Genomic DNA, 113,826 nt, shown 5'->3' with positions numbered 1-113,826 from the left:
CAGCGGATAGTCACCCGACGCGGTTTCCGCCGACAGCATGACCGCATCGGCCCCTTCGGCCACGGCGTTGGCGACGTCGGTGACCTCGGCGCGTGTTGGGGCAGGGGAGAAGCGCATCGATTCAAGCATCTGCGTCGCCACGACCACAGGACGCCCGAGCTGGCGGCAGGTGCGGACGATATTCTTCTGGATGCGCGGCACGTTTTCGGCCGGCACTTCGACGCCCAGGTCACCGCGCGCCACCATGATGGCGTCGCTCAGCCGGGCGATTTCCCGCAAATGCTGCACGGCCGAGGGCTTTTCGATCTTGGCCATCAAAAAGGCGCGGTTGCCGATCAGCTCGCGTGCTTCATGAATGTCTTCCGGTCGCTGAACGAACGACAGCGCTACCCAGTCGACGCCCAGTTCGAGCCCAAACGCCAGGTCACGGCGATCCTTGTCGGTCAGCGGACTGAGCTCCAGCACCGCTTCGGGCACGTTGACACCTTTACGGTCGGACAGCTCGCCGCCGGCTACCACGCGCGTGTCGATGGCATCGGCATGCTTGGCGATGACGGTCAGGCGTAGCCGCCCGTCATCCACCAGCAGGCTCATGCCCGGCTGCAGCGCATCGATGATCTCAGGATGCGGCAGGTTGACCCGCGTGCTGTCGCCCGGCGTCGGGTCGAGGTCGAGCCGCAGGGTTTGGCCGCGGGCCAGATTCACCTTGCCTTCGGCAAAACGACCTACGCGCAACTTAGGACCCTGCAAGTCCATGAGAATACCGATCGGTTGATTGAGCTGGCGCTCGACCTCACGGATCCAGGTGAAGCGTTCGGCGTGGTCGGCGTGCTCGCCGTGGCTGAAGTTGAGGCGGAACAGGTTGACGCCATTCTCTACCAGCTCGCGAACATCATCGATGCTGCGAGTAGCCGGTCCGAGGGTGGCGAGGATCTTGACCTTCTTGTCGGGTGTCATGGCAGGCTCTATCGGCAGTTGTTGTTAGGAAACGCGCCTAGCAGCGCTGGAGGCAGGCTCGTGTAGCAGTTCGCGCGTGCCGTCCCTTAGCGGGGCGACGGCAGGATCAGGATGGCGCGGAAGTCGTTGACGTTGGTGCGTGTCGGGCCGGTCATCAGCAGGGCTTCGAGCGCTTCGAAATAACCGTAGCCATTGTTGTTGGCTAACTCGTCGGCGGCTTTCAGGCCGACGGCTTCGGCGCGGGCCAGGCTATCCGGTGTCATCAGCGCGCCGGCGTTGTCTTCCGAGCCGTCGATGCCATCGGTGTCGCCCGCCAGCGCATAGACGTTGGGCAAACCTTGCAAGTTTTCCGTGAGGCTCAGTAGAAACTCGGCATTGCGACCACCACGGCCATTTCCGCGCACCGTCACCGTGGTCTCGCCGCCGGAAAGAATCACGCAAGGCGGAGTGAGCGGCTGGCCATGCAGCACCACCTGGCGCGCGATGCCACCGTGGACTTTGGCCACCTCACGTGCTTCACCTTCCAGATCGCCGAGGATCAACGGCGTAATGCCGGCAGCACGGGCCTTTTCCGCCGCCGCATCGAGGGACTGCTGCGGCTTGGCGATCAGCTGGAAATGGCTGCGTGACAGGCAGGGATCGTCCGCCTTTACCGTCTCCGAGCGGGGATCTTCCAGCCAGGCGCGGACGTTCTGCGGAATCTCGATGTTGTAGCGTGCAAGGATCGCCAGCGCTTCGGCTGAAGTCGTTGGGTCCGCCACGGTCGGGCCGGAGGCGATCACCGTCGCTTCGTCGCCGGGCACGTCAGAAATCGCGTAGGTGTACACGCTCGCCGGCCAGCAGGCCTTGGCCAGACGACCGCCTTTGATCGCCGAGAGGTGCTTGCGTACGCAGTTCATTTCGCCGATATGCGCGCCGGAGCGCAGCAGCGCCTTGTTGATCGCCTGCTTGTCGGCAAGGCTGATGCCTTCGGCCGGCAGCGCCAGCAGCGAGGAGCCGCCGCCGGAGAGCAGGAAGATCACCCGGTCGCTTTCTTCGAGGTTACTGACCATCTCCAGGACCCGGCGGGCGACGCGTTCGCCGGCGTCGTCCGGCACTGGATGCGCGGCTTCCACCACCTCGATCTTGCGGCAGTCGGCGCCGTGACCGTAACGCGTGACCACCAGGCCGGAAATCTCGCCTTCCCAGGCGGCTTCGATGGCCTCGGCCATGGCCGCTGCAGCTTTGCCAGCGCCGATGACGATGGCGCGGCCGCTGCGGTCGGCGGGCAGATGGTCTGCCAGCACCTGGCGCGGATGGGCGGCATCGATAGCGGCGGAGAACAGCTCGCGCAGAAAGGCTTGCGGGTCGAGGCTCATGTACTGCTCCTTCTAGTAGGTCTGGAGCCGATTCCAGACCTTAAGGCTCGGCAATGCAAGCGCTAAGGTCTGGAATCGACCGCCCGGCAGTCGGGCCGTGACTCCTTCTGCCGAGCGGATCGAAAGGGTGCCACCCGAGGGCGGCGGTTGAGCTGCGCTGTTCGCAGGGCCAAGGCTGCGGAAATGCCGCAAGCCCTGGCTGTCGCGCACATGCGGTCCAACCCTCTGAGCGTTGTTGGCGCCAAGCGTTGCGGTGTGCCACCACCCGATTCTGTCTGGTCCCGTGAAGGTGGCTACCGCAGGCTCGGCTCAACTGGCTCGAAGCTTTTTACTTTTTGCGGATCGAGAAATTGGACATGTGCTCCAGGCCCTTGATCAGCGCAGAGTGGTCCCAGCCGCTGCCGCCGATGGATGCGCAAGTGCTGAACACCTGTTGCGCGTTGGCGGTGTTGGGCAGGTTCAGGCCCAGTTCACGCGCACCGGCCAGAGCCAGGTTGAGGTCCTTCTGGTGCAGATTGATGCGGAAGCCCGGATCGAAGGTGCCCTTGATCATGCGCTCGCCGTGTACTTCGAGGATCTTCGAGCCGGCGAAGCCGCCCATCAGCGCCTCACGCACCTTGGCCGGGTCGGCGCCGTTCTTGGCGGCGAACAGCAGGGCTTCGGCAACCGCCTGGATGTTCAGCGCGACGATGATCTGGTTGGCCACCTTGGCGGTCTGGCCGTCACCGTTGCCGCCGACACGGGTGATGTTCTTACCCATGGCTTCGAACAGCGGCAGGGCGCGGGCGAAGCTTTCTTCGCTGCCGCCGACCATGATCGACAGGCTGCCGGCCTTGGCGCCGACTTCACCACCGGACACCGGGGCGTCGAGGTACTGCGCGCCGGTGGCGTTGATCTTCTCGGCGAACTGCTTGGTGGCGGTGGGGGAGATCGAGCTCATGTCGATCACCACCTTGTTCGGGCCAGCGCCTTCGGCGACTCCGTTCTCGCGGAACAGCACATCTTCGACCTGAGGGGTGTCCGGCACCATGACGATGATGAACTCAGCCTCTTGCGCGACTTCCTTAGGGTTGGACAGGGCGACGGCGCCAGCCTCGACCAGCACCGCAGGTGCCTTGTCGTGATGCTCGGAGAGGAAAAGTTCGTGACCGGCTTTCTGCAGGTTCTGAGCCATGGGCAGGCCCATGATGCCGGTACCGATAAATCCGATTTTAGCCATGAGAATTCTCCTTCTATCTATTCAGTCGTTCGCTTAGATCGCGTTGTGCGTCTTCAGCCAGCCCAGGCCGGCTTCGGTGGTAGTGGCCGGCTTGTATTCGCAGCCAACCCAGCCCTGATAGCCAATGCGGTCCAGGTGCGCGAACAGGAAGCGGTAGTTGATTTCGCCGGTGCCCGGTTCGTTACGACCAGGATTGTCAGCCAGCTGCACATGGTTGATCGCGGCCAGGTTGGTTTCGATGGTCCGCGCGAGGTCTCCTTCCATGATCTGCATGTGGTAGACGTCGTACTGCAGGAACAGGTTGGCGCTGCCGACCTTGGCGCGGATTTCCAACGCCTGCGAGGTGTTGTTGAGGAAGAAGCGGGGGATGTCGCGAGTGTTGATCATCTCCATCACCAGGCGGATGCCCTCGGCTTCGAGTTTCTGTGCCGCATAGCGCAGGTTCTCGATGAAGGTCATCTCCAGCTTGCCGAGGTCTGCGCCTTTGGGGGCGATACCGGCAAGGCAGTTCACCTGCGTGTTGCCCAGCACCTTGGCGTAGGCGATAGCCTGGTCGACACCGGTGCGGAATTCCTCTACCCGCTCCGGATCGCAGGCGATGCCGCGGTCGCCGTTGGCCCAGTCACCGGCCGGCAGGTTGAACAGCACCTGGGTCAGGCCGTTGGCGTCCAGCCGTGCCTTGATCTCCTCGGCTGGATAGTCGTAAGGGAACAGGTACTCGACACCGCTGAAGCCGGCTTCGGCAGCAGCGGCGAAGCGGTCGAGGAAGTCCATCTCGGTGAACAGCATGGACAGGTTGGCGGCAAAACGGGGCATAAGAACTCCTTGCGATCTGTACGGATCATTCCGGTGTTGCGTTGCGGTGGTGCGATGACCACCCTCGGTGCTGCATGCGGTGGATGTGCTTCGCGATATCCTCCCTACGGGTCGGGGTGTTCCTGCCCGTAGGGTGAAAGACCGCGAAGCGTCTTCCACGCGTTTGGTTACGGTTGAATCAATCCAACAACGCGATTGCAGTCGGTGCGTCTTCGCGGCCTTCGGCCAGCGCCTCGAACTCGTTGATGGCGTCGATCTCGGTGCCCATGGCGATGTTGGTCACACGCTCGAGGATCACTTCAATCACGACCGGTACCTGGAACTCAGCCATCCAGGCCTGGGCCTGTTCGATGGCCGGGCGCAGGTCTTCCTGCTTGAACACGCGGATCGCCTTGCAGCCCAGACCTTCGACCACGGCGACGTGGTCGACGCCGTAACCTTCCATGCCTTGCTGCTCGGCATTGATGTTTTCGAAGCCCAGCTGTACGCAGTAATCCATCTCGAAGCCGCGCTGCGCCTGGCGAATCAGGCCCAGGTAGGCGTTGTTCACCAGCACGTGGATGTAGGGCAGCTTGAACTGCGCACCCACCGCCAGTTCCTCGATCATGAACTGGAAGTCGTAGTCACCCGAGAGTGCCACCACCTTGCGCGACGGGTCTGCCGCGACTACACCCAGCGCTGCCGGAATGGTCCAGCCGAGCGGGCCGGCCTGGCCACAGTTGATCCAGTGGCGCGGCTTGTAGACGTGCAGGAACTGCGCGGCGGCGATCTGCGACAGGCCGATGGTGCTGACGTAGCAGGCGTCCTTGCCGAACGCATTGTTCATGCACTGGTACACGCGCTGCGGCTTCATCGGCACGCTGTCGAAGTGAGTCTTGCGCAGCATGGTGCGCTTGCGCTCCTGGCAGTCGGCAGCCCAGGCGTTGCGATCCGGCAGCTTGCCCGCGGCCTTGCGTTCCTTGGCGACTTCGACGAACAGCTTCAGCGCGGCGCCCGCATCGGAAGTGATGCCGAAGTCCGGCGAGAACACCCGGCCAATCTGAGTCGGTTCGATGTCGACGTGTACGAATTTGCGGTCCTTGGTGTAGACGTCGACCGAGCCGGTATGACGGTTAGCCCAACGGTTGCCGATGCCGAGCACGAAGTCCGAGGCCAGCATGTTGGCGTTGCCGTAGCGATGGCTGGTCTGCAAGCCGCACATGCCGGCCATCAACGGGTGATCATCCGGGATCGAGCCCCAGCCCATCAGGGTCGGGATCACCGGCACGCCGACGGTCTCGGCGAACTCCACCAGCAACTCTTCTGCACCGGCGTTGTAGATACCGCCACCGGCGACGATCAGCGGGCGCTCGGCAGCGCAAAGCATGTCGATGGCTTTCTCGACCTGCTTACGAGTGGCTGCCGGCTTGTAGACCGAAAGTGGCTCATAGGTCTCGATATCGAATTCGATCTCGGCCATCTGTACGTCGAACGGCAGGTCGATCAGCACCGGGCCGGGGCGACCCGAGCGCATCACGTGGAAAGCCTGCTGGAACACGCGCGGCACCAGCGCCGGCTCGCGTACGGTCACGGCCCACTTGGTGACCGGCTTGGCGATGGACTCGATGTCCACGGCCTGGAAGTCTTCTTTGTACAACCGTGCGCGCGGCGCCTGGCCGGTAATGCAGAGGATTGGAATCGAATCGGCCCAGGCGGAGTAGAGCCCGGTGATCATGTCCGTGCCGGCGGGGCCGGAAGTGCCGATGCAGACGCCGATGTTGCCGGCCTTGGTGCGGGTATAGCCCTCGGCCATGTGCGAGGCGCCCTCGACGTGGCGGGCGAGGATATGGCGGATACCGCCATCTGCGCGCAGGGCGGAATACAGCGGGTTGATCGCGGCACCGGGGATGCCGAAGGCTGTGTCGATGCCTTCTTTGCGCAACACCGCTACCGCGGCATCGATTGCTCTCATTCGGGCCATGGATCGTTCCTCCTGGGTAACTCGATAGTTTTTATACGTGGCCCAAGCATGAAGCCCTGGAAGAAATGGGGGAATTGGCCGAAACTTCAGTTCTGTCGATATCAGGAGTATCGAATGGATCGCTACACCACACTGCACAGCTTTGTTTTGGTAGCCGAGAGCGGCAGCTTTGCCGCCGCTGCGCTGAAGGAGGGCGTGACGCCCGTTGTCATGGGACGCCGACTCGATGCGCTGGAGCGGCACCTGGGCGTCAAGCTGATGCATCGCTCCACGCGGGGGCTGGCATTGACCGATCTGGGCGAGCAATACCTGGAACGCGCGCGCGGCCTGCTCAAGGACTTCGATGAGGTGGACGCCAGCATCAGCCACGACCGCACTTCGGTGCGCGGGCACCTAGTGGTTTCGGCCCCGGCTGCGTTCGGGCGGCGGCATATCGGGCCGCATGCGCCGACGTTTCAAGCACGCTATCCGGACCTACAGCTGTCGTTCAATTTCACTGACAGCGTGGTCGATCTGGTGCGTCACGGTTACGACATGGGCATTCGCATCGGCGAGGTGACCGACCCCAACTATGTCGCGATCAAGCTGTTTCCCAACCGTCGTGTGGTGTGCGGCGCGCCGGATTATTTCGAGCGCCAGGGCGTGCCGCGCATTCTTGAAGACCTGACACGCCACAACTGTCTGGCATTCAACCTTCAGGGTGGACAGCAGCGCGGTTGGACCTTTCTGCGCGACGGTCGGCAGGTGGCAATCCGCGTGAATGGCAACCTGGACTGCAATGACGGTGAATTGCTGTTCGACTGGGTCAAGCAGGGGCTCGGCATTGGCTGGCGTTCGACCTGGGAAATCCAGGCCGAACTCAAGCGCGGCGAGCTGGTGACCGTGTTGGACGAGTATGCGCTGCCGGCCTATGACATCCAGGCGGTCTATCCGCAGCAGCGCTATCTACCGGCCAAGGTGCGTTTCTTCATTGATTATCTGAAGAGCATCTACAACGCACCGGGCTATTGGGAAGCGCGCTGAGCCGAGCTTCGCCGAGGGTCAGGACAGGTGGCGCCCGGTTCGAGTACATCGCCTGAGTCGCCACCTGGCTATCTATTTAGCCTGCTGGGTGGGAGCGTCCCCACAGGTGGTGCAGGACGCCTGTGGGAGCGGTCTTGACCGCGAATGCCTCCGAGCACGTCGAACCACGCCGGTCGCGGGTGAGTCACAACTAGGGATATCTATCGGAGCGAGGCTACCTGTGGACGCCCTGAAAATCGCCACCTTCAACATCAACGGTATCCGCGCACGCCTGCCCAACCTGCTCGAATGGCTGGCGCGAGAGCAGCCTGACGTGGTCTGCCTGCAGGAACTCAAGGCGCAGGATTCAGACTTCCCCATCGACGACATTCGCGCTGCCGGTTACGGAGCGATCTGGCACGGGCAGAAGTCCTGGAATGGTGTGGCGATTCTGTCGCGCGGTGACGATCCGCTGGAGATCCGCCGAGGCTTGCCTGGCGATCCGGACGACAGCCACAGCCGTTACCTGGAAGCCGCGGCGCATGGCATCATCGTTGCGTGTCTCTACCTGCCCAATGGCAATCCGCAGCCGGGGCCGAAATTCGAATACAAGCTGGCCTGGTTCGAGCGCTTGATCGAGCATGCGGCGGGGCTGTTCAATAATGGTCACCCGGTGGTGCTGGCAGGCGATTACAACGTGGTCCCCACCGACGAAGATATTTACAACCCGCGCTCCTGGACGAAAGACGCGCTGCTCCAACCGGAGAGCCGTGAATGCTATCAACGCCTTCTGAACCAGGGCTGGACCGATGCGCTACGTGCCAGATACCCGGACGAGCGCATCTACACCTTCTGGGATTACTTCCGTCAGCACTGGCAGAAGAATTCCGGCCTGCGTATCGATCATTTGCTGCTCAGTGCCGATCTCGCGCCACGTTTGCTTGATGCCGGGGTGGATCGCTGGGTAAGGGATCAGGACCGCGCCAGCGACCATGCGCCAACCTGGATCATCTTGAAAACAGGCGGGGCCGAACCGCAGAAGGCGCCACAAAAGCGCCGATCGTCGTCCGCATCGGATTAGCCTCTGGAATGAGCGCTAGGCTCAAGGCTTGGCCATGCAAAGAGCGCGTGAGGCGATCACAGCCCACGTCCTTCCGCTGAAAAAGCGAACGGGGTACTCCATGACGAATCGGGATGCTGATCGGGTTGGCGGGAGTGAATCCTTCCTGGCAGTAGCGACATGCATGCCGGCCGATATCCCCCTCTGCGAGATGCTGACCGAGGCCTTGCACGCGGTTCGCCGCCACCTGCGGATGGACGTCGCCTTCATTGGCGAGTTTCGGGAAGGGCGACGGGTGTTTCGCCAGATCGAAGGGCAGCATCCATCGATATCGCTCGTGGTTGGCGAGGGTGATCCGCTGGATGACAGCTATTGCCAGCGAATCGTTGACGGCCGTCTGCCGGAACTCATTCGTGATGCCCGCGAGTTCGAGGACGCGCTGGCGTTGCCGGTCACCTCGGCGATCCCGGTAGGCGCGCACATGAGCGTGCCAATTCGCTTCAGCGACGGCTCCCTCTACGGAACCTTCTGTTGCTTCAGTACGCAGCCGGATCACAGCTTGGGCGATGGCGACCTGAGCACCTTGCGCCTGTTTGCCCGCTTTGTCGGCAGGTTGCTCGAACGACAGGCGCTCAGTGAGCAACAGCGCCGTGAAAAGATCGAGCGTATCCGGACGGTCATGGAGCAGCGTAATTTCTGGATGGTCTACCAGCCGATATTCCACCTAGCCAACGACCGGGTTGTCGGCTACGAAGCACTCGCACGGTTTCGTCCCGAGCCCTATCGTTCACCGGACCGCTGGGTCGACGAGGCGGGTGAAGTCGGACTGCGGACGAAGCTGGAACTCTTGCTGCTGGAAGCTGCACTCGAAAGCCTCTCGCAGATACCCAGCGACGCCTACCTGTCGCTGAATGTCTGTCCGGATGCGCTGCTGACGGTTCGGTGGTAGAGCTACTCGCCATGCAACCGCTGCATCGTCTGATGCTGGAGGTGACCGAGCACACTTCCATCGTCGACTATATGCAGGTTGCCGCGATTCTTGATCCGCTACGCCAACGCGGGCTGCGCCTGGCCGTTGACGATGCGGGGGCCGGCTATGCCAGTTTCCGCCACATCCTCAAGCTCAAACCTGACGTCATCAAGCTCGACCGGAGCCTGATCAGTAATCTCGACAGTGATAGCGATTGCTGTGCAATGGCTGCGGCGCTGATCCGCTTCGCCGAGGAAACCGGCAGCAAGATCATCGCCGAAGGCGTCGAGACGGATGCGGAACTGGCGGTTCTGCGCGAATTACGGGTAACCAAGGCCCAGGGTTTCCTGCTGGGGAAACCGCAGCCGATGGGCGAGTCGGTGGGTTGAGGGTTGCGCCAGCAAGCCTGTCGCACCAGTACGTTAAGTTTCCAGGCAGGGTAGGCTGCAATCGGGTTCTTCGAAAAATGCGGTGATTGCCGCGTGGTGCTCATCGACACGGGAATCTACACTCCAATCCGCCGCAGACTTGCTGAGCGGTTATTCGCTGTTCCTTCCAATCTGCCGTGTCTAGTCCCGCTGGAGTTATCAGCTTCCCCATGCACCGTCCCCGCCGCGCATTTATCTGGATAACCGCTCTGGCTGTGCTGTTGCATCTGTTTGCAATGCCGCTGATGAGTGCCGGTGCGCAGATGCCGGACACGGCTGGGCATTGTCCAAAGGCTCAGGCCAGCCAGCACGGTATCGCGGCGCATGACGGTCATGCGGGGCATGGGGGCGAGTCGGCGCCGCAGCCGGCGCATCACCTTGGCATGCCTTGCTGCTGTGCGGCGGGTTCCGCGGGCCTGGCTGCGATACCCATCAGTGCGTCGGAGCTGCAGGCACCGCGTCGGGTCCAGCTGAGCGTCCTGCAGCTCAGCACGGCGCCACCGTTATCACCACGCTACCGTTGGCCAAGCCTTAATCCCCGCGCATCTCCGCTCGTTTGATCGATCACACCCTACCTGCCTGATAGCCGCCGGTCCTAGTGCTGCGCGCGGCTGCCGGGCGCACCCTGCCGTTGGCCTGTGAATCGGCCAGCCGCCGTTTGATTGAGTGAGCGAGCATGTCTTCACGTACTGCAGGCGCCTGTTCCGAGGCGCCATCTCGGGTATCCCAAACGCGGCAACCGCTGCTGGTGCTGCTGATCCGTTTGCATCTTTATGTCGGGCTACTGGTCGGCCCTTTCATCTTCATCGCCGCGTTGAGCGGTCTGATCTATGCGCTGACGCCCCAGCTGGAGGATCGCCTCTACGCCGAACAGCTTTACACCGACAGCACGGGAGCATCCCTGCCACTGGCCCGGCAGATCGAAATCGCTCAGGGCTATGTCGGCGAGGCGGCGATGCTCTCGGCGGTGCGTCCGGCCCCTCAGCCAGGCACCACCACTCGGGTAATGTTCAAAGCGCCGACTCCCGGCGCATCGGAAAGCCGTGCCGTGTTCATCGATCCGGTAACCGCCGAAGTCCGTGGCGATCTGTTGGTTTATGGCACCAGCGGCGTTCTGCCGCTGCGCACCTGGCTCGACCAGTTCCACCGCAGCCTGCTGCTCGGTGAGCCGGGGCGGCTGTACAGCGAGCTGGCCGCTTCCTGGTTGTGGGTCGCTGCGCTCGGTGGCTTGGCGTTATGGCTCGTTCGTCGTCGGCGGCAAGGGACGGCTGTGCCGGTCCGCTCATCTCGATTACGCCGCTGGCATGCCACGCTGGGGCTATGGTTGCTGGTTGGGCTGCTGTTCTTCTCTGCCACCGGCCTGACCTGGTCGCGTTGGGCGGGAGACAACATTGGTGCCGCGCGGGCGGCGTTGGGCATGTCGACGCCGAGCGTATCCACCGCACTTGATGGCGCAGCGGTCATGCATGCCGGCGAGCACGCGCACCACGCTGGCATGGCGGTGGCCACGGGTCAGTCCGGCAATCCGGTACTCTCCAATCGGGAGCTGTTCGATGCGGTACTGGTTGCGGCACGTAACGCCGGAATCGACGCAGGCAAGATCGAGATTGTCCCAGCAGCGCGGCAGGATCGCGCCTGGACGGTGACCGAAATCGACCGCAGCTGGCCGACGCAGGTCGATGCCGTCGCCGTAGATCCACGCACCATGAGCATTACCGATCGCACCGATTTCGCGACCTTCCCGATAGCCGCCAAGCTGACGCGCTGGGGTATCGATGCGCACATGGGCTCGCTGTTCGGCCTGGCCAATCAACTGCTGCTCGCCGTCACGGCGCTTGGGCTGGCGACGTTGGTGGCTTTCGGTTACGTGATGGGGTTGCGGCGCACGACGGCGCGCCGCGTTGGTCTGGTGCAGGCGCTGGCGGCGCTGTCTCCGTCGGCGCGGCTGGTGACGCTGGCCCTTGCCGTGTTGTTCGGCGTCTGCCTGCCGGTGCTGGGCGTCAGTTTGCTGCTGTTTCTGATCGGCGAGGCGGTGTTCGACGGCCTGGCGCGATCGCGCCGGCTGCGAGTCGGTCAGTCGGGCTGAGGCGGTGCGCGACGGGCTTGCCAGCCGCCCCCCAGCACCTGGTACAGGCGGATCAGCGCATTGAGCTGGCTCTCGCGCAGTTGCACGGCCGCCAGCTCGGTGTTGAAAAGGTTGCGCTGGGCATCGAGGGTTTCCAGGTAGGATGAATAGCCCGCGCGGTAGCGGTCTTCGGCGTAGGTCAGCGAGCGCGCTAGCACGGCGCGCCGAGCGGCAACGCGTGCGAGCTGCTGGCGCAAGTTGCCGACCGCGGCAAGGCTGTTCTCCACTTCGTTGAAGGCTTGCAGGGCCGTGGCGCGGTAGGCGAATGCCGCCTGGTCGCGTTGGGCGGTGGCGATGTTCACACCGGCTTCCAGCCTCCCCGCATTGAAGATCGGCGCGAGCACGCTGGCGCCCAGATCCCAGACCCGCACGGGGTCGTAATCCAGTGAATTGACAAACAGCTGGCCGAGGCTGGCCGACAGCTGAACCTGGGGCAGAAAGCGATCACGTTGGGCCTGCAGGTTCAGGTTGCTGGCGGCCAGCAGCAGCTCGGCCTGCTGGATATCCGGGCGGCGGCGCAGCAGAGTGGAAGGCAGCACGCCGGGCACCGCCGGCGGCTCGATGGTCAAGAGCCCGGCGCCGCGTTCGATCTGGCCGGGCAGGCGCCCGGTGAGCAGGCGCAGGGCGTTTTCCTGCTCGCGGATCGCCTGTTGCAGCTGCGGCAGCAGTTCGGCCGCGGCTTCGTACTCCGACTGCGCCTGGGTCAGCTCCAGTTGCGAGGTGTAGCCGAGGCCGGCGCGGTCTTCAGCGACGCGCAACGCCTCCTGCCGGGACTTGACCGTCTCTCGGGTAACGTACAGCTGCTGGTCCAGCGATAGCAGCGAGACGTAGGCCCGAGCGGTGGTACTGGCCACCGCCAGTCGCACCGCGTCGCGTTCGGCTTCGGTCGCTTGAAACTGCAGCTCGGCCGCGTCGCGCAGGCGCCGCAGCCGGCCCCACAGATCGACTTCGTACGACACCAGCAGCGAAGGCTGCACCGCGGTGGTGTGAGTGATCCCCAGCACGCTCAGCTCGCGCGTCCGTTGCGCGCCCAGCACGGCGTCCAGCGAAGGCAGCAGGGCGGCATGTGACAGCTGGATCTGCTCGCGCGCCTGCTCGACTCGCGAGGCGGCACTCAGCACATCGGTGTCGTTCGTCAGGGCGGCCTCGACCAGCGCCGTCAGTTGCGGGTCGGCGAAGGCTTCCCACCAGGTCGCGGAGATTTCGACCGGCTTTGCCTCCGGCTCGCGCCAGTCGGTCGGTGGGGCGAATGCGGCCTGCGGCGGCAGCGGCTTTCGTGGCGGCATGCAGCCGGCCAGTGGCAGCAGCAGCAACAACGCCGTCAGCAGGCAAGGCAGGGCGCAGGGGCGTCGGCTCATTGCGTGCTTTCCGCGACTGGCTGATCGGCGTGCTCGGCGGCGCCGGTGTCGACGTGGGTCACCACCGAGAGCCCCGGGCGCAGGCGCTGCGCCAAGGGCTGGTCCGGATCGATGGAGATGCGCACCGGCAAGCGCTGGACCACCTTGGTGAAATTACCGGTGGCGTTGTCCGGTCGCAGAATGCTGAATTCCGAACCGGTGGCCGGCGCCAGACGCTGCACGTGACCGTTCAGGTGCGCGCCGTCCAGCGCGTCACCTCGATTTTCACGGGTTGGCCGGGGCGCATGGCGAAGGTCTGGGTTTCCTTGTAGTTGGCGATCACCCAGAGCTGCTCCGGCACCAGGTAGAGCAGCTGCGAGCCAGCCGTCACGTATTGGCCCTGGCGTACCGTGACCTCGCTAACCTGGCCGCCGCGCGGCGCCTGGATCTCCGTATTGTCGAGGTCGATTTGTGCCCGCTTCAATGTGGCCTCGGCGATCTCCACCTGCGCCTGCAAACCACCACGGGACACTTCGCTGGCTTTCAAGGTCTGCTCGGCAATGGCGATAGCCGCCTGCGCCTGCTGCACCTTGGCCGCGGCGGCACGGGCGCCGGCGCGGATCTGGTCGCGTTCGCGGATGGAGACCGAGCCACGCTTGGCCAGCTCGTTGACGCGCTTTTCATCCGCTAGGGCGCGTAGCCGTTCGGCTTCGGCCGCAGAAAGTTCGGCGCGACGTGAGGCCAGTGTCGCTTGATTCGAGGCCAGGGTCTGTTCCAGGTTTTCCAGATCGAAGCGCCGTGCGGCCAGCTCAGCGCGGCGCTGCTCGACGGTCTGGCTGTACTGGCGATTGTCGATGCGCACCAGCGTCTGGCCCTTCGCGACCTGTTCGAAATCTTGCACCAGCACCTCGGTCACATAGCCGTTGACCTGCGGCGCTAGCACCGTGATCTGCCCACGCACGTAGGCGTTCTCGGTGACCACCACGCCGCCGCTGAACGGCCAGAGCTGCCAAGCATAGAGGATCGCCAGCACACCGATAAGCGCCACCAGCACCATCAGGATGACCGAGCGGCGGCTCGGCTTGATGGTCTTCGGCGGGTCGTCAGGTGCCGGGCCGGCATCGGTCGCGGCTGCCGAAGGCTGCGGCGGCTGGGCGGTCTGTAGGTTTGGGGCCTCGGATTGGGGGCGTTCACTCATGGAGAGGCAGCGTTCCTGTTCTGCTGCGCGATGCGCAGGGTGCGATAGAGCGTCCAGCCGAACACGCCGATGGCGAGCATGCCGATCAGCCGGAATACATCATTGAAGGCCAGCACATTGGCTTTCCGCGTGGCCGCCTGACTCAGCTGCGCGGCGCTTTGCGCCTGGCGTAGTCGAGGGTCGGTCTGGCGTGGTGTCAGCGCCTGGCTCTGGTCCTGCAATCGGCCCGCGACCCGAGGGTCGCCGGGCACCACCTGCTCGGTCAGATGGCTGGAATGGTATTTCTCGCGCATCACCTGGTAGGTGCCGAACAGCGCTGGGGCTGCCAGGCCGCCCAAGCTCTGGGTCATGGTGAACAAGACGATGAAAGTCACCAGATAGTTCGGCCCGTTGCGCAGCGCCCGACCGATACCGGTGATCAGCAGCGGCCCGAGAAACATGCCGCTGGCGAATGCCAGCAGGCCCTGGCTGAGAAACATGTCGTGCGGGCGGGTCAGGTTGGTGGCGTCGATGTCGAGAAAGCTGGCGATGGCGATCAGCACGATCGACAGCAGGATCTGCGGAAAGGCCATGGCCGGGCTGAAGGTCATCGCACTGCCGGCAATGCCCATGGTCAGCCCCAGCAGGATCACCGCATACAACGGCTGCAGTTGCTCGGTGCCCATGCCGAGGGTCTGCAGCAGGCCAACCGCGCCATAGGTCTGTTCGGACAGCAGCAGTCGCAGCATCAGCGCACCGAAGGCGAAACGCAGCATTTCGGCGGTACCCAGCCAGCGGGTGTGCAGCAGCGGATTACACCGGTGATGTTCGATCATGAAGGCCGCGCACATCAGCAGCAGCGCAGCGATCAGGGCGTAGCCCAGCCACGGCTGCTCGGTCCACCAGAGGATCCGGCCCTGCGCCAGCACCGCCGCGATCAACGCCAGGGCGGGGGCGAGCAAGGCGAAGGTCAGGAAGTCCAGCGGTTCGAAGACCTTGATGCGCTCGCCCAGCGGCAGCTTGAGCACGACCACCGCCGCCAGCGAGCACAGCGCCAGACCGCTTTCGAACACGTAGAGGCGATGCCATTCGCCCATGTCCAGCAGCGCCGGTGACAGCAGCCAGGCCAGCGGCGTTCCCAGCTGGGATATCCCGAAGCCGAGAATCACCGCCTTCGGCAGGTCGGCCTTGCGAAAGGCCTGGAGCATGTAGAACAGCCCCAGCGACGAGGTGGTGGCCGCCGCCAAGCCGCTGGCCGCACGCACGAAGATGGCCATCTCCAACCCTTCGACGAACACATGGGCGATGCTCAGCAGGGCATAGACAGTCAGGCCAATCTCGGCGAAGCGGCGCAGGCCGTACTGCTGACGGAATTTGATCATCAGCAGGTTGGCCGAGACATTGACCATGAAATAGGACGCCGGCAGCCAGGCCGCCTGCGATGGCGTCAGGCCGAGGTCGCCCTGGATGCTCGGCAGGTTGGCGATGAACAAGGCATTGCCCAGCCCGCCCGTGATGCCCACCAGCACCGCGACGCAGGCATAGGCGATGCGCACCGGCATGGGGTGCAGCAGGATCGCCGGGGATCCGGGCATCGAGGGGCGTTCGTGCGGTTCCCAGCGGGGAACGGGAGCGAGGTATTGCGCCATCTTTCGCAGGGCTCGATAGATAGGGTCACGGGTCGACAGGTGCGGCCGGTGGTGGATTTCGTTTAGGACAGCACGAGCGCGAAATGATTGATTCTACCCGTGCCGCTCCGTTGGTCGCGATGAAAAATCGCCCTGTGCGGCGGGTCGGTCACTGGGCGGGGCGGCTGAACCTTTGCCGAAACGCGGCAGTCGACTCAACAGGTTGGCCGTGTTGTTACCGGCCTTTAACTGAGCCTCAGGAGGGACCTTCAAATGGACACCAACGACACCATTTCCGTGCTTAACGATCTCATCGAAACCAGCAAGGACGGTGAGAAAGGCTTCCGCGAATGCGCCGATGACCTGAAGAATCCGCAGCTGAAATCCACCATGACCCAACGTGCGCAGGACTGCGCGACAGCTGCCGCCGAACTGCAGCAACTGGTCCGGTCCCTGGGCGGCGATCCGGAGACCTCCAGCAGCACGGCGGGCGATATGCACCGGCGCTGGGTCGATCTGAAGTCCGCGATTACCGGTCACAGCGACGAGGCGATTCTAAACGAGTGCGAACGAGGTGAAGACGTAGCACTCAAGAGCTATCGTAAAGCGCTGGACAAAGACCTGCCGGTCGATATCCGTGCGGTTGTGGAGCGCCAGTTCCAGGGCGTGCAGCGCAATCATGACCAGGTCAAGGCGCTGCGTGACGCAGAACGCGCGCGCAGCTGATCCGGTGCGCCGATCAGCCTGATCGACACGGCGCCCGAGTCCGATAACGCCCCGACCATTCGGGGCGTTTGCTTATCTGCCCGGTGCCTGGGGGCGACTACGCCTTGTTTCGACCCGCTGGCGCCGTCGCCACGCCTCACGTTCGTTAGACATCGGCATGACTGTCCAGCCCGCCCGGGCTACGCGGCAATTTGGTTCGGCTTGCTATCCTCTCGGCTCGTCTGCTGCCCACCGGCAGCAATTTCGTTGCGAGCTGCTAAGCTAAACCCCTTCGTTTTCCTGAGAGCCGGCTGCCATGAATTCATTCATCACTCCTCCGGCCGATGACACCGGTGCCCAGCGTGCCGAACTGGCGCGGTTGGTCGATGGCTTCGTCAGCGGTGACGGCATGCATCCGACCATCATCGAACCGCTGCACCTGATCCGTTGCGAGACGCCCGGCGAGATGACCTATGGCGTACACAAGCCGGCGTTGTGCATCATCGTTCAGGGCGGCAAAGAAGTGCGTCTGGCCGATGAACTGTATTGCTATGACCCACTGCATTACCTGGTGGTGTCGGTGACGTTGCCGGTGGCCGGTTGTGTGGTACGGGCCTCGAGCGCGGAGCCCTATATTTGCATCCGGCTGGATATCGATCCCCCGTTGATCGCCGGGCTGATCAGCGAGGCCGAGCCGCTCATGCCTAGCAGCGAGCCGGACGGGCGCGGCCTGTATCTGGACCGCATCGATGCGCCGCTGCTCGATGCCACCCTGCGGTTGGTCCGCCTGCTTGGCAACCCGAAGGACATTCCGGTGCTGGCACCGTTGGCCTTGCGCGAAATCTTCTATCGGTTGCTCTGCGGGCCGCAAGGTCGGCACCTGCGGGACATAGCGCTGCAGGGCAGCCAGTCGCACCGGGTCAACCGCGCCATCGAATGGCTCAACCACAACTACGTTGAGCCGCTGCGCATCGATGAGCTGGCGAGCCGGGTCAACCTCAGCAGTTCCAGCTGCATCATCGCTTCAAGGCGCTGACCGCCATGAGCCCGCTGCAGTATCAAAAACAGCTTCGCTTGCAGGAGGCCCGGCGCTTGCTGATGACCGAAGGCCTGGAAGTCTCGGCAGCCGGCTATCGGGTCGGCTACGAAAGCCCTTCGCAGTTCAGCCGCGAATACAGCCGGCTGTTCGGCGCCTCTCCGGTCAAGGACATGGCGCGTTTGCGCAGCATCGCCTGATCAGCGCGAGGCGTTCGCCAGCCCCAGCATTCATCGCAGCGCCGCCACCCTGGCGCGTGCCGCGTGCAGCTTCTTGTAGCTGTCGATCAGGCGCAGGTGGCGATCGAGTCCTTCCAGCTTGGTGTTGGTGGGCGTCAGGCCGAAGAAGCGCACGCTGCCGTCGACCGAGCCCATCGCGGCGTCCATCCGCTCGTGGCCGAACAGGCGACGGAAGTTGGTTTCGTAGTCGTCCAGCTGCATCTCGTCATCCAGGGCCACTTCGAGCACCACGTTCACGGCCTGATAGAACAGCCCACGTTCGACCGTGTTGTCATTGAATTGCAGGAAGGCTTCGACCAGCTCCTTTGCCTCCTCGAGCTGGTTCAGGGCGAGATGGATCAAAAGCTTCAGTTCGAGAATCGTCAGCTTGCCCCACGCTGTGTTCTCGTCAAATTCGATCCCGATCAGTGTGGTGATGTCGGTGTAATCATCCAGTTCGCTGTCTTCGAGACGCTCGACCAGTGCTTTCAGGCTGCCATCGTCCAGCCGGTGCAGGTTAAGGATGTCTTCACGGAAGAACAGCGCCTTGTTGGTGTTGTCCCAGACCAGATCTTCTACCGGGTAGATTTCCGAATAGCCGGGCACAAGAATCCGGCAGGCCGTTGCGCCTAGCTGGTCATACACGGCCATGTACGCTTCCTTGCCCATGCCTTCGAGTATCCCGAACAGCGTGGCGGCCTCCTCGGCGTTGGAATCTTCGCCATGTCCGGAGAAGTCCCACTCGACGAACTCGAAGTCAGCCTTGGCGCTGAAGAAGCGCCACGACACCACACCGCTGGAATCGATGAAGTGTTCGACAAAGTTGTTCGGCTCCATCACGCCTGGCTTTCAAAGGTCGGCTGGGGCAGGTCGTTCAAACCTTCGAAGCTGCGGCCCTGCAACAGTTCGGTGAGGCTACGCTCCAGCGCCACCTCGAAACTCGGGTGTGCCCCGAACGAGGCGAAGACACCGCCGGTGCGCGGGTTCATCAGGGTGACGCACATCACTGGATATTCCCCGCCCAGCGACGCGTCCTTGACCAGCACCGGAAAACCCTGTTCCTCCAGTCCCTGGATGCCTGCCAGGATTGCGGGGTACTTCGCCAGTACTTCCTGGGGGACGTCAGGCAGGGCGATTTCGCCTTCGAGGATCTCGCGTTTGACCGCGCGCTCGAAGATTTCCGACAGGCACTGCACCTGCGCTTCGGCCAAGGTATTGCCGGCGCTCATGCCGTTGCTGAGAAACAGGTTTTCGATCAGGTTGGAGGGGAAGTACACCACTTCGCCGTCCGACTGGCGAACAAAGGGCAACGAGCAGATGCCGCGCTCGACGTTGCCCGAATTGGTGTCGTACAGATGTGAGCCGCGCAGCTCGCCATCGGGGTTGTAGATCTCCCGGCAGTACGTATCGAGTATTTCTGCCGGCAACGCATCTTTGCGGCCCGGCTTGAACCAGCGCTCGTCGGGGTAGTGCACGAAATCGGCATGGGCGATGTCATCGCCCCAGAACTGGTCGTTGTAGAAGAAGTTGCAGTTGAGCCGCTCGATGAACTCGCCCAACGCCGACGCCAACGCGCTTTCCTTGGTCGCGCCTTTACCGTTGGTGAAACACATCGGCGAATGCGCATCGCGAATATGCAGCGACCACACGTTGGGTACGATATTGCGCCACGACGCGATTTCGATCTTCATCCCGAGGTCGGCCAGAATCTCTGACATGTTGGCGATGGTCTGCTCGAGTGGCAGATCCTTACCGGCGATGTAGGTGCTCGCGTCGGCCGCGGTGTCGGGTAGCAGCAGCGCCTGGGCGTCTGCATCGAGATTGTCCACTTGCTCGATGACGAACTCCGGCCCAGTCTGCACCACCTTTTTGACCGTGCACCGCTCGATGGAACGCAGGATGCCCTGACGGTCCTTGTCGGAGATGTCCGCCGGAAGCTCGACCTGAATCTTGAAGATCTGCTTATAGCGGTTTTCCGGATCGACGATGTTGTTCTGCGAAAGCCGGATGTTTTCGGTCGGGATGCCGCGGGTCTGGCAGTACAACTTGACGAAGTAAGCCGCACACAGCGCGGACGAAGCCAGGAAATAATCGAACGGGCCTGGCGCTGAGCCGTCGCCCTTGTAGCGGATCGGTTGATCGGCTATCACCGAGAAATCATCGAACTTGGCTTCAAGCCTGAGATTGTCGAGAAAGTTAACTTTGATTTCCATGCGGGATACCAGAACAACACGATTTGGCCGCCCATTATCCGGTTTATCCGCCTTGCGTGCGTGATTTTCCAGCCTGGCGGTCTGTGCAGCACCTCGCTCCCCGAATGTCAGCGCTAACACGAATGCACGGCAGTGACCCACCACGACCTCGTCGTCCCAAATGGCTACGAGGATCAGAACTCGTTCTTTCGTGCCTTCGGTCAGTGGGAAAGCCGTACGCCTGCTACCTGGCGAAAGCAGCAAGAGGCTCAAAGAAAGGCCTGAGCGCGCCCATTTTCGCCGCGACGGACGTGACGGGGGCACCGCTGCTGCCCGTCTGTCGCGGCCATTTCCAGCACTTGCGCTCAGCGTGGCGAGGCGTGCCCTTTGCCCGCCTGCAACTCGAACGCGATACTCCAGTTGTGCAGCGGATACGGTTTGTCCACCAGCGCGGCGATGTTGGCTTCGCGCGGCATGCCTTCGTCCGGCAAGTATTCGTAGCGGGCGTCGGCCTGGGTCGGGTCGCTGTCGCGTAATTCACCGGCGCCTCCAACCGCATGGCTGGCATAGCGGATGCGCGGCGTGCCGACCAGATCGCGGCCGGCATTCAGACGCACAACCGTGTCGGCGACGATCTCCACGGCTTCGATCGGCACCTCGCCCTGCTCGTCGATCAGGATGAAGCCGCGGTTCTCTATCGGCCATGCCTGATGGCCGAGATAGGGTTGGTCGAATACCAGCGGCGGGGAGGGCACATGGAAGTCGATGAGTACTTCGCGATCTTCAAAGGTGGCGCCGCGCGGCGACAGCGGTTGCCAGTTGCGGCCCTCTATCACCACCTGGTGATAGACCTTGCCGAGCATCTGGCCGAACCAGCGATAACCATTGGCCGACAGGTGAGTGCCCTTGTCCACGTAGGGGTAAACCGGCCCGGCGAGGTACCAGTTCGGCTCCTCCTGCGCCAGTTCCCATTGCGCCATGCCAATGTCGAGACCGCCATCTACCACTGAAGACTTGGCATCGGTCTGGTAGCTGATGAACGAGGGCATCTGCGTTTGTCCGATGGCCTTTGCGGTGTCCGTGTTCAGGTCTTCGCGTAGCTGGCGCAACATTTTCTTGTAGGTGGCTTTGTCGTTGATGCCGCCTTGCACTTCGGCGTAATCGTATTCCCCCTGGAGCCAGAAAAAAGCGCTGATGCTGTAGCTGGCGCCTTGCGCGTCGGCGATCCGCTTGGCCTGGTCCACTGCCTGCAGCACCCGCCGGTACTCATGGGTGCCGCCGACCTTGGACAGCTGCACGATGGAGCGTCCAGAGGTAGATGCGTTGCTGGCGACGAACAGATGCTCGGGATCGGACTCGACGCCATGCTTTTCCAGATACAGACGGCGCGCCATGTTCAGTGCGCCAACTTCCACTGATTCGCCTTCTTCCTGGGCGTGCTGCTCCAGTTCCGCGATCGCTGCGCTGTCGAGAATTGTCTTCGGATCTCGCTTGAGCTGGACCACCGCTCTGAGCGGCTTGAACGACGCCTCACCCACCGGTACGAAGCGAGCTCCGCTGAAGGTCGCCGAGCGTGGCGAGTCGCCTAACATCAGGTTGTCGTAACCGGGTTGCTTCGAGAGCGCAGGCCAACCTTCGGCAGCTGATGCGAGCGACTGACCGTAGGTGATGATGTGGTTGTACTTAGCCGTCGGTGCCGGTGAATGGTGGTTGGTTTCCGCCATGATCTGCTCGCTGAAGCGTTTGTTTTGCGCGTCGCGGGCCGAAAGCGACGGGTCACTCGCTGCTGATACGAGTGGCGTAGTCACCAGCACGGCACCCAGCAGCAGCGCCGTCCAGCGTGACGTGGACAGGGTGTCGAGGGCGGAGTCGCTGGCGATGTGGGGCAGCTCGGGCATGGCCAATTCCTTTGTCGGGCTGCGGCGAGGCGCTGCAGGGCGCAGTGTGGCCGGCCGCTCGGAGTTGGCGTTTCGATGGTGCTGGGCGCGCTTAGTTCGGTCTCAGGCCCGAGAGTGGATACTCGTCGGGATCACTGGAACGATGCGAGCGGCTCTGCGTGCTCGCTCGGTGCTGCGGCGTTTGCCAAGGCTTCCTTGATGGCAAGCGCGAGCTCTTCCAGTCGATAGGGCTTGGCCAGTACGTAGACGCCTTGATCGGCGGCGGCTTTCTTCGCCGCTTCGGCGTAGCCGCTGGTGAGCAGAACCGGTGTGCGGAAGTGTCTTGTACGGATCTCGCGCGCCAGTTCCACGCCGTTCATGCCTCCGGGCATCATTACATCGGAAAAGACCAGGTCCACATTGCGTTCGTTGGCCAGCATATCCAAGGCCGCTGCGGCGCTGGCGGCATGGGTTACGCTGTAGCCCAGGTGTTGAAGCATTTCAGCCACAAGTGCAGCGACTTCTTCATCATCGTCGACCAGCAGAACATGGCCGGCTGAGGTGTCCGCCGGAATTTCGATCTGCAGATTGCCGGGCTGGCCCTGTTCAGGTGTCGCCGCCGAGCGGGGCAGCAGGAGCACCACGCTGGTTCCTCGCTCACATTCAGTATCGATCCACACCGTACCGCCTGACTGACGAGCAAACCCGTAGACCTGCGCCAGCCCCAGGCCAGAACCCTTGCCGATCTCCTTGGTGGTAAAGAACGGGTCGAATACCCGCCCGCGTACATCGACCGGGATACCGGTTCCTGAGTCGATCACCGCCAGGCGAACGAAATCTCTACGTTGTCCCAGCACCTGCTCGTCAGGTGCATTCGAGGCCTGCAGGAGGATCGTGCCGCCTTCGGGCATCGCATCGCGGGCGTTGACCGCCAGGTTGAGTATCACCAGCTCCAGCTCGCCCGGGTCGACTTCCACCGGCCACAGGTCTTGCGCGAACTGCACCTCGACATGCACGTCACCGCGCAGGCTACGGTCAAGCAATTCACGCATCCGGCTGATGTGATGAGCAAGGTCGACCGGCTCGGGTGCCAGAGACTGACGCCGAGAGAAGGCCAGCAACTGGCGGGTGAGTGCCGCACCTCGCTGTGCGGCCTGGCGCATGCCATCCATCAGGCGCTGGCGGCGTTCCGGGTCGGATCGGCGATCGAGCATGTCGAGGCCGCCGGCGATGACCATCAACAGATTGTTGAAATCATGGGCGATGCCCCCAGTGAGCTGCCCGATGGCCTCGATCTTCTGGGTTTGACGCAGGGTTTCTTCGATATGGGCGCGCTCCGCCATCTGCGTACGCAGCTCGATGTTGGCTTGCTCCAATGCCCGGGTGCGTTCGACCACCAGTGCCTCAAGCTCGTGCGAGGCCTGCTCGCGAGCCTCGATCAATGCGCGAACTTCGTACTGGCGAAGACGGCCGCGCACAGCTGCCTGGACGGCGCTGGTCAGGGTAATGCTCTGCACCGGACGTTCGAGCAGAGAAACGTTGCACAGGGCCGCGACCATGCGCTGGCGCCAGGCACTGACGGCCGGCTGCTGATGCTTGCTGGTCAGCACCACGAATGGAAAATCGGACCAGGCCGGCTGCCGGGCGGCCCAGGTTGCCAGCGTTTGAAGGTCCTGACCGAACAATGCCTCTTCAGCAATGAACACCGCATCGGCATCGTTTTCGGCGCGTGCCAGCACCTCGGCGACGCTATGGCAGACATCCGCAGCCATGCCGCTGCGCCGCAGCAGATCGGCCGTTGCCGGTCCGTCCCTGCCAATGGGGGCGAAGACGACTACTAGTGGGCTATCTCGCTTAGGCGTCGTCATGCTCGTCTTTCATGAGGGGAGTGGCGTCGCCGGTGTATATCGGCGTGCCCGAGAATATGCCGCTGAAATCCACCAATGGTGGCCCGACCTTGACGCCGTACGCACCAAGGCGAAACTCCCTAATGGAATTTTCATGGGATCCACTGCGCTTTTTCACCACCGACAATGCACGCCGGACCACGCCAGCATGCTCGAAATAGCGCAGCATGATAACCGCATCACTGAGGTAGCTGATATCGATGGGCGTATCCATCGGGCCGACCAAGCCATGCTGAGCCAGCACCATCACGCTGATGACCCCTTTCTGACCCAGATAACTCAGCAACTCATGCATCTGCAAAATCAAGAAGCGACCGTCGGGCATGGCGTTCAGGTAGCCGTTGAGGCTGTCCATCACCACCAGCTGCGCGCCCCGCTCTTCGACGCTCTGACGTACCGCCGCGGTGAATTCGCCGGGTGACAGTTCGGCAGGGTCGATCTGCTGCAGAAGCAGCTGGTCCTTTTCGATCCACGGCTGCAAATCCAGGCCGAGCGCCCGGCCGCGCGCCAGTAGCGTGCCAATGCCTTCGTCGAATATGAAAAACGCCACCTGTTCGCCACGTTTGCAGGCGGCCGCGGCGTAGGCCAGTGCGAGCGATGACTTGCCGACGCCGGCAGAACCTATCAGCAGCGCGTTGGTGCCGCGCTCCAGCCCGCCACCGAGCATCCGATCCAGTTCCGGGTTGCCACTTGAAATCGTCTCGCCCACGAATGATGAATGATGTTCGGCCGCGATCAGCCGTGGATAGATCGCCAGGCCACCTTTCTTGATGGTGAAGTCGTGATAGCCGCCTCGGAACTTGATGCCACGCATCTTGATTACGCGCAGGCGTCTGCGCTCGGCGCCGTAATCGATGGCCAGCTGCTCGAGCAACACCACGCCGTGAGAAATCGAATGCAGCTGCAGATCGCCACTCTCGGAGGTCTGGTCATCGAGCAGGATCACCGTGCAGCGGCGAGTAGTGAAAAAGTGCTTGAGCGCGAGCACCTGGCGGCGATAACGCAGCGGGCTCTGCGCCAGCAGGCGCATCTCGGACAAGCTGTCGAAAACGACCCGGGTTGGGTTGGTTTGGCTGACTCGCTCGAAAACCTGCTTGGTGGTCTCGTTCAGCTCCATCTCGGCCGGGTGCAACACGGTCAGCTCAAGTTCGGGATCGAGGCTGTCTTCGGGCGTCACCAGCTCGAACACGTCGATGCCATCGAGCGTCCAGCCGTGGCGTTTGGCGACCAGTTCCAGCTCGCGCTTGGTTTCCGAGAGCGTTATATAGAGCACGGTTTCGCCGTGGCGCACGCCTTCGAGGAGGAACTGCAGGGCGATGGTGGTTTTGCCGGAGCCTGGGCTGCCCTCGTAGAGGTACATGCGATTGGGGTCCAGGCCGCCGCCGAGAATATCGTCCAGGCCTTCGCTGCCGGTCGAAATGCGAGGGCATTCATCGTCTGCGGTGAGTGAATGATCAGAGGGGTAAGTCAATTCCGTACTCCTTAACGCGCTACGCAGAGCGTCGCTGCGTTCCTTGCTCCGGCTGCCCAGCCAAGACGGCGGGATTGGCAGGAAGAACACGCCCGGCAATGTCGCGCTGGCCGGGCTGAAAACCCCTCGGAATTACGCTGCTGTGCTTCACAGAGCCGAGGGGCGCGGTCATCTTATCCGACTCGGCTTTCCATCGGCCGTTCGCATGCATGTTTCGCCTGGCGGGTTCGCAGGACAACCGAGCACGAAGGCGTTGGGCGGTTCAAGCTGAGCACAAAGCGCAGCTTGAACCCGCGCATCAGAGCTTGAAGCGGCTCACCATCGCGATCAGCCGTTCGTTGGATGCGGAGAGCCCGTCGGTGCTTCTGCTGACTGTCACGCCGGACTCGACCAGCTCTTCGACCATATCTCGAACCGCCACCATGTTCCGGTTGATCTCACCGCTGACCGCGCTTTGCTCCTCAGCCGCGGCGGCGATCTGTGCGCTGAGATCATGGATGCGGTTGACCGAATCGGCCATCTCGTCGAGGCCGCTATTGACGCGTGTGGTGCGGTCGGCGGTCGCCTGACAGCTGCCTTTGGTCTTTTCCATTGCCCCTACCGCGGCGTCGACGGCGCTCTGCAGCGTCGCCAGCATCTCGTTGATTTCGGAGGTGCTCTGCTGGGTCCGTGCGGCCAGTGCGCGGACCTCGTCCGCAACCACGGCGAAACCGCGACCTTGTTCGCCCGCTCGTGCGGCTTCGATCGCTGCATTCAGTGCCAGCAGGTTGGTTTGGCCAGCGATCTCACCGATCACGCCGAGTACATCGTTGATCTTGCGCGCGTCCTGTTGCATGGCTTGTACCCGCGCGGTGGCCGATTCGACTTCATTGACCAGCGCCAGAACGCTTTGAGCTGCCTCGTCCACGGTCTGCCGTGAGCGTGCGGCGTGGTCGTTGGCAGCCTGGGTGAAACTGGCGGTTTCGTTGGCGCTATGGGCGACGGAGTCGGCCGTGGAGTTCATTTCGGTGATTGCGGTCACCGCTTGGTCAGTTTCGCTGGCGTGACGTGCCAGGATGCCATTGCTGTGATCCGACTGTCGCTTGAGCTGCTCCAGTTCAACCGAGATCTGACGGGACGAGGCAGCCAGATCAGCGACCATCTCTTGCAGATACGCGATGAAGCGGTTGACGGCCACGCCGATACGGTCAACCTCATCGTCGCCCTTGATATCGATCCTGCGCGTCAGATCGGCATCGCCAGAGGACAACGATTGGATGTTTGCGGTGAGCAGTTGCAGCCTGCCCATCAACTTGCGCAGGGCTACCACCATCAGTATCAGCAGCAGTGCAACCATCGGCAGCTGCAGCCAGCCCAGCGTGCCAAGCACTGACCGGGTTTTCTCCGTCAGCAGTCGGCTGGGCAGCGCTGTTGCGAGCAGCCACGGCGTCCCTTCGATGGGCTTGAGGAAGAATGACGTCCGTTCGCCGTCTTGCGCGTCGAACTCGGCGAAGCTGCGTTGCTCGCCACGGTCCAGCGCCAATTTGATCTGAGCGATGAACGGCGTACGGGATGCAAGCTCGGCGACGTTCTTCAGGACGATCTGCTCGTTGAGCGCGGGCAGGTTGCTGAGAATCTTGCCATCCGCTTCGACGATCATGATCTGGCCCTGGATCTCCTTCTCCTTGTTGGCGACCAGCTCGTTGAAGAAGCCCAGGGTGAGGTCGATGGTAGACACACCGTAGGCGCTGCCGTCCTTGCGAATCGCCATGGCGCAGTTGGTGCGAGGCTCGGCACTGGCGTCATCCTTGTAGGCGGCCGCCCAGGCGCATTGTCCGCTGGATGTCTGCACGCCGGCCTTGTGCCAGGGTTGATCGAAGTAGTTCAACGACTCGGCACTGTTCCAGTGGGTGTTGACCTTCAGCTTTCCGCTCGCGTCGCGATGATAAAAGGTGCTGTGCTTCGATACGCCGGTTGTTCGCACCCCGGGAAGCGGCCACACGCCACCACCGAACACCTTCTGGTCACCGTATTGATCGATCAAGCCTGGCAGTACGGCATCGATTTGCTCGCTGTCGAGCAGCGTGACGGTCTGGGTAATGGCGCGTGACTGGCTTTCGATCCGGGCCAGGTTGAGCTGGATCGCCTGGGCAATCTCATCGACCTTTTCCTCTACCAGGCTGACTTCGGTTTCCCTCAGCTGTGGAGCAACGAACCGGTCGATGCCCAGGAGCGTCAGAGCGCTGGCGAGGATGATGAAGGTTGCGAAAGTCGTGATGTAACGTGCCTGGATTGTTTTCAAAAAAGCCATGGTTGGACTCGACGCGAGGAACAAACGGAGGGTATTGCGGCGGTTATCGACAGCCGACCCCGCGTCTTGATGGCCGCTGGTCCGGCTCGCCCTGTTCAGGGCCTGCCGGTTTCGCTCGAGCCGGAACCTGCAGGCGCCCGAGATCGCGTTTAGAATGCGCCGGTCATTTTCGAGACGATGAATTCATGCACCCGGATGCCCTCGCGACGCTGCAGCAACACCTGATAACCGCCCTGGCCGATGTACCTGCTGAAACCCGTCGGTTGTTTCACGGGCGTGGTCGGTGCTGGGTGGGGCTCGAGCACCTAACGGTGGATTGGCTGCAGGGGGTGATGCTGGTGTCGCTGTTTCGCGCGCCCACTGAGCCCGAGCTAGGGGCGTTGAAGTCGATGCTGGCAACGCTGGCTCAGCAGCCGGCCTGGCAAGTGAGCGGAGCGCATAGCTTGTTGCTGCATCATCGCTATCTGCCGGACAGCCGAATGGAGCAGATGCAAGGCGAGCCGATCGAGGAGTGGCTGATCACCGAAAACGGTCTGCGTTACAAGCTCGACCTCGGCATCAAGCAGAACAACGGCTTGTTTCTTGATATGCGCTACGGACGCCGCTGGGTGCAGGAGCAGGCACAGGGCAAGCGAGTGCTCAATCTATTCGCCTACACCTGCGGATTCTCCGTGGCTGCCATCGCGGGCGGCGCCGAGCATGTGGTCAACCTGGACATGGCCAGGGCCGCTCTGAGCCGGGGGCGTGAAAACCATCGACTCAACGGCCACGATCTGGGCAACGTGAGTTTTCTCGGTCATGAGCTGTTCAAGTCCTGGGGCAAGGTGAAGAAGAGCGGGCCCTATGATCTGGTAATCATTGACCCGCCTTCCTTTCAGAAAGGCAGCTTCGCGCTGAGCCGGGATTATCAAAAGATCCTGCGAAGGTTGCCGGAGCTGCTGACGCCAACCGGCACGGTGCTGGCGTGCATCAATGACCCTGATACCGGGCCGGATTTTCTTATCGAGGGGGTGGCCGCCGAGGCGCCGGATTTGATATTTCAGGAGCGTCTGGAGAATCCGCCCGAGTTCCCGGATATCAGCCCGGACAGCGGCTTGAAAGCGCTGGTCTTCAGCCGCTCTGGATCGTCGGCCGGGCAGGATTAGCTTGCAGACCCGGCGCAAAACGCGGGTCTCCGCTACGGTGAAGGACAGTCGTCGCAACCAATTGAGGCTGTCGACCAACGGGCCGACAGCCTGGCGGAGGGCTTGGTGATCTAGCGGCGTTCGCCGTCGATCAGAAATGCGCCTTGACGATGAAGTTGGTCACATTGTTGTCGGTGTTGAAGTTAGTGCTGTCTTCGATGCCGTATTTATCTGACCAGTAGTCGTACTCGATGCCGACGTAGAGAGCGCCCGGCGTGTATTCCAGTGCCTTGCCCAGGTCATATTTGATCTGCGGGTTGATGTGCAGATTCTTGGCGACGAAGTCGCCGCTGGACTTGGAGCCAGCGTCATTGACCACCCAGTCGATGAAGCCATCGAAAAGAATGTCGGACTTGCCCACCGGGAAGGTCATGGCCCAGGTTGGAGTGATCTGCCATTGGCCACTGGCCTGGCCGGTGATGCCATCGGGTTTGCGGTAGTAGGTGTTGATCGAAAAGCGATCGAAGCCCGGCACCGATAGGTCTACGGCTGGGCCGAGCAGGTAGTTACGGTTGCGGCCCTCGCCACGCTCGTAGGTGGCTGATAGCAGTACGTCGGTGATCGGCCCAAAGGAAAAATCCTGGCCGGTAAGCTTGCCCAGCGACAGGCGCGGGCTGAATTCGCCGTAGTAGGTGCGCCCATCATTACCCGAGTGGCCGTTGAACCATTTGTGGTCGACAAACAGGAACATATCGCCCCAGGTCCAGCCGCTGGCGTGTTCGAAAGTGATGGTCTGCTGGATATCGGCCTCGCGCCCGTCCTCGCCTGAATCAACGGCGAAATTCTTCCCGTAGAGATAGGTCAGGCTGTTGTCCTGCCAAAGCATGGGAGAGGCCGCGGCTTGGCCAGCGAGGGCCATTCCCGCGACGACAACGGCGGTGCTGAGGCTGTGTTTCATCGGTGTGCTCCTTGGTGCAGTTACGACTGCTTGTACGAATAGTTGGGCAGGCGTCGCGCTCGAAGCTGCGCCGCTGCCTTTGATAAAGCGCAGCGGAAATACCATAAAAATCCTTGGATTTCATTGTTTTGTGATAAGAACCGCCGTCTGGTGCGGGAGATATCCGAGCCGACAGGGTGCGAGTGGGAAGGTAGCTGGCCGGCTTCGATAGGCATGCATCGTCTCAGTGGCCAGCCCAACGAGTCTTCAACAGAGCGCCCTGGGCGTCAGCAGCCTGCCGAGATACCGCGCAATGGCATAGGACAGGGCTGTTTGCCGCAGCAGGAAACGAAACTGCCGGCACAGGGCCGGCAGTTTCAGTGTTGCATACCCGTTAATGCTGACTAACGACGGCCATGTTGTTCAGACCGGCCTGGCTGATCAGGGCGCTATTGCCTATGCCGCTCTGGACGACCAATGCGTCGTGCCCGGCACCGCCCTGATTGACGGTAGCCAGATGGCTTTCACCGTACTGGGACAGGGTTGCGGCGTTGCCGGAACCGAGCTGGTTAACGTTGGCCAGGTTGAAATCGCCATCCTGAACGATATCGACGTCGTTGCCGGCAATGCTGCTGGAGCCGGTGATACGGTTGCCTTCGCCTTCCTGCACCGCAGTAAGGGTGTTGAAGATGCCCGACTGGGTGAAGTTCAGCTCGTTGTTCTTACCCTGCTGGTCGACGGTTGCATCGTTGTAGCTGCCGAACTGATTAACCGTGGCGATGTGGTCGCGGCCGCCCTGGTCAATCGCTGTGACGTTGCCGAAACCATGCTGATTGGCGGTGCCGGTGTTGCCATTGCCGCGTTGGGCAATGTCGGCATTGTTCTCGTTGCCCTGCTGGTAGACGAACGCATTCTGGTTGGCGCCGCGCTGGCCGACGTTCAGGTTGTTGCTGTCGCCGCCTGAATAGGTGTACGCCTCGTGTCGGGCACCGGTCTGGCTTACGTACGCCTCGTTGAGGTTGCCGATCTGCTCGACCTCGACGATCGAGCCGGCGCTCCAGGTCTGGGTGATGCCGGCGGCGTTCTCGTTGCCTTGCTGGTCGATCATGGCGCGGTCATTGGCGCTGAACGACTGAGTGGTGCTTGCATCGTTGCGGTTACCGTTCTGATACAACGCCGACTCGCTGCCATGGGCCACGGCCTGGTAGCTGGCGGCGACGTTGTGAGCCCCTTGTTGCTTGGTAACGGCGTCACTGTCGTGAGTGCCGGTCTGATCGGTTTCGGCGCTGTTGGCGTAACCATGTTGCCGCTGTTCGATACTGCTGCCCCAGGTGCCGGTCTGGTTGGCGCGGGCAATGTTGGCCTTGCCGTTCTGCCACTGCACCGAGCTGCTGCGCACGGCGAGCGTCTGGGTGACGTCAGCCTGATGGAAGTTTGCGATCTGGGTTTGCAGGGCTGACGAGGAATGTGAGCCGTTCTGCTCGATCATCGCGTCATTGCCCCAGCCGCTTTGCAGCTGCTTGGCCATGTTCGATGCGCCGGCGTTTTGCTCTACCTGGGCGAGGTTGTCGATGCCGTTCTGGCGCTGTTCGGATGTGTTGCCGGCGGCGAAAGCCTGTGTGGCGGCGACAGTCAGAAGGGCAGCTACAAGGGGTTTGATCTTGAACATTATGTCTCTCCATGGAATGTTTTCAGCGGTACTTCCTGGTGGTGCTTTGCTTCAAGACGTACTGGCGAACCAGTACGTTCAGACCCTGGCCATTCTGCGTAACGCAACTGCGATGCCCTGTGCCGGTCTGTTCGATCGGCGCGTTGTTTTGCGCGCCGTACTGTTCAAAGCGGGCCTGGTTGCAGGTGCCGACTTGAAAAATCAGTTTTTGGTTATGCTGCCGTGCTGCGCGATCGTCGCTTCGTGTGCGTAGCCGCGATCCAGCAAGAATGCTCCAAGCGCGTTGCCGCTTTAATTGATCTCACGATCAGGCGGCCATCGGCCTGCTGGATGATGAGCAGCGGCGCCGGTAGCTGGCCGGTCCGGGTCGCGTACGAAGAGCGTTGAGCGAAGTCGCTGCCGATTAGGTCGAGCGCCATCGAAAGGCTGGTGCCTTGGAGAACAGGACTGGCTAGCGCTGCGAAGAGCAGTGGCGGCAGTGCGTTACGGGCAATCCATTGCACCTGGTTCATCAGTCATCCCTGATTGCATCGCGGTCAGTCATCCTGACCTAAACCGCGATTCGTCAAATCCATCGAACGAGCGAAACCGTTGCGTTTGTTTCAGATCTTGGCGGGCGTCGCGAGGTATTTCGCCAGTTCCGCCTTGATCGCAGGGGTGTTCTCCGCGGTTTGCCAGAGTCGACGATCAACGCCTTGGGCGATCAGGTGAGCGACGGCCGCTTCGATCGCTGAGAGTACGCAAAGCTGCGCTGGTTCGTTGGTGGTGTAGCCAGCCTCGGCTTCGAGCAGCTCCTTGAACTCGATGAACTTATAAACGTTGGCGCTGCGCCCGATGGAGTAGATGGTCTTGGTGGTCATCACGTTGGACAACACCTGACCGCTACGTACATCGATTGCACGCAGATTGACCGTGACCTGATCGACCCGATATTCCTGCGAGACGCCAATGCCGAGGTAGCGTGCACCCTGTCCGCCGCTGCGCACGTTGGTTTCGTAGGCGACGATGGCGCCTTCCATGATGATGTTGGCGGCCAGTAGCGATGGCAGCTCCGACTGGATATTCGGTGCGACATCCGGCTTGGCCTGCGAAGCGCGAATGATCTTGCGCTCGGTCAGCACGTTCTGCAGGCCTTCGCGCTCCAGCACGATGAACCAGCCGCTGGCCTGCATCGCATCGACCAGCATGCTGGCCGCGCCTTGGGTGACTGCGGTGGAAAATGAGCTGGCCGGGCTCGGTTTGTATTGCCCTGTCTGGTCGCGAAAGCCGTATACCGCTGCCACCAGCGGTCCCCTGGGGCGGGGTAGTTCAAGCAGGTCCTGATAGGTCGAGGTACGGGGTGTAAGGGTTGGGGTTTCCTGGTCCGCCGACATGGGCTCGCGCACGGCGCAGCCCTGTAGAACGGCCATCATCCCGATGGCTACGAATAGGCTTCTCATGGCCTTTGCTCTCCTTGCGATTAATTGATGGCGCCGTAGCCGTTAACAATGATTTCCGATACTTCTCCCGTCAGCCGATCAGTGATCTCCACTGTCAGGTTACCGTCGAGGTTCACGATGTTGACGATGAAGTCATCTGTGATTAATGAACCACCGTTGGGGTCTTCCATCTTATTCAGCAGATTAGAGAGCAAGCGTGACTCGAGCTGGCTGGTGAAACGGTCGAGCGCCGAGGTGCCGGTCAGCGATGAGCGATCGATCGCGTCCGGGTCTTTGGTGTCGTTCTGTGCCTGGGCATTGCCCAGTAGCCAGGCGCCGTTCAGTGGGCTGCCACCAAACGAAGGGTTGACCGGGGTGTAGACCAGTTCGGTCGCGGTGACGCAGGTGCTGAGCAGCATTCCGGCCAGGAGCATACCGGTAGCTTTTTGTTGTAGCCGGTTCATAACTCATCCTTTGCAAGGTCAATGGTGTCTTCGAACAATGCTTCGACTTTCTTACGGTTTATCTCTTGCAGTACGAAATCCGCCGCCTCATAGGCGGTTTGCTCCATGTCGTTGACGTTCGGTTGCAGGAAGCGGCGGTAGAGCGGATGGTTGTCCTGTTCGACCCAGACCAGGATGCCCCAGCGTGCCGAGGGTCGCTCTTTGACAGCCAGGTTGAAGTCCAGCGTACTGGTGTTGTTCAACCGCTCACAGAACTTGCGGTAGAACTCCTGGCCGGACCGGGACACCGTGTTGTTCGTGATAAAGCCTTTGAGTTCGGCCTCGTCGGCGTGGACCTGAACGCTGGCGAGCAACGCCACGCACAGGCATACCGCCTTCATATACCGGCCTCGTTGACATGCCCCATCACCAACGATGCGCCTTGGGCGCGGTTGGATGCGCCCAGCTTGCCCAGTGCGTTATGAATATGGCTCTTGATGGTATGGGTGCTCAGGTGCAGGTGCTCGGCGATTTCCGAATTCGAAAGTCCTTTGCCGGCAAGTGCCAGGATCTGCTTCTCGCGTACCGACAGCTCATCGATGGCCCGCGAGGCGTGAGTCAGTTGGCGATAGCGGCCGAGCAGCTTTTCCATCAGCGCACGGGGTAGCCAGTCACCGCCGTCGAGAATGATGCTGATGCCGCGGCTGAAATTGTTGCGGCTGGTATTCGGATAGAACACACCCTTGACCCAGGGGTGCAGTTCCAGCAGCCGTCGCGCCTGCTCGGCTTGGACATTCACCAGTGCGGTAGGGGTGTCGCGCAACTGCCGAAGCAGTCGCAGGCAATCAGCGTCCGCGAAGCTGCCGACATCGACCAGCGTCAGGTCCGCGTCGTTCAGTCCGGCGCGAAGCGTATTGCTGCGGGTCAGGCGCAACTGAGGGCAACCGAGAAGATATTGATGAAGCGAGTTGTCCAACAATTCACTGTTGGAAAGCAGAACGAGACGAGCTGACGAGGCGACGAGCGCCAGACGGGCTTCATCGGTCATTTGCATATCCTTTGCTAAGTGGCTAAACGAGTAGCGCCCGGAATCCTCGCCGGGCCTGGCGCTTTGACTTGCCGCTAGAAAGGTAGTTCAGAGGAGTGACAATAAAAAGTCGATAGTGTGCTCTGGTGCCGGTTTTCCGACGAAGTGCTTGTTGGTTGGCGCGGACTGGAGCTGGAAGCCATTCGGTCGCTGGACTACATTCAATACCTTTTCACGGCGGCGAGGTAAGAGGCAGTGATGTCGGATCCAGCGTTCTGGTTGGTTTTCTTCTCGGCTGCCCTGGCGCTGAACGTATCGCCGGGACCCGATTTGCTGTTCGTGCTTTCGCGTACGTTATCCGGCGGCCGCCGTGTCGGTGTGGCCTCGGCGTGCGGCGTATGCAGCGGTGCGCTGGTTCATGTGGCGGCAGCGGCGCTGGGGATATCGGCGATCCTGGCCACGTCGGCGTTAGCCTTTGCCGTGGTCAAGTATGTCGGTGCCGCTTATCTGCTGTATCTCGGCATTCAGGCATTGCGCTCAGCGGGCGCCGGCACCCAGCTAAACCTCAACACCGGGCCGCGCACCACTGCCTGGCAGGCATATCGCCAAGGCATTCTGGTTGATATTCTCAATCCCAAAGCGGCGATTTTCTTCATGGCGTTCCTGCCGCAATTCGTTCGCCCGGATAAAGGGGCGGTGGCGCTGCAACTGCTGGTGCTGGGTGTGCTGGTGGTTCTGGTGGCGATCATCGTCGAGTGTGCGCTGGTGTTGCTCGCGGCTCGGGCGAGCTCGGCATTCCGCAGCAATCGCCGCTTGAGTCAATGGCTCGATCGTGTGCTTGGCTCGGTGCTGATCGGCCTGGGGATTCGTCTCGGCTTGGCGGAACGCGCATAGGGCATGTTGCCGTTTCGTCTCGGCTGCGACGAAACGGGCAGGCCCAATGGTGGGAACGTCGGGCCTGGTATCGGTCTGAATGCTATGCAGTGCGTTTTTTACGGCGTTTCGGCGGCAATCGAAAGGAGATTCCATGTCCCTGTACAGCAAGAACACAACTTCCAATCTGATTCCCTGCCTGCGTTACCGCGATGTGCCTGCGGCATTGGAATGGCTGTGTCGAGTATTCGATTTCGAGCAGCAGCGTGTGGTTGAAGATCCTCAGGTCGGTGTCATTCACGCCCAACTCAGCTTCGGCAGTGGCATGCTGATGCTGGGGCCGGTAGTCGATTCGGAATATGGCCGCCAGGTCCGGCAGCCGGATGAGGTGGGTGGGATTTCCACGCAAAGCACCTATGTCATCGTCAACAGTGCCGACGCTCTTTACACCAAGGCCAAGGCCGCCGGTGCCGAGATCGTCATCGAGTTGAAAGACGAGGACTACGGCGGTCGAGGCTTCAGCTGTCGCGACCTCGAGGGGCATCTGTGGAATTTCGGCACCTACGATCCTTGGGCCGAACCGGTTGCCGAGCAAAATGCACCGCGAGGGAACGACTGATGCGGACCTTGAAGCTGAACGACGGCCAGGTGGTACCGGTAATCGGCCAGGGAACCTGGCACATGGGCGAAAACCCGGCCGAACGCCACAACGAAGTGGCCGCACTACGGCTCGGTATCGAGTTGGGCATGACGCTCATCGATACCGCTGAGATGTACGGCGAGGGCGGTGCCGAAGAGGTGGTCGGCGAAGCGATCCATAACCGCCGCGATCGGGTCTTCCTCGTCAGCAAGGTCTATCCGCACAATGCCAGCCGCAAAGGCGTGCCGGAGGCCTGCGAGCGCACCCTGCGTCGCCTGGACACTGACTGTATCGATCTGTATTTGCTGCATTGGCGCGGCCAGTATCCACTGGCGGAAACCGTCGACGCCTTCGAGCGCCTCAAGGACCAGGGCAAGATTCGCCGCTGGGGCGTGTCGAACTTCGATCTGGACGACATGCGCAAGCTGGATGCGCCCGCATGCGCGACCAACCAGGTCCTCTATAACCCCGGCGAGCGGGGCATCGAATACGATCTGCTGCCGTGGTGCCAGACCCAGAGCATGCCGATCATGGCCTATTGCCCGTTGGGGCAGGGCGGCGAGCTATTGCGTCATCCCGCCGTCATCGATGTCGCCCGCCGACACGGTGCGCAGCCCGCTCAGGTTGCCCTGGCCTGGGCCTTGCGCCAACCCGGCGTGCTGGTCATACCCAAATCTTCCAATCCGATCCATCTGCGTTCCAATGCATCCGCAGCAGAGCTGAACCTCACCAGTGAAGACCTGCGGATTCTTGACGTGGCGTTTCCACCTCCGACGCGTCGGCAGGCACTGCAGATGGTCTGATTGCGGTCGTCCTTCGGGACGGCAGGGAATGTTTGCCTCGCCGCGGCTGTCAGCTATGAACGACAGCAAACCGGAGAAGCGAGCATGAGTGGAACCAAACTCGAAGGCGCGGTGGTGGTGATCACCGGTGCGTCCAGTGGCATCGGTCGCGCCGCCGCGCAGGCTTTCGCCCGCCAGGGAGCCCGTGTCGTGCTGGCCGCGCGTGACGACGAAGCACTGCAGGAGGCGGCGCAAGAGTGCCGAGCGCTCGGCGCTGAAGCGCTTGTAGTGCCGACGATACGACCCTCAGCGACTCCGTCGAACAGCTGGCCACTGCTGCCGCAGAGTTTGGTCAGGGCCGCATCGATGTATGGATCAACAATGCTGGCGTCGGCGCGGTGGGCGCTTTTGACGAGACGCCACTGGATGCACATGAACAAGTGGTGCAGACCGATCTGATCGGCTATCTGCGCGGTGCGCATGTGGTGTTGCCTTATTTCAAGCAGCAGAACGGCGGCATTCTGATCAATACCCTATCGGTCGGCAGTTGGGTGCCGCAGCCGTTCGCGGTGGCCTATTCGGCCAGCAAGTTCGGCCTGCGCGGGTTCTCCCATGCGTTGCGCGGCGAACTTGTCCAGTGGCCTGGCATCCATGTGTGCGATGTGTATCCCTCGGTCGTCGATACGCCCGGTTTTCGCGACGGCGGGAACTATGCGGGACGTTCGCTGCAGCCGCCGCCACCGCTCAGCGATCCGCGCCAGGTGGCAGAGGCGATGGTCAGTCTGGCGCTGCACCCGCGCCATACCACTTCGGTTGGTCTGACGGCGACCTTGTTGCGCTTTGCACATTTCGTCACGCCAGGCTTCGATCGCTTGTCAGGGCTACTCACCGGCACCGCGTTGCGTCGTGCTGAACGGGTGGCACCTTCTTCGGGCAATCTGTTCCATCCAGCGCTGGGCCAACGGCGAATCGATGGCGGCTGGCGCAACGGTGATTCACAGCAGCGGGCTTTGCTGGTGGCGGGTGGGATTGCAGTCGGCATAGTAGGATTGCTGTTGTGCTGTCGTCGACGCTAGCGGATCGTAGAAAGACTAACTGCGCAGATGTCGGCTATCAGATCGTTGTCCGGCGCGCCGTGTGACGGCTCAGCGCGCCGCTGACAAGCAGTCCAGCGAACTCAGATCCTTGCGTAGATCTTCCAGCTGCTCATCCAAATGGCGACGCTGGCCGGTATCGGACATGGCGTAGAGATCGCCGACCAGATCGATGGCCGCCTGCTCGGTACGAGCAAAGGCGGCCCTGTAATCGGCCGTCCAGAAGGACTCGCGGTCCTGCAGCAGCTTCTCGACGCGTTGCGCGAAATCCGCTTCGTGGCGCTCGTTGACCGCTTCACTCAGCGCTCGCTGCCATTGCACCCGATTGTCCAACCAGAGCTGGTTCTGCGCGCCGAGTGCGTGGGCCCATTGGAGGATGCGTTGCCGTTGCGCCGCGCTGGTGCTGCCAAGCCATTGCTCGGCCCGCTCACGCATGCGCTCGGAACGGTCGCGAATCTGCTCTGCCAGTGGTGGCTTCAGGTATTTCTCTTCACGCTCGCGACGGTCATCCTCGAGCGCCGCGTCGAGCTCGCGGACCTGCTCGTCATCGAGGTCGCGCAGTAGCTGCGTTGTGGTTGGGGTGATTTCCACAGCGACGGTATGGATCGCCTGCTTCACGTCGCGATAGTGACCGCGGAGCGCGGCTTCATCGACGTTCCCCTCCCGAACCTGGCGCTGCAGTCGTTCGATGTTGGCGAGGTACTCAGGCAGCTGTGTACGACAATGCCAGCTCAGGTGCTCACGCAGCTGCGCTCGGAAGCGCTGCTCCTGTTCGCGATTCATATCCAGGTAATCGTTGAGTGACCAGGGAATCAACAGGTCAAGGTTACGGTAGGCGAGATTCATGCGGCTGCAGCCGGCCATCAGCACGGCGAGTGCCACCAGCAATAACAAAATCTTGCAGCCAAGCACCTGACGGATCTGCATCGGAGTCCTCGTCTTTTCGTCATCACATCAAACGACATTTCGCTGTTCAGTAGAGCAACGGGACGCTGCGGCAGTTCGGGCCGAAACAGCAACGGCTTGTTTCTGCGAGAAAACCACGGGAGTTGTGGTCCCTATTAGGGTAGGGACGCCGATGGTGCGCCCGACCCGTACGGCAATTGACGAGGAGGTAGTCATGCAGAAGACGATCAGGCATCTGACCGGAGACGAAGTACCGCAGGGCTGGCGTCCGACCTGGGTGACCTGCTGGGTGGTGGAAATGGATGGCAAGACCATCGCCGGTCCGTACGCCACGCGTGAGGAAGCGCAGGCCGTGATGGATGGGGAGCAGGAGCCCAAGATATCGCAGACGCCTACGCCTCGCTGAAAAGCGTCAGAGACACTGACTGACGCAGCGGTCGATTCGCTCGGGTAATGGCGGTGGCGGCTCGACGAGCTGGGAAACCAGCTCCAGCGCCTTGTCGAATGAGGGGTAGCCGCTCTGCGCGACATCCAGCTCGGCATAGGCCTGGCGGTATTGTTCGGCCTTGGCGGCGTCGCGCTCGTTCAACAGATAGGGTTCCTGGTGGATCTTATAGAGCAGCGCCACGGCGTGCGGATGCCCCTTGGCTCGCGCCTGTTCAAGCAGGCGCAGCACTGGCGCTTGTTGCGGGCCCTGACGGATCAGCAGCAGCGCCTGATAGAACTCAATCTCGCCACGCTCGTCGAGAGGTGCACTGCGCTCGAGCAAGGCATCGGCGAGCTCGTAACCGTCTTCGTCGCCGATGGAAATGAGAATCTTCGCCTGCATCAGGTCGTTCTGATAGAGCAGCCGCTCGGCGCGGCAGGCATTGTCGCTGCCAGGGTGGTCACAGGGTTGAGAAGCGCAGCCGCTCAGGACGGCGAGGAGTCCAATCACCAGTGCGTTCTTCATTGCTGCCTTGTTCTCTCTGGTTGTTTTAGGTGTGTCGGCGGTGTTCTGACAGGTGTGCTTCGTTTCTGTTCAGCCTGTTTCATTGCTCGGTGGCGATGGGCAGGAGTCCATACTTGAATAGAAGGATCTGCCATTCGGGATTGTCCGGCAGGGCATCGAGGAATTCATCGAGATAGGCGGTGACGCCCTCGCCAAGCGTGTCGGTGATTAACAAGTGCCGGGCGAACTGGTACAGCGGGGTGTTCGAAACATACAGATCCCTGAGGTCCTGCTCTTTGCGGTAGTAAAGCAGGGTAGAGCGTGGGATCAGCAAGGTGTTGATGCGGCCCGAGAGCAGTTTCTGGAGGTTCTGCAGGTCGGTCTGAACATCCTGACGCTTGATTGCGCCGCTGGTGATCTCCGCTTCGAGCCCTGCATAGCGATGCCCCAGCACGCCACCCAGGATAAGGCCGTGCAGCGATTCGGGGCCTTCGTATTCAAAAGGTACATCGGGTAATGAAACGAAATCCTGCCGATCGATCAGTAACGGTTCCGACCATTTGCTATCGGCTACCTGCGCGGCGGTGAAGAAGCTTGGCGTGGCCCAAAGCAGGATGCCGGGCCGCTTTCGGGCGAGGCGCACGTCCACCCGCTTGCGCGGCAGCTCCACCAGGTCGAAGCGAAAGCGACCCTGATTGGCTGGGTCGTTGTTGAGCAGCTCGACGAACCCATGCGAAAGCCCTTGGTCGTTGTCGAGAATGAAAGGCGGCGAAAAATGATAGGTCCATACCTCGACTCGCTGCTGCGCCCCACAGACCAAGGGCAACAGAACGAGCATTAGCATCAGCACGAGTCTCTGCATGGCTAACCTTTGCGGCGGGATGGCGAAGCGGTCGGATCACAGTACAGATGATGCGGCCACAGATGGCGTGTCCGTTGTCACTGACATCAGCATAGCCGAGCGGCCACAAGGCGCGAGCAGTCGGGTTATTCCCGAAGCGATGCTGCTAGAAGCGCTCGTGCTCACCGAGAAAGCGCCACTCACCCACCGGCAGCTTGGCCATCGACAGGCGCCCGATACGGATGCGCCGGCAGTTGAGCATTTGCAGGCCGATGGCCTCGCAGAGCTGACGCAGATCGCCCGCCTGTGGCGCCTTGAGCACGATGCGCAGGCGTGTCTCGTTCTGCCAGCTCGCCTTGGCCTTGGGCAGGATTCTGCCGCGATGCCCGATGCCTTTGGCCAGTAGGGCAAGCCCGCCTTCCTCGGGCTCGCCAGCGACTTCGACGATGTATTCCTGCTCCAGCTTGTCCCTCGGATCGGCTAGCTTGCGGATCACTTCGCGTTGCTGGCTGAACACGACCAGCCCGCAGACGTCCGGCTCCAGCGGCAGCAAGGCCGTCTGGCGTGCGAAATGGCGCTCGCGGGGCGTCAAGCGCGTATCGTCACCGCTCCAATGGCTCGCCTGGGCGAGCTGCAGCTGAGCACTGGCGGGGTCCGCTGCGGTGGGTTGGCCGGAGGGCTTGTGGAATAACAGCGTGACGGGCGGCACTTCAGTGGCAGTGGCGCCGGGCAGCAGTTCGACGCGCTGGTCGATGACTTTGAAAAAGGGCTCTTCGACGATTTGACCGTCGACGCTGACCCAGCCGCCTTCGATATACAGCTCGGCCTCGCGCCGGGAACAGCCGAGTTGCTCGGCAAGGCGTTTGGACAAGCGTATCGGGTCGGTCATTGGGGGCTCGGATGCTTCGGAGGGGAACCTGGCGAGCCACTGCAGTATCGCAACGGCAGCAAAAGCTCGCTTATCGGTTGGGTATTGCGCAGCTTATTTCTTGCTGATGGTGATCTGGCGCGATGGGCCCTGGGTCTGGCCGCTGACCCCGTTGGGGATCTTCTGGACTTCGCCACCGGCCTTTAGGAAGGCTGCCATCTGAGCGGCCAGAGACTGGCTGGTTTCGCTGGCGGGTTCGGGCTTGCGTTTGGCGGATGTGGTTTTGGAGGCCATCGTCATCTGGTTCCTTTGGTCAGTCGAACCGGACATTATACAGATATGGCTAATTTTTGTTCGATTTTCCGTCGGCGCCGATTTGCTGAAGCGTTTTTCTTCATCCATGGTCTTCTTTGGATGATTCCAGTCACGTTCCGGAGGACTACCGATGCTACGTCATGCCCGCAGCGCTTTCGCCTGCTGTTTCGTTCTGGCCTGTTCCGCCCCGTCGCTCGCGAACGTCGAATATCTCAACAGCGAACAAGGTCGCGTCACGGTAGAGGCTATAGCCGAAGGGCTGGAGCACCCCTGGGCGGTGGCATTTCTGCCTGACGGGGCCGGCATGCTGGTCACCGAACGGCCTGGCAGGCTGCGCATCGTGGGCGGTGATGGGCAACTGTCCGAACCGCTTACCGGTGTGCCTGAGGTCTATGCGCGGGGTCAGGGCGGTTTACTGGACGTGCGCCTGTCGCCGGATTTTCAGCAGGATCGGCTGGTTTATCTCAGTTATGCGGAGGCGGGGGAGAGCGGTAAAGCCGGCACCGCGGTGGGCCGCGGCCGGCTGGCTGATGACCGGAGCGGGCTGGAAGATTTCACGGTTATCTTTCGGCAGCAACCGAAGCTATCCACCGGGATTCACTTCGGCTCACGGCTGGTCTTCCATGGCGACGGCCATCTGTTTATCGCGCTGGGTGAGAATAACCAGCGGCCCACCGCGCAGGATATGGACAAGCTTCAAGGCAAGCTGGTGCGGATATACCCCGACGGCGACGTGCCGGACGACAATCCCTTCGTGACGGCCGAGGGCGCTCGACCGGAAATCTGGTCCTACGGCCACCGTAATCAGCAGGGCGCCGCCATCAACCCCTGGAGCGGCAGGCTCTGGACGCATGAACACGGCCCGCAAGGTGGCGACGAGATCAACATTCCCCGGCCGGGGCGCAACTACGGTTGGCCGTTGGCGACCCATGGCATCAACTACGGAGGCCAGCCGATACCTGAAGCCAAGGGCGACGTGGTGGAAGGTACCGAGCCACCTCATTACGTCTGGGAGAGATCCCCTGGCATCAGCGGCATGGCTTTCTATGACTCGCAAGCCTTCCCTCAATGGCAGCACAACCTGTTCATTGGCGCGCTGGTGGATCAGTCACTGATCCGCCTGCAACTCGACGGGGACAAGATCACCCACGAGGAGCGTTTGCTGAAGCAAATTGGCGCGAGGATTCGCGATGTCCGCCTGGGGCCGGACGGCTATCTCTACCTGCTGACCGACTCGCCGAGCGGCCAGTTGTTGCGGGTCGGGCTGGATGCAAAATGAAATGCGCGTGCTGACTGGGTTCAGCAGGGAGCGTTCTGGCCGACCACCGGTCAACTGAAGTGCCGGGCGACTCCCTGAATCACCGGCCCCAGTGGAAAACCATCCGGAGATGCCCGCTGCGCGATCGTTTTGTCATCTCCGAAGCCTGACAACTTGAAAGGAGGAGAGAGTGGCGGTCGTCATCAGTGCAATCCTGTGCATCATCCTGGGGCTGGCGCTCGCCGTTGGCGGGTGGAAAATCATCTCCCTCGGCGGTACTTGGTACTTCGCGGCCCTGGCGGTGGGCTTTCTCCTGACGGGAGCGCTGTTGCTGGCGCGACGCCGCGCTACGCTTTGGGTTTACGCCCTGGTGATGCTGGGTGCCTTGGGTTGGGCGATCTATGAGGTGGGTTTCGATTGGTGGCAGCTGGCGCCACGCGGCAGCATCATCGGTCCGCTGGGGCTGTGGCTCCTGACGCCGTGGATCGCGCAGCGTTTGGGCTGGCAACATTTCGGCGCTCGAGCCTGGGGCGGCAGCGCAATCCCTTTGATGATCGCCGTGGCGCTCTGGGGCGCGACCGCTTTGCATGCGCTTAGCACCGACAGCAACGACATCAAAGGGATGCTGCCGCAACCCCTGGCGACCGCGCCGGCCACCGAAACGAACACCGCCGATAACGTGCCGGCCAGCGACTGGCACGCCTATGGCCGCACCCAGCATGGCACTCGCTATTCGCCGCTGGCACAGATCAAGCCGAGTAACGTCGATCGGCTGGAGGAGGTCTGGCACTACCATACGGGTGATCTGCGCCGCCCGAGCGATCCTAACGAGACCACCTACGAGGTCACGCCGCTCAAGATCGACGACAGTCTGTATATCTGCACGCCACACAACTTCGTCATCGCGCTGGACGCCGAAACCGGAGAGGAACGTTGGCGTTTCGATCCGCAAGTGCCGGACTCGACCAATCGGCAGCACCTGACCTGCCGAGGCCTGTCCTACCACACCGCCGATGCACCGCCCGAAGGCCAGGCCTGCCAACGGCGTTTGTTCATGCCTACCGCTGATGCCCGGCTGATCGCGCTGGACCCTGAGACCGGGAAGGTCTGCCCCTCGTTCGGTGAGAACGGCGCGGTGAATCTGTGGAAGAACATGCCGAACGTTACGGAGGGCTTCTACTATTCGACGTCGCCGCCTGTGGTGGCCAATGACCTCGTCATCGTTGGTGGAGCAGTCAATGACAACGTCTCGACCACCGAACCGTCCGGCGTGATCCGCGCCTATGACGCCATCACTGGCGAACTGAAGTGGAACTGGGATCCGGGTAATCCGGAACAGACCGAGCCCATCGGCCCAGACGAAACCTACAGCGAGAGCACACCGAACAGCTGGAGCATCTCCAGCGCCGATGAAGAACTTGGGCTGGTTTTCGTACCGCTGGGTAATCAGGTGCCGGACCAGTGGGGCGGCAACCGCAGCGAAAACAGTGAGCGGTTCTCCTCATCGATCGTTGCGCTGGACTTGGAAACCGGACAGCTGCGCTGGGTGTTCCAGACCGTGCATCACGATCTCTGGGATATGGATGTGCCCGCGCAGCCGAGTCTGGTTGATATTCAGACCGAGTCGGGTATGGTCCCAGCGCTCGTGGCGCCTACCAAACAGGGCGACATCTATGTGCTGGATCGCCGTACAGGCGAGCCGGTGCTGCCGGTTCGGGAAGTGCCGGCCCCTCAGGGCGCAGCTGAGGGTGACTACGCCGCCGCGACTCAACCGGTATCGGCGCTCTCTTACGAGCCCCCGAAGCTCCAGGACACCGACCTGTGGGGCGCCACGTTCATCGATCAGATGATGTGTCACATCCAGTTCAATTCGCTGCGTTACGAAGGCCGATACACACCGCCATCGACCCAGGGCTCTTTGATTCACCCAGGCAATTTCGGGGTGTTCAACTGGGGCGGCGTTGCTGTTGATCCGGTCCGGCAAATGGTGTTCAGTGCGCCATCCTATCTGCCCTTCGTCTCGAGGCTGATCCCTCGTGAGAACGACGAAAAGGCCTATGTGTCCGACAGCGAACCCCATCTGAACGAAAATTTCGGTGCGCCGTTTGCGGTGGAACTGAAGCCTTTCGTATCGCCGATCGGCCTGCCTTGTACGGCGCCGCCATGGGGCTATGTCGCTGGCGCTGATCTGCGCACGGGCAAGACCCATTGGCTGCGCAAGAATGGTACGGTCCGCGACCGAGCGCCGGTGCCGCTGCCATTCGAAATGGGCGTGCCGAGCCTCGGCGGCCCGGTGATCACCGCGGGTGGCGTGGCTTTCCTGTCCAGCACGTTGGACTACTACGTGCGTGCCTACGACGTCACTACCGGCAAGCAGCTCTGGCGCTCGCGTCTGCCGGCAGGCGGCCAGGCGACGCCGATGACCTATCAGAGCCGATCTGGCCGGCAGATGGTTGTGGTCGTCGCGGGTGGCCACGGGTCCCTGGGCACCAAGGCCGGCGACTCGGTTATCGCCTACGCATTGCCGCGATAACGGCGCGCATGCATGCGCGCCTTAGCGGCGTGCGCGCCGCGAGGCAGGCGGCCTGCTAGAATCGCCGCCTTCGACCCAGAGGAATCGAGACATGGCCGCAATCGGGCGCTTCAACAGCCTGCAAATCGTCAAGCACACCGGTTTCGGTCTTTATCTGGACGGCGGGCCTGATGGTGAGATCCTGCTGCCCAATCGCTACATTCCGAAGAACACCCCGACCGAGGTCGACGACTGGCTGAACGTCTTCATTTACCTCGACAGCGAAGACAAGCTCATCGCAACCACCGAGAAGCCCAAGGTTCAGGTCGGCGAGTTCGCCAGCCTCAAGGTTGTGGAAATCAACCGGATCGGGCTGTTTCTTGACTGGGGACTGCCCAAGGATCTGTTGCTGCCGCATTCGGAGGAAAAGCGCCCGCTCAACGAGGGCGACTACTGCGTCGTTCACGTGTATCTCGATAAGCACACCCGCCGCATTACCGCCACGGCGCGGCTGGATCGCTATCTGGACAAGACGCCTGCGCGCTATAAGGTCGGCGAATCCGTTGATCTTCTAGTGGTTGAGCCTACCGATCTCGGCCACAAGGCGATCATCAACGGCAAGCACTGGGGCCTGATTCACAAGAACGAGGCCTTCAAATACCTGCGCGGCGGCACGCGCGAGACGGGCTACATCAAGGAAATCCGCGCAGACGGCAAAATCAGCCTCAGCCTTCAGCCGGTAGGCAGCGAAGCCGGTGATGCCTTGCAAGCGTTGATTCTACAGAAGCTGCAGGAAAACCAGGGCAGCCTCCCGGTCAGCGATAAAACGGCGGCCGACGAAATTGCCAGGCTATTCGGGGTCAGCAAGGGCAACTTCAAGAAGGCCATCGGCGGTCTCTACAAGCAGGGCCGAATCGTCATTCATCCTGATCGCATCGAGCGCGCCTAGCTGCGCATGGGGACCGGCCTGGCCTATTCCCCTTTGCTCACGACTCCTTAGCAAGCCCGACCCCGCAAGCGGTCGGGCTTTTTTCGTATTCCACTGCGCGATTTCAGCCGACGGGTTCGTGTGCCTCGTGCATAGCTTGGCGGTATTTCGGTCAGGTTCGTCCGGCATGACAGTGTTACCGCTTGTCCATCTCGGCTGCCACCGAGGGCAAGCGCGCGGAACTCCCTACGTTCGAGTCGGGTCCAGAAAAGGCCCCTGACTATTCAGGGGTTCCGCTGGGCCTGGCAACAGCTCACTCGGCTCTCTCTTGCCATGGACGGGGAGAAGGGCTTGGTGTGCTTAATCACTAGCGTCGGACCGAGTCGACAGACCGAATGGGTGTTTAAGTCGGTCTGGTGGCAGGCAATTGCATCTTTACTAATAAGAATACCGAATCGCTTCCGCTTCGCCTGCCGTTTGATTTGCTGGCTGAGGCCGACTGCCGCGCTGTTCCTGCAGCTGGCTGCGTATGGATTATTCAGGCTCGCTCACGCTGTGGCGGTAGCGTGCCTGAACGGAGGAGCTGAACCTACCTCGGGGTATTTTTTGATGCTTTGCGGCATGCCGTTCATCGAATCTGCAACTGTCGGGGATATTTGCGGTCTGTTGCGTGTCTATGCCACCTCACATGAGCCAGCGTCGCGGCCGGAGTAAGGCATGAACAACAATTTATCTCCGAGAAGGGATTCCATGATGAGGAACATCACGCTTCCAAGTGTATCGCTACTGTGCCTTGTCGCTACCAATAGCTGGGCCGTAAACGATCCGCAGGATATTCGCATTGGTGGTTTCGAGTTCACCCCTACGCTGATCGTCCGTGAAAGTTACGACGACAACTATCGCGGGTTGGCAGACAACGAGCAGGCATCCTGGGTTACCGGAATTAATCCGACTTTCCTGCTGGGAACCGGCAATCGCAACAGTGAGTACGAGCTCGAATATTCCTTCAACAGCGACATCTTTCATTCGGATTCCGAAGCCAGTAACACCGACCATCACCTGCGGCTCAGAAGCGTCATGGAGTTCACTTCGCGTCATCGCCTGAGTTGGGGGCTTGCCTACCATCGCGTAGAGGAAACGGCCGACACCGAAGACGCTACCGAGAACGACAAGTACAGCCAGGCCATTGCCCGCGCGGCATACCGTTTCGGTGCCGAAAGCGCACGTAACCAGCTCGAGTTCGGTACCAACTACGAACAGCGCCGTTACCACAACAGCGGCAACATCAACGCGTCAGAAGAGCGCGACAGCCTGATGTTAAATTCCATCTGGTTCCATCGTCTTGGCTCCAGAACACGCTCGCTCGTCGAGGTCCGTCATACCGACCACGACTACAAACTCAGCAGTGCCCTGCGTGACAGCACCAACGTGGCGCTGTTGGGCGGTGCGACCTGGGCTGCTGGCGCGAAGACATCAGGCACCTTCAAGCTGGGTGCCGAGCGCAAGGATTTCGACAGCGACCAGCGTGAAGACTTCACCAGCCCGATGTGGGAGGCCGGCATTACCTGGAAGCCGCGCTCCTATTCGGCATTCAACCTGACCTCGCGGCGCGCGTTCGATGAAGGCGATAACGGTGCTAGCACTATCAATGACTGGACCACTCTGGCGACCTGGGATCACGAGTGGACCTCGCGTATTGCCACCGAGCTGCAGTACCGCTTCTCCGATCGCGAATACGAGGGGATCGGTCGGGACGACGAAAGAACGGCTTACGGTGCTGGCGTGATCTGGTCCCCGGACCGCTGGATCGACGTGACGCTGTCATACCTCAGAACTGAAAACGACTCCAGCTTGAGCTCGGAGACTTACGACCGAAACGTCTACCTGCTGAGTTTCGACCTGAGCCTTTGAGGCCGGGTAGGACGTTAATCAGAGCCTAAGGAGGAGCCGACCATGCGCATCCCGAACCTGTTCAAATACTTTTCATTGCTGATCCTGTTGGTGTTCAGCGCTGGCGCCAGCGCCGCGCAATACCAGCTGGGCTCGGGCGACGTGATCCGCATAAGCGTCCACGGCGAGCCGGACCTTTCGTTCGAAGAAATACGCCTGACCGATGCGGGTACCTTCACCTTTCCGTTCATCGGTGAAGTCGACGCCAACGGCAAGACCGCCAGCGAAGTGCGCAATCTGTTGGTGGAAAAACTGAAGGACGGCTACCTGATCGATCCGCGCGTTTCGGTATCGGTAGCCAACTACCGCGAGTTCTACATCGCCGGCGAGGTCAAGCTTCCCGGCGGTTATCCGTACCAGCCTGGGCTCACCCTGGATCGGGCAATTGCCCTGGCTGGCGGTCTTACCGAGCGTGCCTCGACCAAGCGCATGACCATTGTGCGGGGCTCCGAAGGCGGCCGTGCTGCAGAGAAAGCCACCATGGACACCCTGGTCCGCCCTGGCGACACGATTAACATCGACGAAGGATTCTTCTGATGAACAGCCCAGTTCGCCCGGACCGACCATGGCAGCGCCCCGTAGGGCCAGCAGCCGATAGCGATTTCATCGACCTGAAGAAAATCTGGCACGCAATCTGGTCACGCAAGTGGGGCATCGCCGTGCTGGTGGGTGTCGTAGCGGTGCTGACGATGCTCCTGCTCTCGCGCATGACCCCGATCTACAAGGCCGTGGCGTCGGTGCTTATCGAGACGAAGGGCACCCCAGTATTGTCGTTCCAGCCAGCGACAGATTCGCCTGTCGAGCTCAGCGAGTACCTGCAGACCCAGCTCAGCCTGATGCAGAGCCGAGGTGTGGCCGAGCGTGTGGTTCGCGACCTGAATCTGACCGAGCACCCTGAGTTCGATCTGCGCCAGCAGCCCGGGCCGCAGGTTGATTTCGGTGGCATCGTCGACGCCCTGACCGGTGAAGAGGCCGAGCCGATCACCGAAGCTCAGGTCATGGATTACGCGACGCAGACATTCATGGAGCGGACGTCCGTTTGGGTCGAAGGCAAGAGCCAATTGGTCTACCTGTCGATCTCCATGGCCGATAGCCTGACCGCCGCACAAGCCACCAACCAACTGGCACAGGCTTATATCGAGGCTCAGCTGGAAGCCAAGGTCGACATGTCGATGACCGCGGCCAGCTGGATGAATGAACGCCTGGTCTCCCTGCGCGAAAATCTTCAGGCTTCGGAAGACAAGCTGCAGGCTTATCTGGACGCCGAGGGTCTGGTCGATCTGGATGGTGTAGGCACCATCAGCGCCAATGAGCTGTCGCTCACAGGTGATCGCATGATCGATGCGCGTCGTGAGCGCGCCGAAGCCGAGAGCCAGTACCGCCAGGTCGAATCCATGCGCAGTCAGGGCTGGGAGCGTCTGGCCAGTGTGCCAGCCGTACTTGGCCACCCGCTGATTCAGCAATTCAAGGCGAATCAGGCCCAGGCGCGTTCGCGGGTCGAGGATCTGTCGCGTCGTTATGGCGATCGTCACCCGGCGATGGTCTCGGCGCGTTCCGACCTCAATGCCGCTACGGCCAGCCTGAAGCAACAGGTCGAGCAGGTGGTGGCGAGCATCGAGCGCAACTATCAGCTCGCCGTCGCCAACGAGAACTCGTTGCGCGCCTCGTTTGATGAGAACAAAGGGCGCATCCAGGATATTTCTCGCAAGGAATTCAAGGTGCGTGATCTGCAGCGCCAGGTTGAAAGCGACCGTGCGCTGTATGACACCTTCATGACCCGCCTGCAGGAAACAACCGCCACCTCGGATCTGAGCTCCACCAATGCTCGCGTAGTCGACGCGGCCATCCCGCCGACCGAACCCAGCGCGCCGAACAAGAAGCTGATTCTGGTAGTGGCGTTGTTCCTGGCCCTGGTGGTCGGCATTGCCCAGGCGATCATCCGCGAGATTCTCGACAACACCTTCAAGAGCTCGGAAGAAGTCGAGACCAAGCTGGGGCTGCCGGTGATGGGCATCGTTCCGCAGGTGCCACGCAAGCTGCGCAAGGAAGTCAGCCACCTGTTCGAGCGCAACGGAGACAAGCGATTCTGCGAAGCGGTACGGACCATCCGCACCAACCTGCTGCTGAGCGAAGCCAGTCAGCCGCGGCAGGTGCTGGTGATCACCTCCACTGCGCCAGATGAAGGCAAGAGCTCGGTATCGGCCAACCTCGCGTTCGCCATGGGTCAACTGCACCGCGTTCTGTTGATCGACGCCGACCTGCGCCGTGCGACGCTGGACAAGGCGTTCGACTTCAAACCGGGCACGCCGGGGCTGGTTAACCTGATCGGTGGCAATGCGAAGCTCGAAGAGTGCATCCACACCGTCGGCAACGTCGACATGATCGCGGCCGGTGCAGTGCCATCCAACCCGCTGGAGCTGCTGTCCTCGCCGCGCTTCGCCAAGCTGCTCGAGGTGGTCAAGGGCCGCTATGACCGCATCATCATCGACTCGCCGCCGAGCCAGGCGGTCAGCGACGCGGCCGTCCTGTCGACGCTGGCCGATGCGGTGATCTACGTCGTCAAGTCCGACAGCACGCTGATTCCGCATGTGCAGAAGGGTGTGAGCCAGCTGCAGAACAGCAATGCGCCGCTGACCGGTGTCGTGCTCAACCATGTCGATATCGAGAAGGCCAAGAAGAACGGTCAGTTCCGTGGCTACTACGACCACTATGGCTATAGCGAGCAGCAAACGGTCTGACCCGGCTCGCTCGTTTCGCATCAGGCCAGGTTCCGTCAGTAATGAACCTGGCCTGGACAGAATTCTGCCCAGCAAGTGAATTGCGCACCGGCCCCCGAAAGGGCTGCGCCGAGGCACGCCTGTATCAATGTCTAAATCGAGGATCCTGCTATGAACATCACCGTCGTTGGAAGCGGTTACGTCGGTCTGGTAACCGGTGCCTGCATCGCGGAAATGGGCAACACGGTCTACTGCGTCGACGTCGACAAGTCCAAGATCGATAACCTCAAGCAGGGCATTCTGCCGATCTACGAGCCTGGCCTCGAAGAAATCGTCACTGACAACCACGCCTCCGGCCGGCTGCATTTCACCACATCGTTGAGCGAGGCGGTGCAGCAATCCGAAGTCTTCTTTATTGCGGTCGGCACCCCGCCCGGTGAAGACGGTTCGGCTGATTTGCGCTACGTGCTGGAAGTCGCGCGTCAGATCGGCGACACCTTGCAAGGGCCGGCGATCGTGGTGAACAAATCCACCGTACCGGTGGGGACGGCGGATCTGGTTCGCACGGCAGTGTCCGAGCGCCTCGAGGCGCGAGTGTCGATATCGAATTTTCGGTGGTATCGAACCCGGAATTCCTCAAAGAGGGCGCGGCGGTCAATGACTTCATGCACCCGGATCGCATCGTCATCGGCGCTGACAACGAACATGCCCGGCAGGTGATGAGCGCGCTGTACGCTCCCTTCATCCGCAATCGTCCGCGCACCATGTTCATGGGCATCCGCGATGCGGAAATGACCAAGTACGCCGCGAACGCCATGCTGGCGACCAAGATTTCCTTCATGAACGAGATCGCGAGCCTCTGCGAGCGCCTTGATGTGGATGTCGAAAATGTCCGCTTGGGGATCGGCTCGGATGAGCGCATCGGCTACCACTTCATCTATGCCGGTTGCGGCTATGGCGGCTCCTGTTTCCCCAAGGACGTCAAGGCGCTGATCAATATCGCCCACCAGAACGACTTCGAGCCCAAGCTGCTACAGGCCGTCGAAGCCCGTAACGATCAGCAGAAGCACTCGCTGTTCAACAAGATTTCCACCCACTTCAATGGCGATCTCAGCGGCCGCACCTTCGCGGTCTGGGGTCTGGCGTTCAAGCCCGGCACCGACGACATGCGCGAAGCGCCAAGCGTGGTTCTGATCAACAGTTTGATCAACGCTGGCGCCAAGGTCCGTGCGTTCGATCCGGTTGCACGCGAGACCGCGCGCCGCGAATTCCCTCAGGATTGGCTCGCCGACGGGCGTCTGCAGATCGTCGAAGGCCAGTACGAGGCGGCAATCGATGCCGACGCGCTGTGTCTGGTAACCGAGTGGAAGCCATTCCGCCGTCCGGATTTCCGTGCCCTGAAGCGTCTGCTGAACACGCCGTTGATCATTGACGGGCGTAACCAATACGACCGCGAGCAGGTCAAGCGCGAAGGCTTCAGCTACTACGGCATCGGCCGGCAGCCGGTCCAGGCCTGAACGAGGGGCTGCGAGTGAGCGTCATCGATCAGCCCGGCGTGCGGCGCGGTCCTTCTCCTGTTCGGGAAAGATTGACCACGCTGTTGCACGGAAGCATGCGCAGCAAACTGCTGCGCAACATTCTCACCGTGGTCACCGGTACCGCCGGTGCGCAGGCGCTCACCCTGGCGTTCATGCCAGTGATCACCCGTATCTACGGGCCGGAAGCCTACGGCGTGCTGGGTACGTTCCTTAGCGTGACCATGATGTTGATCCCGGTCGCTGCACTGACCTATCCCATCGCCATTGTGCTACCCAAGCGCGATGGCGATGCGCGAGGGCTGGTGCGCCTGGCGCTGGCGACCGCGCTGACGTTGGCGACGATCGTTGCGCTCACGCTGCTATTCTTCGGCGATCGGCTGGCCGCGGCACTGGAAATCGAGATCATCCAGCCGTATCTGATGCTCATCCCGTTCGTGATGTTCTGTGGCGCGGCATTGGAAATCTGTCAGCAATGGCTGTTTCGTACCCAGCGCTTCCGTATCACGGCGAGCGTGGCGGTCGGGCATTCGCTGCTGTTCAACTCCATGCGGACCATTGCCGGTCTGGTGCAGTCTTCGGCGCTGGTGCTGGTTTGCACCACCGCTCTGCAGCAAGCGCTGCACGCCGCCATGTTGGGGCTGGCGATGCTGCGGGCCAAACCTCACGAGGACAATCACGCCAGCGAAGATGAGCGCAGCGATCCGAGCATGCTCGAGCTGGCACGCCGGCACAGCGACTTTCCGAAGTTTCGCGCCCCGGTGATGCTGATCAACGCCGTCTCGCAGCACCTGCCGACCCTGGTGCTCGCCGCCTATTTCGGCCCGGCGGCGGCGGGTTTCTTTGCGCTGTGCAAGCAGGCGTTGACCATGCCGACCAACCTGATCGGCAAGTCGGTTGCCGACGTCTATTACCCGCGCATCAGCCGCGCCATCCACGACCGCGAACCGGTCACCGCGATGCTATTGAAGGCAACCACCGCGCTGGGTCTGGTAGGGCTGGTGCCGTTTTCCCTGGTGGCGGTGTTCGGCCCCTGGCTCTTCGCGCTGATATTCGGTGAGCAGTGGCATGTGGCGGGTGAGTACGCCCGTTGGCTGGCGCTGGCCGAGTACGTGATTTTCGTCTCGCGTCCCTGCGTGGTCGCGGTTCCGGCGCTGTCGCTGCAAGGCCGTTTCCTGCTGTTCGAGATATTCAGCACCAGCCTGCGTGTGCTTTCGCTGTTCGGCGGCGCGCTGCTGATCGGTAACGCGCTGGCGACCGTCCAGGCCTTTGCCGTCGCCAGCATCGTCATCTATTCGTCGCTGATGGTGATCGTGCTGATCGCCTCGCGCAGGTGGTACGCGGCTCAGCATATGAAAGCCCAGCACCCCGAAGAGAGTTTCGATTGATATGAAGGTTCTACATTTGGTCGCTGGTGAATTGACCGGGGGCGCTGCTCGCGGCGCGTACTGGTTGCACCAGGGGCTGCGCTCGCTGGGTGTCGATTCCCTCGTCTACACCAACAGTCAGGTCACCCATGGCGACACCTCGGTGGTGTCTGTCAGCCGTAGCAAGAAAGACAAGATCATCAGCATCGCCAGGAGTCAGGCCGATCAGGCATTCGCCAGCCTCTACCGCGGGCGTCAGTCGGGTATGTTCAGCGCCGGCGTGATGGGCGCCGATTTCACCGATAGTGTTGAATGCCGCGAGGCCGATGTGGTGCACCTGCACTGGGTCAACGGTGGCTTCGTCGACATGAAACACTTGGCCAAGCTGCGCACGCCCTTGGTCTGGACCATGCGCGACATGTGGCCAATGACCGGTGGCTGCCACTACGCCATGGGCTGCGAGAAATTCATCACCGGCTGCGGCAGCTGCGATCAGCTCGGCAGCACGTCCGACAGGGACCTGTCGCGCTTCGTGCTCAACCGCAAGCGCAAGTACCTGCCCAAGTCGATGAAGATGATTGGCATCAGCGACTGGGTGTCCGAACAGGCCAGGCAGAGCCTGCTGTTCCGAGACTTCGACGTGCGCACCATCCACAACAATGTCGATGCCAGCGAATTCTTTCCGCTGGACAAGGCGTTGGCCAGGCAGCTGCTGGGGCTGAATACCGAGAAGAAAATCATCCTCACCGGCTGTACCAGTGCCAAGGATACCTACAAGGGCTTCGGCAAATACCTCGAGATGCTCAAGCACCTCGATCCGGCCAAGTATCACCTGTGCTTCTTCGGCAAGCTGGATCAGTCCATCGCCGACGGCCTGGGGTTCGACTACACCTCGTTCGGTTATCTGCACGACAGTATCTCGTTGCGCCTGCTGTATTCGGCGGCAGACGTCTTCATTGCACCGAGCCTGATGGAGGCGTTCGGCAAGACCCTGGCCGAAGCCATGGGGTGTGGCACACCCGTGGTGTGTTTCGATGCCACTGGCCCGAAGGACATCGTCACGCATAAACACGACGGCTATAAGGCGGCGCCCTTTGAAGCCCAGGGCCTCGCCGAGGGCGTCGAGTGGGTCACAAGCGAGGCGGACTATCCGCAGCTCGCGCTCAATGCGCGGGAAAAGATCACCAGCACTTTCGACAGCCCGGTCATTGCCCGGCAGTACCAGGCGCTGTACGAGGAAATGCTCGCATGAGCGGGCCGTTCGTCCGTGTCGGGCGGCTCGGTAACGCTTCGTTAACCTCGGCTGCCAACAATCAATCGAACCTGCTGTCTGGCGGGGCAGGGCACTGGGTCATGCCCGCGCTGTCTGCTCAGCACCGAGTCATCACCCCCTTTGTCATCTGGAACCTACAGGTACTCTGAAATGGAAAAGAAACGCGCGCTGATCACCGGGATTACTGGCCAGGACGGTTCCTACCTCGCCGAGTTTCTGCTGGAAAAAGGCTACGAGGTTCATGGCATCAAGCGCCGCGCCTCGTTGTTCAACACTCAGCGGGTCGACCACATCTATCAAGATCATCATGTCGAAGACCAGAACTTCGTCCTGCACTACGGCGATCTGACCGACTCCTCCAACCTGACCCGGATCATTCAGGAGGTCCAGCCCGACGAGGTGTACAACCTGGGGGCGCAGTCACACGTTGCGGTCAGCTTCGAATCGCCCGAGTACACCGCCGATGTGGACGGCATGGGTGCATTGCGCATCCTCGAGGCCATCCGCCTGTTGGGGCTAGAGAAGAAGACTCGCTTCTATCAGGCCTCCACATCCGAACTCTATGGCCTGGTACAGGAGATTCCACAGAAGGAGAGCACTCCGTTCTACCCGCGTTCGCCCTATGCGGTCGCCAAGCTCTACGCCTACTGGATCACGGTCAACTATCGTGAAGCCTATGGCATGTATGCCTGTAACGGCATTCTGTTCAATCACGAGTCGCCGCGCCGCGGCGAAACGTTCGTGACCCGCAAGATCACTCGCGGTCTGGCGAACATTGCTCAGGGGCTGGAGAAATGTCTGCACATGGGCAACCTCGACGCGCTGCGCGATTGGGGCCATGCCAAGGACTACGTACGTATGCAATGGATGATGCTGCAGCAGGAGCAGGCGGAAGACTTCGTCATCGCCACCGGCGTGCAGTACTCGGTGCGCGAATTCATTCGCTGGTCGGCCGCTGAGCTGGGTGTCCAGCTGCGCTTCGAAGGCAGCGGCGTAGACGAGCGCGCCATCGTTGCCGGCATCGAAGGGGACAAGGCACCGGCGCTCAACGTCGGTGACGTCATCGTTCGCATCGATCCGCGCTACTTCCGTCCGGCGGAAGTGGAGACCCTGCTCGGCGACCCGAGCCGGGCCAAGAACAAACTTGGCTGGACCCCGGAAATCAGCGTGCAGGAAATGTGCGCCGAGATGGTCCGCGAGGACCTGAAAATCGCCCAGCGCCATGCCCTGCTCAAAGAGCACGGCTTTGACATTCCAGTGACATTGGAGAATTGAAATGAATCGTGACGCACGTATTTTCGTTGCGGGGCATCGCGGCATGGTTGGCTCCGCGATCGTCCGCCGCCTGCAGGCGCTGGGGTACGACAACATCATCACGCGTGGTCGTGAAGAACTGGACCTGGTCGATCAGGCGGCGGTCAACGCGTTTTTTGCCGAGAACCAGATCGATCAGGTCTACATGGCTTCGGCCAAGGTGGGCGGTATTCATGCCAACAACACCTATCCGGCCGAGTTCATCTACCAGAACCTGATGGTCGAGGCGAACATCATCCACGCGGCTCACTGCAACGGCGTCAACAAGCTGCTATTCCTCGGTTCCTCGTGCATCTATCCGAAGTTCGCCGAGCAGCCGATGAAGGAAGAGGCACTGGTAACCGGTGTGCTCGAGCCTACCAACGAGCCGTATGCGGTGGCCAAGATCGCCGGCATCAAACTGTGCGAGAGCTATAACCGCCAGTACGGGCGCGATTACCGCAGTGTGATGCCGACCAATCTCTACGGCCCCAACGATAACTTCCATCCGGAAAACAGCCACGTGGTGCCGGCGCTGCTCAAGCGGTTCCATGAGGCGACCCAGCGAGGCGATGACGAAGTGGTCATCTGGGGCAGCGGCAAGCCCCAGCGCGAATTCCTTCACGTCGACGACATGGCCGCGGCCAGCGTGCATGTGATGGAGCTGGACGACGCGACCTACCAGGCGCACACCCAGCCGATGCTGTCGCATATCAACGTTGGGACCGGTGTTGATTGCAGCATCCGGGAGCTGGCCGAAACCATCGCTCGGGTCACCGAGTACCAGGGCAAACTGGTGTTCGACAGCAGCAAGCCAGACGGTACGCCGCGCAAGCTGATGGATGTCTCGCGTCTCAAGGCCCTCGGCTGGCAGTCCAGCATCAGCCTGGAAGATGGCTTGCGCGATGCCTATCGCTGGTTCGTCGAAAACCAGCATCAGGCCCGACACTGATCGGTTGAGCAGCGGGCCATGGCTGCACGGGCGTCCCGCTGCTGCCGTGAACCAGGGACGGGGCGGAGCAGACCCCGGAGCCAGGCAGGTGACATTTTGCCTATGCGGCAGCGGACTTTTTTGCCGTTGCCGTTGTCCATCCATGGCACACGATTCCTCGCCGTGGTGAGTCGCCTCATCGAGGTCATCAAACCGGGCCGGCTCGGTTCTATGTTCGCCACGTCACATCTGGAAAATGGGGAAAGCGCTTGTTAAGGAAAATTCTGGCGTACAAGAATCTGCTGTTCTTGCTGTTGCTGCTGAACTCTACCTGCTTCTTCCTGACGGACGACAAGCGGGCCGGGATTCCGTACTTTCAGGAGATTTTTTTGCTGCTCGTTCTGGCGGCAACGGCCTGTCTGTTCGTCGCATGGAAGTGGGTCTATCAGTCCAAGACCAGCCTATGGATCATTTTCATGGGCTGTCTATTGCCGCTGATCTCCGCGGTGCTCGCCAACCTGAACTTCGGTCAGCCGCTCGCATACGGATTCCTGGAAGAGCGCCGGTTCTTTCAATATCTGGTGTTCTTCCCGACCCTGTTTCTGCTTCTCAAAGCTTCTCCGACCCAGGAAGAGCTGGGGAAGTATTTTTTGTACGTAGCGCTTTTCTGCGCAACGCTGGGCTTTGCCTACTACCTGGGCATCATCCCGCAGAACAAGGTTGCGTCCTTCACGGTCGATGACTGGACGCAATATGAAGATCTCTTGCGGCCGAATCGTTTCCGTATCGGTTCGCCCTTCGTCACGATCGCCGCCTTCATGGTGATGTACAGCATGAAGGATCGGGTGACCCTCGGCAGGCTGGCGATCCTTCTCTACTTCGTGGCCTATCTGTGGCTGGTCATGCAGACCCGACAGACCATGCTGGTCTGGGCATTGGCCGGTGTGTGGATTTTCCGCAAGCGTATTGACTCGTTGATGAAGCTCAGCGTGCTCGGTGTGACGATTCTGGTGGTGTCCTATCTGTTGGTGCCGGAGTTCTATCATGAGCAATACGCTCGATTCGATGCGTTGCTCTTCGACGCCACCTCGGGACCAGGTGTACGAGACAGAACAGTTGCAATCATTCTGGATGCGATCAGCACCAACAATTACTTCGGCATGGGCGCATTGTCGCTGCAATGGAACGGCGGGTTCTCACGGATCTATAACTCGCACTTTTACTTGGCTGATGTCGGGATATTCGGTGTCTATTATCGGTATGGGTTCCTGACGCCGATCGCCGCATTGATCTTCTACGGCGGTTTCATCTGGATAATGCGTCAGTGCTCGGACAAGGGAAATCTTCTGGCTGCGCTGCAACTTAGTTTTGTCGTCAGCATGTTGAACATTACGCTTTCCAATGCGCTGACATTCTCAGGCGATATTTATGGAATGGCTGCAGCCTTCTTCCTTTATTACGCCAAGCTGCAGACCGCAAATACCCCTCTCTCTGCAAATCTCGAACAGGTGAATTATGGTCAGTTTCAGTATCGTAACTATAAACTGGAATAATCTTGATGGCCTGAAGGAAACCTATCGGAGCCTGGCGAGCCAGACCTACCGGAACTTCCGCTGGATCGTTATTGATGGTGCATCCAAGGACGGCAGTGGCGAATGGCTCAAGAGCCTGGATGATGATCAGGCGGAAATAACCATAGAGCCGGACAAAGGTATCTATGACGCGATGAACAAAGGTCGCCTTCGCGCTGTTGAAACGCCCGGCTATACGTTGTTTCTCAACAGTGGTGATTCGCTTGCCGATCCGGCGGTACTTGGCCGTATCAACGATGAACTGTCGAAGACGCCGGGAACGCCGAAGTTCATTTATGGCGATTTTTATCGTAAAGAAGCTGGCGGCGATTTGAAACTTACCAGCGCGCGGCCCATTGAACGCGCACCGCTGGGCTTACCAGCCAGCCATCAAACGATGTACTTCGAGAATGAACGGCTGCGTCAGTTCCAGTTCAGGCTCGATTACAAACTGTCGGCTGACTATTGCCTGTTGTTGGAGTTCTTGCAGGGGCTCGATCTTCAGCATGAAGTCATGCAACTGACATTTCCGCTGTGCATCTTCGATACCACTGGCGTGTCGCATAAGAGGCGCTTCGAGGCGATTCGTGAGGATATGGATATCAGAACGCGCTTCTTGAAATTTTCCAAACCCAACGCATTCGCGCTGTACGTGCTGCATTACGTGCACACCCACACGAAACAACTACGTGCCTCCTTGGGGCGTTGAAAGGACGGGCCGGCCCATACGGTTCAGCGGGCCTTCTAAACACAGGGCGCAGGAGAGTGTTCAATGAATTACCGAAGCCTGAGTGACTTATCGCGGCTAAGCACCGAGTGTGCCGGCAAGATTCCGAATGATATCGATCTGGTGGTTGGAATACCGCGAAGCGGAATGCTGGTCGCCAGCATCATCGCGCTGAAACAGAACCTGCCACTGACGGATCTTTACTCATTCCTGCGCAACGATGACCTGAAGAAAGGCAATACCCGCACCTACAAGCACGCCGAGCTGACCAAGCCAAAGGATGCGAAGAAAATACTCCTGGTCGACGACAGCATCTCTTCGGCCAAGTCGATGCGGGCCGCAGAGGAGCAGGTTCGCGCCGCGTACGATGGCACCGTAGTGACCATGGCGGTGTTTGCCGAGCGGCACAATCGACACCACGTGGACATGTACCTCGAGCTTGTCGAGCAGCCTCGCGTGTTCGAGTGGAATGTCATGCACCATCCCTTTCTGACCCAGGCCTGCCTGGATATAGATGGCGTGCTCTGCATCGACCCGACGATCGAGGAGAACGACGACGGGCCGAACTACCGGGACTTCCTCAGCTGCACGCGCCCGCTGTTCATCCCGTCGGTCAAGGTCGCGCACCTCGTGACCAGCCGCCTGGAAAAGTATCGGGCTGAAACGGAGGAGTGGCTGCAGCGCAATGGCGTGCAGTACGGAACCTTGCATATGCTTGATCTTCCCACTGCTGAAGAGCGCCGCCGGCTGAATATCCATCACAAGTTCAAGGCGGAGGTTTATGCCAAGCAACCACTGACGCGGCTGTTCGTCGAAAGCGAAGTCAAGCAGGCCGTCGAGATCATGAAACTTAGCGGCAAGCCGGTGTATTGCATTGAGACAAATGAGATGTACGTGCCGGGCCAGGTCCACAACCTGAAGGCGAATACGCTGCGCAAGACCTACAGCCTGAAGGCCAAACTGATCGGCAAGGCGAAATCGATACTGGGTAGATGGGCACCGGCAACATCGTCATCGAAGAGCTGAAGGCTACCTATCGGCCGCGCGAGAGGCGGCCGATAGGTAAATGAGGGCAAGTGCCGGTCAGTGATTCGGCCCGATGCGGCTGCAATTACCCTGGCCGACGTACTTGCTCAGAATGTCCCACTGGGGGCGGTCCTGCCCGTCTTTAGGCTCAATGGACAGCTTGTATTTGCCCCACGCCGACCCGGCCGCCCAGTACGTCATGGGAATGCAGTGCTCCTGCAGATAAGCCAGCAGATTATCCATCGCTTCCAGCAGGCGTGGCTCGTCGGCCGGGATACCGAACTCACCGATCTGGCCCTGCCTGTCATGCTTGATCAGCCAATCGACAAAGGGTTTGACTCGTTTGACACCAAGCATGGTGTCGAAATCTTCCTCCAGCGGCTCCTTGTATTGCCCGCTACTGTGTTTGTCGAGGTACAGGTGAGCGGAAAATATCAATTTATCGGAGGGGTCCTTCAGTTGCAGCAATGGATCATTGAACTTCGGCCAGAGAAAGCTGCTGGACCAGAAGTTGCCCTCGATATACAGGGGGCGCTCCTTGTCATGTTTTCGGATGGCATCGATGCCGGCCTGAGCTGCTGCGGGCCAGTATTCGTCCGCGCCATGTGGCTCGTTCATGATGTCGTAGGCATAAAGTCCTGGCTGGTCTTTCCAACGTTTGGCGATACGTTCGAGCAGGTCTTCATAAGCCGATATCGGTACGGCATCGGTTCCAATGATCTGTTTTTGATAACGGGCATAGTTGTGTATGTCGAGAATGACGCGCATGTCGTTATCGGCGGCCTGTTGCAGCGTCCCTTCAATCAGTTGGGCATAGTCTTCATCCAGTTCCGCATTGAGTTCACGCTGCAGACGCTCCCACATGATTGGGAAACGAATGGTCTTGATGCCTCTGTCTTTCCACTTCGAAAGGTAGCCGGGGGCGGGGAAGAAATAATTTGTTTTATATTTTCCGGGGATGACATTGCCGGAAAACGCGGCGCCCCCGATGTTCAGGCCGATCAAATCGATATTTTCTGCCGCGCTGGCGGCACTCCCGAGCATAAGCGTGAGTCCGAGGAGTATTCCTTTTGATCGTTTCGAATGGCTACGTGTCCTTAACATCTGACTACCTCTTTCTACTCTTCAGGAAGGTACCGCGGAAGCGGCTGCTTCGTTTGTCCGACATAGGCAGGCATTGTTCAGTTTTTTCTAGGCGAATCTTCCGTGCTGCGGCGGGCCATCAGCCTTGCCGTAATGAGCCTCACCGACTTTCATTGATTTACAGACAGAGAAGCTATTTATGAAAAATCCCCTCACCAAAAGGACGGATCCTTTGATAGGGAAGCTGAAACTACTGAATGAAGCTGATACCGGCCCTTTTATCGCTGAGCTGAAGAAGCGCGAGTCGCCGACTATTCTTGGTTTTCTCAATCAGCACGGCTACAACATCGCGCAGCGTCACCCATCTGTTCTGAACAGCTTTCTTCAGGTCAATTACCTGCTGCGCGACGGCATCGGAATCAAGATTGCCTGCTTGTTCAACGGGCTGGATCCGAAGTCCAATCTCAACGGATCCGACTTTATCCCCGAGCTGATCGAAGAGCTGGTGGGCGACTCCGAGGATCGCTACGAGCTGTTTGCCATGGGCACCCGCGAGCCCTGGTTGAGCGATGGCGCGAGCAAGCTCTTCGGGGACCGAAAATTTCATGCGATTGATGGGTTCAAACGCTCCGAGGACTACCTGGCGTTTTACCAAGAGCACCATGTGCCAGGGCGCTTTCCGATCGTCGTGCTGGCTATGGGCATGCCCAAGCAGGAGCATGTGGCGTTGCACCTGCAGAAGGCGATGGATACCCGTGCGGTACTGATCTGTGGCGGTGCCATTCTTGATTTTTCGGCGCAGCGCTTTCCCCGTGCCCCGATACTTTTTCGTCGGTTCGGGCTGGAGTGGGCGTTTCGCATGCTTATCGAGCCGCGTCGCCTGTTCAAGCGCTACGCCGTAGGTATTCCGCTGTTTTTCTACTACCTGTCGCGCAATGCCTTCTCGGGTGGGCGTGTCGGTGGCTGGAACGCGCTCAATCGCGAGCCTTGATGTCCTGGTTGCCGCGACCAGGGACGGTCTCGGCATCGACATTACAGATGGCCTCGATGGTTCTGTATCAGCGCGGAATCACCCGCAGCGTCACGAGCAGGCTGAACAGGTAATGCATCGAAAGCGTTATCGCATAGAGCAGCAGCACTGAGTTGATCGGTAGATCGAAAAGATGGGCGGCTGCGAAACAGCCGAGCGTGAGCAGGGTGCGCTGAACGTTCAACATCAACAGCACGCGTTGACCCTCGAAAACCGACAGCAGATGAGACGCCGGCGCATGCATGAACTGGAATAGAAGATAGAGCGCCAGTATCGACGCCATCTCTCCTGCCAGCGCCCACTGAGCCCCGAACGCGAAGGCAAAAAGCTGTTCGCCGAACGTCAGCAGCAGTAAAGCCGGTGCAAGTGCGAGCACCAGCAACCGTTTGATCACCGAGAAAGTCACCTGGCGAATTTCAGCCGGACGCTTGCGTCCGATCGAGGCGATTTCGGCGTAATACGCCTTGCTTGTGGAATGCCCCAACAGATTCATCGGCAGGGCCAGCGTCATCATTGCCAACCCGAGTTGCCCTGTGGTTTGAGCGTCATAGAGCGCAGCGGTCAGCAACAAGGGCGCCTGGCTGGCGAAAATCTGTAGCAGCTGGGACGGCAGGCGGTAGGCCGGAAAGCTCCTGTAGTGCAGCAGCATGTACCAGGCTCGTCTCAGGGTGATATGGCGCCAATAGGCTTTTACATCCGCTCGGAATGTCCGTATCAGCGTCATCGTCCCCGCGCCAGCGCCTAGTACCTGGCCCGCCAGAAGCCCGAGCGGCTTCAATCCCAGCAGTCCCAAGGCTATTTTTGCGATCGACCCGGCAACGCTCTGCTGCAGTTGCGTGCGCGCGATGGCGGGATAGGCGCGGCGGCGTACCGCCCAGATCAACAGCACTTCATACAGACCGGCACTGCACAGCGCGATAATCAGCATCCAACGGTACGGTATGAGGGCCTCCATCGAGCCCATCGTCAGCAGAGCGGGACCGGCCAGCCAGAACAGCACGCTCAATGTGATCGTCATCGCGACTATCAGGAAAACCGATACCACCATCAGCGTCATGGCTGTGCTATCCCTACGGGGCAGGGGCACAGCGAGCTCGTAGCGCAGGGTCATCAACGGCGTAAGAATCAATAGCAGGGCGGTAAAAACTGATAGAACGCCGAAGTGCTCAGGACTGTAGATCCGGGTAAGGATTGGGATGGCCGCCAGGCCGACGACCCTCGCTAAGCCGTTACCGATGGCCAGGGTAGCCATGCCCTTGAATACACGCGCTGATGATCCGCCGGCGAGTCGTTGTCTGGCCGCAACGAGCATGCCGGTAACGTCGAGGCTATGCACGGAATACTCCTTTATATGGGCGAGCCGCTTGGGTAAGCGTGTGCCATTTTGTGCGGGATGCCATCAATCGACTGGCTTATTCTGGTGTGGCGTGGGGATGCCTGAAGGGGATCGCTTCCCGCGCATATGAGGCTGCAGCCGGGGAAAAGTTGCTGGCGGGTCGTCTATCGATCAGTGGACGGTCATTTGGCGCGGCGGATTCCCTTTCCGCCAGCGTCGGGGCTGCGCTGAGGATTTTGGCGTAGTCGATAGCCCGGCGTGACCGTCTCCTCGTCGGGTTCGGTGGTGTGGTGTCAATGAGCACCTGGCCCCGTCTTCTTCAGCGGCGTCCCTGCGCCTTCGGCATAGGTCAATTCGCCCTCGTCAAGCCTTGCCGGCGAAGTATAGGGATGCATGGTCAGCCGCTGTTCATCCTGAATATGCAGCACCTCGATTCCGCGCAACTTCAACACATCCGAAACCATAGAACGGTGGCAGCGCCACCAGAGCACTTCGGCGCACATCATCGCCGTCGGCTGCCCGACGGCCAGGCGTATGAGCCGTTGCAGCCCGTTGGCAAACTCATCGGTTTTCACGTGCGCGGCGTAGCCACGAAAAGATGTGTTGCGCCAGGCGCTCGCGCTCGGCCCCGGTGGTGCGCGTCGCCGTCCGCCCAGCTCCTCGATCCACTCATAAGCAATGCCGTGCTCGCCGAGCGCCGCCTCAAGGTTCGCTGACATGAATTGAGGTAAACGCCTTGAGCCGGGAAAACGGCGTACATCCGCAACGGCACGAATGCCGTAGTGCTCCAGCAGCGCGATGAAAGCTTCGGTTGTGCGCGTGGAGTGGCCCACCGTCCAGATCTGTTTGGGTTGAGGTGGGGTCATTCAATCTTGCTCAGCGCGCTGCCCTTGTGCATTGCCACGTGGTCCGTCTTGTCGCTCTCGATTTCGTACTGCGGCTCTTCCGGGCTGGCGCGCCGCCGATGGCCTTTGTAGTCGGTGTCGTGGGTGTGCACTTTGATGATCCGCCCCGTGACATGACCCGCCTCCGAGTTCCAGCGGACGTGGTCGCCGACTTTGAATTGATGATGCGTCATGAGCTGCTCCGTATGCCGAGGGTTCGCTAGGGAGAACGCGGAGAGGAAACAGCGCTTCCTCTCTAGAAGCCGACCGGAAAATGGTTGGTCTTGCTGTGACCGTTCGTCGGCTCCTCGCATAGACGAAATCGCGTTTCGTGACGCAGTTATTCAAAAAAATGGCGCCTAAAGAGTATTAGCGCAACGGTTTAAAGCGGTTGAAGGCCTATTACTGTCGATAGCAATAAGCCATCTTCTAATAGCGGATTAATGGCCGGTCAAAAATGTGACGTGAGATTGGCGATCTAAATACGTCAAAAAAATTTTGAATCGTTTTAGAAACCTATTATAAAGGCGCCACGCAACGGATTGCCGGGTTCCACACAGGTGATCCGGCGTCCTTTGTAACGCGGTTCGTCCGGTTGCGCGTAGTGAGACATCTGCCCAGTAAGCGCCTGTACGACTTAATTAAAACTCCCGCCACTTTTTTAAAGGCTTAGGCCTTTTGAAGTATTAAGTTCCGGAGAGACTGAATGTCTACCAATGTATTTACTGGTGCCCCCAAGGCACTTGTTCGCTCCATCGCTCTTGCAGCCGTATTCAGTGCTGTCGCTTTTACCGGTGAAGTAGCCGCCGAGATTACTGTGAGTGCGTCCTCTGCGGCCGCCTTCACTTCATCGATCAACAAATTCACCAGCACCGATTTCCTTAATGGTGTTTGGCGTCGGACTGCGGGCTTGTCTGTTCCAGCCAGCTCCGCCGCGATTGCAGCATTCAAACCAGGCGTGCAGATCAAGTTTGCCGATGGCCAGGTCCGCAAGATCACTCGGGTCTATGTGGTTGGTAAGAACATCAGCATCTACGTTGACGGCGGCTTGCTCGACGGCAGCAAGGTCGGTGCACCACGTACTATCAGCACTGTGGTCAACTCGGTAACGGCCCCGTCGACAACCGCCCCGGCCCCGACTGCACCCAGCAGCAGCTACAGCGTCAAGCTGAACAGCTTCACCAGCACGGACTGGGACAAGGGCATCTATCGCAAATCGCCCGGCTTCTCGATCCCGGATACCGCAGCCAACAAGGCGGCGTTCGCTGTCGGCGCATCGGTAAAACTGGCTGATGGTCAGGTGCGCAAGATTTCCGCCGTCTACGATGCAGGTGCTCACCTGTCGGTCATGATGGGCGGCTCCGCGCTGTCTGCCAGCGCTGTCGGTTACCCGAACTCCGTCAGCGTAGTATCTGCCACCGCCGGTACTACCACGCCTCCGACAACCGTCGCGCCGGCACCGGCTCCTGCGCCGACGCCAGCACCGACCGCGCCGAGCACTACGTACACCGCTGGCATGAATAACTTCACCAGTGCGGATTGGGACAACGGCATCTACCGCAAGGCAGCCGGTTTCTCGATTCCGGATACGAGCGCCAACAAGGCTGCATTTGTTACCGGTGCGTCAGTGAAGCTGGCGGACGGTCAGGTACGCAAGGTCACTGCGGTCTATGACGTGGGGGCCCACCTGTCGGTGATGCTGAGCGGCACAGTGTTGTCCGGTAGCGCCGTTGGTTACCCGAAAACCATCAGCGTTGTGTCCGGCAGCACCGGCACCACTACGCCTCCGGCTACCGTCGCGCCTGCTCCGGCACCGACGCCTGCTCCGACACCGGCCCCAACGACCCCGGTAGTCAGCGACGGTAGCGGTATCGACCTAGTTGGCGTGAACTTCGGTTCGGGCGTGTTCGATCCATCGAACGTGCCGGGTATCTACAACAAGGGCTATACCTTCGCCGATGAGTCCTACTACAAGCGTCACAGCGAACTCGGCTTCAAGCTGGTGCGTCTGGGCTTCCTCTGGGAGCGGATCCAACCCAAGCTGGGTACTGAACTGGACGCAGCGGAACTGGGGCGCATCAAGCAGTCGCTGGATTACGCCCAGAAGCACGGCATCAAGGTCATCCTTGATATGCATAACTACTACCGTTACTACGGCAAGGTGATCAACTCGCCGGAAGTACCACGGGCGCAGTTCGCTGAAACCTGGCGCAAGATCGCTGTGCACCTGTCCAAGCACCCGGCCCTGTATGGCTACGGTCTGATGAACGAGCCGTATAACACTGGCAACAACATGTGGCCGCAAACTGCCCAGGCTGCTGGTCAGGCGATCCGCAAGATCGACCCCACCAAGTGGATCATGATCGCCGGCGACCGCTACTCCAGTGCATTCCATTGGCAGAAGTACAACACCCAGCTGATCAACGATCCGTGGATGCGTGATCCGAAGAACAACCTGGTCTATGAAGCGCACCAGTATCTCGACTACGACTACTCGGGCACCTATCGCAATCGCGCCGAAACCTTCGCTCCGATGCTGGGTGTCGAGCGGGTCAAGCCGTGGGTCGAGTGGCTGAAGAAGAACAAGCTGCGTGGTTACATCGGCGAGCACGGTATCCCGGACTTCTCTCCGTCTGCCGTAGTCGCGACTGACAACCTGCTGGCTTACCTTGCGGAGAACTGCATCCCGAGCACCTACTGGGCAGCCGGTCCGCGCTGGGGTGAGAACATCATGTCCCTGGACGTCCAGAGCGGTAAGCACCGTCCGCAACTGGCACCGCTGCAGAAGCATGCCGCTGCGAAGAAAACTTGCTCCACCATCGGTCCGCTGTAACACGACCGGTATAAAAGAAAACGGGCCTCGGGCCCGTTTTTTTCGTCTTTGAAAAGACGCCTGTATTACTAACGAATGCTGCTCGTCGGCTGCGGTTTCGCTCCTTGAGAGATTTAACGAACAGCACAGGCTCGCTATCCGTTAATTTCATGATGGTTATCCGTTTCGCTTGTTATGAATGCCGCTTCGCTTAAAGCCAATAAGTACGCTGCTTATCGCGATATTGAAGGCCAGTTGCCATTGGCCTGGAGGCAAATAAACAAAAGTGAAAGCAAGTTCCGTAACTAGAACGCCCCGCCCAAGGGCTAACCGAAATAATGGAACTCGAAAATATCGCCCCGGTCACCTTATATGTGCGCACCGAAAATTACACAGTTCGCGGTCCACCGCAGTTGCTGTGTTCCTACGGACCGTGGTCTTCCGGCCAAGCCATATATAAGGTGAATCAAATGACTACACCCGACGAAGAAATCACTGGTTACGGTGGCCAACCCAAGACCGGCCCCAACTCAACTTCTACTGCCTCGACGTCCACATCCGGCCAGTCAACGTCCGGTTCGACGGCCGGGCACGCCACCGAAGACGCCAAAGCCAAGGCCCGCCAGGCAGCCGATCAGGTGAAAGCCCAAGGCCGGAGCCACCTCGAAGGCTATCGCGATACGGCCGCTGACGAGCTCGAGAAGGTCGCGCAGAGCGCGAAGGCAGCTGCTCAGGAGCTCGAAGGGCAAGATCGCCTTGGTCTGTCCAGCTATGTCTCCACCATGGCACAAAGCATGGTACGGCTGTCCGATGACCTTCGCGGCAAGAACGTAGACGAGCTGTTCCAGGACATGAATCGAATGGCGCGAGACAACCCGGGCCTGTTCATTGCCGGCAGCGTCGCGCTGGGATTCGGGCTGACCCGCTTCGCCCGTGCATCCAGCCAGCGCGCTGCAACGGGCGATTACGGCCGCCATGGGCATTCCAGCAGTCAGTATGGCTCATCTCATGACGAGTATTACTCCGAGCAGGACGAGCTTAACGATCGCCTGGATACAGGCGAGCCCGGAACCATCGGCAGCGTCAGCAACGCCGGCTCCTCAGCGACAAGTACCTCTCGCACTACGAGTTCGACTGTCGGAACGGGCACAGCTGTCGGTAGCGGACTGGGTACTGGATCGGGAACCGGTGTTGGGACCGGCCTGGGTAGCAACACCGCAGGCGCTGGCACCGGAGCGGGCAGCAGCGCAGGCTTGGGCTCCACTTCGAGCACTGGCCTGGGTTCCACTTCCAGCCGAGACGGCAAAGGCACTGACGGAGGGCTTTTTCCATGAGTGAAGCACGTAAGACTACGACGACCACGACCACGATCAATACACCGGAACCCGGCATGCGTACCGAGACCGATAGCTCTGTAGGCGGCCTGCTGCGGCAGCTTACCCATGAAGTGCCCTCTCTGGTGACCAAGGAACTGGCCTTGGCAAAAGCGGAACTGAGCGAGTCCATCCGTGCCACCAAGGCCGGCGCCGCGAGCGTCGCTACGGGTGGGGCCGTCTTGCTCGGCGGATTCATCGTCCTGCTGATGTCCGCTGTCTACGGCCTGAGCAACGTCATGGAGCCCTGGCTCGCCGCGCTGATCGTTGGTGGTGTGGTGGTGGTGATCGGTTTGATCATGGTTTCCGCCGGCAAGAAGAAGTTCGAGGCGTCTTCCTTCAAGCCCGAGCGCACCATCCATTCGGTCAACAAGGATAAAGAAGCCGTCAGGGGGCACACATCATGAGCACACGTAATCAGATAGATGCCGAAGCACAGAAGGATCCCGCCGAGTTGGAGCGGGAGATCGATCAACAGCGAGCCGAGATCGGCAACATCGTTCACGCGCTAGAAAACAAGCTGTCCCCAGGCGAACTCATCGATACCGCGCTGGGCTACGTAAAAGGCGGCGGCGGCGAGTTCTTCTCCAACCTGAGCAATACGGTCAAGGCCAACCCGGTGCCGACAGTACTGACCTCAATCGGTCTGCTCTGGATGATGGCGGGGCAAAATCGCCAGCCGCATTCGAACGTGACCACTACCGGCTATGGCGCTGGGTCGACCGGCCCCTCTATGGGAGAAAAGCTCTCCGCCAAGACCGCCGGCCTCAAGCACCAGGGCGCTGGCATGAAAGACAAGGCCAGCCATATGAGCCACAGCGTTTCCGAGTCGCTCGGCAACGCCCGTACTCGGGCCAGCGATTCCAGGCGCCAGGCATCTGAACGGCTGCGCGGCGGTGCTGACCGAGCTCGTGGCGGCTTCAACCATCTGCTTCAGGAGCAGCCCTTGGCACTCGGTGCCATCGGTATCGCCTTGGGTGCGTTGCTTGCTGCTTCGGTGCCACCAACACGGCGCGAGGACGAAGCCTTGGGTGAAGCACGCGATCGCATGAAAGACCGCCTGCGCCACAAGGCCGAGGAGGGCTATCAGAAAGCGTCCGCCAAGGGTGAGGAAATGGCCGCTCAGGTCAAGCAGCAGCATGCCAATAGCGGCGAGGCCACTCGTTCGACGACGGGCACCACGAGCACGGCCGGCACAACCGGCTCCACGTCCGCCGGGTTGTAATACGCTGTATGAGGTCGCTTCGGCTCTGACCGAATGTGGCATGTCTTTCGCTGGCGCGGGCTTGAGTCCGTGCCGGCGAAATCTCATAATGCGCCGCTTGCCGCCGGTGTAGCTCAGTAGGTAGAGCAGCGCATTCGTAATGCGAAGGTCGGGGGTTCGACTCCTCTCACCGGCACCAATGCAAACAGAAAGGCCCGCTTCGTTGCGGGCCTTTCTGTTTGCTTCGCGTTATCTGATCAATTCGCGGGTACGGCTGCAGCTTTTTTGTTTTGACGGGCAGGGGATTCGCCCCGGGCTGGTGCCTGATCGTAGAGCTCGACCATATGATCGAGGTTCGTACGCACGCGGTTCTTCATGGCTTCGACCACCGCTCGCAGTTCGGCTCGCTGGGTGTCGCCGAAAGCATTGAGCAGGTTGGAGCCGATTTGGCTGATCTGCGAAACCTCGGCGAACCCGCAGGACTGTTTGGGCACCCAGGTTTCGAGGAAGCTCGATAGTTTCACCACACGCTGCGGTAGCAGCGCTATCTGCGGTACGGCGTATGCCAATGCGGTGATCGCGCCATGCAGACTGGTGCCGCAGTAAAGCTTACTGGTTGCGATGCATCGGATGATGTCGTCGATCTTTCCGCTGTCGACGCGGTAGGCGCGCTCATCGCCCAGTAGACTGTGCAGCTTGTCCAGCGGCCCGTCGTCCGAATGTCCGGGGGCCTTGCCAATCGTCAGCAGGGCGATTTTCAGGCCTGTGGTGACGTTTAGCTCGGTCAATTGCTGAGCGATGGCTTCGATGCGCCGCTTGGCGTGATGGTCAGAGATATGGAAAACGATATGGCCGGGCTCGCCTGGGTTGACCTGCTGCGGAAAAATATCCGAGATCAGGATCGCGCTGTCGGGCACTAGGTTGTGTTTGACACCGAGCTTGTCCAGTTCGGCGGAGGTCTCACGATCGCGTACCGATACATAGGTGCAATCGTTCAGGTTGCGCTTGATCGCTTCGTGGATCAGCGGCTTCTTCCGGCTGATTTCGTTGCCCCCGACACTGTTGTACATCACCTTGTAGCCCGGCAGGTCGCGCTCACCCAGTACCAGCGGGATATCTGACGGAATAGAGGTGAATAGCCGGCTCAGGCGGATGAAAGCCTTATGACCGATCAAGTAAGGGCTCGCCTTGATCGGGTAGTAGATGGCTTGTGGGGCGAGGTAGCCAATGATGCTTTCCCATTGCGCCGTCAGGCACTCGCCGCCTGCGACGATGAGCATGGTCTTCGGTTGTTGGCGCGTCGCATCCAGCGCTTTTTTTAGCGGGATGGTCGGTAGCGCCCCGTAGCTGGACAGATCGGATTTCTTGGTGGCCGCGACCAGCACGTTGAAGCGGCCATCGGCCTCCAGGTAGCGCTTGAGGACGATTGCGAAGAGCAGGTCGCCATAGTTGTGCCGGTCATAGGCTCCGTAAGCGATTACGTTTACCCGGTCAGTCATGGCGTCGGACTCCTTTCGATTTGTTTGAACTGGATGTAGAGCAGCGCGTTCTTCAATGTCAGCGCCACGGCGGTGGCGAAGCAGGCGCCATTGACGCCATAGCGCGGGATAAGGACGAGGTTGAGCGCCACGTTGATTACACAGGCCGCGATGTTGTTATGCAGGTAGCGGCGGTGATTGCCGGTCATGGTCATAAAGATGCCCAGCGGTCCGGCAGCGAGTACGAAGAAATAGCCAACGGCGAGTACCAGCAGGGGATAGACGCCTTGCGCCCGGTACTCGGGCCCAAATACGGCCAGGATATATTCACGCAGCAGGCCTATGGCGAGCAGGATCACCAGCGCGAGCGCCAGCATGAAGCGAGAGTATCTTCTGACGATGGCGAAGGCGCCCGCACGGTCATGCTGGGCCCAGCGTTTGGAAATGTCGGGGGCGATGGTGCCGTTGATGATGAACAGCAGAGTCGTCGAGAGGGCGGCGATTTTGGCCGCGATGTAGTAGATGCTCACTTCGCCAGCCGAACGCAGCACGCCGAGCAGTAGCGTATCGGACAGTTCGATGATGCTGTTCATCACCGCGATGAGCATCAGCGGTACGCACAAGATGAGCATCTCGCGCCAGCCAAGCGTGTGCGATGAGTCTGAAACCGGCAGGCTCGTATTGGCGCGCCATATCGAGCCGAAAATGGCCAGCGCGTAGCTGACTGCAAAGGCGCCGGCCACGGTGGTCAGATCGTTGCCGGTCACTGATACCAGCAGCAGCGTCAGGGAGGGCTGAAACGCCGTCTGCCAGAACAGTCCCTCGCTGGTTTTATGCTTGGCTTTCAATGTTTCGCTGGCGATGCTCAACAGTGACAGGCCAAGGGCGGTGATGCCGAACAGGACGGCGGCATGGACGAAATGCGCCTGGGTGGTTTTCGAGAAATACACCACGACCAGGCCGATAAGAAAGGCCGGAACGTTCATCAGCGCGGCGAGACCCAGCGCACGGTGGAAATAGCGGCGTTGCTGGCCGTCGCTCAAAGAGGAAATGTTCTTCAGGCACGCAATGTCCAAGCCTAGCCGTGCCACCAGGGACAGGAAAATGCCCAGAGCGACGCAGAAGAACACCGTGCCCGCGAGCTCGGGCACCAGCAGGCGCGCCAGCAGAATATTCAGGCCAAGCGTCGCGGCAGCCCCACTGCCTTTGGTGAGGATGAGCCTGGCGTATCTGAGGAGGTCGGCTTTCATTCTTGGCTGTGGGGCATCCGTTGCGTATCCCATTTCTTTTGCTCCTGCGGCCAAAAAAAGCGGCGTAAGCCATGTCTGGCATTCCATGCGGCACGTGCCGGGACGAGATGGCTCCTTTGAGCTAACCCCATCGCATGCTCCGGTCGTTACGCTGCGTGGTTGCGACTGCCGTCAGCGATGCGCCGAACTGGACTCCATCAAGAGCGCTCAAGCGGAGGAAAGTTCCTTTAATGGAAACGCTGGCCACATGGTTTCCGCCCCTTTCCGCCCCTTTCCGCCCCTTTCCGCCTCGGAGATGAGCCGATCAAGGCCGCCCGCAGACCCGATCCAGGCGCATGCCGGCTGGCGGTGGTACGAACGACGACCGGGGCTGCGACCGGCGAACTCTTCCAGAGGAGGACCGTCCCATTTTCAAGGGCTTCGGCTTCAGTTTTCGGGGGATAACGTAATGGCATTGCTGGAGACGCGGGGCATTGGCAGTTTCGACTTGTTGAAACGCACCTTGAAGGAGTTCAGCAATGACGACATGGCGACCTATGCTTCGGCGTTGGCCTATCGAGCGATCTTTTCGCTGTTTCCCTTTCTGCTGTTTCTGATCGCCATGTTGGGCATGCTCGATCTGCAGGACTTCTTCGCCTGGCTTCGCCAGCAGGTGTCGTTGGTCTTGCCGCCTGATGCGCTGGATCTGGTCAATCCGGTGATCGATCAGATGCAGGAGCAGAAGAGCGGCCTGCTATCGGTGGGTATTCTCATTGCGCTGTGGTCCGCCTCGGTCGGTGTTCGCTCGCTGATGAACGCCATGAACAAGGCCTACGATGTGAAAGAAGGTCGTCCGACCTGGAAGCTCATGTTATTGGCGGTTCTCTATACGATCGGTCTCGCACTGATCCTGCTCGCGGTGGCGGGCTTGATGGTGACCGGGCCGCAAGTGATGGAATGGCTTGCCGCGCAGGTGGGGTTGAAGGAGATCGTAGTGACGCTATGGACCTGGCTGCGTTGGCCCGTAGTCGTGATCCTGATGATGCTGATGGTGGCCTTGCTGTATTACGTCACACCGGATGTGGAACAGGAGTTTCGCTTCATCACGCCCGGCTCGGTGCTGGCAGTTATCGTCTGGATTGCCGCATCGGTGGGCTTCGGCATCTACGTGCAGAACTTCGGAAATTATGACGCTACCTACGGCAGTATCGGGGCGGTCATCGTGCTGCTGCTCTATTTCTATATCTCCGCTGCGGTACTGCTATTCGGCGCGGAGATGAATGCGGTCATCGAGCATGCGTCGCCCAATGGCAAGGGTGAGGGCGACAAGCGTGTGGAGGGTTGATGCCAGTCGAGCTTCGGTTGTCGCCAAGCCGAATGCACCGGCGAACAACCGCCTGGGTCGGTGGTCCATTGATTTCATTGCAGAATCTTTCGGGGCGAGGCCCGGCTATGACTCGGCCGGGTCTGGCTGATACAACCCTTGCCAGCATTCGTCCTCCGAAGGCTCTGCATCGAGACCTCACGGAGACGCTCCATCTTGCATATCGCCGACATGACCATGTTTTACGCACCTGCCAGCGGTGGGGTGCGGACTTACCTCGAGGCCAAACACCGCCGGTTGCAGCTGTACTCGGGCGTTCGCCACAGCATTCTGGTGCCGGGCGACAGCTATAGCCATCACGCCGGCATCTACCAGATTCCCGCACCTGCACTGCCGTTCGGCAAGGGCTACCGGTTCCCGGTTCGACGCGCGCCCTGGCGCAACCAGCTGCGCGCTCTGCGCCCCGACGTGATCGAGGTGGGTGACCCCTACATGACGGCTTGGGCAGCGCTGGATGCGGGACGTCGTCTCGACGCCCCGGTGATCGGCTTTTATCACTCCGATCTGCCGTTGTTGGTCAGCAACCGTATAGGCGGCTGGCTTGGTACCAACATGAACGGGTATGTCTCGCGCCTGTATGGCAGCTTCGACCGGGTCCTGGCGCCTAGCCGGATAATGGCCGAAAAGCTGCAGGAACTGGGCGTTCGCAACGTCTACGTGCAGCCATTAGGGGTCGATCTGGAGACTTTCCGTCCGGATAGGCGCGATCCTGAGATACGCCGGGAGTTGGGGGTCGAGGACGACACGCGGCTCATGGTCTTCGCCGGGCGTGGTTCTAGAGAGAAGAACATCGACGTGCTGTTGGAAACTGCCCGACTGCTCGATAAGCCGTATCACTTGCTGCTGGTAGGTTCGGGGATGCCCCACCGGGTGCCGATCAACGTGTCGGTAATCGATCGTTTCTGTCCTGCACCCGAAGTGGCGCGTTACATGGCCAGCTGTGATGTGCTGTTGCACGCCGGTAATCAGGAAACCTTCGGTTTGGTCGCGCTGGAGGCCATGGCGAGTGGAATTCCGGTGATTGCGGCACGAGCCGGCGCACTGCCCGAGCTGGTGCCGTTCCATACCGGGCGCCTGTGCCGTCCGCTGGATGCCCGGGCGATGGCACAGACCGTACGCGAGCTGTTCGAAGACGACCCAAGCGTGCTGGGCGCTCAGGCGCGTCAGCATGTCGAAGCGCATCACGCCTGGGATGCGGTGGTGGCGGGGCTGCTTGCCCATTATCACGCTGTGCTGGGTACTGCCGACCTGCCGGTCGCCGTGCATGGCTGAGCGGAGCCTGATGCTGGTGCTGCACGACGTGGCGCCGGAAACCTGGCCCGACTATCGGCCTTTTGTCCAGGCGGTAGACGCGCTGGGCGATATACCGATTTCCTGGCTGGTGGTACCGGATTTCCACCGGCGCAATCGACTCGAAGACCATCCCGAATTCTGCACCATGCTGGACAGCCGACTGGCACGCGGCGATGAGCTCGTGTTGCACGGCTGTCATCACGCTGACGAAGCACCGACGCCGCGTTCGCCACGAGCCTGGTTCATGCGTCGCATCTTCACCCATGAGGGTGAGTTCTACCCGCTGGATGAGGCTGAATCCACACGCCGCCTGCAGCAAGGCATCGAGTTGTTCGCTCGGCTGCAATGGCCCCTGCATGGGTTCGTGGCGCCAGCCTGGTTGCTGGGGCCGGGCGCGCGGAGAGCATTGGCTAAAACCGGACTGACCTATACCAGCGACCCCCAGCATCTGTACCTGCTACCCGACTACACGGCCATCGACGCCCCTGGACTGGTCTGGAGCGCACGCAGCGCCTGGCGTCGCGGGGTGTCTCGGTTGCTCAGCGAGCAGATGCTCACTCGTCATCGGCAAGCATCGGTGCTGCGCCTGGGTCTGCATCCGGTCGATATGCGTCACGACTTCTCCCGTCATTATTGGCTGGATCTGTTGACGCGCCTGCTGCGGGACGGGCGGCATCCGGTGACCAAGATCGATTGGCTAAATCGTCATGGGCTGACCTCGAGCGCCACGGCATGAGCGGCCGCTGGTGGTTGCTGTTTGGCGCGCTGCTGGTCGCGGCATTGGTCCCGTTGCTGCTGGGCGGGAGCGGACTCTTCGAGCGGTTGGTGAGTTTTCCGCTCTGGCTGCTGCTCGGCATGCTCAGCATGATCGTGCTCGGCTGGTACCTGAACGCGTGGCGTCTGCGCCTGCTGGTAGGCAGGCGCCGGTTGCGACAAGGCCGCGCGCTGGGTGTCGTCATCGCCACCGAGTTTGCGATCTGCGCCACACCGGGCGGCGCCGGCGGGCCGCTGACGATGATGGCGCTGTTGCTACGTCAGGACGTACCGCCAGCCAAGGGTACCGCGACCTTTGCCGTCGAGCAGCTGGCCGATCTGCTGTTCTTCGCTTGCGCGCTGGTCGGCGTGCTGATTTACGCGGTGACTCACTCGCTGAATGCCTATATCGCCAGTTTGCTGGGATTCAGCGCGGCGTTGCTGATCGGTCTGATGGTGCTGTTGGCGTTGCTTGGGCGCTTCCACCGGCAGGTATTTCTGCTCAACGGCTGGCTGGTCGGCCGGTTGGGTATGAAGTCCGCGCGCAAGCGTTATTGGGCTCGCAAGGTGCTGAGCTTCCGCAACGCCCTGCTGGAATGCTTCCGGCTGCCGCGGGCGATCCTCTTGGGAGTATTCATCCTGACCACGCTGCACTGGTTGCTGCGTTACAGCGTGCTGTATCTCACCGTGCAGGGGCTGGGCAGTCAGCTCGCCTGGGCCTGGACGTTCATCGTTCAATTGCTGGCCCTGACCGCCGGGCAATTGAGCTTGCTGCCTGGCGGTGCCGGCAGCGCAGAACTGGCATCGGCGGCCTTGCTCACACCGTTGGTGGGTAAATCCACTGCCGCGGCCGCCATCCTCATTTGGCGCTTCGTGACCTATTACTTCTACCTGATCGCTGGTGCGCCGCTGTTTTTGCATCTGGCTGGCAGGCCACTACTCAATCGTTTGGTAAAAGCGCGTAACGGCTGATCCGCAGGTGCTCCGCAAGGTCCTGCGCCGGTACCGTTGCTCGGAAAAGCGAAACTATCCAACGACCGGCCCGGTCCATTGCAGGTAACCCACGAAGCAAGAGGAACATGCCATGAGCAGTACTGAAGACAAGATGAAAGGCAACCTCAATGAAGCTGCTGGCAAGGCGAAGCAGGGTCTCGGTGAGGCAACCGACAACGAGCGCATGAAGAACGAAGGCCAGCGCCAGGAAGTCAAGGGCGACGCGCAGCAAGTGAAGGGTGAAGCCAAGGACACCCTGAAAAAAGGTATCGATCGTACCTGACGCACAGGCTCCATGAAAATGCCCGCATCGGCGGGCATTTTTCATATCAGTAGCGGACTAGCGCTCCAGATACTGCAACTTGTCCTTCACGCCATCCCATTCCTCGGCATCCGGCAGTGCGTCCTTTTTCTCGGTGATATTCGGCCAGACTTCCGCCAGATCCGCGTTCAGCTCGATGTACTCCTGTTGCTCGTCAGGCACTTCGTCCTCGGAGAAGATCGCCTGGGCAGGGCACTCCGGCTCGCAGAGTGCGCAGTCGATGCACTCGTCGGGGTGGATGACCAGAAAATTCGGGCCTTCGTAGAAGCAGTCCACCGGGCAGACTTCCACGCAGTCGGTGTATTTGCACTTGATGCAGTTGTCGGTGACGACGAAGGTCATTTCTAGCTATCTCCTCGGGCGTGTCAGGTGACGTTGCAATGACGCCCCTGTTCGGCAGTTATAGCAGCACCAGGCAATGCCGCGTATATCCAAAAAATGCGCGCGATTCTAGCAGCTTTTTGTTAGCCGTCAGACGCGTGTTTTCAAGTTGTATAGCAGCTCCAGCGCTTGGCGCGGCGTCATATCATCCGGATTGATCCGCCCCAATTCCTCGATTACCGGGTGTGGCAGGGTCGCGAACAGATCGTTCTGCATTGGCGGCGTGGGCTGGCCAGCGGTTATTTTCGGCGTTTCATGAGGCAAGCTGGTAGTTTCCAGCCGCGACAGATGGTCGCGTGCGCGCTGAATCACCTGCCCGGGCACGCCGGCCAACTGTGCCACGGCCAGGCCATAACTCTGGCTGGCCGGGCCCGGCAGGACGTGGTGCAAGAAGACGATGCGCTCGTTGTGCTCGGTGGCCGACAGGTGCACGTTGGCGACCACCGGCTGGCTTTCCGGCAGCACCGTCAGTTCGAAATAGTGCGTCGCGAAGAGCGTGAAGGCGCGCAGATGGGCCAGGTGCTCGGCCGCCGCCCAGGCCAGCGACAGCCCGTCGAAGGTGCTGGTGCCGCGGCCAACTTCGTCCATCAGCACCAGGCTGCGGTCGCTGGCGTTGTGCAGGATGTTGGCGGTCTCACTCATCTCCACCATGAAGGTCGAGCGACCACCGGCCAGGTCATCCGAGGAGCCGATACGGGTGAATATGCGATCGACCAAAGACAACTCACACGCCTTTGCCGGGACGAAGCTGCCGATCTGCGCCAGCAGTACGATCAGGGCGGTCTGGCGCATGTAGGTGGATTTACCGCCCATGTTCGGGCCAGTGATAACCAGCATGCGAGTATCGTCGTCCAGCCCGAGGTCGTTGGCAACGAAGGGCGTTTGCAACACCTGCTCGACCACCGGGTGGCGGCCTTGCTCGATCTGCATGCAGGGGTGTTCGACGAAGCGTGGGCGGTTCAGGTCTAGCGTCAGCGCGCGTTCGGCCAGATTGCTCAGCACGTCGAGCTCGGCCAATGCCGCCGCGCTTTCCTGCAGCGGTGCCAGGTGCCCAATGAGCCGCTCGAGCAATTCTTCGTAGAGCTGCTTTTCACGCGCCAAGGCCCGGCTTTTGGCCGACAGCGCCTTGTCTTCGAACTCTTTCAGTTCTGGGGTGATGAAGCGCTCCGCACCCTTGAGCGTCTGGCGGCGGATGTAGTCCGCCGGCGCGGATTCGGCCTGCTTGCTCGGCAGCTCAATAAAGTAGCCATGCACGCGGTTGTAGCCGACCTTGAGGTTGGCCAGGCCTGTGCGGGCTTTTTCGCGGGTCTCCAGGTCCATCAAGTACTGGCCGGCGTTTTCAGACAGCGATTGCAGTTCGTCTAGCTGAGCGTCATAGCCAGTTTTCAGCACGCCGCCTTCGCGGATCACCGCCGGCGGATTGTCGATGATGGCCTTGGCCAGCAACGCAGCGAGCTCGGGATAGGTGCGGATGGTATTTGCCAGCTCGATCAGATGCGGCGCCACCAGTTCCTGCATACCGTCTTGTAGTTGGGGTAGGGCGGCGAGCGCATCACGCAGTCGTGCCAGGTCGCGTGGGCGGGCGTTGCGCAGACCGATCCGAGCGAGGATGCGTTCGAGGTCACCGATCTCCTTGAGTTGCGGCTGGATCTGCTCGAAGCGGTAATGCTCGAGCAGGCAGGTTATCGAGTCCTGACGGGCTTCGAGCACGCCGCGGTCGCGCAACGGGCGGTTCAGCCAGCGGCTGAGCAGGCGGCTGCCCATGGCGGTTTGGCAGCGATCCACGACCGATTGCAGGGTGTTGTCGCGGCCGCCGCCGAGGTTGATATCCAGTTCGAGGTTGCGTCGGGTCGCACCGTCGAGGATCACGGTGTCATCGAGGCGCTCATGGCGCAGGCTGCGTAGATGGTGCAGCGCAGTGCGTTGGGTTTCCTTGGCATAAGTCAGCAGGCAACCGGCGGCGCCAATGGCTAGGGTCAGTTTTTCGCAACCGAAACCCTTCAGATCCTGGGTGCCGAACTGTTGGCAGAGGCCCTTGAATGCGCTGTCGCGATCGAAATCCCAGGGCGCGCGACGCCGTACGCCACGACGCTTCTCAAGCGGGAGGTTGGCGGGCCAGTCGTCCGGAATCATCAGTTCGGCGGGGTTCAAGCGTTCCACCTCGGCCAGCAGGGTTTCCCAGCCGCCAAATTCCTGCACGCTGAAACGGCCACTGGTGATGTCAAGCACCGATAGGCCGAACAGCTTTTCATCGCCCACCACAGCGGCCAGCAGGTTGTCGCGATGCTCGTCGAGCAGGGCTTCGTCACTGACCGTGCCGGGCGTGATGATGCGCACCACCTGGCGCTCCACTGGGCCTTTGCTAGTCGCCGGATCGCCGATCTGCTCGCAGATGACCACCGACTCGCCGAGCTTGACCAGCCGACTGAGATAGCCTTCAGCGGAGTGGAACGGAATCCCGGCCATGGGGATCGCATTGCCACCGGATTGGCCGCGGGCGGTCAGGGTGATGTCCAGCAGCTTCGCGGCTTTCTTGGCGTCTTCGTAGAACAGCTCGTAGAAATCGCCCATGCGGTAGAACATCAGTTGGTCAGGATGCTCGCGCTTGAGCTTCCAGTACTGTTGCATCATCGGGGTATGTTTCGATAAATCTGAAATATCTAGGCTCATCAGTAACTTAGGGCTATGCGATTGTTTCGGTGGGGCGGAGAGCCGGAGCGTGGCATCGTCTATCCGGTGCGGCTCGGTGAAGCAGAATCGCCGGACGAGTAACGGATCCTGCTAAAGCCGGCAAGGTTAACACGCGGCAGCAGTGCTCAGCAGGCGGGCGCGCTTGGTGGACGGGCCGGCTTTCTCGCGACAAGGCAGTCGGCCGACTGGGGAGGCGCCGTGACAATGATCTGGCCGGACCGGCGCAACCGGGGACATGACCGTCGACGCTGACGCTCCGGTACTCCGGCGATAGGACGGGCTGAAGTAGCCGGCAGGCTGGTGTAGGGTATCCGCTGTCTTTCTATAACCGGATCATTCAATGGTGCTCACCGATCTCGCATCGCAACTGGGCGATGCCTTGCAACGGCAAGGCGCCCTGGTCTCCACTGCCGAGTCCTGCACCGGCGGCGGGATCGCCGAGGCCATTACTCGCATTGCCGGCAGTTCGGCCTGGTTCGAGGCGGGTTTCGTAACCTATTCCAATGCGCAAAAAACTCATCTGTTGGATGTGCCGGCTGAGCTCTTCAGCCAGGTTGGTGCCGTCAGTCGCGAAGTGGTCGAAGCAATGGTACGTGGCGCGCAGCGGGCCAGTGGGGCGCGTTATGGTGTGGCAGTCAGCGGCATTGCCGGGCCGGGTGGCGGATCGCCAGATAAGCCGGTTGGTACCGTATGGTTGGCCTGGGCGGTCGATGAGCAGATCGTTACCCAGCGGTTCCAATTCGATGGCGACCGACAGGCCGTACGCGAGCAGAGCGTGGAGGCGGCGCTCGTCGGATTGATCCGGCTCGTAGCGGGAGAAAATCCAATTCAGGGCTAGGCGCTTCATTTTGCCTATGCTCTAATACTGTCTACTTATACAGTTGTTGTTGTGGCCTCTGGCCCTCTTGATCAAGTGAGGATTGTAATGGACGAGAACAAGAAGCGCGCCTTGACTGCCGCCTTGGGCCAGATCGAAAAGCAGTTCGGTAAAGGCGCGGTCATGCGCATGGGCGATCACGATCGCCAAGCGATTCCCTCCATCTCCACCGGCTCGCTGGGCTTGGATATCGCGTTGGGCATCGGTGGTTTGCCAAAAGGCCGGATCGTCGAGATCTATGGTCCTGAGTCCTCAGGTAAGACCACACTGACACTGTCGGTTATTGCAGAAGCACAGAAGATGGGCGCCACCTGCGCCTTCGTCGATGCTGAGCATGCGCTGGATCCCGATTACGCGGGCAAGCTCGGCGTCAACGTTGACGACCTGCTGGTTTCACAGCCCGATACAGGCGAGCAGGCATTGGAAATCACCGACATGCTGGTGCGTTCCAATGCGGTCGACGTGATCATCGTCGACTCTGTGGCCGCGCTGGTGCCCAAGGCCGAAATCGAAGGCGAAATGGGTGATACCCATGTGGGCTTGCAGGATGCAGTATCGCGTATTGCAGCGTAGTTTTGGTTCACTTAGGAAGTCTTCCTTCCCTCCCAGGGATACTCCCTAAGCTAATCAGTAGTATTCGATTAATTCCTAATTTGAGTGGTCGGTGAGAATGGATCAGGCAAAAAACAAAGCGTTGGAAATGGCTCTTTCTCAGATAGAGAAACAGTTTGGCAAGGGCGCAATAATGCGGCTCGGCTCAGACCGGACAATGGATATCGATGTTGTTTCGACAGGTTCCCTTGGTCTCGACATCGCTTTGGGCGTGGGCGGTCTGCCGCGTGGTCGTATTGTCGAGATCTACGGGCCTGAGTCCTCTGGTAAAACTACCCTCACTCTTTCGGTTATTGCCGAAGCTCAGCGTCAAGGTTTGACCTGTGCATTCGTGGATGCCGAACATGCTCTTGATCCAATCTACGCAGCCAAACTCGGTGTAAACATTGATGACCTCCTGTGCTCGCAGCCAGATACCGGTGAACAGGCTCTTGAGATCGTAGACATCTTGACTCGTTCGGGTGCGGTTAACGTAATTGTTGTCGATTCCGTTGCTGCGCTTGTTCCAAAGGCAGAGATCGAAGGGGAGATCGGCGATTCCCATGTTGGCCTTGCCGCGCGAATGATGTCTCAGGCAATGCGGAAGATTACTGGTAACCTGAAAAACTCCAACACCATGTGTATCTTCATCAACCAGATCCGTATGAAGATCGGCGTGATGTTCGGCAGCCCGGAAACCACCACCGGTGGTAACGCGCTGAAGTTCTACGCCTCGGTTCGTCTGGACATCCGCCGTACCGGCGCGGTGAAGGAAGGCGACGAAGTGGTCGGCAGCGAGACCCGCGTCAAAGTTGTCAAGAACAAAGTAGCTGCTCCATTCAGGCAAGCAGAGTTCCAGATTCTATACGGCCATGGCATCAGCAAGGCGGGTGAGATCGTTGATCTAGCTGTTGCAAACAACTTCGTTGAAAAGGCTGGCGCCTGGTACTCCTTCGAGGGTAATAAGATCGGCCAAGGTAAAGCTAATACCATGAAGTGGCTTATGGAAAACAAGGCTACCATGGACAAGCTGGAAGGCATGATTCGCGACAAGCTGATGTCGAAGCCACAGCCTGAAACATCTGCCAACCTATCCGCTCTAGAAGAGCCGGCTGACGACTAATATCTGCCGGTGAGTGAAAGTCGGTCGTCACTGATAGTTGCTGATAAACTTTTATAATAAAGCCTAGCCTTAAAGCTAGGTTTTATTATTTGAGATTTAGTTATTTAATATATTTATCTAGATCTACAAAAAGCGCGTTAATTCTGGGTGATGTTCTTTGCATAGGGCGTGTGATACGGCTCCTGATAGATGTTGCGGTCAGTTTATATCTCACATCCTGAGGCGTGAACTAAAATTCAAAAACGTATGGCTTTCGCACGCCGCTGGTAACTTCCAGCGGCACGGAGATGGGTGAGCTATCATTCTGTTTGGAGTACTAGTCCCCTCCGAGCTCTTCATGCTCTTGGGCAATTTGTTTTAAAAGCCTCTCTGACGTCACCCCTTCGTAGCTACTGAACGAGTCGAGCAGCACTGTGAGGGGGTGAACCCGCATAACCTCAGCGATCTCTATCATCTTCTCGATGGTGACCCCTTTCAGCCCTCGTTCCAGCATCGAGATGTGTGCTCGACTGCTAATTGACATGAACGACTCCTGGCTAAGTCCGCGAGCTTTACGAATCTTCCGCAGACTCGACCCTAGCGCTTGTCTGTAATCCATCCCTTTTTCCCGTTGCACAAAAACAACGATGGAGCCAGAATGCGCCCTATAGCACTACGTCTTATAGAACGCATTTCAGAGAGTCGATTTATGTTCAAAACCCACGAGAGCGCCTACTACAACCTAGCGCCCGTGTATGGGCCCGACCATCACCACTGGAAGCTCGTAGAGCGTGAGATTGCGACCCCGTGGCTTCACGCAACGGTGAAGGTGACAGAGGGCGGCATTGAATACACAAAAACCGTCATGCCCAATGACCTGACTACTTTCCTTGAAATGGCCAACTTGAAAACTCCTGATGCACGTATCGGCGAGCTTCAGCTGATGAGCCCAGCGTGGATGAACGGTGCGGGACGGTGGCTGCTTGAACCTATCAGACAAATTGACATAGCCAGATCAGTCGACAACGAGTTGATCCATATCTATGTGACGCATGAAGGTAAGAACTACTACGACCCCTCGCGGACACCAGCTGAAATTCAGGAGCTGACGAACCAACGCACTGTGTATTACACAAATCTCAGCTGACTCGAGCACACATGTTGAACACGACCTTGATTCCAGAGACACATCGGTCGATTTCGCCTTATGCAAAACGACAGCTGGCCTATGCTTTGAAGTCGAGCTATCCGGTTCCGGTGACGGGCTTTCTAGTAGATGCGTTTGTGATAGCTAACGCCGCTGTTGGGATCAGCTATCAACATGCCCGAAGGGAAAGTACGGGGCGGTTTGCCGACGGCCATCTAATACGAACATCCGACATCATCGGCCTGCGCCGTAGTGACGACCGATGGCTTATAAAAACAGTCAACTCATTGTACGTCGTGGTTACCTTTAAGCGGCACGTTGGACTCCCCTCGCTTATGGCTCTTCAGCGCCTGATGAAGTCGAGCATCGTTATGACACCCAGACAGCTTCACTAGATGCCTTTCAAATCACTACGAGATACGCCATGAAGCTCGAATTTCTGGACATTAGTGGAAACCAAAAAGCACTCGAAATCGCAGATTTCCTATATGGCAAAGCTCCCACAATCAACGGCACCGATCTGAGCCGGGACGAAATCGTGCACGAGTTACACAGGCGAAATACAAAGAAGCAGTACTGCCTGGTCAAGAACTGGACTCTCGTCGAGTTAGAAATGTCGGATGAAGCGCGTCAGCAAATCGAAGCTGACGGATTCGTAGCTCGGCTTATCCACGCTAATGAAGTAGTCGAAGACTCAGCTGGACGTTTTCCACCGGGTTATTGGGTCAGGAGCTCCTTGCAGCAGAAGTATGATGGCGATGGATTTTTCGAGACCAGGAGCACCATCTACGTCCTGCTTGGCGTTGGTCGGCACAAGAAGGTGCGCGATGACATCGTCTATAGCATTCGCCCGTAAACCGGAGGCAATGCATGAGCGACACGAATAGGACTGCGGTTTGCCACGACGCAGGTGATGGTAGCGGCGACTTGATCGTGGAGATTCCTCCAGAGGTGCTTGAGGCAATGGGATTGCGGCTTGGAGACAAGCTAAACCTCGAGCTTGTCGGTAAGGATTTAGTGCTTACACCCATTCGGGATAGTTCTCAGGGCTCCTGAAGTCTGTATTGCAGAGAGCTTGAGACTGGCCTCCCATACAGCGAGTGAACGCACTATGAGCACACCAGTTCAACTCTGTAGTGTCTGCGATGCTCCTGTCGTGAACACCAAGGACATGCCATGTGGCGCTCTTGTCTCGAGTCCGCTCTACTCTGGGGAGGGCAACAAAGTCGTACTTTGCTCTGGATGTTTTGGTCGATGCCTTTCAGGTCTTCGCCGCGAGCGGCTAGTGCACACGATGTTTGATGACGTTCAGGAGGAACTGGACAACTTTGGTCAAACCTCACCCAGAGATGAAAGCTAATGCTCGAAGCCGGGATTGTTTACCGAGTTACCGACTTGGTGATTGAAGCTGGAGCTTTCATCCTCGCTGAGCTTCAAAGGCCGGGCGGGCCTCGTGGAAGTGGCTACAAGGCAGAGGTCGATGTTGAGATCGAGGTCATGCTGCGTCGAGGTTTAGAGCAGATCCTTTACTGCGATTTCGTAGGGGAAGAGACCGAGTGCCATCAGACAGGGCATCGCTATTGTTGGGTTGTTGACCCCAATGATGGGACTGCAGACTTCCTCGCTGGACGGCCTGGCTCCGCAGTCTCGGTTGGGCTTCTGAATGGCGGAGAACCGGTGCTTGGTGTTGTTTACGCACCTGCCACTCCTCGTGGGCCAGACTGCATTGCTTGGCAGCAAGGAATGCGATTGCTCCTTCGTAACGGCCAAGCCATTGAGCCGTGCGGTGCGAATCGCGTCCTTCAAGGTTCGGTTGTGTTTGTCAGTACGGCGGCAGCCTCCAAGCGCGCTGAGAACGACATCCTATGCACCCCCGCAATCTGCGAACCGATGCCTAGCATCGCCTATCGGCTTGCTCGAGTCGCAGCTGGTGATGGGGCCGCAGGCGTTTCTTTATACCCCGTCTCGCCCCATGACGTTGTCGCAGGCCACGCACTACTCAAGGCAGTAGGTGGCGATATCTCCGATCAAAACGGTAAGCCTATTCGCTACACCGCATCAGCTGAATTCATCGACCCCGTGGAGCAGTGCTTTGGCGGTCAGGTCGATGCTTGTCGAACTCTGCTGGCTCGTCCGTGGATCAATCTGCTCGAACCGAACCGATCCTGAAGCACAAGCATTCTCCTATCCTAGCAATGATTTGAATCGCCCCTAGTTTCGAAGCGACGGCCAAACTTCAAAGCATGCAAGCGTTTTCCCAAAAGCGGCAACTCTAAGCAACCATATCTTAGTCTGAGCCTGCATGTTACTCACATTGCTGTGATCCACCAACGGCATAGTGACACTACTATCTTGGGATTAAGCCATGGTGTTCACGGTGCAAAGTTTAGTTTTCTGCTCCGGCAAACATAGATTACTTCAGTTGATAGCTAAGATCCTAGTGTCCCGGATCGCGTAGCGATTCCGCAGGCAGCACATAGCAAAAGCTAATTATCCGACTTTAAATATGCTGCTTCTTGTTGAATAAATATTTCAGGTAGTTCAACAATACTTGGCGGAGACTTCAGTTCATCGAAAACTAACTTTTCGCCCGCCTCCTTAAACCGAGACACATGGGCTTCTATGGTCTCGCCCTCAATTCCAGACAGAAACCTCAGAGGTGCAGGGACAATATCGACAGGAAGAGTGATAGAGAATCCGCGATCAAACCCACGCACACCTGCTGGGTAGTTATCGAAAGAAAAGGTTATTACCTTGTCTACAATTTGTATTTCGAATCCATCACCTGTAATCCTATAAGGCGCACGAAAACTCCCGTTACCTAAATCAAAACATAGTCTACCATCATATTTTAGAGAATCATTTTTAGGACATTTACATATTTCATCGAATTCAAGAACATCGGGCAATGCATCATGAGTATTAGTGTCTTCGCGAATTACTCGATCCCATATTTCATCTGACCCTAACAGCCGTGGACGATGATATGACAACTCAAACTCTCTTACTAACTGGTAGATTATGAGTGTAAATCTCCCGCATTTCGGCGCCTTATAAGGAAACGTCTTTGTAGTAGTAGTACTTTGACTCCAGTTTACCTCTTTGCCAATAACATCTTTAGCTTGCGCTTTAAGCTCGGCAAATCCTTTTATCCCTAATGAACTCTCGACTACATCTTCAAGTGTTCTTGCCGTCTTCTCACTTATGCCAAGTGTTTTCGAGACCTCGCACTGTCCGTCAGCACCACAGCGAGCAGTTGTACTACAGTCGATGTCTTCCCATTTCTCAAAGATCTCGCAGTTTAGAGTTGCCTTTCTATCGTTAAGAGATAATAGAAAGCTTCCGATTCTACGCCTGCCTTGAAAGTACACAGCCATTTTATTCCTCCAAATTGAATTTAGCTCTAGCAGTGAATAGACCGAATTCGACGATGACGGAGCAATAGAGGATAGTCCGCGATCATTAGGTGGTCGAGGAAACTGAGTGCGGCCCTGACTTTGGGAGGCTTCATTGGGCCGCTAGCTGCCCCATAGGCGGCCTTAATAGATCGGTACCTCGGGTACCACGTTCCGCCAGGACTGTGCGTCGTCGAGACCCACGCACTAAAGGCCCGCTCTCAATCAGAGCTTTTACAGATTGTCGAGGCAATATCTCTGGCGAGTAGCCTCTCGAGGCTGCGGAGAGGCCTCGTTTTTGACAAGCAGGAACAGGATTAATATAAATCGCGAGCCTGTTGCAACTTGTATATTATTTATTGACCTCCGTACCACATAGTCTGAAATTAGGATTAGCCATGTCGAAAATTGCAGAATACAAAGCGCTTCAAGCCCAAATTGCCGAGCAGCAAAAACGCCTCGAGGCGCTCAAAGGCGACGAAAAGCTGAAGCGTGAAATTGAGTTTGAAACCAAGCTGCGCAACCTCTTGGCTGACTACGGCTACTCCCTGCGTAACGTAATCGCAGTGCTCGACCCAAAGGCTGGAAAAATTTCTGAGGCGCCTGTGAAAGGCCCACGTCGTGAGCGCACGCTGAAACGTTACAAGAACCCGGAAACTGGCGAGGTTGTCGAGACCAAGGGGGGCAACCATAAGGTGCTGAAGGCTTGGAAAGCGGAGTACGGTGCCGATAAGGTCGAAAGCTGGCTGCAATAACTGGTCAGGTTACGTGGGAGGGTCGCATTCGCGGCCCTTTTCTTTTTAGGGGCTTACAAAAAGACATCCATAGGAACACCGAAACGATCCGAAAGTGCACGAATGTGGCGCACGTTCAATTGGCGTTTACCAGCAAGCACCTCGGAAATGACTGGCTGAGTAGCGACCTCTGGCAGATCCTCCTGACGCAGGCCATGCTCTTCCATCAGGTAACGCAGCACCTCTGCCCCGCCTGCTTTCGGCAACGTCCGACGAAGCTCGTCGTAGGCTTCAATCATGTCCCCGACACGTGATGCAAGGCCAGCCAAAGGGTGATCCTCATCGTCGCCCACCAAGCCCAGCAACTCATCCAAGGCCTCGACCAGAGCATCATAGTCGTCCTCGTTCGTTGGCTTGCTCAGCAACGGGGCTACGTAACGCCAGTGCTCGCAGGCCTGCTTGATCAGTTCAGACATGGTTGCTCGCTCCACTTACAGAGTTCTGTCTCATCCGGCAGAAGAGTTTGGCTTAACCTGATGGAGATCGTTTAATTATAGAGGTTGATAAATAAGTCTGCGCGAGCCGGATTCTACGGTGCTAGATAGGTCGCTCTTGCCCTAATACCGCTCTTCACCTCCGGCAAAATCCGCCACAAAGCAGCCGTTGTGTGCCTTTTCCATTATTTGCTATCAATGGACATTTATCGGGAGCTTCCGCGATGGATAGCACGCAGCAAACCTTGGCTGAGGCCTACTACGAGGTGCTCAGCGCCCTGCCGCAGCACTGGCTTGACCGTAGCAGAACTCAGGATCCGGAATACGCTAAGCTCTCCGGACTATTTCTTCCTGGCACTTCAGCCTCCTACCAGTCAGCACCGCAGAAAATTATGGTGGTCGGGCGAGAAACTCGCCGCTGGGATGTGTTGAGGGGCGATGACAAATTTCAAAGCCTGGAAGATTACATCTGCAAGGCAATGACTACACAGCAGGATCACCTCGCCAAGTTCATACGTAAACCTAGAGACCGAGGGGAAAGCTTTTTCAATCTTCTACGCGACTTGGCCGACGACCACGGGGTTCAGAGTTTAGCTTGGGCAAATTTGTTCAGTTTCGCATGGAACAAAAAGTCACCTATGCGATGGGAGCACTTTCCAACTTTGCTGGAAATCTCGGAACGACTTCTCAAGGCACAAATAGAAGTTCTAAGACCCGACATCATCATCTTTGCAAACGGCGTTAAGAGTGCGAAATTCCGGCAACGTTATTTTCCACATAAGGGTGAAGGAAGTGTGTGTACTGAGTTGGCCGACTTCTGCCAGGAGGGAGTGCCGCGTAGTCAATTGTGGCAATTCAGGCTTTATCAGCGAATTAAATGTTTTCGTATACAGCACCCCAGTAGCATCAGCGCATCTTCTCGGGCAGCGCGTCGGTTTTTGCTGGGACATTTACGCGGCGGTGGCGCCGGCGGGTAAATGCTATCAGTTCTCCTACATTACGGAGCCTAGCTATCAAACACCGACCGCATCCGGCCATAACCAGTCAGTCGCGATAGGTATCTATCGACACGGAACTCCCAGTTGAAAGCGACATGAGCCAGCCCAGACGTAGTTATTTGAAAGAAGCAGATTTCATCCCTTCGGCTCATTTAGCTAGTGCCCACGACCTGCACTTCATTTGGCCGGTCAGTGGAGACGACTGCTGGAGTGATGATACTTGGCCGTGGTATGACTGTTTCTACCCCATAAATGCGGAGATCAGGGATGTCGAGTCTGGCTAACGGAGTGGTGTACGTAGACGATTTCGAAAAGTGGTTGAGCGAGCGAGGTCGCTGGCTACAGACAGCAGCAAAGAAGCTCATCGAGCAGAAGCGGCCGCCTAATGCGGAGGAGCTTGCCGAGCTAGTTCGCCTCTGCAAGCTCGAGGCTGCCAAGCAGCAGGATCCGGGATTCGCGAACGTAGCTCCGGGATCATTCTCTGCAGCAACCGTACGGCCGGTCGTTAGAGTTGAAGGGGTTAGCCAAGTCTTTGGCGTTAATGCGATCAAGCCGGGCGCGTCTCTGCAGTTCGGAGCGGGCGGCTTGACCGTGATTTACGGCCAAAATGGTTCGGGGAAGAGTGGTTATGCCCGGCTGCTCAAACAGCTCTGTGGGTCGCGCTCAAAGGATGAAATCTGTCCAAACGTCTTCAGCGATGAGGAGCACGCATGCAGTGCGCAATGCCGAATCACTATCGATGGCACCCCCCGAGATATCAACTGGCAGCCTAATGCCGAGCCGCATCCTCAGCTTAAACATGCGCAGGTATTCGATTCAAAGGCCGCGTCTCAATACATGGGGAAAACAGAGTCGAGCTACGAGCCCAGCAGCATGCGGTTCATCACTCTGCTCATTCAGGTATCGGACAAAGTTTCTGCGGAGCTGGCCTCTGAGAAGGCAAAGCTTGTCAGCTCCCTTCCACAGTTTCCCGCTGATCTGGCAGACACTGCGGGAAAAGGCTGGCTGGCCTCTTTGAAGGCTTCGGTCTCCGCCGAGAAAATTGAAGCGTATTGCCAATTCCCTAAAGAGTTGGATGAAGAACGGATCAAGGCTGAAGGCCTGCTGGCGGAAAAGGACATTGCGGGCAGACTAGTTTCCATTGGAAAAGAGAAGGTTGCGACCGACAGCATTAGGCAGGCGATGCGCACTCTGAAAGAGGGTCTGTCGGATGAGAAAGCTGCTGCGCTATTCAAGTCGAAGAGTGATGCAGCGGTAGCTAGGAAGGCAGCCAATGACGTCGCGCAACAGGCCTTCGCCGATGCGCCTCTCCAGGGCGTTGGCGAGGCTGCTTGGATGCTGATGTGGGAGCAGGCGCGCAACTACTCAGTTGCTAATGCTTACCCTGCCCACGAGTTCCCTGTGACCTCGGATGGTGCGCACTGCGTGCTATGCCAACAGGTGCTTACGGCAGACGCCGCATCACGACTCAAGAGTTTCGAATCATTCGTTACTGCCGGCCTCGAGACTGCGGCAAAAACTAAAGAATGCGCTAATGCAGCTCTTGTTGCGGAAATAGTCCAGTTACCATCCATTGAAGATTGGATCTCAAGATTGGCTCAGCTGCAGTTCGACGAACTGGTTGCTCGTAGCTGGTATGAGTCATTGAAAAGCAGGCGTGCTCAGTTTGTTGAATGTGCTGCTGCGGTCGACCTATTGAGATTCGACTGGGAAGCTATTGATAATGCCTTGGAAAAGCGCGCTGCCGATCTGCTCGTAGAGGAAGCCGACCTTACTCAACTGCAGCAAGATGGTAAGCGGCAAGAGCTCGAAACTCGGGTGAGGCAGCTCAAGGCGCTACAGTGGTTATCCGAGAACAAGCCGGCCATCCTAGCGGAGCGTCAGCGGCTGGCCTCGATGGAGCTGCTGGATAAAGCTGCGAGGCTGACCGCAACCAATGCTCTGACGACCAAGCGCAATGAGCTCGCGAAAACTGAACTTGACGCTGGCTATCAGGCTCGTTTTGCTGCCGAGTTGAAAATGCTTGGTGGTAGTCGGTTACCCGTGGCACCGCAGAGCAAGGCTCAAGGAAAGGGGGTAATCACCTTTGGACTCACTCTTGTCGGGGCTCGGGTAAATCATTCACCTGAGGTCGTACTCAGCGAGGGTGAAGCGCGAATCGTCGCATTGGCCGCGTTTCTGGCAGATACAACTGGCTCTAACCAGCTAGCTCCTTTCATCTTCGATGATCCGATTTCCTCCCTGGATCAGGACTTCGAAGAGCGGGTTGTGGCCAGGCTTGTTGAGCTGGCTAAGACTAGACAGGTCATCATCTTCACGCACCGCCTATCGTTGATCGCTCTGGTCGAATCTGCGCTCAAAAAGCATGCGGAGAACCCAGGCAACCAAAAGATCAACCACACAGTGCTATCGCTTCGGCGGTTGAATAAGGTCGCGGGAATCTTGGCGCAGCACAACTTGCGTGATGCTAGGCCCGACAAGGCTATTAATGTAATTCGAGATCAGGTTATTCCGCAGCTAAAAAAACTTCAGGCTCAGGCCGATGCGGATGGATATGACCTGGCCGTGAAGAGTGCCTGTAGTGATTTCCGGATTATCCTTGAGCGGACGGTTGAGTTCATCCTTCTGCACGATGTCGTTGCTCGATTCAGAAGGGATGTCATGACCAAAGGGAAATTAAGAGGAGTCGCCAAGGTTACGGCTGTCGACTGCGATTACCTTGATCGGCTGATGACCACTTACTCAATGTACGAGCACTCACAGGCAGATGAACTGCCTCAAGTCCCAGTTGAGCTCGACGTTTTCGAGCAAGATGTGTTGGAGCTTGTAACGTGGATGGATGAGTTCAAGGGGCGCGTTGTATAGGGTATTTGCCGATAGGTGAGCCGTGCCTGTAGTCGCGGCTCACCTGCTGTGATGGCGAGGTCAAGTTCTAAGTCTCTGGTTATCGGGGCGAATGTCCCGTTCTGGCCCAGAGTGTGTAAAAACACTTTCTTATCTTGCGTGCTTCAGCCCATTGCTCCTGGGCGTGGCGATTTCCCGATTATTTACCACGATCAGCGCCGGTAACGCTTCAGAGCGCGTATGAAGCGCTTTGGCACCTCTTGGGGCAGTAAAAGCTGGGCTTTTACGCCGCCATCGCCTTCAACAAGCCTTCGGTGCCGATGATTTTCATCACCCGCTTCAAGTTGTAGGCGAGCACATTCAAGCTCATTTCTGCGCTCACCCCATTCAGTTTTCGAGTCAGGAAGTGCGTTGCTCCCATCCATTGTTTGAGCGTCCCGAAGGGATGCTCAACAGTCCGTTTTCGAACCCGCATCATCTCCGGTGCTTGGTTCAGCCGGCGTTGCATTTCCTCCAGCACCGCTTCATGTTCCCAGCGCCTTACTCGACGATTTGTGCTTGGCGTGCACTGGGTTTTCAGCGCGCAACTCTGGCACTTTGAACTCCAGTAACAGTGCATATTCATGCCTTTCTCAACGCTGGAGAATCGCCAAATCAGTGCCTCGCCAGCCGGGCATGTATATTTGTTTTTCGTCGCGTCATAAACGAAGGCATCTTTGTTGAACCGGCCATCAGCCTTGGCGCTTGAAGTCATCGGCTTTGGCACATAAGCGGTGATGTTTGCATCGTGACAGGCGAGGATTTCTTCACCCTTGAAGTAGCCTCGGTCGGCGACTACCGACAATGTTTCTGCGCCAATGGCTTCCCTAGCTTGCTTGGCCATCGAGCTGAGTTGGTCGCGGTCAGAACCTCTGTTGGTGACCTCATGAGCAACAATCAAATGGTGCTGCGTATCGACCGCCGTCTGCACGTTGTAGCCGACGATACCGCTGCCGCGCGTCATCATCGAACGGGCATCCGGGTCGGTCAGCGAAACCTGTTTGTCAGGGGAATCGTTGAGCTGAGTTTCGATCCCTTGAAGCTCTTTCATCTGCGATTTGAGCTTGGCGATTTTATCTTCCAGGCTGGCAATGTCTGGCGCGGAGGCGCTAGGAATCTGTCGATCAGCCGCATCGAGCGCAGCCAAATAACGGCCGATGCTCGCCTCGATTTCTTCCATGCGCCGCTTCAGTTTGGCGCTGGTGAAATTGCGGTCACGGTTGTTCACTGCCTTGAATTTGCTGCCGTCGATGGCAACCAGGTTTTCGTCAAACAACCCCAACTGCTGGCAGAGCAAAACGAACTGGCGGCAGACGCCGCGAATGGCCTTGCTGTTGTCTTTTCGGAAGTTGGCGATGGTCTTGAAATCGGGCATCAAACGCCCGGTTAGCCACATGAGTTCGACGTTGCGCTGGGCTTCTCGCTCCAGACGTCGGCTCGATTGAATTCGGTTTAGGTAACCGTAGATGTAGATCTTCAGCAGGATCGCCGGGTGGTAGGCAGGTCTGCCGGTTTCGGCTGGAATGACGCCATCAAAACCTAGATTGGCCAAATCGAGTTCATCGACGAAAACGTCAACCACCCGAACCGGATTGGTATCGCTGACGTAGTCGTCGAGGCTTTCGGGAAGTAAGGTGCTTTGACCTCGGTGTTCACCCTGGATAAACCGTTTCATGGGTTTCCCTTGCGATGAAGTTCTCAGAAATCATAGCAAAGGTTTGTACGGACGTTTTTACACACTCTGGGCCGGTAGCTGACGGGGTAGAACCCCAGGCCTGCTTGATCAGTTCAGACATGGTTGCTCGCTCCACTTGCAGAGCCCGGTCTCATTTGGCTCATGCTGGGTAACTCCCTTTTGCTCACGGTCGTGATTGCTCAGAGCTTCAAGCATTGGATACCCCTCAGCCTTCGAGTGAAGATTAAGCAGGGCTAGCCAAGGCAGCCTCTTGACTGGTGGATAGTACCTGCTTGCGGATGGTGCGAATAACCATGACCGTTCCGCGCATTTCGACGTCGAAGAGCTCTGATGTGCGGATTAGGTCGCCCAGCTTCTGGAAGCCGTAGTTCACGACAGAAAAAGAGCTGTTGTTGTGGATGTAGTCCGACACCCTGCTGAGTAGCGACCAACCATCATCTCCAGCCGTTTGGTCTGCCGCGTTGCGTAGCAGGCGAACGAGTGTTGTATCGCAACGCAGCTCTTTTCTCGATTTCTTCCTGGGCTGCTCATCATTTGAAACTTGGTCGTCATCCGTCGCGCGTGCCAGATTCTCCACGTAGATGAAAGAAGTACAGGCGTGTACGAAGGCAGTCGGGGTTTTCTTTTCGCCGAAGCCGAAGACCGGAAAGCCACTTTCTTGAAGGCGAAGAGCTAGTGGCGTGAAGTCACTGTCGCTGGTCATCAGAGCAAAGGCATCGATGCTCTTGCTGTAAAGCAGATCCATCGCATCAATGATCATCGCAGCGTCAGTGGCGTTCTTACCCTTGGTGTACGCGAACTGCTGCATGGGCCGAATAGCAAACGGGTGTAGACGCTCAACCCATCCGGATAGCCCGTCGCTCTTCCAGTCGCCGTGAGCATGCCGAACGTTGACCATTCCGTACTTGGCGAGCTCTTCAAGCACACCCTCGATGGCGTTATGACTGACGTTGTCGCAATCGATCAATAAAGCAATTCGCTTCTGGTGCATCAGATTACGTCCTTGTAGGGCTGCCATTGCTCGAACGGTGCCATCTTCACCAAGCTCAATGCAAGGGCTGTTATTAGGTTCATGGTTCTGAGAGACGGGTGCGCCAGCACTACTCTCTTGCCTGTCATCAGATCGGCGCCCGCCCATATAAGTTAACATTGCCGTCCTACTGCTACCTATACTTGAATAGAGGGCTTTAACACCCCGAACCCCAGATAGAACCAGCCATTAAATCAATTTCTTTGATAATCAAGCCATTCTTGATTGGGTGGTTTGATTTCGGCATTAGTGTATTAGGATCTCTAGTGGATCCGGGAGTGTAGCCCAAGAGGCCAGCGTATTTAGAAGCCGCATCGCCCAGAGGCTCGTAAAATCTTTCAAATACTTGCTCTTCTCCTATGCTGGAGAGCATCTTGTATTGCGCTTTACAGAAGGCACAAACCTGAATATAAAAAGAAATGAACAGTGGGCCGGCAGAGTATTTTGCCGCCTCGTGTCGTACGTCAGCTAACTGGAGAATTCCGTCAAGGATGAGAATTCAAAAAACCCTTCTGGATCAGATGCCTACGATTGGGCGCTGGTATGCCAATCAGCGAGTCGCGCATTTTTTCTCCTAACCTGCACTGCTGCTCACTGGTGGGACATGGCGATCTGATTGGCTGAAATTGACGTTATGAATGGGATCATGCGATGCAGCGAGCAGCCTAGAACTCAGCCAGCACCGATCCGTTAAGTTCCTCACGCAGCGTCCGCCATTGCGGCAAGTGCTGGTTAAGCAACCCGGTAAATCGCACGTTGTGATGGTGCTCCAACAGATGTGTCAGCTCATGCACAAGGATGTATTCCAGACATTGCGCCGGCTTTTTTGTTTCACGATGACTCCAGCCCGGTAGTTCGCTGGACTGCGCCGTAGCTCGATACAGCAGGTTTATCAATAGCTTACGCGCGTCCATCATATGCCGGTGCTTTCTGAAACTTGACCCGGTTTTCCCTCGCGCCGCTCCTATCTGGCTCTTGGAATCCGGGTCGTTCCAAGGAGTCATCATGGCAAAGATCAAGCTCACCAAAACCGCCGTGGAGGCGGCCCAGCCCCAAGCCAAGGATGTTGAACTGCGGGATACCGTGGTGCCTGGCTTCCTGTGCAAGATTACCCCGACCGGCCGCCGGGTGTTCATGCTCCAGTACCGCACGAACTCCGGCCAGCCCCGCAAGCCCTCGCTGGGGCTGTACGGGGAGCTGACCGTCGAACAGGCACGAGTCAAGGCACAGGACTGGCTGGCCGAGGTTCGCCGGGGCGGCGACCCCGGCGGCGCCAAGGCCGAGGCGCGCAAGGCGCCCACGATGGCCGAGTTGTGCAAGAAGTTCATGGAGGACTACTCCAAGAAGCGCAACAAGCCCAGCACGCAGGACGGCTATCAGGGCGTCATCGACCGCAACATCATCCCGCTGCTGGGCCGCAAGAAGGTGCATGACGTGAAGCGGCCCGACATTGCCGGGCTGATGGAGAAGCTGGCCTACAAGCCGACCGAGGCGAACAAGACCTTCGGCGTGCTGCGCAAGATGTTCAACCTGGCCGAAGTGTGGGGCTATCGCCCGGATGGCACGAATCCGTGCCGCCACGTCCCGATGTACCCGCCGGGCAAGGAAACCCGGCTCATCGTGGACGAGGAAATGGTGCGGATCTTCCGCCAGTTGGAGAAACTGGAGGCGGAAGGGCTGGAGAACTACGTCATCCCACTGGCGATCCGGCTGCAATTCGAGTTCGCGGCACGGCGCTCCGAAATCTGCCCGCTCCAATGGAGCTGGCTCGACTTCGAGAACCGGCGCGTTGTATGGCCCGACAGCAAGGTCGGCGGCATTTCCAAGCCTATGAGCGAGGAAGCCTATCGGCTGCTTTCGACGGCACCGCGCCGGGACGGCTGCCCCTACGTCTTGCCGTCGCCGAACGACCCGGCCAAGCACCTGACCTTTGGCGAGCACTATGGCGGCTGGTGCCGGACGCTCAAGGCCGCCGGCGTGCCGCACGTCGGCACGCACGGCATCCGCCATCGCTCGACCACCGACATTGCCAATTCGGGCGTGCCGACCAAAGTGGGCATGAAGCTGACGGGCCACAAGACCGTGGCGATGTTCATGCACTACGTCCACACCGAGGACAAGCCCGTGCGCGATGCGGCCGAACTGGTGGCCAGCCGCCGCCAGGCCATCACGGGCGGGCGCCAGCTTGCGGAGGCGGCGGCATGAACACGCGCCGGTCATCCGCAGCATCGTCCGCAGCGCCTTCGGCGCTGCTGGGCGACATTCGGGCACTGATCGAGGCGGCGCGCAAGCGCGCCGCCTCGACGGTGAATAGCGAGCTGACGATGCTCTACTGGCGCATCGGCCAGCGCATCCATACGCAGGTCTTGGACGGGCGCCGGGGCGCTTATGGCAAGGAAGTCCTGCCTACCCTGGCGGCGCAGTTGGTGAAGGAGTACGGCAACAGCTTTGCCGAGCAGAACCTGCGCCGCATGGTGCAGTTCGCAGCCACCTTCCCCGACGAGCAGATTCTCGTATCACTGATACGAGAATTGAGCTGGACGCACTTCATCGCCCTGATCCCGCTGAAAGACCCGCTCCAGCGGGACTATTACGCGCAGATGGCGAGTGCCGAACGCTGGAGCGTGCGGACGCTGCGCGAGCGCATCGACTCGATGCTGTACGAGCGCACTGCGCTGCCCGCGGCACGCCGCTGGGCATCGAGCTGATCCTGCCGGACTGGTTCTTTGCGGGCGTGCTCGACGCCGCCCTGGTGCTGACCATCGACCCGGCGTACTTCCGGCTCACCGGCGGCATCGAGCGGTGGCTGTACCGCCTGGTGCGCAAGCACGGCGGCAAGCAGGCATACGGCTGGCAGTTCGACTTTCGCTATCTGCACCAGAAGTCCGGCAGCACCGCGAAGCCCTACGACTTCGCCTGCGATCTGCGCGCGCTCGTCGCGCGGCAGTCGCTGCCCGGTTACGTCCTGGGCATCGAGCGGATGCCGGACAACGGCATGGAGCTGCTGACGTTCCGGCCCGTGCCGCAGACGGCACGGGGATAACTTCGGGAAAACCTGTGAATGGTGTCGTGCTATCAGGCGTGCGGGGTATCGTGCTATCAGGCGTGGGACTATCGTGCTATCAGGCGTGCCGATCGTCCGCAAACCCGCGCCAGCATTGGGTTTGCGCACCCTCTAACTTCCCTAACTTAATTTCTCTAACTTTTAGTAGAGAAACGCCGCTGCGGTGGACAACCACCACGCGGCCACAAGCGCAGCAGCAAAAGCCCGGCTTTCCAACACGGAGGGCCGCGCCATGATCGTCGCTCTGCTCAACCAGAAAGGCGGCGTGGGCAAGACCACGCTCGCCACGCACATCGCCGGCGAGCTGGCGATGCGCGGCCAGCACGTCGTCCTGCTGGACGCCGACCCGCAGGGTTCATCGCTGGACTGGACACAGCGCAGAAGCCAGCAAGGCTTGCCACGGCTGTTCAGCGCCGTGGGCCTCGCACGCGAAACGCTGCACCAAGAGGCGCCAGAACTCGCCAGGCGGGCCGATCACGTCATCATCGACGGCCCGCCGCGCATCGCGGCACTGGCGCGCTCCGCGCTGCTGGCGGCCGAGCGCGTGCTGATCCCCGTGCAGCCCAGCCCTTACGACCTGTGGGCCAGCGCCGAGATGGTGGCGCTGATCCGCGAGGCACAGGTGTTTCGGCCTGCGCTGCGCGCGGCCTTCGTCATCAATCGGCGCGTCAGTACCACCGTGATCGGGCGCGAAGCGCGCCAGGCGCTGGACGACCAACCGCTTCCTGCGCTGCGCGCGGAAGTGCATCAGCGCATCGTGTTCGCCGACAGCGTGGCCGCTGGCCGGCTTGCACGCGAGACGGCGCCGGACAGCGCCGCCGCGCGCGAAATCACCGCGCTGGTGGACGAACTGCTGCGGTGGCCGACATGACAGCGAAGCCGCCACCTCGCGCAAAGCGCGTCGGCATCGGCGCGCGTCCACCGGCGAATCCGCACGCCGAGGCGTGGATTCGCCAGGGCGATGCCGATGCACTTGGCAAGGGCGACCTCTACACGGCTCGCCTGACCCTCGACATCACGCCCGCGATGCGGGCGCGCATCAAGGTATCGGCTTTCACGCAGGGCGTGACCGTGGCCGACCTGCTGCGCGGCCTGCTGGAGCGCGAGTTTCCAGAACACCGCAGGGAGAACGCCCCATGACCGCATCCGCTTCGCCTGCCGCTGGCGCGGCCACGGCTGCGCTCGCAGCACCTTCCGGCCAGCCTGCCAGCGCGCCGCTGACGCGCGTGGCGCTGGCCTACATCGAACCGCGCTTCAAGCTCTATTTGCGCTTCGGCGAACCCGCGCGCACGCACCAGCTCGACCGTTGGCGGCGCTGCGCGGTGTTCCTGCCGGGTGCCATGTTGTGCCGCATCCGCTGGCAGGCCAACGACTACGGCACCGTTCGCTGGCAGCTCATGGTCATGCAGGCTTGCACGCCGCTCGATGCGGCACAGCGCATCCCCGGCGTGCAGCCCGGCGCACGCCTGCTGCTGCACGCCGAAGGCGAGATGCAGGTGCGCGCCGTGCTGGAGCGCATCGACGCCATCGAGGCGCTGGGCATCGCGCCCGTCAGCGTCTCGCCCGCGTACTGGCGCACGCTCGCCAACCGGCTCGCTGCGCGCCTGCCGCTGCCCGAATACACCGCCGAGCGGCACTCCGCTTGGCTCGCCGGGAGGGCACTGCCATGACCGCCGTTTCCACTTCCGGCACCACGCCGCATCCTCGCTCGCACCGCGCACGTTTGCGCGCTCGCCTCGTGTTGGCGGGCCTGTCCGCCTGCGGCCTCGCTGCGCTGGCCTGGGCGTCCTTCGTGCATCCACTGCCGCGCCTGACCTACAACCCGTCCGACAGCGTGGCGGTCGGCTGGTATCGCGTCGATCCGCTCGACCCTCGCGCCAGCTCGCCGCCACGTCCGTTGTCCGTGGGCAGCATCGTGCTGGTGCCGCTGCCCGCCGAGGCTGCCGCGCTCGCTGCGCAGCGCGGCTACCTACCAACGCGCATCTCGCTGCTCAAGCGCGTAGGTGCGGTGGCGCCGCAAGAGGTGTGCATCGCTGACGGCAGCGTCCGCATCAACGGCGTGCCTTCGGCCGCCGTGCTGCCTGCCGACCGCTGGGGCCGCCCGCTGCCATCCTGGCAGCAGTGCCGCCGCCTTCGGCCTGGCGAGCTGTTCCTGCTCAGTGTCACCAATCCGGCGTCGTTCGACAGCCGGTATTTCGGGCCGGTCAGCGCATCCGCCGTGATCGGCGTCGCGCATCCGGTCTGGCTGGAATCCCGCCCATGATGGCCGTCGATTCGCTGCACGTTGCCGTGCATCTCATCGTGCCATCGGGCGTGTCGTCCTGCTGGTCGTCGCCGTGTCGTCGCGCGTGCAGTGCGGGTGCCAATCCTGCGCATTGGGCACCGCACTTCGCGCTGCCTTCGGCGCAGCCGTCCAACGTGCAGGCGTCTTGCCTCGAACGCGCCCGGCCTGCGGCCGTGTCCGCGTTCGCCGGCGCGCTGGCTGCTCGCGCAGCAGCGCCGCCGGGCCGCCGCTGCTCCGAGCGACAGCGAGGGGCAAAGGCGGAAGGCAAGACAAAAGGGTGCGGCACCTGTCGGCCCGCAAAGCCAGTCTGCACGTGCGGGTGGCGCGGCACGCAGCGGCTTCGCCGCCGTGCCGCGTGGGGCGCGAGGCTCGCGCCAATGCAGGCTTGTCCGCGTGCTTCGCACGACCAGACATGCCAGAGCTTGCAGGGAGCACAGCCATGACCGACCGCCGCGACGACGATTTCCGCATCCGCCCCGGCGCCCCAAAGAACCGCGACCAGAGCTTCGTCTCCAAGGTGCTCAAGCAGGCGGGCAAGGCCAGCAGCGGCAAGTCCGCTGTGCGCCGTCCTGGCACTGCCACCGGCACCGGCACCGGGAGGGGCACCGGCCAGCGGCCCGGCTCGCGCCTCGGGCGCTGCCACACAGCGGCGCGCTTCGCCGGCGCCAAGCTGACGCCCATGTCGCGGCGCGTGACCATCAAGACGCTGCTGGTCAACCAGCGCCAAGCCAGCCCGCAGTCGCTCGCCAAGCATCTACGCTACATCGAGCGCGACGGTGTGGGCCGCGATGGCGAGCCGGGCCAAGCCTACGGGCCGCAAACCGATGCCGCCGACCTCGACGCCTTCAAGGAACGCTGCGCTGACGACCGGCACCATTTCCGCTTCATCCTCTCGCCCGAGGATGGGGCCGAGCTGGAAGACCTACGCACCTACACGCGGCACCTGATGGGCCGCATGGAAGCCGACCTGGGCACGGGCCTCGATTGGGTAGCCGTCAACCACTGGAACACCGACAACCCGCACACGCACATCGTCGTGCGCGGACGCGACGACACCGGCAAAGACCTCATCATCGCGGGCGACTACATCGCCGATGGCTTCCGCCATCGCGCCGCAGAACTGGCGACCGAATGGCTGGGGCCGCGCAGCGAGCTGGAGATCCAGCAGACCTTGCAGCGCGAGGTGGAGCAAGAGCGGTGGACGAGCCTCGACCGCACGTTGCAGCGCGAGGCCGGCGAGGATGGCCGGGTGCAGATCGAACGCTTCAACGAACCTCGGCTGCAACGCCAGCGCCTGCTGCTGATCGGCCGGCTGCAACGCTTGCAGCGCCTGGGCCTGGCCGACGAGATGCAGCCGGGCACCTGGGCCGTCCATGCCGACGCGGAAAAGACCCTGCGCGCCCTGGGCGAACGTGGCGACATCATCCGCACCATGCAGCGGGCGATGCGCGGCGAGCCGCGCGAACTGGCGGTGTTCGAACCGGGAGACGATGGCCGAACCATCATCGGCCGCGTGGCCGCGAAGGGGCTGGCCGACGAGTTGCGCGACCGGGGCTATCTGGTCATCGACGGCGTGGATGGCAAGGCCCACTACGTCGCGCTCAACGCCCGCGACGAGCTGGCGAACTATCCCACCGGCGCGGTGGTGGAGGTGAAGGGATCGGCCGACGTGCGCGCGGCCGACAAAAACATCGCCGCGCTGGCGAGCGATGGCCTGTACCGCACCGACCACCACCTCGCCATTGCACAGGGGCAGGCCATGCCGGGCCGCGATCCGCAGGAAGTCGTTGCGGCCCACGTCCGCCGGCTCGAAGCCCTGCGCCGGGCCGGCATCGTGGAGCGCGTGGCCGTGGGGCTATGGAAGGTGCCGGATGACCTGCCCGAGCAGGGCCGCCGCTACGACGCACAGCGCCTGGGCGGCGTGGCCGTGGAGCTGAAATCGCACCTGCCCATCGAGCGGCAGGCCCGCGTGATCGGGGCCACCTGGCTTGACCAGCAACTGATCGGCGGCGGCTCGGGCTTGGGCGATCTGGGCTTTGGCGGCGAGGCCAAGCAGGCGATGCAGCAGCGCGCCGACTTCCTGGCCGAACAGGGGCTGGCCGAGCGGCGCGGGCAGCGCGTGATCCTGGCGCGCAACCTGCTGGGCACGCTGCGCAACCGGGAACTGACGCAGGCCGCGAAGGACATTGCCGCCGACACCGGCCTGGAGCATCGGCCTGTGGGCGACGGCCAGCGTGTGGCCGGTATCTACCGGCGCGCCGTCATGCTCGCCAGCGGGCGTTACGCGATGCTCGACGATGGCAAGGGATTCAGCCTGGTGCCGTGGCGGCCGGTGATCGAACAGCGGCTGGGGCAGCAGCTTGCCGCGACGGTGCGCGGCGGCGGGGTGTCCTGGGAGATAGGACGGCAGCGTGGGCCTGCCGTTGGTTAGCTTCCACGATAGCAGTGTCCGGCACGGGGCGGCACAATAAACCGATTGACGGTCGGTTTTTTGTGGTGGATACTCTTGAATTCGAGTCAAAACTCGGAGCCGACAACATTGACCAATCACAACGTACCAACACTTGGCGATCTGGAAATCGCCGTGCTCGAAGACATCTGGCGTTTCGGCCCGTCCGATACCAAGGCGGTGTACGCGCGCATTGGGCAGTCCCGCTCGATTTCTTTGAACACCGTGCAATCTACGCTGGAACGTCTATTTCGCAAGGCCATGCTCCAGCGCGAAAAGATCAGCCATGCCTATGAGTATTCAGCGCGAGTTTCCCGCCGGGAATTGATCCAGAAGCTGGTGGAATCCACGGTGCGTCGTGTCGCAGGCCCGCAGCCGGATGCGTTGCTGAGCGCCTTTGTCGATCTTGCTGCAAGGGCGGATGACGACCAGCTCAAGAGGCTGGAGGAGTTGGTTGCCCGTCGTCGTGCTGAATTAGATCAGACGTGATGACGAGTTATGGCCCATTACTTCAGTTTGCATTGCTATCCGGCTTCGTGCTGGCGGTAACGCTTACCCTGCTGATTGGAGCCTTCGAGCGCCCATTGCGCCGTGCGCTGTGGGGAAAGGCACCTTCTCAGCGAGCAAGGGTATCTTGGTGGATGCTGGTAACACCTGCGTTGGCGGGTATTGCCTACACGGCCCTGACCATTGCCATGCCGTCGATGTTTGATAGTTCGGCCCGATTTGCCGCTACCTGCTCTGCGCACGCTGACGCGCTCTTGCATCTGTGCGTTTGGCACCCGAGCGGCAATGGGCAAAGTGCTTGGCTATGGGGAGCATTGGCATTGTTGGCGGGATACGCGGCTTGGCTGGCTTCACGGGCCGCAGTGGGTCTTTGGCGTGCTCGGCGAACCCTTGCCTCGATGGTGCGCCTAAGCTGGCGTCCGGGGCACCCAGACAAACTTCGCGTGCTTGATGTCGATCAGCCTATGGCGCTGGCCTGTGGCGTCGGGCATGGCCACATCCTGCTTTCAACCTCGTTGATGCGGCGACTTGATCCAACGCAATTGCGTGTGGTGTTGGCGCACGAACAGGCTCACATCGCCAATCGCGATGTGCTGCATCGCTTGATCGCTGTCGTGTTGTCGAGCATACAGTTGCCAGGTACTCGTCGCCGGTTGTTGCGTGATCTGGAACTCGCCTTGGAACAACGTTGTGATTTTGCCGCTGCAAACGAAGTGGGGTGTCCTGTCGCCGTGGCCGAGACCATCGTTGCAGTGGAGAAGATATTTCGGCAACACGCCAAGGAACAGGTGCCATTGGCGATGGCGTTCTTTTCCGATTTTATCCCTGAGCGTGTCGAGGCGTTGCTGTCGCCCAAGCACTCGTCTGTCTCATACTTGGGGCCGATGCTAGGCATTCTTGTTCTGGCGTTTTGCAGCCTATCTACAGGATGGCTGCATTCTGTGACCGAATCTCTCATCACTGTGATGACGAGGTAAGTCCATATGCGCGCGTGCTGTGTTTTTTTGCTCAAAAAACCGATTGACGATCGGTCTTATGGCGATTCCGCTCCGGCGTGCGCGGGAAGTCGTCACGCGGAATCGTTTGCTCGCCATCTGTTGTCGTCGTGAGGGTTTTCATGAATTTGATCCGCTTAGTAGTCTTGGTGTTCGTCGGAGCCTGCGGTACGTCCGCAGCCCTAGCCGCCGAACCCCTGCGGTTGGAGGAAGCAGTCTCCCGCGCGCTGGCCGCCCATCCATCCATTACCGCCGAAACGGCGCAACTCCAGGCCGTTCGAGCCCGCACGCAGCGCGAAGCCCTGCCACCGCCTTACACCATTGGCGGCGAGGTAGAGAACGTCGCCGGGAACGGCAACCTGCGAGGTATTCGCTCGGCCGAAACGACATTGCGCATCGGTCGGGTCATAGAACTCGGTGGCAAGCGCGAGGCTCGCCAAACGCTGGGACAAGCCGAACTGAGAGAACAAGAGCATCAGGCCACCAAAACGCGGATCGACCTGGCCAGTTCAACTACGGCCCGCTTCATTGAAGTGCTCGCTAGGCAACAGCGATTGACGTATGCCGAGGAGCGTATCAAGCAAGCGGAGCGCACCCGTCGAGAGGTTGCAGCGTGGGTAAAAGCCGCTCGCAATCCTGAGTCGGATTTGCAGGCCGCCGATATTGCGGTCGCTGAGGCGCAGCTCAATCGCGAGAGTGCTGAACTCGAATTGGCGAGCGCCAAGATGACTTTGGCCGCGAGCTGGGGGGCAATGACCCCCGACTTCGGCGAAGTCGTCGGCGACCTCCAAACCTTGCCGACCGTGGCGCCATTCGAGACGTTGGCTACCCGTTTGCCTATGACGCCGGAACTGTGGGCTTCGCGCTTGCGGGCCGACACCATCGGCGCCCGGCGCCGGCTCGCGGAGGCCGAAGCCAAACCCAACATTGACGTCAGCTTGGGCGTGCGACGTTTGGAAGCCTTCAAGGATCACGGCGTGGTGATGTCGATCTCGGTGCCGTTGGGTAGCCCGACGCGCTCTGGATACGCGGTGTCCCAGGCAAATGCGGAGCTTGCTGCGCTGGAAGCGCGGCGTGACGCCGAACGCTTCGAGCGCCACCAGACCCTGTTCGACAAGTATCAAGAACTCACGCACGCGCGAACAGAGGCTGAATCGTTACGCGCACGAATGCTGCCTATGGCTGAAAGCGCCCTGACAACAACTCGTCGCGGCTTTGAGCAAGGCCGATTCTCTTATTTGTCGCTGGCCCAAGCGCAGCGGACGCTGTTCGATCTGCGTGCGCGTGCTGTCGAAGCCGCCACCCGCTATCACCTTCTGCTGGTCGAGGTGGAACGCCTCACCGCCACCGTTGAGGACACCGCACCATGATTCGCATTCTCTCCCTGTTACTCCTTTGCGTATTTGCCGCTGCATGCAGCCCTGGCGGCGACAAACCCAAAGAGGAGGCCAGTGCCCAAGCCAGCGGAAGCTATGAGCGCGGGCCAAACAATGGCCGACTACTCCGTGATGGAGACTTCGCCCTGGAAGTCACCATCTACGAAACCAATGTGCCCCCGCATTACAGGCTCTACGCCTATCGCGACGGCAAGCCAGTCGCTCCCGCCGATGTCGTTGCGACTATCAAACTCTCCCGTTTGGATGGCGAGGTCAACCAGTTCACGTTCACGCCAGAGGGCAACTATCTGGTCGGCAGCGGTGAAGTGATCGAGCCGCATTCGTTCGATGTCGCCGTGTCCGCCGAACATGCCGGAAAGAAGTCCACTTGGTCTTACCAGTCCTATGAGGGCCGCGTAAGCATTCCGGCCGCATCGCCAAGGATGCCGGTATCAAAACCGAATCAGCAGGGCCGGCAGTCATCCGAGACGTTGTGCGGTTGATGGGAACCGTTGTCCTAGATGCCGACAGACACGCGGCGGTTGGCGCACGCTTCCCTGGCATCGTGCGATCGGTGAACGTGCAGCAGGGCGAGCGAGTCCGCCGCGGCCAGACGCTGGCCGTCGTAGAGGGCAACGACAGTATGCGTACCTACCCGATTACCGCACCGTTCGATGGCGTGGTGCTCGCACGCAATACGAACGTCGGTGACGTGGCCGAGGCAGGTGCGCTGTTCGAGCTGGCCGACCCGTCCAACGTATGGATCGACTGCGCGCCATTGGCACCGATGCCGAAGCCCTAAAGCCAGGACAGCCAGTACGAATCCGGTCAGCGACTGGGAAGACCGAAGCCAGCGGAAAGATTCAGCGACTGTTGCCGGTGGCCGGCAGCGGCCAGAGCGTCATTGCCCGCGTCAGCATCCCGAACTTGGAGGGACGTTGGCGCCCAGGTATGACCGTGGCAGCCGAGGTCACAGTAGGCACGCGCAACGTACCGCTGGCGGTAAAAGAGTCGGGGTTGCAGCGATTCCGCGACTTCACCGTGGTGTTCACGCAAGTCGGCGAGACATACGAAGTCCGAATGCTCGAACTTGGCGATCGTGATGGTGAATACGTTGAGGTGACTGGAGGACTCAAGCCCGGCACGAACTACGTGGCCGAGCAAAGTTTCCTGATACGCCAAGACATCGAAAAGTCTGGCGCAAGCCACGATCACTGAGGACGCGGATATGCTCGAACGTATCATTCGCGCGTCCATCGCGCATCGCTGGCTCGTGCTTCTATTGGTGCTCGCCCTGTCCGGGCTGGGGATCTGGAACTACAGCCGCTTGCCGATCGACGCGATACCGGACATTACCAATGTCCAGGTACAGATCAATACCGAGGCGCCAGGCTACTCGCCAATGGAGGCTGAGCAGCGCGTCACTTTCCCGGTTGAGACGGCGCTGGCTGGCCTCGCTCGGCTCGACTACACCCGCTCGGTTTCCCGCTACGGTCTGTCGCAGGTCACTGCGGTCTTTGAGGACGGCACTGACATTTACTTTGCCCGTCAGCAGGTCGCCGAACGCTTGCAGCAGGCATCTTCGCAACTTCCGGCGGGCCTGAATCCCTCTCTCGGGCCAGTGGCAACCGGCCTGGGCGAGATATTCATGTACACCTTGGAACCCGAAAAGGGCTACGAGGAAATATGGACGCCGACCGCGCTGCGCACGTTGCAGGACTGGTCGGTGCGTCCGCAGCTCCGCAATCTGAAAGGCGTCACCGAGGTCAACACCATCGGCGGCTACGTGCGTCAATTCCACATCACGCCCGATCCGGTCAAGCTGCTGGCCTACGAGTTGACGATGAACGACGTGCTGAACGCCGTCGCGCGGAACAACGCCAACGTCGGCGCCGGCTACATCGAACGTCATGGCGAGCAGTACCTGATCCGCATCCCCGGACAAGTGCGCGACATCGAGCGACTGCGGAAAATTGTCGTGGCAACGCGCGATGGACTGCCACTCCGAATTGGCGACGTGGCGGAAGTTCTAGAGGGTAGCGAACTGCGAACCGGCGCGGCCACGAAAGACGGCAAAGAGGTCGTGCTGGGTACGGCATTCATGCTGATTGGCGAGAACAGCCGAGCAGTTGCACAGCGCACAGTAGAAAAGCTCGCTGAGATCGACGCGACACTTCCCGAGGGAGTCCGCGCGCACGCGGTTTACGACCGCACTCAACTCGTTGATCGCACCATCGCAACCGTGCAGAAGAATCTTCTGGAAGGCGCGTTGCTGGTGATCGCCGTGCTGTTCCTGTTGCTGGGCAACTTGCGTGCAGCCCTGATAACCGCTGCGGTGATTCCGCTCGCCATGTTGCTGACGATCACTGGCATGGTGCAGAACCGCATCTCGGCCAACCTAATGAGCCTGGGCGCGCTGGATTTCGGCCTGATTGTCGATGGTGCGGTCATCATCGTGGAAAACTGCTTGCGCAGGTTCAGTGAACGACAGCACCAGCTCGGTCGCCTGCTGACCCGTGATGAGCGTTTCTCGCTGGTTTCGAGCGCCAGCGCAGAGGTCATCAAGCCTGCCCTGTTCGGGTTGTTCATCATCACGGCTGTTTACCTTCCGATCTTCGCGTTGTCTGGTGTGGAAGGAAAGATGTTCCATCCGATGGCCCTCACCGTCGTGATCGCATTGACTGGTGCGATGGTGTTGTCGTTGACCTTCGTGCCTGCTGCGGTCGCACTGTTTGTCACCGGCAAGGTTTCCGAGAAGGAAACCAAGGTGATGCGCGGCATCAGCCGCTTCTATGCGCCACTTCTCCAGAAGGCAATCAAGCTGAGAGTCGCCGTCGTCGCGGCGGCGGCAGTGCTGGTGGTGCTATCTGGTTTGCTTGCGACGCGCTTGGGCACCGAGTTCATCCCCAATCTGGATGAAGGTGACATCGCCTTGCACGCGATGCGCATTCCCGGAACGAGTCTGACCCAGGCGATTGGTATGCAGCGCCAGTTGGAGGCGCGGATCAAGGAGTTTCCAGAGGTGGAGGAAGTCGTCGCCAAGATCGGTACTGCTGAGGTTGCGACTGACCCCATGCCGCCTTCGGTGGCTGACACTTTCATCATGCTCAAGGATCGTAGCGAATGGCCCGATCCGCGCAAACCGAGAGCCGTACTGCTTGCCGAACTGGAGAAGGCGGTGAACGCCATTCCCGGCAACAACTACGAGTTCACTCAACCCGTGCAGATGCGCATGAATGAGTTGATCGCAGGTGTCCGTGCCGAGGTGGCGATCAAGGTGTATGGCGATGACATGGAGCAACTGGCCCAAATAGGCTCGAAGATTGAAGCCGTGGCCGAGAGTATCGAGGGGTCTGCCGACGTGGCGCTCGAACAGATTACGGGCCTGCCGCTGATGACGATCACGCCGAACGTGGATGCGCTGTCCCGATACGGCTTGGCGATCGACGACGTACAGCAAACGGTGGCAATCGCCCTTGGCGGTGCCGTCGCCGGCCAGGTGTTTGAGGGCGATCGCCGATTCGATATCGTAGTTCGGCTGCCCGAAGCGCAACGCCAAGACCCGAAGGCACTGGCGACACTGCCCATTCCGGTTCCGGCCGGCGCTGCTGCCGGGCTGGGCCAAGCCGCCTACGTGCCGCTCGGGCAGCTTGCGTCGATCGAAGTGGCGCCCGGCCCCAATCAGATCAGCCGCGAGAACGGTAAACGCCGGATCGTTATCACCAGCAATGTGCGCGGACGCGATCTAGGGTCGTTCGTGGAAGAACTGCGTGAACGCGTAAGCCGTGAAATCACGCTGCCAGAGGGCTATTGGGTCAACTACGGAGGCACGTTCGAGCAACTCATCTCGGCTAGCCAACGCCTGTCCGTCGTCGTACCGGCTGTACTGGTTCTGATCTTCGGCCTGCTGTTCATGGCCTTCGGTTCGGGCCGGGATGCCACTGTCGTCTTTAGCGGTGTGCCGTTAGCGCTGACGGGTGGCGTTGCCGCATTGTGGCTGCGCGATATTCCGCTTTCGATTTCGGCAGGGGTCGGCTTCATTGCCCTATCCGGTGTGGCAGTGCTCAACGGCCTGGTGATGGTGAGCTTCATTCGCAAGCTGCACCACGATGGCGCGCCGATTCAGGATGCCATTGTGAATGGCGCGATGACGCGGCTACGCCCGGTGCTGATGACTGCGCTGGTTGCAAGCCTCGGTTTCGTACCGATGGCCATCAACGTTGGAACGGGCGCGGAAGTGCAACGACCCCTCGCAACTGTCGTCATCGGCGGCATTGTTTCCTCGACGCTGCTGACGCTACTGGTACTGCCGGCCTTGTATCGCCTGATTCATCGGCGTGCCGACCGCCAGGACACCACGCCAGCGTGAGAACGCTGATTCTTACCACCTGATCGCAGGATTGCGGCGATTGAAAATCAATTGCCGCTCTCGATCAAACGATTTGCGGAGTTTATTCAAGGTATGAGATTCATGCACGAAAGACTGTCTGGAGTATTGCCGAGTCCTAAGGAAGGTCTGAAGTAGCCCTGTATTTCCGGTCGACTTCAGCCCTCGCTGCTTTTGAAAGCGGGCCGTCGATCAAAATCGACCAGGTAACCCGCTCAGTTCTCCGTTTTTGGCCGCCGCGAGCACCTCGCAGCAGCCATTTTCCGCATTACAGGCGCACCTCTCCTGCGGTAGTCAGCAAATGTCGGCGCGCCATCCATAGGTTCGACAGCGCGAACAGCGTCACCAGCTGAGCGGTGTTCTTGGCCAGGCCACGGAAGCGCACCTTCACGTAACCGAACTGGCGCTTGATCACTCGAAACGGATGCTCGACCTTCGCTCGCACTTGTGCCTTGGCCTTCTCGATCTTGCGCTTGGCTTTGTACAGGGCACTGCGCTTATCGAGCTTCTTGTAGGTGCTGCGGCGTGCTGCGACCTGCCAGATCACTTCGTGGCCAGCATGTTCGGGGCGCTTTTCGACGCCGGTGTAGCCGGCATCCGCGCAGACGACGTTCTCGTCACCGTGCAGCAGTTTGTCGACCTGGGTGATATCCGCCACGTTGGCTGCCGTGCCTACCACGCTGTGTACCAGCCCCGACTCATCATCCACGCCGATGTGCGCCTTCAGTCGGGTAAAGCAGGAGTGTTACCACTCCTGCCTCCCCTAAGAACCGTACTTGAGAGTCACCCCTCATACGGCTCAAGCCTTCCAGCAGCCTGAGTGAGACTGGGTAACCTGACGATGCGCTCTTCGGCGCTCAAGGTAAAACGTCCATGCCGGATCGAACGGGTTCGCTGCACTGCATATTTTGATATGCCGCACGATCGAAACACTGGCGGCGGCATACAGCCAAGCGGGTTGACTCATGCCACGCGCTTTCTCCTGGGTGGCGAAAACCCAGTGCCGTTGACCCACGACACGAAAGTAGCGTTGTTTTACCCAATGGGCACTTTTCATGGCGTGCCGGCGAACTGCCCAGCGCCATAACACTTGCCAAATCTGATGGTCGATCCATGCGAAACGCTTGGCGGCGACAACATGGCGATGATACATGGCCCATCCTCGGATCACCGGGTTCAGGGTCAAGATCAAGTTAGCTTGAGTCGCCGTCTTGTTTGCGTTCGCGATTTCCCGCACCTTATCCAGCAATGCCTTCACACTCTTGCGAGCCGGAGTGATGAGTAGCTTGCCGGCGTACTTGCGTACGTTCTGGCCCAGAAAATCGAAGCCTTGCGAGATATGCGTTATCTGAGTCTTTTCATCAGAGAGTTCCAAGCCTCGCTCTTTCAGGAACGCCTCAATTGCAGGACGAACCTGATGTTGCAAAACAGCTTTCGTGGCCCCTGTGATGATGAAGTCATCGGCATATCGTACGACGTGTATCTTGAATGGCTTACGCTTGCGCGCTGTCGAAGCCACGCTTGCATAGACGACATCTTCCAGGCCATCCAGCGTCCAATTCGCAAGTACCGGAGAGATGATCCCCCCTTGCGGGGTTCCTGCCTCCGTTGCGAACAAGGCTCCCTGATCGACATACCCCGCTCGAAGCCATTTGCGCAGAACCACCTTATCCATGGGTACGTTGGTGAGCAGCCAATCGTGACTGATATTGTCGAAGCAGCCTCGAATGTCACCTTCAAGCACCCAATGCGCCGAACCACGTTTCGCCAGTGCATTGAAGCAGTGTGCGATTGCATCGGCAGTGGATCGCTGCCGCCGAAATCCATAGGAGTTGGGATCTGCACGCGTTTCGGCAACCGGCTCAAGTGCCAGTTTCCACAGCGCCTGCATCGCACGATCCCGCATCGTTGGAATCCCCAGCGGACGCTTCTTGCCATTGCTTTTGGGTATGTAGATGCGTCTCAGCGGTTGAGGCCGATAGCCCCGATGCTGTAACGCTTGTGCTCCCGTCGATTTGGCCAACCGTATCGACTGCCGCCCTCTTCCTCAGGCCGTCACCAAGGAGCACATAAACCGAGTTCAACGTCTGAAATAGGAAGCCATTGCGGAACTCATGCAGCGGCGAAGTTCGGACAAGGTTGCCAACGTCCCAGCACTTCGCAGAATCGTATATCACGCTATGAGCGAAGATTACCGCAGGCTGGCGGCGTGTTTTTCCCAGCTCTGCAAGCTGCGCCGGCGTTACATTAAGGTCAATCCAGATCCAATCTCTGACCAAGCAGTACTCGGTGTTCAGGCGTAGGTCGCGCATGAAATTGAGCGCCTGCTCGTCGGTCATTGGGGAACCTGTCATGACCTCTCCGCCCCCGTTGAACAGGTTCGTCAATGAATCGAGCTCGCTCATAGTCGTTTCACTTAGTGAACATGCCATAACGAATGGGATAGCCAAGCTGCCTCAAATTTTTCAGCAAGGTTTTCTATGGACTGACGACCACCGCGTGCAAAGGATGCGATGACGAAGAACTCATCGTCACGAGTTTTGAGCATCCAACGATCTGGCGAAAAGAGCATGATCTGCATAATTTCTGTGCTGACCAGAAATTCGCCATTCCGATAGCCGAATGCCTTGAACACATTGCCCTTCAGATGGAGGGACTCGATACGCGCATCAACAACATAACCAGAGATGATCTCAGGGAAGTCTTCGAGCATCGCGGCGGCGAGCATGGCCATCTTTCGCTGGCTTTTCATAGGGCGGCCTACCCAGCTAGTCTGCCGAGCAATTCGTCTATCTGTGCACCTACATCCCAGAGCTCGCGCTTGATGTGCTCATGCTCACGGCTCAGGGCGTCGAGATCATGTAGTCCTTCATCAGCACGGG

At 60.0% G+C, this 113,826-nt stretch carries 100 protein-coding genes, 1 tRNA gene and 11 pseudogenes (2 of these 112 cut by a window edge); 65 read left to right on the top strand and 47 right to left on the bottom strand.

What is annotated here, in order from left to right:
• From pyk to gcl, 5 genes are all read right to left on the bottom strand, one after another.
• Positions 1-957: the 5' portion of a pyruvate kinase gene (gene pyk, locus DQ405_RS04960; RefSeq protein ID WP_168423176.1), read on the bottom strand. It extends 459 nt beyond the left edge of the window; only the first 957 of its 1,416 coding nucleotides appear in the window; its start codon is at positions 955-957; its stop codon lies beyond the left edge, outside the window.
• Between the two features lie 86 nt (positions 958-1,043).
• Positions 1,044-2,315: a glycerate kinase type-2 family protein gene (locus DQ405_RS04955; protein ID WP_168423175.1), complete on the bottom strand. Its 1,272-nt coding sequence runs from the start codon at positions 2,313-2,315 to the stop codon at positions 1,044-1,046.
• Between the two features lie 328 nt (positions 2,316-2,643).
• Entirely contained in the window at positions 2,644-3,534 is an 891-nt protein-coding gene (locus tag DQ405_RS04950; protein WP_168423174.1) for a 2-hydroxy-3-oxopropionate reductase, read from the bottom strand.
• 33 nt (positions 3,535-3,567) lie between these two features.
• Positions 3,568-4,350, bottom strand: coding sequence for a hydroxypyruvate isomerase (gene hyi / locus DQ405_RS04945; RefSeq protein ID WP_168423173.1), 783 nt, complete (start codon positions 4,348-4,350; stop codon positions 3,568-3,570).
• 178 nt (positions 4,351-4,528) lie between these two features.
• A complete protein-coding gene (gene gcl, locus DQ405_RS04940) occupies positions 4,529-6,310 on the bottom strand; it encodes a glyoxylate carboligase (protein WP_168423172.1) in 1,782 nt (593 codons plus the stop codon).
• Positions 6,311-6,424: 114 nt separating this feature from the next.
• On the opposite strand from gcl, the gene DQ405_RS04935 reads away from it, so the two are divergent.
• The 6 genes from DQ405_RS04935 (at position 6,425) to DQ405_RS04915 (ending at position 11,856) form a co-directional block, all read left to right on the top strand.
• Positions 6,425-7,333: a LysR family transcriptional regulator gene (locus DQ405_RS04935; RefSeq protein WP_168423171.1), complete on the top strand. Its 909-nt coding sequence runs from the start codon at positions 6,425-6,427 to the stop codon at positions 7,331-7,333.
• Positions 7,334-7,553: 220 nt separating this feature from the next.
• A complete protein-coding gene (locus tag DQ405_RS04930) occupies positions 7,554-8,393 on the top strand; it encodes an exodeoxyribonuclease III (RefSeq protein WP_168423170.1) in 840 nt (279 codons plus the stop codon).
• Between the two features lie 100 nt (positions 8,394-8,493).
• The gene (locus DQ405_RS28075) at positions 8,494-9,321 is read left to right on the top strand and encodes an EAL domain-containing protein (RefSeq protein WP_274597404.1); all 828 of its coding nucleotides are present in this window, start codon (positions 8,494-8,496) and stop codon (positions 9,319-9,321) included.
• An 11-nt stretch (positions 9,322-9,332) separates the two neighbouring features.
• Positions 9,333-9,731 (top strand): EAL domain-containing protein, encoded by a 399-nt coding sequence (locus tag DQ405_RS28070; RefSeq protein ID WP_274597403.1) that lies wholly within the window; start codon positions 9,333-9,335, stop codon positions 9,729-9,731.
• A gap of 209 nt (positions 9,732-9,940) precedes the next feature.
• Positions 9,941-10,330 carry a DUF2946 domain-containing protein gene (locus tag DQ405_RS04920; RefSeq protein WP_168423169.1) on the top strand — a complete coding sequence of 130 codons (390 nt, stop codon included), beginning with the start codon at positions 9,941-9,943 and terminating at the stop codon, positions 10,328-10,330.
• Positions 10,331-10,446: 116 nt separating this feature from the next.
• A complete protein-coding gene (locus DQ405_RS04915) occupies positions 10,447-11,856 on the top strand; it encodes a PepSY-associated TM helix domain-containing protein (RefSeq protein WP_168423168.1) in 1,410 nt (469 codons plus the stop codon).
• On the opposite strand, the gene DQ405_RS04910 is transcribed toward DQ405_RS04915, so the two are convergent.
• From DQ405_RS04910 to DQ405_RS04900, 3 genes and pseudogenes are all read right to left on the bottom strand, one after another.
• Positions 11,844-13,253: an efflux transporter outer membrane subunit gene (locus tag DQ405_RS04910; RefSeq protein WP_168423167.1), complete on the bottom strand. Its 1,410-nt coding sequence runs from the start codon at positions 13,251-13,253 to the stop codon at positions 11,844-11,846. The two genes, DQ405_RS04915 and DQ405_RS04910, sit on opposite strands and share 13 nt — an antisense overlap.
• Positions 13,250-14,430 (bottom strand): annotated as a pseudogene (locus DQ405_RS04905) (HlyD family secretion protein). The gene DQ405_RS04910 and the pseudogene DQ405_RS04905 overlap by 4 nt, the downstream one beginning before the upstream one ends.
• The gene (locus DQ405_RS04900) at positions 14,427-16,004 is read right to left on the bottom strand and encodes an MFS transporter (protein WP_168423166.1); all 1,578 of its coding nucleotides are present in this window, start codon (positions 16,002-16,004) and stop codon (positions 14,427-14,429) included. The pseudogene DQ405_RS04905 and the gene DQ405_RS04900 overlap by 4 nt, the downstream one beginning before the upstream one ends.
• Positions 16,005-16,310: 306 nt before the next feature.
• On the opposite strand from DQ405_RS04900, the gene DQ405_RS04895 reads away from it, so the two are divergent.
• Both DQ405_RS04895 and DQ405_RS04890 read left to right on the top strand, forming a co-directional pair.
• The gene (locus tag DQ405_RS04895; RefSeq protein ID WP_168423165.1) at positions 16,311-16,763 is read left to right on the top strand and encodes a PA2169 family four-helix-bundle protein; all 453 of its coding nucleotides are present in this window, start codon (positions 16,311-16,313) and stop codon (positions 16,761-16,763) included.
• 295 nt (positions 16,764-17,058) lie between these two features.
• A pseudogene (locus tag DQ405_RS04890) lies at positions 17,059-17,978 on the top strand (AraC family transcriptional regulator N-terminal domain-containing protein).
• Positions 17,979-18,008: 30 nt separating this feature from the next.
• Here DQ405_RS04890 and DQ405_RS04885 read toward each other — a convergent pair.
• The 6 genes and pseudogenes from DQ405_RS04885 to DQ405_RS28455 all read right to left on the bottom strand — a co-directional run.
• A pseudogene (locus DQ405_RS04885) lies at positions 18,009-20,209 on the bottom strand (OsmC domain/YcaO domain-containing protein).
• A gap of 344 nt (positions 20,210-20,553) precedes the next feature.
• Positions 20,554-22,086, bottom strand: a complete 1,533-nt coding sequence (locus DQ405_RS04880; protein ID WP_241729826.1) for a phosphate ABC transporter substrate-binding protein — start codon at positions 22,084-22,086, stop codon at positions 20,554-20,556.
• A gap of 131 nt (positions 22,087-22,217) precedes the next feature.
• Complete coding sequence (locus DQ405_RS04875) at positions 22,218-23,933, bottom strand: response regulator (protein WP_168423164.1); 1,716 nt, start codon at positions 23,931-23,933, stop codon at positions 22,218-22,220.
• A complete protein-coding gene (locus tag DQ405_RS04870) occupies positions 23,920-25,443 on the bottom strand; it encodes an ATPase domain-containing protein (protein ID WP_168423163.1) in 1,524 nt (507 codons plus the stop codon). Before DQ405_RS04870 ends, DQ405_RS04875 begins: the two co-directional genes overlap by 14 nt.
• Before the next feature lie 298 nt (positions 25,444-25,741).
• Positions 25,742-26,260: pseudogene (locus tag DQ405_RS28460) on the bottom strand (methyl-accepting chemotaxis protein); the annotation flags it as partial.
• Positions 26,261-26,596: 336 nt separating this feature from the next.
• A pseudogene (locus tag DQ405_RS28455) lies at positions 26,597-27,733 on the bottom strand (HAMP domain-containing protein); the annotation flags it as partial.
• Positions 27,734-27,918: 185 nt separating this feature from the next.
• On the opposite strand from DQ405_RS28455, the gene DQ405_RS04860 reads away from it, so the two are divergent.
• Positions 27,919-28,878: a class I SAM-dependent methyltransferase gene (locus DQ405_RS04860; protein WP_168423161.1), complete on the top strand. Its 960-nt coding sequence runs from the start codon at positions 27,919-27,921 to the stop codon at positions 28,876-28,878.
• A 130-nt stretch (positions 28,879-29,008) separates the two neighbouring features.
• On the opposite strand, the gene DQ405_RS04855 is transcribed toward DQ405_RS04860, so the two are convergent.
• The 8 genes from DQ405_RS04855 to DQ405_RS04820 all read right to left on the bottom strand — a co-directional run bounded on the left by DQ405_RS04855 (position 29,009) and on the right by DQ405_RS04820 (position 34,372).
• The gene (locus DQ405_RS04855) at positions 29,009-29,815 is read right to left on the bottom strand and encodes an outer membrane protein OmpK (RefSeq protein WP_168423160.1); all 807 of its coding nucleotides are present in this window, start codon (positions 29,813-29,815) and stop codon (positions 29,009-29,011) included.
• A 373-nt stretch (positions 29,816-30,188) separates the two neighbouring features.
• Positions 30,189-31,463, bottom strand: a complete 1,275-nt coding sequence (locus tag DQ405_RS04850; RefSeq protein WP_168423159.1) for a hypothetical protein — start codon at positions 31,461-31,463, stop codon at positions 30,189-30,191.
• A 22-nt stretch (positions 31,464-31,485) separates the two neighbouring features.
• On the bottom strand, positions 31,486-31,665 hold the full coding sequence (locus tag DQ405_RS28450) for a curlin repeat-containing protein (RefSeq protein WP_446730862.1): 180 nt from the start codon (positions 31,663-31,665) through the stop codon (positions 31,486-31,488).
• A gap of 10 nt (positions 31,666-31,675) precedes the next feature.
• On the bottom strand, positions 31,676-31,975 hold the full coding sequence (locus tag DQ405_RS04840; RefSeq protein ID WP_168423158.1) for a hypothetical protein: 300 nt from the start codon (positions 31,973-31,975) through the stop codon (positions 31,676-31,678).
• Positions 31,976-32,065: 90 nt separating this feature from the next.
• On the bottom strand, positions 32,066-32,902 hold the full coding sequence (locus DQ405_RS04835) for a CsgG/HfaB family protein (protein WP_168423157.1): 837 nt from the start codon (positions 32,900-32,902) through the stop codon (positions 32,066-32,068).
• Positions 32,903-32,922: 20 nt separating this feature from the next.
• A complete protein-coding gene (locus DQ405_RS04830; protein ID WP_168423156.1) occupies positions 32,923-33,345 on the bottom strand; it encodes a curli assembly protein CsgF in 423 nt (140 codons plus the stop codon).
• Positions 33,342-33,725, bottom strand: coding sequence for a curli production assembly/transport protein CsgE (csgE, locus tag DQ405_RS04825; RefSeq protein ID WP_168423155.1), 384 nt, complete (start codon positions 33,723-33,725; stop codon positions 33,342-33,344). Before csgE ends, DQ405_RS04830 begins: the two co-directional genes overlap by 4 nt.
• Entirely contained in the window at positions 33,722-34,372 is a 651-nt protein-coding gene (locus DQ405_RS04820; RefSeq protein WP_168423154.1) for a helix-turn-helix transcriptional regulator, read from the bottom strand. Before DQ405_RS04820 ends, csgE begins: the two co-directional genes overlap by 4 nt.
• A gap of 237 nt (positions 34,373-34,609) precedes the next feature.
• Here DQ405_RS04820 and DQ405_RS04815 point away from each other — a divergent pair, with 237 nt between their 5' ends.
• From DQ405_RS04815 to DQ405_RS04800, 4 genes and pseudogenes are all read left to right on the top strand, one after another.
• Positions 34,610-35,245, top strand: coding sequence for a LysE family translocator (locus tag DQ405_RS04815; RefSeq protein WP_168423153.1), 636 nt, complete (start codon positions 34,610-34,612; stop codon positions 35,243-35,245).
• Positions 35,246-35,378: 133 nt separating this feature from the next.
• A complete protein-coding gene (locus DQ405_RS04810; protein WP_168423152.1) occupies positions 35,379-35,843 on the top strand; it encodes a VOC family protein in 465 nt (154 codons plus the stop codon).
• Positions 35,843-36,667 carry an aldo/keto reductase gene (locus DQ405_RS04805; protein WP_168423151.1) on the top strand — a complete coding sequence of 275 codons (825 nt, stop codon included), beginning with the start codon at positions 35,843-35,845 and terminating at the stop codon, positions 36,665-36,667. The genes DQ405_RS04810 and DQ405_RS04805 overlap by 1 nt, the downstream gene beginning before the upstream one ends.
• 84 nt (positions 36,668-36,751) lie before the next feature.
• Positions 36,752-37,722 (top strand): annotated as a pseudogene (locus DQ405_RS04800) (SDR family oxidoreductase).
• Positions 37,723-37,791: 69 nt separating this feature from the next.
• Here DQ405_RS04800 and DQ405_RS04795 read toward each other — a convergent pair.
• Positions 37,792-38,667, bottom strand: coding sequence for a DUF6279 family lipoprotein (locus DQ405_RS04795; protein WP_168423150.1), 876 nt, complete (start codon positions 38,665-38,667; stop codon positions 37,792-37,794).
• A 193-nt stretch (positions 38,668-38,860) separates the two neighbouring features.
• Here DQ405_RS04795 and DQ405_RS04790 point away from each other — a divergent pair, with 193 nt between their 5' ends.
• A complete protein-coding gene (locus tag DQ405_RS04790) occupies positions 38,861-39,052 on the top strand; it encodes a hypothetical protein (protein ID WP_168423149.1) in 192 nt (63 codons plus the stop codon).
• Between the two features lie 6 nt (positions 39,053-39,058).
• On the opposite strand, the gene DQ405_RS04785 is transcribed toward DQ405_RS04790, so the two are convergent.
• The 4 genes from DQ405_RS04785 to DQ405_RS04770 form a co-directional block, all read right to left on the bottom strand.
• On the bottom strand, positions 39,059-39,598 hold the full coding sequence (locus DQ405_RS04785; RefSeq protein WP_168423148.1) for a hypothetical protein: 540 nt from the start codon (positions 39,596-39,598) through the stop codon (positions 39,059-39,061).
• Positions 39,599-39,677: 79 nt separating this feature from the next.
• Positions 39,678-40,439 carry a substrate-binding periplasmic protein gene (locus DQ405_RS04780; protein WP_168423147.1) on the bottom strand — a complete coding sequence of 254 codons (762 nt, stop codon included), beginning with the start codon at positions 40,437-40,439 and terminating at the stop codon, positions 39,678-39,680.
• A 145-nt stretch (positions 40,440-40,584) separates the two neighbouring features.
• On the bottom strand, positions 40,585-41,307 hold the full coding sequence (locus DQ405_RS04775; protein WP_168423146.1) for an RNA pseudouridine synthase: 723 nt from the start codon (positions 41,305-41,307) through the stop codon (positions 40,585-40,587).
• Positions 41,308-41,400: 93 nt separating this feature from the next.
• Complete coding sequence (locus DQ405_RS04770) at positions 41,401-41,580, bottom strand: hypothetical protein (RefSeq protein WP_025240851.1); 180 nt, start codon at positions 41,578-41,580, stop codon at positions 41,401-41,403.
• Between the two features lie 151 nt (positions 41,581-41,731).
• On the opposite strand from DQ405_RS04770, the gene DQ405_RS04765 reads away from it, so the two are divergent.
• From DQ405_RS04765 to DQ405_RS04695, 15 genes and pseudogenes are all read left to right on the top strand, one after another.
• The gene (locus DQ405_RS04765) at positions 41,732-42,880 is read left to right on the top strand and encodes a PQQ-dependent sugar dehydrogenase (RefSeq protein WP_168423145.1); all 1,149 of its coding nucleotides are present in this window, start codon (positions 41,732-41,734) and stop codon (positions 42,878-42,880) included.
• Between the two features lie 169 nt (positions 42,881-43,049).
• Entirely contained in the window at positions 43,050-45,392 is a 2,343-nt protein-coding gene (locus tag DQ405_RS04760; protein WP_168423144.1) for a membrane-bound PQQ-dependent dehydrogenase, glucose/quinate/shikimate family, read from the top strand.
• 91 nt (positions 45,393-45,483) lie between these two features.
• A complete protein-coding gene (locus DQ405_RS04755) occupies positions 45,484-46,320 on the top strand; it encodes a CvfB family protein (RefSeq protein WP_168423143.1) in 837 nt (278 codons plus the stop codon).
• A 729-nt stretch (positions 46,321-47,049) separates the two neighbouring features.
• On the top strand, positions 47,050-48,210 hold the full coding sequence (locus DQ405_RS04750) for an outer membrane beta-barrel protein (RefSeq protein WP_241729824.1): 1,161 nt from the start codon (positions 47,050-47,052) through the stop codon (positions 48,208-48,210).
• Positions 48,211-48,252: 42 nt separating this feature from the next.
• Positions 48,253-48,786: a polysaccharide biosynthesis/export family protein gene (locus tag DQ405_RS04745; protein ID WP_168423142.1), complete on the top strand. Its 534-nt coding sequence runs from the start codon at positions 48,253-48,255 to the stop codon at positions 48,784-48,786.
• Complete coding sequence (locus tag DQ405_RS04740; protein WP_168423141.1) at positions 48,786-50,987, top strand: GumC family protein; 2,202 nt, start codon at positions 48,786-48,788, stop codon at positions 50,985-50,987. The genes DQ405_RS04745 and DQ405_RS04740 overlap by 1 nt, the downstream gene beginning before the upstream one ends.
• A gap of 150 nt (positions 50,988-51,137) precedes the next feature.
• Positions 51,138-52,483 (top strand): annotated as a pseudogene (locus DQ405_RS04735) (UDP-glucose dehydrogenase family protein).
• Positions 52,484-52,578: 95 nt separating this feature from the next.
• Positions 52,579-53,889, top strand: coding sequence for a lipopolysaccharide biosynthesis protein (locus DQ405_RS04730; protein ID WP_241729822.1), 1,311 nt, complete (start codon positions 52,579-52,581; stop codon positions 53,887-53,889).
• 1 nt (position 53,890) lies between these two features.
• On the top strand, positions 53,891-55,120 hold the full coding sequence (locus DQ405_RS04725; RefSeq protein ID WP_168423139.1) for a glycosyltransferase family 4 protein: 1,230 nt from the start codon (positions 53,891-53,893) through the stop codon (positions 55,118-55,120).
• Positions 55,117-55,290: a hypothetical protein gene (locus DQ405_RS04720; RefSeq protein ID WP_168423138.1), complete on the top strand. Its 174-nt coding sequence runs from the start codon at positions 55,117-55,119 to the stop codon at positions 55,288-55,290. Before DQ405_RS04725 ends, DQ405_RS04720 begins: the two co-directional genes overlap by 4 nt.
• Position 55,291: 1 nt before the next feature.
• The gene (gene gmd / locus DQ405_RS04715; RefSeq protein ID WP_168423137.1) at positions 55,292-56,416 is read left to right on the top strand and encodes a GDP-mannose 4,6-dehydratase; all 1,125 of its coding nucleotides are present in this window, start codon (positions 55,292-55,294) and stop codon (positions 56,414-56,416) included.
• A gap of 1 nt (position 56,417) precedes the next feature.
• Entirely contained in the window at positions 56,418-57,386 is a 969-nt protein-coding gene (gene fcl, locus DQ405_RS04710; RefSeq protein ID WP_168423136.1) for a GDP-L-fucose synthase, read from the top strand.
• 287 nt (positions 57,387-57,673) lie between these two features.
• Entirely contained in the window at positions 57,674-58,918 is a 1,245-nt protein-coding gene (locus DQ405_RS04705) for a hypothetical protein (RefSeq protein WP_168423135.1), read from the top strand.
• A complete protein-coding gene (locus DQ405_RS04700; RefSeq protein ID WP_168423134.1) occupies positions 58,881-59,645 on the top strand; it encodes a glycosyltransferase in 765 nt (254 codons plus the stop codon). Before DQ405_RS04705 ends, DQ405_RS04700 begins: the two co-directional genes overlap by 38 nt.
• Positions 59,646-59,708: 63 nt before the next feature.
• Complete coding sequence (locus DQ405_RS04695; protein WP_168423133.1) at positions 59,709-60,689, top strand: phosphoribosyltransferase family protein; 981 nt, start codon at positions 59,709-59,711, stop codon at positions 60,687-60,689.
• Between the two features lie 57 nt (positions 60,690-60,746).
• Here the strand turns inward: DQ405_RS04695 and DQ405_RS04690 are convergent, their stop codons facing one another.
• Positions 60,747-61,733, bottom strand: a complete 987-nt coding sequence (locus DQ405_RS04690) for a glycoside hydrolase family 5 protein (protein WP_241729821.1) — start codon at positions 61,731-61,733, stop codon at positions 60,747-60,749.
• 271 nt (positions 61,734-62,004) lie between these two features.
• Between DQ405_RS04690 and DQ405_RS04685 the strand changes: the two genes are divergently transcribed.
• Entirely contained in the window at positions 62,005-62,763 is a 759-nt protein-coding gene (locus DQ405_RS04685) for a WecB/TagA/CpsF family glycosyltransferase (RefSeq protein WP_241729819.1), read from the top strand.
• Positions 62,764-62,830: 67 nt separating this feature from the next.
• On the opposite strand, the gene DQ405_RS04680 is transcribed toward DQ405_RS04685, so the two are convergent.
• The 3 genes from DQ405_RS04680 to DQ405_RS04670 all read right to left on the bottom strand — a co-directional run bounded on the left by DQ405_RS04680 (position 62,831) and on the right by DQ405_RS04670 (position 65,216).
• Positions 62,831-64,138, bottom strand: a complete 1,308-nt coding sequence (locus tag DQ405_RS04680) for an oligosaccharide flippase family protein (protein WP_168423130.1) — start codon at positions 64,136-64,138, stop codon at positions 62,831-62,833.
• 293 nt (positions 64,139-64,431) lie between these two features.
• Positions 64,432-65,004 (bottom strand): DUF488 domain-containing protein, encoded by a 573-nt coding sequence (locus DQ405_RS04675; protein WP_168423129.1) that lies wholly within the window; start codon positions 65,002-65,004, stop codon positions 64,432-64,434.
• The gene (locus tag DQ405_RS04670) at positions 65,001-65,216 is read right to left on the bottom strand and encodes a DUF2945 domain-containing protein (RefSeq protein ID WP_168423128.1); all 216 of its coding nucleotides are present in this window, start codon (positions 65,214-65,216) and stop codon (positions 65,001-65,003) included. The genes DQ405_RS04675 and DQ405_RS04670 overlap by 4 nt, the downstream gene beginning before the upstream one ends.
• Positions 65,217-65,728: 512 nt before the next feature.
• Here DQ405_RS04670 and DQ405_RS04665 point away from each other — a divergent pair.
• The 5 genes from DQ405_RS04665 to DQ405_RS04645 all read left to right on the top strand — a co-directional run bounded on the left by DQ405_RS04665 (position 65,729) and on the right by DQ405_RS04645 (position 70,610).
• Positions 65,729-67,855, top strand: coding sequence for a glycoside hydrolase family 5 protein (locus DQ405_RS04665; RefSeq protein ID WP_168423127.1), 2,127 nt, complete (start codon positions 65,729-65,731; stop codon positions 67,853-67,855).
• A 449-nt stretch (positions 67,856-68,304) separates the two neighbouring features.
• Positions 68,305-69,168, top strand: coding sequence for a hypothetical protein (locus DQ405_RS04660; RefSeq protein WP_168423126.1), 864 nt, complete (start codon positions 68,305-68,307; stop codon positions 69,166-69,168).
• Complete coding sequence (locus tag DQ405_RS04655; protein ID WP_446730861.1) at positions 69,165-69,614, top strand: phage holin family protein; 450 nt, start codon at positions 69,165-69,167, stop codon at positions 69,612-69,614. The genes DQ405_RS04660 and DQ405_RS04655 overlap by 4 nt, the downstream gene beginning before the upstream one ends.
• Entirely contained in the window at positions 69,611-70,432 is an 822-nt protein-coding gene (locus tag DQ405_RS04650; protein WP_168423125.1) for a DUF3618 domain-containing protein, read from the top strand. The genes DQ405_RS04655 and DQ405_RS04650 overlap by 4 nt, the downstream gene beginning before the upstream one ends.
• A 102-nt stretch (positions 70,433-70,534) precedes the next feature.
• Positions 70,535-70,610 (top strand) — tRNA-Thr (locus tag DQ405_RS04645).
• Between the two features lie 58 nt (positions 70,611-70,668).
• Here the strand turns inward: DQ405_RS04645 and DQ405_RS04640 are convergent.
• Positions 70,669-71,910 (bottom strand): polysaccharide pyruvyl transferase family protein, encoded by a 1,242-nt coding sequence (locus DQ405_RS04640; protein WP_168423124.1) that lies wholly within the window; start codon positions 71,908-71,910, stop codon positions 70,669-70,671.
• Entirely contained in the window at positions 71,907-73,139 is a 1,233-nt protein-coding gene (locus tag DQ405_RS04635) for an oligosaccharide flippase family protein (RefSeq protein ID WP_241729817.1), read from the bottom strand. Before DQ405_RS04635 ends, DQ405_RS04640 begins: the two co-directional genes overlap by 4 nt.
• 448 nt (positions 73,140-73,587) lie before the next feature.
• Here DQ405_RS04635 and DQ405_RS04630 point away from each other — a divergent pair, with 448 nt between their 5' ends.
• From DQ405_RS04630 to DQ405_RS04610, 5 genes are all read left to right on the top strand, one after another.
• On the top strand, positions 73,588-74,463 hold the full coding sequence (locus DQ405_RS04630) for a YihY/virulence factor BrkB family protein (protein WP_168423122.1): 876 nt from the start codon (positions 73,588-73,590) through the stop codon (positions 74,461-74,463).
• 195 nt (positions 74,464-74,658) lie between these two features.
• Positions 74,659-75,774 carry a glycosyltransferase family 4 protein gene (locus DQ405_RS04625; RefSeq protein ID WP_168423121.1) on the top strand — a complete coding sequence of 372 codons (1,116 nt, stop codon included), beginning with the start codon at positions 74,659-74,661 and terminating at the stop codon, positions 75,772-75,774.
• Positions 75,767-76,531, top strand: coding sequence for a DUF2334 domain-containing protein (locus DQ405_RS04620; protein WP_168423120.1), 765 nt, complete (start codon positions 75,767-75,769; stop codon positions 76,529-76,531). The genes DQ405_RS04625 and DQ405_RS04620 overlap by 8 nt, the downstream gene beginning before the upstream one ends.
• A complete protein-coding gene (locus tag DQ405_RS04615) occupies positions 76,528-77,520 on the top strand; it encodes a lysylphosphatidylglycerol synthase transmembrane domain-containing protein (RefSeq protein ID WP_168423119.1) in 993 nt (330 codons plus the stop codon). The genes DQ405_RS04620 and DQ405_RS04615 overlap by 4 nt, the downstream gene beginning before the upstream one ends.
• A gap of 112 nt (positions 77,521-77,632) precedes the next feature.
• A complete protein-coding gene (locus tag DQ405_RS04610) occupies positions 77,633-77,824 on the top strand; it encodes a CsbD family protein (RefSeq protein WP_168423118.1) in 192 nt (63 codons plus the stop codon).
• Between the two features lie 57 nt (positions 77,825-77,881).
• Here the strand turns inward: DQ405_RS04610 and fdxA are convergent, their stop codons facing one another.
• Positions 77,882-78,205: a ferredoxin FdxA gene (gene fdxA / locus DQ405_RS04605; RefSeq protein WP_168423117.1), complete on the bottom strand. Its 324-nt coding sequence runs from the start codon at positions 78,203-78,205 to the stop codon at positions 77,882-77,884.
• A gap of 129 nt (positions 78,206-78,334) precedes the next feature.
• Positions 78,335-80,902: a DNA mismatch repair protein MutS gene (gene mutS, locus DQ405_RS04600; protein ID WP_168423208.1), complete on the bottom strand. Its 2,568-nt coding sequence runs from the start codon at positions 80,900-80,902 to the stop codon at positions 78,335-78,337.
• A 373-nt stretch (positions 80,903-81,275) separates the two neighbouring features.
• On the opposite strand from mutS, the gene DQ405_RS04595 reads away from it, so the two are divergent.
• The 3 genes and pseudogenes from DQ405_RS04595 to recA all read left to right on the top strand — a co-directional run bounded on the left by DQ405_RS04595 (position 81,276) and on the right by recA (position 83,526).
• Entirely contained in the window at positions 81,276-81,773 is a 498-nt protein-coding gene (locus DQ405_RS04595) for a CinA family protein (RefSeq protein ID WP_168423116.1), read from the top strand.
• Positions 81,774-81,860: 87 nt separating this feature from the next.
• A pseudogene (locus DQ405_RS04590) lies at positions 81,861-82,358 on the top strand (ATPase domain-containing protein); the annotation flags it as partial.
• A gap of 124 nt (positions 82,359-82,482) precedes the next feature.
• Positions 82,483-83,526 carry a recombinase RecA gene (gene recA, locus DQ405_RS04585; protein WP_046622304.1) on the top strand — a complete coding sequence of 348 codons (1,044 nt, stop codon included), beginning with the start codon at positions 82,483-82,485 and terminating at the stop codon, positions 83,524-83,526.
• A gap of 316 nt (positions 83,527-83,842) precedes the next feature.
• Here recA and DQ405_RS04580 read toward each other — a convergent pair whose 3' ends face one another.
• A complete protein-coding gene (locus tag DQ405_RS04580; RefSeq protein WP_168423115.1) occupies positions 83,843-84,124 on the bottom strand; it encodes a helix-turn-helix domain-containing protein in 282 nt (93 codons plus the stop codon).
• 90 nt (positions 84,125-84,214) lie between these two features.
• On the opposite strand from DQ405_RS04580, the gene DQ405_RS04575 reads away from it, so the two are divergent.
• The 4 genes from DQ405_RS04575 (at position 84,215) to DQ405_RS04565 (ending at position 86,821) form a co-directional block, all read left to right on the top strand.
• Positions 84,215-84,652 carry a hypothetical protein gene (locus DQ405_RS04575; RefSeq protein WP_161611836.1) on the top strand — a complete coding sequence of 146 codons (438 nt, stop codon included), beginning with the start codon at positions 84,215-84,217 and terminating at the stop codon, positions 84,650-84,652.
• A 424-nt stretch (positions 84,653-85,076) separates the two neighbouring features.
• Entirely contained in the window at positions 85,077-85,508 is a 432-nt protein-coding gene (locus tag DQ405_RS04570) for a DUF6957 family protein (RefSeq protein WP_052462852.1), read from the top strand.
• 14 nt (positions 85,509-85,522) lie between these two features.
• Positions 85,523-85,708, top strand: coding sequence for an AbrB/MazE/SpoVT family DNA-binding domain-containing protein (locus tag DQ405_RS28265; protein ID WP_041014131.1), 186 nt, complete (start codon positions 85,523-85,525; stop codon positions 85,706-85,708).
• A gap of 303 nt (positions 85,709-86,011) precedes the next feature.
• Complete coding sequence (locus DQ405_RS04565) at positions 86,012-86,821, top strand: inositol monophosphatase family protein (protein ID WP_041014132.1); 810 nt, start codon at positions 86,012-86,014, stop codon at positions 86,819-86,821.
• Positions 86,822-87,138: 317 nt separating this feature from the next.
• Here the strand turns inward: DQ405_RS04565 and DQ405_RS04560 are convergent, their stop codons facing one another.
• Complete coding sequence (locus DQ405_RS04560; protein WP_141396784.1) at positions 87,139-88,029, bottom strand: hypothetical protein; 891 nt, start codon at positions 88,027-88,029, stop codon at positions 87,139-87,141.
• Positions 88,030-88,445: 416 nt separating this feature from the next.
• On the opposite strand from DQ405_RS04560, the gene DQ405_RS04555 reads away from it, so the two are divergent.
• On the top strand, positions 88,446-88,802 hold the full coding sequence (locus DQ405_RS04555; protein ID WP_041014133.1) for a histone-like nucleoid-structuring protein, MvaT/MvaU family: 357 nt from the start codon (positions 88,446-88,448) through the stop codon (positions 88,800-88,802).
• A 53-nt stretch (positions 88,803-88,855) separates the two neighbouring features.
• On the opposite strand, the gene DQ405_RS04550 is transcribed toward DQ405_RS04555, so the two are convergent.
• Positions 88,856-89,257 carry a helix-turn-helix domain-containing protein gene (locus tag DQ405_RS04550; RefSeq protein WP_041014134.1) on the bottom strand — a complete coding sequence of 134 codons (402 nt, stop codon included), beginning with the start codon at positions 89,255-89,257 and terminating at the stop codon, positions 88,856-88,858.
• A 242-nt stretch (positions 89,258-89,499) separates the two neighbouring features.
• Between DQ405_RS04550 and DQ405_RS04545 the strand changes: the two genes are divergently transcribed.
• The gene (locus DQ405_RS04545) at positions 89,500-90,252 is read left to right on the top strand and encodes a hypothetical protein (RefSeq protein ID WP_041014135.1); all 753 of its coding nucleotides are present in this window, start codon (positions 89,500-89,502) and stop codon (positions 90,250-90,252) included.
• Between the two features lie 288 nt (positions 90,253-90,540).
• Positions 90,541-93,138 (top strand): AAA family ATPase, encoded by a 2,598-nt coding sequence (locus DQ405_RS04540; RefSeq protein WP_041014136.1) that lies wholly within the window; start codon positions 90,541-90,543, stop codon positions 93,136-93,138.
• 262 nt (positions 93,139-93,400) lie between these two features.
• Here the strand turns inward: DQ405_RS04540 and DQ405_RS04535 are convergent, their stop codons facing one another.
• The 4 genes from DQ405_RS04535 to DQ405_RS04520 all read right to left on the bottom strand — a co-directional run bounded on the left by DQ405_RS04535 (position 93,401) and on the right by DQ405_RS04520 (position 96,799).
• Positions 93,401-94,831, bottom strand: coding sequence for an IS1182-like element ISPmo1 family transposase (locus DQ405_RS04535; RefSeq protein ID WP_168423114.1), 1,431 nt, complete (start codon positions 94,829-94,831; stop codon positions 93,401-93,403).
• Positions 94,809-94,952 carry a hypothetical protein gene (locus tag DQ405_RS04530; RefSeq protein ID WP_168423113.1) on the bottom strand — a complete coding sequence of 48 codons (144 nt, stop codon included), beginning with the start codon at positions 94,950-94,952 and terminating at the stop codon, positions 94,809-94,811. Before DQ405_RS04530 ends, DQ405_RS04535 begins: the two co-directional genes overlap by 23 nt.
• Positions 94,953-95,075: 123 nt before the next feature.
• Positions 95,076-95,843 (bottom strand): NYN domain-containing protein, encoded by a 768-nt coding sequence (locus DQ405_RS04525; protein ID WP_041014137.1) that lies wholly within the window; start codon positions 95,841-95,843, stop codon positions 95,076-95,078.
• Between the two features lie 704 nt (positions 95,844-96,547).
• Entirely contained in the window at positions 96,548-96,799 is a 252-nt protein-coding gene (locus tag DQ405_RS04520) for a YgjP-like metallopeptidase domain-containing protein (protein ID WP_234463636.1), read from the bottom strand.
• Positions 96,800-96,887: 88 nt separating this feature from the next.
• Here DQ405_RS04520 and DQ405_RS04515 point away from each other — a divergent pair, with 88 nt between their 5' ends.
• From DQ405_RS04515 to DQ405_RS04450, 15 genes and pseudogenes are all read left to right on the top strand, one after another.
• Entirely contained in the window at positions 96,888-98,087 is a 1,200-nt protein-coding gene (locus DQ405_RS04515; protein WP_034032494.1) for a tyrosine-type recombinase/integrase, read from the top strand.
• A pseudogene (locus tag DQ405_RS04510) lies at positions 98,084-98,491 on the top strand (DUF1016 N-terminal domain-containing protein); the annotation flags it as partial. The gene DQ405_RS04515 and the pseudogene DQ405_RS04510, both read left to right, overlap by 4 nt.
• Positions 98,386-98,925: pseudogene (locus tag DQ405_RS04505) on the top strand (replication initiator protein A); the annotation flags it as partial. The pseudogenes DQ405_RS04510 and DQ405_RS04505, both read left to right, overlap by 106 nt.
• Positions 98,926-99,178: 253 nt before the next feature.
• Positions 99,179-99,817 carry a ParA family partition ATPase gene (gene parA, locus DQ405_RS04495; RefSeq protein ID WP_041014139.1) on the top strand — a complete coding sequence of 213 codons (639 nt, stop codon included), beginning with the start codon at positions 99,179-99,181 and terminating at the stop codon, positions 99,815-99,817.
• Positions 99,814-100,086, top strand: a complete 273-nt coding sequence (locus DQ405_RS04490; RefSeq protein WP_034032526.1) for a hypothetical protein — start codon at positions 99,814-99,816, stop codon at positions 100,084-100,086. The genes parA and DQ405_RS04490 overlap by 4 nt, the downstream gene beginning before the upstream one ends.
• The gene (locus DQ405_RS04485; RefSeq protein ID WP_041014140.1) at positions 100,083-100,616 is read left to right on the top strand and encodes a DUF2840 domain-containing protein; all 534 of its coding nucleotides are present in this window, start codon (positions 100,083-100,085) and stop codon (positions 100,614-100,616) included. The genes DQ405_RS04490 and DQ405_RS04485 overlap by 4 nt, the downstream gene beginning before the upstream one ends.
• The gene (locus DQ405_RS04480; RefSeq protein ID WP_041014141.1) at positions 100,613-101,209 is read left to right on the top strand and encodes a S26 family signal peptidase; all 597 of its coding nucleotides are present in this window, start codon (positions 100,613-100,615) and stop codon (positions 101,207-101,209) included. Before DQ405_RS04485 ends, DQ405_RS04480 begins: the two co-directional genes overlap by 4 nt.
• 460 nt (positions 101,210-101,669) lie before the next feature.
• A complete protein-coding gene (locus tag DQ405_RS04475; protein WP_041014142.1) occupies positions 101,670-103,661 on the top strand; it encodes a relaxase/mobilization nuclease domain-containing protein in 1,992 nt (663 codons plus the stop codon).
• A 60-nt stretch (positions 103,662-103,721) separates the two neighbouring features.
• Positions 103,722-104,168, top strand: a complete 447-nt coding sequence (locus tag DQ405_RS04470) for a BlaI/MecI/CopY family transcriptional regulator (RefSeq protein ID WP_342030397.1) — start codon at positions 103,722-103,724, stop codon at positions 104,166-104,168.
• Complete coding sequence (locus DQ405_RS04465; RefSeq protein WP_020750882.1) at positions 104,168-105,163, top strand: M56 family metallopeptidase; 996 nt, start codon at positions 104,168-104,170, stop codon at positions 105,161-105,163. Before DQ405_RS04470 ends, DQ405_RS04465 begins: the two co-directional genes overlap by 1 nt.
• A gap of 140 nt (positions 105,164-105,303) precedes the next feature.
• Positions 105,304-106,551, top strand: coding sequence for a TolC family protein (locus DQ405_RS04460; protein ID WP_003111094.1), 1,248 nt, complete (start codon positions 105,304-105,306; stop codon positions 106,549-106,551).
• The gene (locus DQ405_RS27430; RefSeq protein WP_241729813.1) at positions 106,548-107,060 is read left to right on the top strand and encodes a hypothetical protein; all 513 of its coding nucleotides are present in this window, start codon (positions 106,548-106,550) and stop codon (positions 107,058-107,060) included. The genes DQ405_RS04460 and DQ405_RS27430 overlap by 4 nt, the downstream gene beginning before the upstream one ends.
• A complete protein-coding gene (locus DQ405_RS27425; protein WP_241729811.1) occupies positions 107,060-107,359 on the top strand; it encodes an acetyl-CoA carboxylase biotin carboxyl carrier protein subunit in 300 nt (99 codons plus the stop codon). Before DQ405_RS27430 ends, DQ405_RS27425 begins: the two co-directional genes overlap by 1 nt.
• Entirely contained in the window at positions 107,317-107,775 is a 459-nt protein-coding gene (locus tag DQ405_RS27420; protein ID WP_241509262.1) for an efflux RND transporter periplasmic adaptor subunit, read from the top strand. The genes DQ405_RS27425 and DQ405_RS27420 overlap by 43 nt, the downstream gene beginning before the upstream one ends.
• Before the next feature lie 10 nt (positions 107,776-107,785).
• A complete protein-coding gene (locus DQ405_RS04450) occupies positions 107,786-110,926 on the top strand; it encodes an efflux RND transporter permease subunit (protein WP_041014144.1) in 3,141 nt (1,046 codons plus the stop codon).
• Positions 110,927-111,212: 286 nt separating this feature from the next.
• On the opposite strand, the pseudogene DQ405_RS04445 reads toward DQ405_RS04450, so the two are convergent.
• The 5 genes and pseudogenes from DQ405_RS04445 to DQ405_RS04425 form a co-directional block, all read right to left on the bottom strand.
• Positions 111,213-111,671 (bottom strand): annotated as a pseudogene (locus DQ405_RS04445) (IS5 family transposase); the annotation flags it as partial.
• A gap of 72 nt (positions 111,672-111,743) precedes the next feature.
• Positions 111,744-112,895, bottom strand: coding sequence for a group II intron reverse transcriptase/maturase (ltrA, locus tag DQ405_RS04440; protein ID WP_278420693.1), 1,152 nt, complete (start codon positions 112,893-112,895; stop codon positions 111,744-111,746).
• The gene (locus tag DQ405_RS28445; protein ID WP_238144098.1) at positions 112,807-113,349 is read right to left on the bottom strand and encodes a DUF6957 family protein; all 543 of its coding nucleotides are present in this window, start codon (positions 113,347-113,349) and stop codon (positions 112,807-112,809) included. The genes ltrA and DQ405_RS28445 overlap by 89 nt, the downstream gene beginning before the upstream one ends.
• Positions 113,350-113,360: 11 nt before the next feature.
• On the bottom strand, positions 113,361-113,696 hold the full coding sequence (locus DQ405_RS04430) for a hypothetical protein (RefSeq protein ID WP_041014167.1): 336 nt from the start codon (positions 113,694-113,696) through the stop codon (positions 113,361-113,363).
• A gap of 8 nt (positions 113,697-113,704) precedes the next feature.
• Positions 113,705-113,826, bottom strand: the end of a protein-coding gene (locus tag DQ405_RS04425; RefSeq protein WP_158525227.1) for an N-6 DNA methylase. Its footprint extends 577 nt past the window's final position; 122 of the gene's 699 nt are visible here — the last part of the coding sequence; the start codon falls outside the window, past its right edge; the stop codon is at positions 113,705-113,707.

It is taken from the genome of Pseudomonas sp. SST3 (assembly GCF_003325755.1).
Note: the sequence above shows the minus strand (reverse complement) of the source record. Positions and strands in the feature narration are given on the sequence as shown.

What these genes read in the sequence shown, in the direction of transcription:
- DQ405_RS04955 (WP_168423175.1), bottom strand. Translation starts at nt 2,315, where the DNA reads ATGAGCCTCGACCCGCAAGCCTTTCTGCGCGAGCTGTTCTCCGCCGCT.
- DQ405_RS04950 (WP_168423174.1), bottom strand. Translation starts at nt 3,534, where the DNA reads ATGGCTAAAATCGGATTTATCGGTACCGGCATCATGGGCCTGCCCATG.
- hyi (WP_168423173.1), bottom strand. Translation starts at nt 4,350, where the DNA reads ATGCCCCGTTTTGCCGCCAACCTGTCCATGCTGTTCACCGAGATGGAC.
- gcl (WP_168423172.1), bottom strand. Translation starts at nt 6,310, where the DNA reads ATGGCCCGAATGAGAGCAATCGATGCCGCGGTAGCGGTGTTGCGCAAA.
- DQ405_RS04935 (WP_168423171.1), top strand. Translation starts at nt 6,425, where the DNA reads ATGGATCGCTACACCACACTGCACAGCTTTGTTTTGGTAGCCGAGAGC.
- DQ405_RS28075 (WP_274597404.1), top strand. Translation starts at nt 8,494, where the DNA reads ATGACGAATCGGGATGCTGATCGGGTTGGCGGGAGTGAATCCTTCCTG.
- DQ405_RS28070 (WP_274597403.1), top strand. Translation starts at nt 9,333, where the DNA reads ATGCAACCGCTGCATCGTCTGATGCTGGAGGTGACCGAGCACACTTCC.
- DQ405_RS04920 (WP_168423169.1), top strand. Translation starts at nt 9,941, where the DNA reads ATGCACCGTCCCCGCCGCGCATTTATCTGGATAACCGCTCTGGCTGTG.
- DQ405_RS04915 (WP_168423168.1), top strand. Translation starts at nt 10,447, where the DNA reads ATGTCTTCACGTACTGCAGGCGCCTGTTCCGAGGCGCCATCTCGGGTA.
- DQ405_RS04910 (WP_168423167.1), bottom strand. Translation starts at nt 13,253, where the DNA reads ATGAGCCGACGCCCCTGCGCCCTGCCTTGCCTGCTGACGGCGTTGTTG.
- DQ405_RS04900 (WP_168423166.1), bottom strand. Translation starts at nt 16,004, where the DNA reads ATGCCCGGATCCCCGGCGATCCTGCTGCACCCCATGCCGGTGCGCATC.
- DQ405_RS04895 (WP_168423165.1), top strand. Translation starts at nt 16,311, where the DNA reads ATGGACACCAACGACACCATTTCCGTGCTTAACGATCTCATCGAAACC.
- DQ405_RS04880 (WP_241729826.1), bottom strand. Translation starts at nt 22,086, where the DNA reads ATGCCCGAGCTGCCCCACATCGCCAGCGACTCCGCCCTCGACACCCTG.
- DQ405_RS04875 (WP_168423164.1), bottom strand. Translation starts at nt 23,933, where the DNA reads ATGACGACGCCTAAGCGAGATAGCCCACTAGTAGTCGTCTTCGCCCCC.
- DQ405_RS04860 (WP_168423161.1), top strand. Translation starts at nt 27,919, where the DNA reads ATGCACCCGGATGCCCTCGCGACGCTGCAGCAACACCTGATAACCGCC.
- DQ405_RS04855 (WP_168423160.1), bottom strand. Translation starts at nt 29,815, where the DNA reads ATGAAACACAGCCTCAGCACCGCCGTTGTCGTCGCGGGAATGGCCCTC.
- DQ405_RS04850 (WP_168423159.1), bottom strand. Translation starts at nt 31,463, where the DNA reads ATGTTCAAGATCAAACCCCTTGTAGCTGCCCTTCTGACTGTCGCCGCC.
- DQ405_RS04840 (WP_168423158.1), bottom strand. Translation starts at nt 31,975, where the DNA reads ATGAACCAGGTGCAATGGATTGCCCGTAACGCACTGCCGCCACTGCTC.
- DQ405_RS04835 (WP_168423157.1), bottom strand. Translation starts at nt 32,902, where the DNA reads ATGAGAAGCCTATTCGTAGCCATCGGGATGATGGCCGTTCTACAGGGC.
- DQ405_RS04830 (WP_168423156.1), bottom strand. Translation starts at nt 33,345, where the DNA reads ATGAACCGGCTACAACAAAAAGCTACCGGTATGCTCCTGGCCGGAATG.
- csgE (WP_168423155.1), bottom strand. Translation starts at nt 33,725, where the DNA reads ATGAAGGCGGTATGCCTGTGCGTGGCGTTGCTCGCCAGCGTTCAGGTC.
- DQ405_RS04820 (WP_168423154.1), bottom strand. Translation starts at nt 34,372, where the DNA reads ATGACCGATGAAGCCCGTCTGGCGCTCGTCGCCTCGTCAGCTCGTCTC.
- DQ405_RS04815 (WP_168423153.1), top strand. Translation starts at nt 34,610, where the DNA reads ATGTCGGATCCAGCGTTCTGGTTGGTTTTCTTCTCGGCTGCCCTGGCG.
- DQ405_RS04810 (WP_168423152.1), top strand. Translation starts at nt 35,379, where the DNA reads ATGTCCCTGTACAGCAAGAACACAACTTCCAATCTGATTCCCTGCCTG.
- DQ405_RS04805 (WP_168423151.1), top strand. Translation starts at nt 35,843, where the DNA reads ATGCGGACCTTGAAGCTGAACGACGGCCAGGTGGTACCGGTAATCGGC.
- DQ405_RS04795 (WP_168423150.1), bottom strand. Translation starts at nt 38,667, where the DNA reads ATGCAGATCCGTCAGGTGCTTGGCTGCAAGATTTTGTTATTGCTGGTG.
- DQ405_RS04790 (WP_168423149.1), top strand. Translation starts at nt 38,861, where the DNA reads ATGCAGAAGACGATCAGGCATCTGACCGGAGACGAAGTACCGCAGGGC.
- DQ405_RS04785 (WP_168423148.1), bottom strand. Translation starts at nt 39,598, where the DNA reads ATGAAGAACGCACTGGTGATTGGACTCCTCGCCGTCCTGAGCGGCTGC.
- DQ405_RS04780 (WP_168423147.1), bottom strand. Translation starts at nt 40,439, where the DNA reads ATGCAGAGACTCGTGCTGATGCTAATGCTCGTTCTGTTGCCCTTGGTC.
- DQ405_RS04775 (WP_168423146.1), bottom strand. Translation starts at nt 41,307, where the DNA reads ATGACCGACCCGATACGCTTGTCCAAACGCCTTGCCGAGCAACTCGGC.
- DQ405_RS04770 (WP_025240851.1), bottom strand. Translation starts at nt 41,580, where the DNA reads ATGGCCTCCAAAACCACATCCGCCAAACGCAAGCCCGAACCCGCCAGC.
- DQ405_RS04765 (WP_168423145.1), top strand. Translation starts at nt 41,732, where the DNA reads ATGCTACGTCATGCCCGCAGCGCTTTCGCCTGCTGTTTCGTTCTGGCC.
- DQ405_RS04755 (WP_168423143.1), top strand. Translation starts at nt 45,484, where the DNA reads ATGGCCGCAATCGGGCGCTTCAACAGCCTGCAAATCGTCAAGCACACC.
- DQ405_RS04750 (WP_241729824.1), top strand. Translation starts at nt 47,050, where the DNA reads ATGATGAGGAACATCACGCTTCCAAGTGTATCGCTACTGTGCCTTGTC.
- DQ405_RS04745 (WP_168423142.1), top strand. Translation starts at nt 48,253, where the DNA reads ATGCGCATCCCGAACCTGTTCAAATACTTTTCATTGCTGATCCTGTTG.
- DQ405_RS04740 (WP_168423141.1), top strand. Translation starts at nt 48,786, where the DNA reads ATGAACAGCCCAGTTCGCCCGGACCGACCATGGCAGCGCCCCGTAGGG.
- DQ405_RS04730 (WP_241729822.1), top strand. Translation starts at nt 52,579, where the DNA reads ATGCGCAGCAAACTGCTGCGCAACATTCTCACCGTGGTCACCGGTACC.
- DQ405_RS04725 (WP_168423139.1), top strand. Translation starts at nt 53,891, where the DNA reads ATGAAGGTTCTACATTTGGTCGCTGGTGAATTGACCGGGGGCGCTGCT.
- DQ405_RS04720 (WP_168423138.1), top strand. Translation starts at nt 55,117, where the DNA reads ATGAGCGGGCCGTTCGTCCGTGTCGGGCGGCTCGGTAACGCTTCGTTA.
- gmd (WP_168423137.1), top strand. Translation starts at nt 55,292, where the DNA reads ATGGAAAAGAAACGCGCGCTGATCACCGGGATTACTGGCCAGGACGGT.
- fcl (WP_168423136.1), top strand. Translation starts at nt 56,418, where the DNA reads ATGAATCGTGACGCACGTATTTTCGTTGCGGGGCATCGCGGCATGGTT.
- DQ405_RS04700 (WP_168423134.1), top strand. Translation starts at nt 58,881, where the DNA reads ATGGTCAGTTTCAGTATCGTAACTATAAACTGGAATAATCTTGATGGC.
- DQ405_RS04695 (WP_168423133.1), top strand. Translation starts at nt 59,709, where the DNA reads ATGAATTACCGAAGCCTGAGTGACTTATCGCGGCTAAGCACCGAGTGT.
- DQ405_RS04690 (WP_241729821.1), bottom strand. Translation starts at nt 61,733, where the DNA reads ATGCTCGGGAGTGCCGCCAGCGCGGCAGAAAATATCGATTTGATCGGC.
- DQ405_RS04675 (WP_168423129.1), bottom strand. Translation starts at nt 65,004, where the DNA reads ATGACCCCACCTCAACCCAAACAGATCTGGACGGTGGGCCACTCCACG.
- DQ405_RS04670 (WP_168423128.1), bottom strand. Translation starts at nt 65,216, where the DNA reads ATGACGCATCATCAATTCAAAGTCGGCGACCACGTCCGCTGGAACTCG.
- DQ405_RS04665 (WP_168423127.1), top strand. Translation starts at nt 65,729, where the DNA reads ATGTCTACCAATGTATTTACTGGTGCCCCCAAGGCACTTGTTCGCTCC.
- DQ405_RS04660 (WP_168423126.1), top strand. Translation starts at nt 68,305, where the DNA reads ATGACTACACCCGACGAAGAAATCACTGGTTACGGTGGCCAACCCAAG.
- DQ405_RS04655 (WP_446730861.1), top strand. Translation starts at nt 69,165, where the DNA reads ATGAGTGAAGCACGTAAGACTACGACGACCACGACCACGATCAATACA.
- DQ405_RS04650 (WP_168423125.1), top strand. Translation starts at nt 69,611, where the DNA reads ATGAGCACACGTAATCAGATAGATGCCGAAGCACAGAAGGATCCCGCC.
- DQ405_RS04640 (WP_168423124.1), bottom strand. Translation starts at nt 71,910, where the DNA reads ATGACTGACCGGGTAAACGTAATCGCTTACGGAGCCTATGACCGGCAC.
- DQ405_RS04635 (WP_241729817.1), bottom strand. Translation starts at nt 73,139, where the DNA reads ATGAAAGCCGACCTCCTCAGATACGCCAGGCTCATCCTCACCAAAGGC.
- DQ405_RS04630 (WP_168423122.1), top strand. Translation starts at nt 73,588, where the DNA reads ATGGCATTGCTGGAGACGCGGGGCATTGGCAGTTTCGACTTGTTGAAA.
- DQ405_RS04620 (WP_168423120.1), top strand. Translation starts at nt 75,767, where the DNA reads ATGGCTGAGCGGAGCCTGATGCTGGTGCTGCACGACGTGGCGCCGGAA.
- DQ405_RS04615 (WP_168423119.1), top strand. Translation starts at nt 76,528, where the DNA reads ATGAGCGGCCGCTGGTGGTTGCTGTTTGGCGCGCTGCTGGTCGCGGCA.
- DQ405_RS04610 (WP_168423118.1), top strand. Translation starts at nt 77,633, where the DNA reads ATGAGCAGTACTGAAGACAAGATGAAAGGCAACCTCAATGAAGCTGCT.
- fdxA (WP_168423117.1), bottom strand. Translation starts at nt 78,205, where the DNA reads ATGACCTTCGTCGTCACCGACAACTGCATCAAGTGCAAATACACCGAC.
- DQ405_RS04595 (WP_168423116.1), top strand. Translation starts at nt 81,276, where the DNA reads ATGGTGCTCACCGATCTCGCATCGCAACTGGGCGATGCCTTGCAACGG.
- recA (WP_046622304.1), top strand. Translation starts at nt 82,483, where the DNA reads ATGGATCAGGCAAAAAACAAAGCGTTGGAAATGGCTCTTTCTCAGATA.
- DQ405_RS04580 (WP_168423115.1), bottom strand. Translation starts at nt 84,124, where the DNA reads ATGGATTACAGACAAGCGCTAGGGTCGAGTCTGCGGAAGATTCGTAAA.
- DQ405_RS04575 (WP_161611836.1), top strand. Translation starts at nt 84,215, where the DNA reads ATGTTCAAAACCCACGAGAGCGCCTACTACAACCTAGCGCCCGTGTAT.
- DQ405_RS04570 (WP_052462852.1), top strand. Translation starts at nt 85,077, where the DNA reads ATGAAGCTCGAATTTCTGGACATTAGTGGAAACCAAAAAGCACTCGAA.
- DQ405_RS28265 (WP_041014131.1), top strand. Translation starts at nt 85,523, where the DNA reads ATGAGCGACACGAATAGGACTGCGGTTTGCCACGACGCAGGTGATGGT.
- DQ405_RS04565 (WP_041014132.1), top strand. Translation starts at nt 86,012, where the DNA reads ATGCTCGAAGCCGGGATTGTTTACCGAGTTACCGACTTGGTGATTGAA.
- DQ405_RS04560 (WP_141396784.1), bottom strand. Translation starts at nt 88,029, where the DNA reads ATGGCTGTGTACTTTCAAGGCAGGCGTAGAATCGGAAGCTTTCTATTA.
- DQ405_RS04555 (WP_041014133.1), top strand. Translation starts at nt 88,446, where the DNA reads ATGTCGAAAATTGCAGAATACAAAGCGCTTCAAGCCCAAATTGCCGAG.
- DQ405_RS04550 (WP_041014134.1), bottom strand. Translation starts at nt 89,257, where the DNA reads ATGTCTGAACTGATCAAGCAGGCCTGCGAGCACTGGCGTTACGTAGCC.
- DQ405_RS04545 (WP_041014135.1), top strand. Translation starts at nt 89,500, where the DNA reads ATGGATAGCACGCAGCAAACCTTGGCTGAGGCCTACTACGAGGTGCTC.
- DQ405_RS04540 (WP_041014136.1), top strand. Translation starts at nt 90,541, where the DNA reads ATGTCGAGTCTGGCTAACGGAGTGGTGTACGTAGACGATTTCGAAAAG.
- DQ405_RS04535 (WP_168423114.1), bottom strand. Translation starts at nt 94,831, where the DNA reads ATGAAACGGTTTATCCAGGGTGAACACCGAGGTCAAAGCACCTTACTT.
- DQ405_RS04530 (WP_168423113.1), bottom strand. Translation starts at nt 94,952, where the DNA reads ATGTCTGAACTGATCAAGCAGGCCTGGGGTTCTACCCCGTCAGCTACC.
- DQ405_RS04525 (WP_041014137.1), bottom strand. Translation starts at nt 95,843, where the DNA reads ATGCACCAGAAGCGAATTGCTTTATTGATCGATTGCGACAACGTCAGT.
- DQ405_RS04520 (WP_234463636.1), bottom strand. Translation starts at nt 96,799, where the DNA reads ATGATGGACGCGCGTAAGCTATTGATAAACCTGCTGTATCGAGCTACG.
- DQ405_RS04515 (WP_034032494.1), top strand. Translation starts at nt 96,888, where the DNA reads ATGGCAAAGATCAAGCTCACCAAAACCGCCGTGGAGGCGGCCCAGCCC.
- parA (WP_041014139.1), top strand. Translation starts at nt 99,179, where the DNA reads ATGATCGTCGCTCTGCTCAACCAGAAAGGCGGCGTGGGCAAGACCACG.
- DQ405_RS04490 (WP_034032526.1), top strand. Translation starts at nt 99,814, where the DNA reads ATGACAGCGAAGCCGCCACCTCGCGCAAAGCGCGTCGGCATCGGCGCG.
- DQ405_RS04485 (WP_041014140.1), top strand. Translation starts at nt 100,083, where the DNA reads ATGACCGCATCCGCTTCGCCTGCCGCTGGCGCGGCCACGGCTGCGCTC.
- DQ405_RS04480 (WP_041014141.1), top strand. Translation starts at nt 100,613, where the DNA reads ATGACCGCCGTTTCCACTTCCGGCACCACGCCGCATCCTCGCTCGCAC.
- DQ405_RS04475 (WP_041014142.1), top strand. Translation starts at nt 101,670, where the DNA reads ATGACCGACCGCCGCGACGACGATTTCCGCATCCGCCCCGGCGCCCCA.
- DQ405_RS04465 (WP_020750882.1), top strand. Translation starts at nt 104,168, where the DNA reads ATGACGAGTTATGGCCCATTACTTCAGTTTGCATTGCTATCCGGCTTC.
- DQ405_RS04460 (WP_003111094.1), top strand. Translation starts at nt 105,304, where the DNA reads ATGAATTTGATCCGCTTAGTAGTCTTGGTGTTCGTCGGAGCCTGCGGT.
- DQ405_RS27430 (WP_241729813.1), top strand. Translation starts at nt 106,548, where the DNA reads ATGATTCGCATTCTCTCCCTGTTACTCCTTTGCGTATTTGCCGCTGCA.
- DQ405_RS27425 (WP_241729811.1), top strand. Translation starts at nt 107,060, where the DNA reads ATGGGAACCGTTGTCCTAGATGCCGACAGACACGCGGCGGTTGGCGCA.
- DQ405_RS27420 (WP_241509262.1), top strand. Translation starts at nt 107,317, where the DNA reads ATGGATCGACTGCGCGCCATTGGCACCGATGCCGAAGCCCTAAAGCCA.
- DQ405_RS04450 (WP_041014144.1), top strand. Translation starts at nt 107,786, where the DNA reads ATGCTCGAACGTATCATTCGCGCGTCCATCGCGCATCGCTGGCTCGTG.
- DQ405_RS28445 (WP_238144098.1), bottom strand. Translation starts at nt 113,349, where the DNA reads ATGAGCGAGCTCGATTCATTGACGAACCTGTTCAACGGGGGCGGAGAG.
- DQ405_RS04430 (WP_041014167.1), bottom strand. Translation starts at nt 113,696, where the DNA reads ATGAAAAGCCAGCGAAAGATGGCCATGCTCGCCGCCGCGATGCTCGAA.